The organism is Paraburkholderia sp. BCC1885 (assembly GCF_900996235.1).
In the GTDB taxonomy this organism is placed as follows: Bacteria; Pseudomonadota; Gammaproteobacteria; order Burkholderiales; family Burkholderiaceae; genus Paraburkholderia.
On record NZ_CAAJGM010000188.1, the window covers coordinates 1 to 95,512 of the forward strand.

At 60.4% G+C, this 95,512-nt stretch carries 88 protein-coding genes and 3 pseudogenes; 40 read left to right on the plus strand and 51 right to left on the minus strand.

All coding sequences use genetic code 11. The annotated features are described in order from the left end of the window. Positions 1-305 precede the first annotated feature (305 nt). Entirely contained in the window at positions 306-1,205 is a 900-nt protein-coding gene (locus FQ755_RS16750; protein ID WP_144155968.1) for a LysR family transcriptional regulator, read from the plus strand. A gap of 224 nt (positions 1,206-1,429) precedes the next feature. Next, a complete protein-coding gene (locus FQ755_RS16755; RefSeq protein ID WP_144155969.1) occupies positions 1,430-1,966 on the plus strand; it encodes a class IV adenylate cyclase in 537 nt (178 codons plus the stop codon). Positions 1,967-1,997: 31 nt separating this feature from the next. Here the strand turns inward: FQ755_RS16755 and FQ755_RS16760 are convergent, their stop codons facing one another. Further along, a complete protein-coding gene (locus tag FQ755_RS16760) occupies positions 1,998-2,489 on the minus strand; it encodes an Lrp/AsnC family transcriptional regulator (RefSeq protein ID WP_144155970.1) in 492 nt (163 codons plus the stop codon). Between the two features lie 148 nt (positions 2,490-2,637). Here FQ755_RS16760 and FQ755_RS16765 point away from each other — a divergent pair, with 148 nt between their 5' ends. Further along, the gene (locus FQ755_RS16765; RefSeq protein ID WP_260858650.1) at positions 2,638-2,949 is read left to right on the plus strand and encodes a 4a-hydroxytetrahydrobiopterin dehydratase; all 312 of its coding nucleotides are present in this window, start codon (positions 2,638-2,640) and stop codon (positions 2,947-2,949) included. Between the two features lie 79 nt (positions 2,950-3,028). On the opposite strand, the gene FQ755_RS16770 is transcribed toward FQ755_RS16765, so the two are convergent. After that, positions 3,029-3,253 carry a DUF3717 domain-containing protein gene (locus FQ755_RS16770; protein WP_144155972.1) on the minus strand — a complete coding sequence of 75 codons (225 nt, stop codon included), beginning with the start codon at positions 3,251-3,253 and terminating at the stop codon, positions 3,029-3,031. A gap of 121 nt (positions 3,254-3,374) precedes the next feature. Here FQ755_RS16770 and FQ755_RS16775 point away from each other — a divergent pair, with 121 nt between their 5' ends. Continuing rightward, positions 3,375-4,061, plus strand: coding sequence for a response regulator transcription factor (locus FQ755_RS16775; RefSeq protein ID WP_074262960.1), 687 nt, complete (start codon positions 3,375-3,377; stop codon positions 4,059-4,061). A gap of 150 nt (positions 4,062-4,211) precedes the next feature. Beyond that, positions 4,212-5,708: a sensor histidine kinase gene (locus FQ755_RS16780; RefSeq protein ID WP_144155973.1), complete on the plus strand. Its 1,497-nt coding sequence runs from the start codon at positions 4,212-4,214 to the stop codon at positions 5,706-5,708. Positions 5,709-5,828: 120 nt separating this feature from the next. Here the strand turns inward: FQ755_RS16780 and FQ755_RS16785 are convergent, their stop codons facing one another. The 8 genes from FQ755_RS16785 to FQ755_RS37390 form a co-directional block, all read right to left on the minus strand. Beyond that, positions 5,829-6,311: an SET domain-containing protein gene (locus FQ755_RS16785; RefSeq protein WP_144155974.1), complete on the minus strand. Its 483-nt coding sequence runs from the start codon at positions 6,309-6,311 to the stop codon at positions 5,829-5,831. A gap of 215 nt (positions 6,312-6,526) precedes the next feature. After that, positions 6,527-7,639, minus strand: a complete 1,113-nt coding sequence (locus tag FQ755_RS16790) for an NADH:flavin oxidoreductase/NADH oxidase (RefSeq protein WP_144155975.1) — start codon at positions 7,637-7,639, stop codon at positions 6,527-6,529. Between the two features lie 124 nt (positions 7,640-7,763). Next, entirely contained in the window at positions 7,764-8,486 is a 723-nt protein-coding gene (locus FQ755_RS16795; protein WP_144155976.1) for a glutamine amidotransferase, read from the minus strand. Between the two features lie 117 nt (positions 8,487-8,603). Beyond that, positions 8,604-9,242, minus strand: a complete 639-nt coding sequence (locus FQ755_RS16800) for a MarR family winged helix-turn-helix transcriptional regulator (protein ID WP_144155977.1) — start codon at positions 9,240-9,242, stop codon at positions 8,604-8,606. 668 nt (positions 9,243-9,910) lie between these two features. Beyond that, a complete protein-coding gene (locus FQ755_RS16805) occupies positions 9,911-11,026 on the minus strand; it encodes a YbdK family carboxylate-amine ligase (RefSeq protein ID WP_144155978.1) in 1,116 nt (371 codons plus the stop codon). A gap of 82 nt (positions 11,027-11,108) precedes the next feature. Next, on the minus strand, positions 11,109-12,311 hold the full coding sequence (locus FQ755_RS16810) for a cation:proton antiporter (protein WP_144155979.1): 1,203 nt from the start codon (positions 12,309-12,311) through the stop codon (positions 11,109-11,111). A gap of 1,016 nt (positions 12,312-13,327) precedes the next feature. Continuing rightward, positions 13,328-15,298, minus strand: coding sequence for a bifunctional tRNA (5-methylaminomethyl-2-thiouridine)(34)-methyltransferase MnmD/FAD-dependent 5-carboxymethylaminomethyl-2-thiouridine(34) oxidoreductase MnmC (gene mnmC / locus FQ755_RS16815; protein ID WP_144155980.1), 1,971 nt, complete (start codon positions 15,296-15,298; stop codon positions 13,328-13,330). Positions 15,299-15,437: 139 nt separating this feature from the next. Beyond that, positions 15,438-15,596, minus strand: coding sequence for a hypothetical protein (locus tag FQ755_RS37390; protein ID WP_186308549.1), 159 nt, complete (start codon positions 15,594-15,596; stop codon positions 15,438-15,440). A gap of 127 nt (positions 15,597-15,723) precedes the next feature. Here FQ755_RS37390 and FQ755_RS16820 point away from each other — a divergent pair, with 127 nt between their 5' ends. After that, on the plus strand, positions 15,724-16,002 hold the full coding sequence (locus FQ755_RS16820) for an HU family DNA-binding protein (RefSeq protein ID WP_074262967.1): 279 nt from the start codon (positions 15,724-15,726) through the stop codon (positions 16,000-16,002). A gap of 67 nt (positions 16,003-16,069) precedes the next feature. Here FQ755_RS16820 and zigA read toward each other — a convergent pair whose 3' ends face one another. Beyond that, positions 16,070-17,362: a zinc metallochaperone GTPase ZigA gene (gene zigA / locus FQ755_RS16825; protein WP_144155981.1), complete on the minus strand. Its 1,293-nt coding sequence runs from the start codon at positions 17,360-17,362 to the stop codon at positions 16,070-16,072. A gap of 185 nt (positions 17,363-17,547) precedes the next feature. After that, positions 17,548-17,991 (minus strand): lytic transglycosylase domain-containing protein, encoded by a 444-nt coding sequence (locus FQ755_RS16830; protein ID WP_144155982.1) that lies wholly within the window; start codon positions 17,989-17,991, stop codon positions 17,548-17,550. Between the two features lie 530 nt (positions 17,992-18,521). Here FQ755_RS16830 and gspD point away from each other — a divergent pair. Genes gspD through gspF form a run of 3 tightly spaced genes read left to right on the plus strand, consistent with a single transcriptional unit; the run spans position 18,522 to position 23,672 of the window. Then, the gene (gspD, locus tag FQ755_RS16835) at positions 18,522-20,897 is read left to right on the plus strand and encodes a type II secretion system secretin GspD (protein ID WP_144155983.1); all 2,376 of its coding nucleotides are present in this window, start codon (positions 18,522-18,524) and stop codon (positions 20,895-20,897) included. Further along, entirely contained in the window at positions 20,894-22,450 is a 1,557-nt protein-coding gene (gene gspE, locus FQ755_RS16840; protein WP_144155984.1) for a type II secretion system ATPase GspE, read from the plus strand. Before gspD ends, gspE begins: the two co-directional genes overlap by 4 nt. Positions 22,451-22,454: 4 nt before the next feature. Continuing rightward, the gene (gene gspF, locus FQ755_RS16845) at positions 22,455-23,672 is read left to right on the plus strand and encodes a type II secretion system inner membrane protein GspF (RefSeq protein WP_144155985.1); all 1,218 of its coding nucleotides are present in this window, start codon (positions 22,455-22,457) and stop codon (positions 23,670-23,672) included. Between the two features lie 99 nt (positions 23,673-23,771). Here the strand turns inward: gspF and FQ755_RS16850 are convergent, their stop codons facing one another. Further along, positions 23,772-24,194: a type II secretion system protein N gene (locus tag FQ755_RS16850; RefSeq protein ID WP_260858639.1), complete on the minus strand. Its 423-nt coding sequence runs from the start codon at positions 24,192-24,194 to the stop codon at positions 23,772-23,774. A gap of 151 nt (positions 24,195-24,345) precedes the next feature. Here FQ755_RS16850 and gspG point away from each other — a divergent pair, with 151 nt between their 5' ends. The 8 genes from gspG to FQ755_RS16895 all read left to right on the plus strand — a co-directional run bounded on the left by gspG (position 24,346) and on the right by FQ755_RS16895 (position 30,973). Then, positions 24,346-24,810 (plus strand): type II secretion system major pseudopilin GspG, encoded by a 465-nt coding sequence (gene gspG, locus FQ755_RS16855; RefSeq protein ID WP_144155987.1) that lies wholly within the window; start codon positions 24,346-24,348, stop codon positions 24,808-24,810. A gap of 91 nt (positions 24,811-24,901) precedes the next feature. Then, positions 24,902-25,390, plus strand: coding sequence for a GspH/FimT family pseudopilin (locus FQ755_RS16860; RefSeq protein WP_260858651.1), 489 nt, complete (start codon positions 24,902-24,904; stop codon positions 25,388-25,390). Position 25,391: 1 nt separating this feature from the next. Next, the gene (gene gspI / locus FQ755_RS16865) at positions 25,392-25,802 is read left to right on the plus strand and encodes a type II secretion system minor pseudopilin GspI (protein WP_144155989.1); all 411 of its coding nucleotides are present in this window, start codon (positions 25,392-25,394) and stop codon (positions 25,800-25,802) included. Beyond that, positions 25,780-26,457 carry a type II secretion system protein J gene (locus tag FQ755_RS16870; protein WP_144155990.1) on the plus strand — a complete coding sequence of 226 codons (678 nt, stop codon included), beginning with the start codon at positions 25,780-25,782 and terminating at the stop codon, positions 26,455-26,457. Before gspI ends, FQ755_RS16870 begins: the two co-directional genes overlap by 23 nt. 492 nt (positions 26,458-26,949) lie before the next feature. Further along, entirely contained in the window at positions 26,950-28,248 is a 1,299-nt protein-coding gene (gene gspK / locus FQ755_RS16880; RefSeq protein WP_144155992.1) for a type II secretion system minor pseudopilin GspK, read from the plus strand. Positions 28,249-28,276: 28 nt separating this feature from the next. After that, the gene (gspL, locus tag FQ755_RS16885; protein WP_144155993.1) at positions 28,277-29,671 is read left to right on the plus strand and encodes a type II secretion system protein GspL; all 1,395 of its coding nucleotides are present in this window, start codon (positions 28,277-28,279) and stop codon (positions 29,669-29,671) included. Next, positions 29,668-30,171, plus strand: a complete 504-nt coding sequence (gene gspM / locus FQ755_RS16890; protein WP_144155994.1) for a type II secretion system protein GspM — start codon at positions 29,668-29,670, stop codon at positions 30,169-30,171. The genes gspL and gspM overlap by 4 nt, the downstream gene beginning before the upstream one ends. Before the next feature lie 22 nt (positions 30,172-30,193). Further along, the gene (locus FQ755_RS16895) at positions 30,194-30,973 is read left to right on the plus strand and encodes a type II secretion system protein N (protein WP_144155995.1); all 780 of its coding nucleotides are present in this window, start codon (positions 30,194-30,196) and stop codon (positions 30,971-30,973) included. Positions 30,974-31,123: 150 nt separating this feature from the next. Here the strand turns inward: FQ755_RS16895 and FQ755_RS16900 are convergent, their stop codons facing one another. From FQ755_RS16900 to ada, 6 genes are all read right to left on the minus strand, one after another. Next, positions 31,124-32,725 carry an efflux transporter outer membrane subunit gene (locus tag FQ755_RS16900; RefSeq protein ID WP_144155996.1) on the minus strand — a complete coding sequence of 534 codons (1,602 nt, stop codon included), beginning with the start codon at positions 32,723-32,725 and terminating at the stop codon, positions 31,124-31,126. A 272-nt stretch (positions 32,726-32,997) separates the two neighbouring features. Further along, positions 32,998-33,375 carry a hypothetical protein gene (locus tag FQ755_RS16905; RefSeq protein ID WP_144155997.1) on the minus strand — a complete coding sequence of 126 codons (378 nt, stop codon included), beginning with the start codon at positions 33,373-33,375 and terminating at the stop codon, positions 32,998-33,000. Between the two features lie 357 nt (positions 33,376-33,732). After that, entirely contained in the window at positions 33,733-34,251 is a 519-nt protein-coding gene (locus FQ755_RS16910; RefSeq protein ID WP_260858640.1) for a hypothetical protein, read from the minus strand. 198 nt (positions 34,252-34,449) lie between these two features. After that, positions 34,450-36,066 carry a glutamate--cysteine ligase gene (gene gshA, locus FQ755_RS16915; RefSeq protein ID WP_144155998.1) on the minus strand — a complete coding sequence of 539 codons (1,617 nt, stop codon included), beginning with the start codon at positions 36,064-36,066 and terminating at the stop codon, positions 34,450-34,452. Positions 36,067-36,300: 234 nt separating this feature from the next. Then, on the minus strand, positions 36,301-37,224 hold the full coding sequence (locus tag FQ755_RS16920; RefSeq protein WP_144155999.1) for a DNA-3-methyladenine glycosylase family protein: 924 nt from the start codon (positions 37,222-37,224) through the stop codon (positions 36,301-36,303). Continuing rightward, the gene (ada, locus tag FQ755_RS16925; protein WP_144156000.1) at positions 37,221-38,444 is read right to left on the minus strand and encodes a bifunctional DNA-binding transcriptional regulator/O6-methylguanine-DNA methyltransferase Ada; all 1,224 of its coding nucleotides are present in this window, start codon (positions 38,442-38,444) and stop codon (positions 37,221-37,223) included. Before ada ends, FQ755_RS16920 begins: the two co-directional genes overlap by 4 nt. Before the next feature lie 460 nt (positions 38,445-38,904). On the opposite strand from ada, the gene FQ755_RS16930 reads away from it, so the two are divergent. Further along, positions 38,905-39,321 (plus strand): VOC family protein, encoded by a 417-nt coding sequence (locus tag FQ755_RS16930; RefSeq protein ID WP_144156001.1) that lies wholly within the window; start codon positions 38,905-38,907, stop codon positions 39,319-39,321. A gap of 82 nt (positions 39,322-39,403) precedes the next feature. Here FQ755_RS16930 and FQ755_RS16935 read toward each other — a convergent pair whose 3' ends face one another. From FQ755_RS16935 to sap1, 3 genes are all read right to left on the minus strand, one after another. Continuing rightward, on the minus strand, positions 39,404-39,958 hold the full coding sequence (locus FQ755_RS16935; protein WP_144156002.1) for a YaeQ family protein: 555 nt from the start codon (positions 39,956-39,958) through the stop codon (positions 39,404-39,406). A 244-nt stretch (positions 39,959-40,202) separates the two neighbouring features. Next, positions 40,203-41,180: a LysR substrate-binding domain-containing protein gene (locus FQ755_RS16940; RefSeq protein ID WP_144156003.1), complete on the minus strand. Its 978-nt coding sequence runs from the start codon at positions 41,178-41,180 to the stop codon at positions 40,203-40,205. A gap of 271 nt (positions 41,181-41,451) precedes the next feature. Continuing rightward, a complete protein-coding gene (gene sap1 / locus FQ755_RS16945) occupies positions 41,452-41,793 on the minus strand; it encodes a surface attachment protein Sap1 (protein ID WP_144156004.1) in 342 nt (113 codons plus the stop codon). 500 nt (positions 41,794-42,293) lie between these two features. Here sap1 and FQ755_RS16950 point away from each other — a divergent pair, with 500 nt between their 5' ends. After that, positions 42,294-42,920 (plus strand): LysE family translocator, encoded by a 627-nt coding sequence (locus tag FQ755_RS16950; protein ID WP_144156042.1) that lies wholly within the window; start codon positions 42,294-42,296, stop codon positions 42,918-42,920. Positions 42,921-42,944: 24 nt separating this feature from the next. Here FQ755_RS16950 and speG read toward each other — a convergent pair whose 3' ends face one another. Next, positions 42,945-43,487, minus strand: a complete 543-nt coding sequence (gene speG / locus FQ755_RS16955) for a spermidine N1-acetyltransferase (RefSeq protein ID WP_144156005.1) — start codon at positions 43,485-43,487, stop codon at positions 42,945-42,947. A gap of 98 nt (positions 43,488-43,585) precedes the next feature. Here speG and FQ755_RS16960 point away from each other — a divergent pair, with 98 nt between their 5' ends. Further along, positions 43,586-43,750 carry a hypothetical protein gene (locus FQ755_RS16960; protein WP_186308557.1) on the plus strand — a complete coding sequence of 55 codons (165 nt, stop codon included), beginning with the start codon at positions 43,586-43,588 and terminating at the stop codon, positions 43,748-43,750. On the opposite strand, the gene FQ755_RS16965 is transcribed toward FQ755_RS16960, so the two are convergent. Continuing rightward, positions 43,744-44,172 (minus strand): HIT family protein, encoded by a 429-nt coding sequence (locus FQ755_RS16965; protein WP_144156007.1) that lies wholly within the window; start codon positions 44,170-44,172, stop codon positions 43,744-43,746. The two genes, FQ755_RS16960 and FQ755_RS16965, sit on opposite strands and share 7 nt — an antisense overlap. Before the next feature lie 266 nt (positions 44,173-44,438). On the opposite strand from FQ755_RS16965, the gene FQ755_RS16970 reads away from it, so the two are divergent. Next, a complete protein-coding gene (locus tag FQ755_RS16970) occupies positions 44,439-44,786 on the plus strand; it encodes an ecotin precursor (protein WP_144156008.1) in 348 nt (115 codons plus the stop codon). Between the two features lie 116 nt (positions 44,787-44,902). Further along, positions 44,903-45,103: a hypothetical protein gene (locus FQ755_RS16975; RefSeq protein ID WP_144156009.1), complete on the plus strand. Its 201-nt coding sequence runs from the start codon at positions 44,903-44,905 to the stop codon at positions 45,101-45,103. A 67-nt stretch (positions 45,104-45,170) separates the two neighbouring features. On the opposite strand, the gene FQ755_RS37395 is transcribed toward FQ755_RS16975, so the two are convergent. Together FQ755_RS37395 and FQ755_RS38160 are read right to left on the minus strand one after the other, a co-directional pair. Then, entirely contained in the window at positions 45,171-45,335 is a 165-nt protein-coding gene (locus tag FQ755_RS37395) for a hypothetical protein (RefSeq protein WP_186308552.1), read from the minus strand. Positions 45,336-45,550: 215 nt separating this feature from the next. Beyond that, positions 45,551-45,676: a hypothetical protein gene (locus FQ755_RS38160; RefSeq protein WP_260858643.1), complete on the minus strand. Its 126-nt coding sequence runs from the start codon at positions 45,674-45,676 to the stop codon at positions 45,551-45,553. A 634-nt stretch (positions 45,677-46,310) separates the two neighbouring features. Here FQ755_RS38160 and FQ755_RS16980 point away from each other — a divergent pair. Next, a complete protein-coding gene (locus FQ755_RS16980) occupies positions 46,311-46,622 on the plus strand; it encodes a DUF4148 domain-containing protein (protein WP_144156010.1) in 312 nt (103 codons plus the stop codon). A gap of 267 nt (positions 46,623-46,889) precedes the next feature. Here FQ755_RS16980 and FQ755_RS16985 read toward each other — a convergent pair whose 3' ends face one another. Then, positions 46,890-48,140, minus strand: a complete 1,251-nt coding sequence (locus tag FQ755_RS16985) for a tyrosine-type recombinase/integrase (protein WP_144156011.1) — start codon at positions 48,138-48,140, stop codon at positions 46,890-46,892. A gap of 433 nt (positions 48,141-48,573) precedes the next feature. Further along, on the minus strand, positions 48,574-49,974 hold the full coding sequence (mnmE, locus tag FQ755_RS16990; protein WP_144156012.1) for a tRNA uridine-5-carboxymethylaminomethyl(34) synthesis GTPase MnmE: 1,401 nt from the start codon (positions 49,972-49,974) through the stop codon (positions 48,574-48,576). Positions 49,975-50,349: 375 nt separating this feature from the next. Here mnmE and FQ755_RS16995 point away from each other — a divergent pair, with 375 nt between their 5' ends. Continuing rightward, on the plus strand, positions 50,350-50,757 hold the full coding sequence (locus FQ755_RS16995) for an XRE family transcriptional regulator (protein WP_144156013.1): 408 nt from the start codon (positions 50,350-50,352) through the stop codon (positions 50,755-50,757). A 156-nt stretch (positions 50,758-50,913) separates the two neighbouring features. Here FQ755_RS16995 and yidC read toward each other — a convergent pair whose 3' ends face one another. The 4 genes from yidC to rpmH all read right to left on the minus strand — a co-directional run bounded on the left by yidC (position 50,914) and on the right by rpmH (position 53,553). Next, positions 50,914-52,569: a membrane protein insertase YidC gene (gene yidC, locus FQ755_RS17000; protein ID WP_144156014.1), complete on the minus strand. Its 1,656-nt coding sequence runs from the start codon at positions 52,567-52,569 to the stop codon at positions 50,914-50,916. A gap of 30 nt (positions 52,570-52,599) precedes the next feature. Further along, a complete protein-coding gene (gene yidD / locus FQ755_RS17005; protein WP_144156015.1) occupies positions 52,600-52,830 on the minus strand; it encodes a membrane protein insertion efficiency factor YidD in 231 nt (76 codons plus the stop codon). An 85-nt stretch (positions 52,831-52,915) separates the two neighbouring features. After that, entirely contained in the window at positions 52,916-53,395 is a 480-nt protein-coding gene (gene rnpA / locus FQ755_RS17010; protein ID WP_144156016.1) for a ribonuclease P protein component, read from the minus strand. Between the two features lie 23 nt (positions 53,396-53,418). Then, positions 53,419-53,553: a 50S ribosomal protein L34 gene (gene rpmH / locus FQ755_RS17015; RefSeq protein WP_004198824.1), complete on the minus strand. Its 135-nt coding sequence runs from the start codon at positions 53,551-53,553 to the stop codon at positions 53,419-53,421. Positions 53,554-53,935: 382 nt separating this feature from the next. Between rpmH and dnaA the strand changes: the two genes are divergently transcribed. From dnaA to gyrB, 3 genes are all read left to right on the plus strand, one after another. Further along, positions 53,936-55,516: a chromosomal replication initiator protein DnaA gene (gene dnaA / locus FQ755_RS17020; RefSeq protein ID WP_222105741.1), complete on the plus strand. Its 1,581-nt coding sequence runs from the start codon at positions 53,936-53,938 to the stop codon at positions 55,514-55,516. Positions 55,517-55,876: 360 nt separating this feature from the next. Continuing rightward, positions 55,877-56,980 carry a DNA polymerase III subunit beta gene (dnaN, locus tag FQ755_RS17025; protein WP_074301176.1) on the plus strand — a complete coding sequence of 368 codons (1,104 nt, stop codon included), beginning with the start codon at positions 55,877-55,879 and terminating at the stop codon, positions 56,978-56,980. A 114-nt stretch (positions 56,981-57,094) separates the two neighbouring features. Beyond that, entirely contained in the window at positions 57,095-59,566 is a 2,472-nt protein-coding gene (gyrB, locus tag FQ755_RS17030; RefSeq protein ID WP_144156018.1) for a DNA topoisomerase (ATP-hydrolyzing) subunit B, read from the plus strand. A 622-nt stretch (positions 59,567-60,188) separates the two neighbouring features. On the opposite strand, the gene FQ755_RS17035 is transcribed toward gyrB, so the two are convergent. The 11 genes from FQ755_RS17035 to FQ755_RS17075 form a co-directional block, all read right to left on the minus strand. Beyond that, positions 60,189-60,956: a DUF6338 family protein gene (locus FQ755_RS17035; RefSeq protein ID WP_144156019.1), complete on the minus strand. Its 768-nt coding sequence runs from the start codon at positions 60,954-60,956 to the stop codon at positions 60,189-60,191. 3 nt (positions 60,957-60,959) lie between these two features. After that, complete coding sequence (locus FQ755_RS37400; protein ID WP_186308553.1) at positions 60,960-61,136, minus strand: hypothetical protein; 177 nt, start codon at positions 61,134-61,136, stop codon at positions 60,960-60,962. 328 nt (positions 61,137-61,464) lie between these two features. Then, positions 61,465-61,875 carry a hypothetical protein gene (locus tag FQ755_RS17040; RefSeq protein ID WP_144156020.1) on the minus strand — a complete coding sequence of 137 codons (411 nt, stop codon included), beginning with the start codon at positions 61,873-61,875 and terminating at the stop codon, positions 61,465-61,467. Then, positions 61,872-62,543 (minus strand): DUF433 domain-containing protein, encoded by a 672-nt coding sequence (locus tag FQ755_RS17045; RefSeq protein WP_260858644.1) that lies wholly within the window; start codon positions 62,541-62,543, stop codon positions 61,872-61,874. Before FQ755_RS17045 ends, FQ755_RS17040 begins: the two co-directional genes overlap by 4 nt. Before the next feature lie 240 nt (positions 62,544-62,783). Further along, on the minus strand, positions 62,784-64,193 hold the full coding sequence (locus FQ755_RS17050) for a restriction endonuclease subunit S (protein WP_144156021.1): 1,410 nt from the start codon (positions 64,191-64,193) through the stop codon (positions 62,784-62,786). Next, a complete protein-coding gene (locus tag FQ755_RS17055) occupies positions 64,190-65,647 on the minus strand; it encodes an N-6 DNA methylase (RefSeq protein WP_144156022.1) in 1,458 nt (485 codons plus the stop codon). Before FQ755_RS17055 ends, FQ755_RS17050 begins: the two co-directional genes overlap by 4 nt. A gap of 70 nt (positions 65,648-65,717) precedes the next feature. Next, positions 65,718-69,185, minus strand: a complete 3,468-nt coding sequence (hsdR, locus tag FQ755_RS17060; protein WP_144156023.1) for a type I restriction-modification system endonuclease — start codon at positions 69,183-69,185, stop codon at positions 65,718-65,720. Between the two features lie 122 nt (positions 69,186-69,307). Continuing rightward, positions 69,308-69,895 (minus strand): recombinase family protein, encoded by a 588-nt coding sequence (locus FQ755_RS17065; protein WP_144156024.1) that lies wholly within the window; start codon positions 69,893-69,895, stop codon positions 69,308-69,310. A gap of 232 nt (positions 69,896-70,127) precedes the next feature. Beyond that, on the minus strand, positions 70,128-70,487 hold the full coding sequence (locus FQ755_RS17070; RefSeq protein WP_144156025.1) for a hypothetical protein: 360 nt from the start codon (positions 70,485-70,487) through the stop codon (positions 70,128-70,130). Between the two features lie 171 nt (positions 70,488-70,658). Further along, positions 70,659-70,826 carry a hypothetical protein gene (locus tag FQ755_RS37405; protein WP_186308554.1) on the minus strand — a complete coding sequence of 56 codons (168 nt, stop codon included), beginning with the start codon at positions 70,824-70,826 and terminating at the stop codon, positions 70,659-70,661. Between the two features lie 19 nt (positions 70,827-70,845). Next, positions 70,846-71,646, minus strand: coding sequence for an endonuclease NucS domain-containing protein (locus FQ755_RS17075; RefSeq protein ID WP_260858645.1), 801 nt, complete (start codon positions 71,644-71,646; stop codon positions 70,846-70,848). Positions 71,647-72,140: 494 nt separating this feature from the next. Here FQ755_RS17075 and FQ755_RS17080 point away from each other — a divergent pair, with 494 nt between their 5' ends. From FQ755_RS17080 to FQ755_RS17115, 9 genes and pseudogenes are all read left to right on the plus strand, one after another. Continuing rightward, entirely contained in the window at positions 72,141-72,545 is a 405-nt protein-coding gene (locus tag FQ755_RS17080) for a helix-turn-helix domain-containing protein (protein WP_144156026.1), read from the plus strand. Positions 72,546-72,826: 281 nt separating this feature from the next. Further along, complete coding sequence (locus FQ755_RS17085) at positions 72,827-73,477, plus strand: hypothetical protein (protein WP_260858647.1); 651 nt, start codon at positions 72,827-72,829, stop codon at positions 73,475-73,477. 14 nt (positions 73,478-73,491) lie between these two features. Next, positions 73,492-75,453, plus strand: coding sequence for a Mu transposase C-terminal domain-containing protein (locus FQ755_RS17090; protein ID WP_144156027.1), 1,962 nt, complete (start codon positions 73,492-73,494; stop codon positions 75,451-75,453). Next, positions 75,443-76,381 (plus strand): TniB family NTP-binding protein, encoded by a 939-nt coding sequence (locus FQ755_RS17095; RefSeq protein WP_144156028.1) that lies wholly within the window; start codon positions 75,443-75,445, stop codon positions 76,379-76,381. Before FQ755_RS17090 ends, FQ755_RS17095 begins: the two co-directional genes overlap by 11 nt. Before the next feature lie 49 nt (positions 76,382-76,430). Further along, positions 76,431-76,709 (plus strand): annotated as a pseudogene (locus tag FQ755_RS38670) (TniQ family protein); the annotation flags it as partial. A 21-nt stretch (positions 76,710-76,730) separates the two neighbouring features. After that, positions 76,731-77,894, plus strand: coding sequence for a hypothetical protein (locus FQ755_RS17100; protein ID WP_260858648.1), 1,164 nt, complete (start codon positions 76,731-76,733; stop codon positions 77,892-77,894). A gap of 374 nt (positions 77,895-78,268) precedes the next feature. Continuing rightward, a complete protein-coding gene (locus FQ755_RS17105) occupies positions 78,269-79,573 on the plus strand; it encodes a hypothetical protein (protein ID WP_144156030.1) in 1,305 nt (434 codons plus the stop codon). A gap of 65 nt (positions 79,574-79,638) precedes the next feature. Then, positions 79,639-80,253 (plus strand): hypothetical protein, encoded by a 615-nt coding sequence (locus FQ755_RS17110; RefSeq protein WP_144156031.1) that lies wholly within the window; start codon positions 79,639-79,641, stop codon positions 80,251-80,253. 89 nt (positions 80,254-80,342) lie between these two features. Then, positions 80,343-81,131: a metallophosphoesterase gene (locus FQ755_RS17115; RefSeq protein ID WP_144156032.1), complete on the plus strand. Its 789-nt coding sequence runs from the start codon at positions 80,343-80,345 to the stop codon at positions 81,129-81,131. A gap of 26 nt (positions 81,132-81,157) precedes the next feature. Here the strand turns inward: FQ755_RS17115 and FQ755_RS17120 are convergent, their stop codons facing one another. From FQ755_RS17120 to FQ755_RS17155, 8 genes and pseudogenes are all read right to left on the minus strand, one after another. Beyond that, positions 81,158-81,889 carry a hypothetical protein gene (locus tag FQ755_RS17120; RefSeq protein WP_144156033.1) on the minus strand — a complete coding sequence of 244 codons (732 nt, stop codon included), beginning with the start codon at positions 81,887-81,889 and terminating at the stop codon, positions 81,158-81,160. Further along, positions 81,886-82,434 carry a hypothetical protein gene (locus tag FQ755_RS17125; RefSeq protein WP_144156034.1) on the minus strand — a complete coding sequence of 183 codons (549 nt, stop codon included), beginning with the start codon at positions 82,432-82,434 and terminating at the stop codon, positions 81,886-81,888. The genes FQ755_RS17120 and FQ755_RS17125 overlap by 4 nt, the downstream gene beginning before the upstream one ends. 285 nt (positions 82,435-82,719) lie before the next feature. Further along, entirely contained in the window at positions 82,720-83,214 is a 495-nt protein-coding gene (locus tag FQ755_RS17130) for a hypothetical protein (protein ID WP_144156035.1), read from the minus strand. 446 nt (positions 83,215-83,660) lie between these two features. Next, a pseudogene (locus FQ755_RS17135) lies at positions 83,661-84,215 on the minus strand (ParB/RepB/Spo0J family partition protein); the annotation flags it as partial. Continuing rightward, positions 84,212-84,748 (minus strand): annotated as a pseudogene (locus FQ755_RS17140) (plasmid partitioning protein RepB C-terminal domain-containing protein); the annotation flags it as partial. The pseudogenes FQ755_RS17135 and FQ755_RS17140, both read right to left, overlap by 4 nt. A gap of 18 nt (positions 84,749-84,766) precedes the next feature. Next, on the minus strand, positions 84,767-85,015 hold the full coding sequence (locus tag FQ755_RS17145) for a hypothetical protein (protein WP_144156036.1): 249 nt from the start codon (positions 85,013-85,015) through the stop codon (positions 84,767-84,769). Between the two features lie 251 nt (positions 85,016-85,266). Further along, on the minus strand, positions 85,267-86,025 hold the full coding sequence (locus FQ755_RS17150) for a hypothetical protein (RefSeq protein ID WP_144156037.1): 759 nt from the start codon (positions 86,023-86,025) through the stop codon (positions 85,267-85,269). Positions 86,026-86,032: 7 nt separating this feature from the next. Then, on the minus strand, positions 86,033-87,112 hold the full coding sequence (locus FQ755_RS17155; protein WP_144156038.1) for a hypothetical protein: 1,080 nt from the start codon (positions 87,110-87,112) through the stop codon (positions 86,033-86,035). A 211-nt stretch (positions 87,113-87,323) separates the two neighbouring features. Here FQ755_RS17155 and FQ755_RS17160 point away from each other — a divergent pair, with 211 nt between their 5' ends. Genes FQ755_RS17160 through FQ755_RS17175 form a run of 4 tightly spaced genes read left to right on the plus strand, consistent with a single transcriptional unit; the run spans position 87,324 to position 94,521 of the window. Further along, positions 87,324-89,207 (plus strand): type VI secretion system tip protein VgrG, encoded by a 1,884-nt coding sequence (locus FQ755_RS17160; protein WP_144156039.1) that lies wholly within the window; start codon positions 87,324-87,326, stop codon positions 89,205-89,207. 41 nt (positions 89,208-89,248) lie between these two features. After that, complete coding sequence (locus FQ755_RS17165; protein WP_144156040.1) at positions 89,249-89,671, plus strand: DcrB-related protein; 423 nt, start codon at positions 89,249-89,251, stop codon at positions 89,669-89,671. 13 nt (positions 89,672-89,684) lie between these two features. Beyond that, positions 89,685-94,232: a DUF6531 domain-containing protein gene (locus tag FQ755_RS17170; RefSeq protein ID WP_186308555.1), complete on the plus strand. Its 4,548-nt coding sequence runs from the start codon at positions 89,685-89,687 to the stop codon at positions 94,230-94,232. Between the two features lie 25 nt (positions 94,233-94,257). Next, entirely contained in the window at positions 94,258-94,521 is a 264-nt protein-coding gene (locus tag FQ755_RS17175; protein ID WP_144156041.1) for a hypothetical protein, read from the plus strand. Positions 94,522-95,512: the final 991 nt, after the last annotated feature.

Sequence of the window (95,512 nt, forward strand, 5' to 3'; positions counted from 1 at the left end):
GCTCATCCGGCTCAACGCCATGATGCGTGACGCCACCCCCTGGAGTCCGCCGAAATCATGATCGAATGAACCCCTGACACTTGACCTTCAATACAGTTGCTTTCTTTGCGGCGGCAAAGAAAGTAGGTGCCGCCCCGCACAGGGGCATCGCTAATAGACCACTAACAAAGCAAGGAAAGGCCAACAAAAAAACATAAACCAAACCAACAACCAAAGCGCCGCAGGCAAAAACATACCCCCCAACCTAACCCCAAATCCAATGAGATATCCTCAACCCGCCCATAAGCCGCGCTAATATCACAGAAATGGACCTAACCCTACTGCGCGCCTTCGTCACCGTAGCCACCGAGGGCAACCTGACTCGTGCTGCGGTGCAGCTACACCTGACCCAGCCCGCGGTCAGCCTGCAGATCAAGCATCTGCAGGAAATGCTAGGCCTGACGCTCTTCACCCGCACCTCGCATGGACTGTCCCTGACTCGCGACGGCCAGGCGCTTCTCCCTCATGCCGAGCGCGCCCTCACCGCGGCCCACGACGTTCAGCGCGCCGCCGCGTCGTTGCGTCACGAGGTTCGCGGCACGCTAAGAATCGGTACCATTCTCGATCCGGAATTTCTGCGCCTCGGTGGCTTTCTGAAGCAGCTCGTCGAGACCTGGCCGCATATCGAAACGGCTCTGCGTCACGGCATGTCAGGTTGGGTGCTCGAACAGATACGCGCCGGCGAGCTCGACGTGGGCTATTACATCGGCCAGCCTGCCGACGACGACGCCCGTGACGGGCTCGCCTTCCACGCCCTCACGCTCACACATTTCCAGTACCGCGTGCTGGCGCCCGCCGGCTGGAAAGACCGCGTCAAAGGTCTGCGCGACTGGCGCGCCCTCGCCGCCCTGCCGTGGATCTGGACGCCGCCCGCGTCCGCGCATCACCGGTTGCTGTCGCGACGTTTCGCCGGGGCCGGGGTCAAGCCTGTTAAGGTGGCTGAAGTCGACCAGGAGCCGTCCATGCTCGATCTCGTCAAATCGGGCGTCGGTCTCACCCTCGCGCGCGACGCCATCGCCCTCGCCGAAGCGCATGCTCACGCGCTCACGATCGTCGAAGGCGTCACCGTGCCGACGCAGTTGAGCTTCGTCACGCTGGCCGCGCGTCAGGACGACCCGGTCATCGCCGCGGCGCTCAAGCTGATCGAGCAGCAATGGGCGATATGAGCCACGCTCATGACAGCGCCGCGGTCGGTGGCCAACCGTCGTGATTGCTTTCGTAGCCGCCTTAACAGCGCCGTCACGCGCTTTTTGCTAGATTCGGGGTTCGCGCGTTTGCTTTGCGCCCGCCCTTGTTTGAGTTTGCTTCGAGTTTGTCCTTCCAGGCGCGCTTCGCCCCCGTCTCATGCCTCTGAAGCCGCCGGCAATCCATCTCTCCTGAGGAGCCTGACATGGCACGCAACATCGAAATCAAAGCCCGCGCACAGCACTTCGAGCAACTGCAGGAACGCGCCGCCGAACTTTCACCCGAGGCTCCGCTGATCTTTCGCCAGCAGGACTTTTTCTACGACGTGCCGCGCGGACGTCTCAAGCTGCGCCAGTTCGACGACGGCACGCCCGCCGAGCTGATCTTCTATCAACGCGACGATCGCGACGGCCCGAAGGCGTCGTACTACACGCGCAGCCCCGTCACCAATGCGGAGGCCATGCACGCGCTGCTCGCCACGGCGCTGACCACGCGCGGCATCGTCACCAAGGAGCGTCATGTCTATACGATCGGGCGCACGCGGATTCACCTCGACCGCGTGGATGGTCTAGGCGACTTTGTCGAACTGGAAGTGCTTCTCGCCCAGGACGACGAGGAAGAGGGCGGCCACGCCGAAGCGCACGAGATGTTTGCCAAGCTAGGGGTGCCGGAAACGGATTTGGTGGCTGTGGCGTATGTGGATCTGCTGAGCCCGGACAGCGAGCCGCGGCAGGCGGCATAACCGCGCGCGGGCGCGCTTCGCAGGCGCCGCGTCAGGTCGCGGCGGAGCCCGGTGCGAGGTGCCCCAACGGTAGCGGTCCATTGCGCTTGAAGGTCGTCAGCACGATGTTCGAGCGCACGCTGTCCACGCCCGGCACCCGCATCAACTTCTTCATCACGAACGACGACAGCGCGTTCAGATCGGGCGCCACGATGCGCAGCAGATAATCCGCATCGCCCACCACGGCGTGGCACTCCAGCACCTCGGGCAGTACGTCGATCTGCTGCTGGAACTGTTCGATGATCGAGTCGCCGTGATGCTTGAGCTTGAGACTCGTGAACGCGGTCACGCCGAGGCCGAGCTTCTCCGGACGCAGCACCACCCGATAGCCGTCCACCACGCCCAGCTGTTCGAGCCGCTGCAATCGCCGGCCGATCTGCGACGGCGACAGCGGCACCTGCTCGCCGAGTTGCTGATGCGTCGCGCGCCCGAAGCGCTGCAGCACCTCCAGCAACGCCAGATCAAAATGATCCAGTTCCAGCATGATGATTCCCCGCGCCAATTCATGGCATGACGCACGATTATTGCATAGGAGGCTTAATTTACCTCCCCCAGCGACTCACGCGGCATCCTGCAGCAACGCGCGCCGATCCGTGAAAAAATAGCCCCATGTCCGGTCAAACCAGCGAGGCATTCTCATGATTCACAAACTGACTTCCGAAGAGCGCGCGACGCAACTGGCCTCATTGCAAGGCTGGGTTGCCGTGGTAGGACGCGACGCGATCCAGCGCCATTTCAAGTTCGCCGATTTCAACGAAGCGTTCGGATTCATGACGCGGGTGGCGATCAAGGCCCAGGAAATGGACCATCACCCGGAGTGGTTCAATGTGTACAACAAGGTGGAAATCACGCTCTCGACGCACGAGGCGGACGGCCTCACCGAGCGCGATATCGTGCTGGCCCGTTTTATCGATCAGGCCGGAAAAAACGCGCAGCAAGCCTAGACATCAGCACCTGCAGAAAAGCGCTTTGGCACTGCAATGAAAGGGCTTTGCAGGTAATCGCGCATGCAAACCTTCACTTCTACAGGGCATTCTTAAGGCGAACGTAAGAATCCCAGGCTTCTCGTGCAGTCGCACTCAAACCTTCCGGTGATAGCGCGGTCTGACGCTGTACAATCATCAGCGCATACGGCTTGGAGAGCGCGCTTGCCTCCTTGCACAGAACGAGTTCGTCGCCGCTCGAAGGTGAGCGGGCGCGCCAGAAGTTGATCGCGGCTTCCAGTTCGTGGATCGTTATATCGGACATGATTCCCGTGATGACTCGAGGGCCGCGCAGGCACGGCGACGCCGCCCGGCATCCTGTGCAGCAGGCGCCCCGGCGAACCGCGTGCCCGAACGCCTAAACCCATTGTACTTGAGCGAAATCCATGCGACTCCTTCTGATCGAAGATGACCGCCCCATCGCACGCGGCATCCAAAGCAGTCTCGAACAAGCCGGCTTCACAGTCGACATGGTCCACGACGGCATTTTCGCCGAACAGGCCCTCACGCAAAACCGCCACGAACTCGTGATCCTCGATCTGGGGCTGCCCGGTATCGACGGCATGACGCTGCTCTCGCGTTTTCGTCAGAGCAACCGGCATACGCCGGTCATCGTGCTGACCGCGCGCGACGAACTGAACGACCGCGTCCAGGGCCTGAATTCAGGCGCCGACGACTACATGCTCAAGCCGTTCGAACCGGCCGAGCTCGAAGCACGCATCCGCGCCGTGATGCGCCGCAGCGGCCCGCACGGCGACATGCCGCGCCCGGAAGTCTCGCTGGGCGGCGTGCGCCTGTCGGGTGTCGATCGCCGCATCTTCAACGACGACAAACCGCTCGAACTGTCGCCGCGCGAATTCGCCGTGCTCGAAATGCTGCTGCTGCGTCATGGCCGTGTCGTCAGCAAGGCGCAACTGCAGGATCACCTGACGCACTTTGGCGGCGATCTCGGCGACACCGCCATCGAAGTCTACGTGCACCGCGTGCGCAAAAAGCTCGAAAACTGCCGCGTGGAAATCGTCACGGTGCGCGGCTTCGGCTATCTGTTGCAGGAAATCCGTCAGGCCGCATAATGGCCGTGAAGGTTCGGGCCGCGCTGACGGCCCGATAACCTGACGGCGCTGGGCCGGCATGGCGCATTCATCGCATGAATGCCGCGTGCGCTGCCCAGCGGCTTCCGGCGGCCACGTCGCCGCCCTGCCTCTTTCATATCGCGTTCGACCATGCCCCACCCGGCCGCGAATAGCCTGCGCCGCACGCTGCTGCGGCGCCTCGCCGCTCCTCTGTCCCTGCTCGCGTTGATGAGCGGCCTGATCGCCTACTGGCTCGCGTGGCAATACACGCAGCACGTGGTCGACCGGTCGCTGGCCGACCTCGCCACCGCGATCTCCCGGCAGATCCAGATTGCCGGTCCGGGCGCATCGATCACCGTCAAGCCGCTGGCTCAGGCGATGTTCTCCGACCCGATCGAACATCTCGTCTATCGCATCAGCGACGGCGAAACCGAAATCGCCGGCGACCGGACCCTGCCGCTGCAGGGCAAAAACGTGCGCATCATGCACTTTGCCTATGTGTTCGAGACGCAGCACGCGGGCATCACCATGCGCGTCGCGCAAGTGCGCGTGGACCAGCCCACGGGCAACCCGATCGTCGTGGAGGTGGGGCAGCCGGTCGAGCACCGCATCCAGATCGCCGCCGAATTTCTCGTTGCGATCATGATGCCGTTGCTGCTCTTGCTGCTCGCCGGTTGGGTGATCGTGTGGCGCGTGGTCAATCAGCAGCTCAATCCGTTGACCGATCTGGCCGACTCGCTAAACCGGCAGACCCACACCTCGCTCGAACCGGTGGATGAAACCTACGTGCCGGTCGAAATTCGTCCGCTGACGGGCGCGCTGAATGCCCTGCTCGGCCGCCTGAAAACCGCGCTCGATGGCCAGCGCAAGTTCATCGCGGACGCGGCCCATCAACTGCGCACGCCGCTCACCGCCGTCAAGCTGCACGCGGAACAGGCCGCCGTGGCGCGCGACCCGCAGCATACGCTTGCCGCGGTGCGTGAGCTGCGCGCCGCGGCCGACCGCGCGGTACGTTTGTCCAACCAGTTGCTTTCGCTGGCGCGTGCCGAGCCGGGCGAACAGGCGGCGCGTTTCGTGAACGTCGATATGGCCGCGCTCGCTTTCGAAACCGGCGCGGAATGGGTGCCGCGTGCGCTGGCTGTGCACGTCGACCTGGGCTTCCAGCGGTTGGACGACCCCGCCAACGATCGCCCGCTCATCGCGCGTGGCAACCCGGTGTTGCTGCACGAGGTGATCGCCAACCTGCTCGATAACGCGCTGAAGTACGTGCCGCCTTCGCGTTTCGACGGGGGACGCATCACGGTGACCGTGTCCCAGAGCCACATCGAAGACCTGGCGATGGCGGAGATCATCGTCGAGGACAACGGGCCGGGTGTCCCGTTGGCCCAGCAGGTCGACCTCTTCAAGCGCTTTTTCCGCGGCGACGGACAGAGCGAAAGCGGCGTGGATAGCGGCGCGGGCCTCGGCCTCGCGATCGTCCACGACATCATGGTGCTGCATCACGGCAGCGTGCATTACGAAGACGCGCCTGGCGGCGGTGCGCGCTTTATCGTGCGGATTCCCTTGACGTCCGCCGCACCGGCACGCGAGCCCGAGGGCCGGCGCGCGCCAAAAAAATCGGCGCACAAGGCGCCGGTCGGTGGTTAATTCGCAGTCTTCGCGCAGCTTTCATTGTGTCGTCAGTCGTTGTTCCGCTGACAGGGCGATCAAGGATTAGCTAACCGCCGGGCCGGGCTGCGCCGACGCAGCCCACGCCCAAGGCCCTGATCACTTCTTTTTCTTCTTGCCCTTCTTCTCGGACTTTTCCGGCGGCGCCAGCATTGTGCCGCGGCATTTGCGCGCGCCGCAGCGGCACTCGTATTCCTTTTGCAGCTTCTTTGTCTGACGCGCGTCGATCACAAGGCCGTAGTCGTAGAACAGTTCTTCATCGGCCGCGATATCGCGCAGGGCGTGGACGTAGACGTGCCCGTCGATTTCCTCGGCTTCGCAGTTCGGCGCGCACGAATGATTGATCCAGCGCGCGCTATTGCCGTCCACCTTGCCGTCGATCACGCCGCCGCCATCCAGGGCGAAATAAAAGGTGTGATTCGGCTCTTCCGGATTGTGCGGATGACGTCGCAAGGCTTCCTTCCACGAGATTCGCTCGCCCTTGTATTCGATCAGGCGCTCGCCGGCCGCAATCGGTTCGAGGGCAAACACGCCTTTGCCATGCACTCCCGAACGGCGCACGGCGATCCTGCGTGAACTCATTGAATGAATCCTTGTGAAGAACTGGGGGTGAACATAGTGATGTGGTCAGCACCAGCCACGTAAGCGCCGGATTTCTGACTCGCATAGCAAACGCGGCGCCTTGCGGGCGCCGCGTCGACTTGCAACGCTCGTGCGTCACATCCGGCATCGTACACGCTTGAGACGGCTTCCTTCAACCGTGAAACCGGTAATAGCGTGTTCGGCGCGTTACAGACTTAACGCTGTCCGAATGAAATGTCACCGAATAGCGCCTTCTGATCGCGCGGTTGCGAGCGCCAGTATTGCGGCGGCGCTTCCACTGTCGCACCGAGTTGTGCGGCAGCGTGCCACGGCCAGCGCGGGTTGTAGAGCAAACCGCGGGCGAGCGCGATGAGATCGGCGTCGCCCTCTTCGATCAGTTGCTCCGCGTGCAGCGGATCGGTGATGAGGCCCACCGCGATGGTCGTGAGACCCGTCGCCTGCTTCACCGCGCGTGCGAACGGCACCTGATAGCCGGGTTCGAGCGGAATCTTCTGCAGCGGCGACACACCGCCCGACGACACGTCGATCCAGTCGCAGCCATGCTTCTTCAGCTCCTGGGCGAACACGATCGTATCTTCGAGACTCCAGCCGCCTTCGACCCAGTCGGTCGCCGAGACGCGCACGCCGACCGGCTTGTCGGCCGGAAACGCGGCGCGCACGATCTCGAATATCTCCAGCGGAAAACGCATGCGGTTTTCGAGCGAGCCGCCGTATTCGTCGGTGCGCTGATTGGCGATCGGCGAGAGGAATTGATGCAGCAGGTAGCCGTGCGCGGCGTGGACTTCGAGCGCGTCGATACCGAGCCGCGCGGCACGCCGTGCCGATGCCGCGAACGCCTCGCGGATCCGGTTGAGGCCGGCGGCGTCGAGTGCGAGCGGCGGTTCTTCGCCGGCTTTGTGCGGCAACGCCGACGGCGCATGCGGCAGCCAGCCGCCGTCAGCGACCGGAATCAGTTGGCCGCCATCCCACGGCACATGACTCGACGCCTTGCGGCCCGCGTGCGAAAGCTGCATGGCCACCGGAATCGACGCATGCTTGCGGATCGCCGCCAGCACCGGCGCCAATGCGGCTTCGGTGGCGTCATCCCACAGGCCCAGATCGCCCGGCGTGATGCGGCCATCGGGCTCGACCGCGGTCGCTTCGATGCACAGCAAACCCGCGCCGGACAGCGCGAGGCTGCCCAGGTGGATCATGTGCCACGCGGAGGCTTCGCCGCGTTCGGCAGAGTATTGGCACATCGGCGAGACGACGATGCGGTTGGCAAGCGTCACGCTACGCAGCGTGAGCGGAGAAAAAAGCGCGCTCATGAATTACGCCCAAGGGAAGCGGAGGAGCGAATGAGGATAGCACCCGCTTCGATTTACTGCAGGACAAGCCTTCGTGACGCACCGCCAACCGGAGCCTGGCAGTGCGTACCGTTTGCGGCCGTGCTTACGGTTGCCGGCCGCCCCGCTCGACCTTGTCGAGCCACTCGCCGAACATCCGGCGCGCCGCGTCTTCGAGACCGGGACCCAGGCGCGCCGTGTCGGCCCGCAGATCGCGCACATCGAGGCCTTCAGCGGCAATTTCCCCGGCATTGCCGATCAGCCAGGGCTCGAAACGGTCGGCGCGGATTTCCGGGTGGCATTGCAGAGCGAGCACGTGTTCGCCCCAGGCGAACGCCTGGTTCTCGCAAGCGGGCGTGGACGCCAGACGGATCGCGCCGGCGGGCAAGTCGAAGGTGTCGCCATGCCAATGCAGCATGGAAGTGAGCGCTCCGTCCAGATGACGAAGCGGCGACGCGCGTCCGGCGTCGCTTAGCGTGAGCGGGGTCCAGCCGAGTTCGGTGTGGCCTGCCGGGTAGACCCGGGCGCCCAGCGCCCGCGCAATCAGTTGCGCGCCGAGGCAGATGCCAAGCGTCGGCAGACCCGCCGCGATGCGCTTTTCGATCATCGACAAAAGCGGCGCCAGCGACGGATAAAGCGCGTCGTCGTAAGCGCTGATCGGGCCGCCCAGAATCACCATCAGCGAAGGAGCAACCGGGTCCGGCGCCTCGATGCGGGCGAGGCCGACGTCCAGGTAGCGCACCGGCCGGCCGCGCTCGCCCAGCACCAGTTCGAGACTGCCCAGATCTTCGAAGTGGACATGGCGAATCGCCAGAACTTCGCTAATCATCGGCAGATTCCATCGTCAGGTGAGCAAAAAGAGAGGCCGCCAGACGACGCAAGGCCGGTCGGGCAGGCCGCCAGAGGCGGCTGCCGGCGACCGGCTTCACGGTGTGGCGGACCCGCGTTACTGCGCGTAGATCTTCCAGGTCTTCTTCTGGGTCGCGGCGTCGGCGGCTTCGTACACCGAACAATCGAGACGCACTTCGGTGTCCGACATGTTCAGCTTGAGCAGCGCGCAGTGGTGCGGCGTCTTCTTCGCGTTCTTGCTCGGCTCGAAATGCGAGCACGTCAGGCACATGCGGTGCGGCGGAATATCGTCCTGCACTTCGAGCTGACGAACCGTCTTCAGCAACGTGCGATAGAACGCCGCCTGTTCGTCTCCCTGCAGCGTCCCGACTGCCTTGGAGAGGAAGTCCGGCCATTGCGCGGCCCGCTTGGCCGAGGTGCGGCCGCGGGTGGTGAGACGCACCGCGAGGGCACGGCCGTCATCGAGTGCACGGCGCTTTTCGACCAGCCCTTTGCTTTCCAGGGTGCTGACCGCGTCGCTCGTGGTGGCGGCGGTCAACGCCGTCTCACGTGCGATTTCGCCCAGGCGCATCGGATTCTTGCGTTGCATCAGCAACACCAGAATCTCACCCTGCGTGGGTGTCAGGCCTGCGCCTTCGGCCCACTCCCATGCCTGGCTTCGCATGGCCGTGCTCAGTCGCAATAGGCTGTGGGTGACTCGCCCGTTTGCCTGCTCTCCGTATACGCCTTCGCTCATAATCTTTCGTTGGTTATTGACAGCATGCCGCTGCTTAGCTGGCCGTCGGGCGCCAAACACACCGGCAGCCTGTATGGGGGCAGCCTCACCCGAACCACGGGCGGACTGAATCAACTATCTCGAAAATGTACTGCTTCCAACGCCATTTCTGGCGCCTGTTGCAACAACACTTTTTTGCATTCTCCGGCTACCCCGCCAGTCACCAAACCTGCCAGCGGTACCACGTCGCCGAAGCTGCGAAAACGACATTCTATGCGAGAGCGGAGAATCGTACAGCTAACTTATTCACCGCGCCCTGTGGATAACCGCTGGAAAACGTCCGGGACTGCTTGTGCATCGATTCTTGACAAGCCTTCCGCCCCCTCCGACGCCACCAAAGTTATCCGCACTTCCCGTCCTCAAAGCCGCGCAGGACAGCATGGTTATCATTTACGCATGGCTTTGACTTTGCAAGGAATTATTCAGTTGTCCACAGGCAAAGGCCAGGCTTGTTAACTACTACTACGTTTGTATACGTAAACTTTGGAAACCTTTAAGGAAGGCCGATCTGGAATCAGGATAACGAAAAAAAATCGCAAAACTCTATTTCTTGCACTATCCAGCCGCTTTAACCCACCTCTTTTTCCCGCTTGGCGTGTGCCCTGGAACCGGCACGGGCCTCGCATCCATCACGCGCGCCACTGCAGACATTGCTGCCGCACCGCTTCGTGCAGCGACTTTTCATGCTCGAACACGGTCCGCAACCAGGTTGCATCGTTCACCTGACCACGTGCGATCGACGCCACTTCTGCCAGCGCCTTGCCTGAACCCAGCGCGTCGGCATGTGGCGCAATCCGTTCGAGCGTTTCGAGAATGTCTTCCGAAATGGTCTTGCGTGCGCCGCTTTGCGGATCGATACAGGTGCCTTCCAGTCCGAAGCGGCAGGCCTCGAAACGGTTAAAGGTGTAGACGAGGTAATCGTCTTCCCTTGGCGTGAGCGGCTTATCGAGCAACAGATGACGGGCCAGCGTCTGGATGTAGCAGGCAATCGCCGCGGCACGGTCCACCGACAGCGGCGTATCCATCACGCGCACTTCGATGGTCCCAAAGCCTGGCTTTGGCCGGATGTCCCAGTAGAAGTCTTTCATGCTATTCACGACACCCGTGTGAACCATCTTCGAAAAGTACTCTTCGAAGCTGTCCCAGGTGAGCATGAAGGGCGCGCGGCCGGAGAGCGGAAAGGCAAACACCGAGTTCAGACGCGCCGAATGAAAGCCCGTATCTACTCCCTGCACGAACGGCGACGACGCCGACAAGGCGATGAAGTGCGGGATGAAGCGCGACATGGAATGCAGCAGATACAGCGCGCTGTCGGCATCCGGACAGCCGATATGCACGTGCTGGCCGAACACCGTGAACTGTTTGGCGAGGTAGCCGTACAGCTCCGAGAGGTACTGAAAGCGCGGCGTATCGACAATCTGCCGGTCGCTCCATTGCTGAAACGCATGCGTGCCGCCGCCGCACAAACCCACGTTCAGGTGATCCGCGGCGGACACCAGCGTGTCGCGAATCGTGCGCAAATCGGCCAGCGCCTGCTCATGTGACGTGCAGATGCCGGTCGACAGTTCGATCATGCTTTCCGTAATCTCCGGCGTGATGTTGCCGGGGATTTTTTCATCCTTGATGAGCCGCAGCAGATCGGTGCCGGCCTTGGTCAGATCATAGTCATGAGTGTTGACGATCTGCATCTCGAGTTCGATACCGAAGGTAAACGGTTTCGAATCGATGAAGCGTTCGAGTGACATAGCGTCCCCTGGTACAAGTTATTGACGTTACGCGTGCTGCTGGCGACAAGCGCGTGAAGCCAGGCGAAGCGCGCGAATCGTGTCATTCGCGACGTTCGCCCACCAGCGCGAGCGAGCGATACACGAGCCACGGCCCGAGGATCTGCAGCACGACGATGGAGCACATCATGATCGCGCGCAGGCTCGGATCCAGATTCGGATAGAGGCTGTAGGTATCGTCGACGAGCAGATAGGCGAGCGCCGACATCGGTGACAGCGACAAGCCGAGCGCCACCCCCTGCTTCCAGTTCAGGCCGCTCGGCCTGGCGAACGCGAGCACACCCACGAGCTTGCCGACCAGCCGCGCGACGATCAACCCAAGCGCCGCCAATCCGCCGATGCCGATGTCCTTCCATTCGAACGACGTCAGCGTGAGCACGAACAGAATCACCGTGAGCAACCAGCCGGCCGTGCCGAAATGCTGCGGCCAGAGTTGCGGGCGCGCCTCCATGTTCTTCACGATGATGCCGGCGGCAAGCAAACTGAGAATTGTTGAGAGTTTGAACAGATGCGCAATCGCGATCGCCAGCAATACAAGGCCGAATAGCGCGACGAACGAATGCTCATCCTGCATGTTCATGCGGCGATAAAAAAAGATGCAGGTGCGCGCGAGTGCAAACGCCAGCACGAGCGAGCCGACGAGCAGATAAAGGGGCTGCAGAATGGTGGCGAACACATTGCCGTAAGCCTCCTGATGCAGCCAGCCCGAGACGAGCTTTTCGACGACGACGGCATACATGCTGTTGAGCGCGGTAAGCGTCAAGAGGCGCTGCGTTACCTGTCCTTCCGCGCGCAATTCGGTTTTCAGCTGGATCACCATCGCGGGCGAAGTCGCCATGGCGATGGCTGCAAGCACCAGTGCGACGATAGTCGGCACGTGCAGGAACAACAGCACTGGCAACACCAGCACAAAGGTCAGCGTCGATTCCGCGACGCTCGACAGAATCAGCCAGGGATTGCGGCGAATCCAGCGCAAGTCGAGCCGGCTGCCGAGTTCGAACAGCAACAGCCCGAGCGCGACATCGAGCAGCGGTCTTGCGGCTTTCGCCGAAACCGAATCGATCACGCCGAAACCCGCCGCGCCGGCCACCAGACCGATCACCGCGTAACCGGAAATGCGCGGCAGACGCCATGCGCGATAGCACAGCTCGCCGCATAAACCGGCGGTGAGCAATGCGAGCCCCGCCCAAAATATGGCATCGGGCGAGAGCGGCCAGGCTGGGAAAAATGAAAACGCCGACTTCATCGTGATGGATTCTCCTTTGTCGACCGGAGCGAGCACTTTTGACGCCTGACTCCGGTTCCATGCAAGTACTTGCGGTCAACCGGAGTTAGCGTTTCGCACTCACTCCGGTCCCAAGGTCGTTGCTGCTCGCAACGGCTGGCGACACGAACCGGCAGAGACACCGCTGAACGCGTCGATACGCGATGTCCTGATTGCTGCGTTTGCTTGGTGCCGACCAGCCCTGCGAATCGTCAACGATCGGGTGAAATCTGAACGCGCCGCTCCTGCCAACCGGCAGAAGGTGAACCCAGTGTGCTGCTGCAGCACGGGCTGCCCGACGCAATGGATCCCGGCACGGATGAAAGAACGTCGCCGACCTGAATCAGAGTGTGATCGGGCGGCGCCGTTCCATTGGTGCGCCGGCCCTTTGACGGAAGGCCCGACGCGGAAAGAACGGCGATTGTGCCATAGGTTTTCTGGCTCGATTGGAAACGCTCGAATGAGGACAAGAAGCGGTAAAAATGAATACGTTTCGCTGCAGAACAAGAAAAATCGACCGGTTGCGCGGCGAGCGTCTCTTATGCAAGCGCGGGGTGAGTCGCTGTGGCTTTGGGTCCAGTTGGAGGCTCGGCCGCGGTGTTGATCAAGACTTTTGCCGCGTCGATCAGCTTCGTTGCACCACGGTCTTTCTGTTTATTGGTTTACTCGTATGTATACGTAGTAGCAGTTAACAAGTGTGGTCCATTTCTGTGGATAACCGCGGTTTACCCAATCAGGTCAGTGGCTTACCAAACGCACAACCGGGCGCACAGTGTCTGTGGCTGCAACCAGGAGCGGTGGGTAACTTTTGGCGGTTTTTGCGCGCGACGAAGTTACCCCGTTTACGTCCACATGCGGTCCACACGCGTTGCGCGCGCAATCAGACGGGTTATCCACAGCAAGCCGTGGATAACTTTGTGTCTGAAATACAGGGGGTGGGCGGCGCTAAGGAGGGAACGGAGGAGGCAAGACAATCGTCAAGCGCGATGCGGCGAGGCTCAGCGGCGGGCCGTGCCCTGGCGTAGCGCGCGCAAGAGATAACGCGCGGGATCGAGATCCTCAACGAGATCGCGGCCGATCGGCAACGGCTCGCCTTCGATCTGCGAGGCGATCAGTTCCGCACCGAGCGCCGCCCACACGAGGCCGCGTGAGCCGTAGGCGAAGGCGCCATACAGGCCGTCCACGCGCGGCAGGTCGAGCGGCCATGCGCCACGCAGACGGTCGGCGTCGCCAACGGCGGCGGCTTCGTCGGCGAGTGCGCCGATCATCGGCAACCGGTCGCTTGTCACGCAGCGAAACGCGACGCGTCCGGGTAGCGCGGCGGCGTGCCGGGCGTCGAGTGCATGGGTGAGCGTGGGCAGCATCTGCACGAGGCGCTGGAGGTTTTCGACATGGCCGGCGGCTTGCACTTCGCGCTCGGGGTCGTCGATATCGAAGGTCGCTCCGGTCAGCGTCACGCCATCGGGCAGCGGCACGGCGTAGCCCTCGCCCATCACCGGCAAGGCGAGCGACGGCACACTGCCGGCCGGCAGCAAGGTCAGTTGACCGCGCACGCTGCGTGTGGGGGCGTGCTGCAAACCGGCGACGCGGGCCGCGTCGTGCGCATTGGCAAAGATCACGACACTCGCGCGCGCGAGCATCCGCCCTTCGGCGTCGAACACGCCCCACTCGTCTCCGACCCGTTCGACGCGCGCGGCTTCGACGCCGAAGCGCCGTTCGAGTTGCCCGCCGGCCGCCGCGCATTGCGCCGCGCACAATGAGGCCGGATCAATCCAGCCGCCGTGGGGAAACAGCCAGCCGCCCTGCGCGAGCGATAATTTCGCAATCCTCTCTGCTTCGGCGCGCGAGAGTGGCGTCACGTAATCGGATGGATAGGCAAACTGAGCGAATGCCGCGGCCATCATGCTGGCTTCCTCGTCGCTGGCGGCAAGCTGTAGTAGTCCTGTCGATCCGCGTACGAGACCATATCCCGCCGCTTCCAGCATTTTCCAGCGCTGCAACGCGTAGAGAAAGCCCGCGCGCGTGATGCGCGATGGCACGCTGTCGTCGCGCGAGAGCATGGGATGAAACACGCCGGCGGGATTGCCCGACGCATCGCGTGCGAGCGCGCCATGTCGTTCGAGCGACGTGATGCGCCAACCGCGCGCCGCGAGTCGTTCGATGACCGCACATCCTGCGAGCCCCGTTCCGATCACGACCGCGTGCCGTTCGCGCACGTCGAGCGGCGCGAGCGGTTCGTAGCGGCGCACTCGCCAGCGCGGCGCGAAGCGGCCCACCAGCATGGCGCGCTTCCAGCCGAAACCGTCGACCTTGCGATATTCGAAACCACATTGCGTTAGCGCGCGTTTCACGTCGCCCGCGCTGGTGTAGGTCGAAAATGTCGCGCCTTCGCCGGCGATTCGTGCGAGCGATTTAAAGATTGCGGGCGTCCACAGTTCCGGATTTTTCGCGGGCGCAAAGCCATCCAGATAGAACGCGTCGGCGCGCAGCCAAAGCATGGGCAGTGTCTCGGCTGCATCGCCGAATACGAGTGTCAGCGTGACGCGGCCGCCCTCGAATTCGAGCCGATGCGCGCCAGGTACGAGCATCGGCCACGCGTCGGCGAGTGTTTGGCCGAGGCTCGCAATCGATTCGTCCGTGACGGTCGCGGCATAGGCTCTGAGTAAATCAGCCCTTGTAAACGGGTGCTTTTCCGTCGAAACGAAATGCAGACGCTCGCAGCGCGCGGGGTCGGCGCGCCACGCGGCCCAGGTCATCAGGAAGTTGATGCCCATGCCAAAACCGGTCTCGAGCACGCTAAAAATGCGCCGGCCCTGCCAGCGTTCCGGCAGGCCGTTACCCTGTAGAAACACGTATTGCGCCTGGGCGAGACCGCCCACGGCGCTGTGATAAATGTCGTCGTGGCGGGGCGAAAACGGCGTGCCGTTGTCGCGAAACGCCAGAACGGCGGGGATCAGCGGATCGGTCATGCGATGCGAAAAAGCGATGGACGAACGGTTTGCACGCTGCCGGGCCGGGCGCGCGGGCCGCCGCGCAAGCCGCTACGGCGGGCTAAAACAGGCGTGGAACGTTGGCAAAAACCAACGCTGGCCTCATGTAAAGCCCTGGTTAAACGGCGGTTTTGATTTCCGAAATAACAAAAATGGTAATTTCCTGACTGGGCGAGGTTTGCAACCGTGTAAATCTTCGAAAACCCTTGTCCAGATTGGGTTTGCGCTGCGCTATCATAGCAAGCGCCGCGAAGGGAAGCGGCAGCACGGCCGTCATGCGCAGACCTGCATGGCGGGTTTATCCGGAGGGCTCCGGAGCCGTAGCTGCTCGACGGCGCGGCCCGCGCACGTATAATCGGCGCGTTCGCGCTGTTCGTGTCAACCTAAACCAGAAAGGAACCTTAATGAACAAACAGGAACTGATCGACGCCGTCGCAGGTCAGACGGGCGCCAGCAAGGCTCAAACCGGCGAAACGCTGGACACGTTGCTCGAAGTGATCAAGAAGGCTGTGTCGAAGGGTGACGCGGTCCAGTTGATCGGTTTTGGTAGCTTTGGCTCGGGCAAGCGCGCAGCACGTACGGGCCGCAACCCGAAGACTGGCGAAACCATCAAGATCCCGGCCGCCAAGACCGTCAAGTTCACGGCAGGCAAGGCGTTCAAGGACGCTGTCAACAAGCGCTAAGCACAGACTGTGCTGCGTGGCTGACCCGCCTCAGGCGGGTTTTTTTTCGCCTGCGTTTTGTGCGCGATCAGTGATGGTGAGAGTGGACGATTTCGCCGTCACCATGATCGTGGTCGTGATCATGATCTTCGTCGGCGTCGAAATCCCAGACGGGGAACGGATCGTTGAATTGCAGCCAGCCCTCGGCTCCCAACGCGTATTCGTCGTCGGTGAGGAGGCAGGCATCGAACTTTGCACGCCATACGGCCGGGTCGATACCGACGCCGATCATCACCAGTTCCTGACGACGGTCGCCGATGCTGAAGTCGTCCGGATCGCCGTGCCAGTCGGCGGCGATTTCCGCCGCGAGTTCATCGTCGCCGTCGGGCCATTCGCTGCGATCCTGCGCGGCCCACCACATCCCCGCCGGGCCATGGCGGCACACTCCGCCCGCTTGCGAGAGCGAGCCGGCCGTGTCGTTGCGCGTCGCAATCCAGAAGAAACCTTTGCTGCGTAGTACACCTTGCCATTCTTCGTGCAGCAGGGTCCACAGACGTTCCGGATGAAATGGCCGGCGCGCGCGATACACGAAATTGCCGATTCCATACTCATCCGCTTCGCCGCCGTGAGCATGTTCATGTTCGTCATCAAGCGATGCGAGCCAGCCCGGCGCGCTCGACGCCGCGTCGAAATCGAAGCGCTTCGTGTCGAGCACCTCGTCAAGCGGCACGACGCCGAAGCGGCTCACCACCTGCACCGCGCGCGGATTGATGCGCGCGAGGATGCGTTGCAGGCGGGTGAGATCTTCCGCGCTGACGAGATCGGTCTTGTTGACCACCAGCACGTCGCAGAATTCGATCTGTTCGATCAGCAACTCGACCAGCGTGCGGTCGTCTTCGTCGCTCGCCGCAATGCCGCGCTCGGCGAGCGCGTCGGCGGAACCGTAATCGCGCAGGAAATTGAAGGCGTCCACCACCGTCACCATCGTGTCGAGCCGGGCGACGTCGGATAGCGACGTGCCGTCGTCGTCGACGAAGGTGAAGGTCTCGGCGATCGGCATGGGTTCGGCAATCCCGGTCGATTCGATCAGGATCGCGTCGAAACGCTGTTCGGCGGCCAGGCGGCGAATTTCGCTGAGCAGATCGTCGCGCAGCGTGCAGCAGATGCAGCCGTTCGTCATCTCGACGAGCTTCTCTTCCATATGGGAGAGCGCCGCGGCATCGCGCACGAGGGTTGCATCGATATTGACGGCGGCCAGATCGTTGACGATCACGGCGACCCGCAGTCCCGCGCGGTTGGCCAGGATGTGGTTCAGGAGCGTGGTCTTGCCGGCGCCCAGAAAACCGGAGAGCACGGTGACGGGCAGAGTCGGCTGGTTCATCGCAGTACGGAAACGGAGAGAATTAGGAGGCGTGCCGGGCGCGTCATACGACGCCGGGCCAACGGCAGCACGAAGCCGCATTGTGCATCAAAGCCGCGCGGGCCGCCGAAATGCACCATGCAGAGGAACCCGGAACCAGTTCTGATTTCTCTGAGACCCCAGCGAAGCGTCAGATCCGAAGGTGCTTAGCGGGTCTTCACCAGATTCCATTTCTGCAGGATGGCGACGATCTGTTGCGCGTACTGATCGCGCAGCGTGGGCGTCTCCGAATGGTAGGCGCCGACCGCTTGCCAGGTATTGCCGTACTTGTTCATTTGCTGGCGCAAATGCCAGGCGGCGATATAGACGTTCTTGCACGGCTCCATCAAGGTATTGCTGGAGATGCCGTACTGAGCGAGCGTGGGCAGATGGATCGAGTTGATCTGCATCAGGCCGTAGTCGGTCGAGCCGTTGGCGTTCTTATGCAGGGCGTCGGGCCGGTTATGCGATTCCTGCCAGGCAATGGCCCGCAAGATCAGCGGGTTGACCTTCTGGTAGCGGGCCGCCTCGTCGAAACAGTCGGCGTGCGCCGGCGCCGCTGCGAACAGCGTGCCGAGTACCGCGGCGGCAGTCAGAAGGGCCTGTTTCATCGGTCAAGACGACTAAACAATTGACGAAGGTAAGATGCGGTAAGGCATCTGGGCTCGGGCTAGGATGCGCCGCGCAACCGCTCCAGGCCCGCCAACACCGAGCCTGTGGCGGACATCGGGGAAAACCCGCCTGGCCTTGCCGCGTCCGGCAGGGTCATCGGCCCGTATGATACCGGCAGGCACCCGGGCGTCAAGTTGACCATCCGATATAAGCGTGCGAAAAGCGAACCTTGCCGGCCGGACTCCCGGCGCCCGCCAAAGGCGCTTACCAGAGCTTTCAAAATTTTGACAGTATCCGGTCCCATTTAGAGTAATCGCACCGGGGCGGTTCTTTTGTGACAAATCCGACATGAAAAACTGTTACTGTTCACACTTTTCGGACATAGGCCGAATGGCAGTCGGGGTTGCCAGCGTCCATCGGGGCGCGAGCAGGCCGAGGGGAAAGCCGGTCCGTTCCTATGTTTGCTGCGCATGACAGCAGGCCGCTTCGGCGGCCGGCATCGACATCAAAATCCATGAGAAGAAATCGTATGGCATTGCGTCGCGTCGCAACGGCGCTGCTGGTGGCTGGACTGATCACTGCGCAGACCGCACACGCTCAGGTGACTCTCAACTTTGTCAACGCCGACATCGACCAGGTGGCCAAGGCGATTGGCGCGGCGACCGGCAAAACGATCATCGTCGACCCGCGCGTGAAGGGTCAGCTGAACCTCGTCTCCGAAAACCCGGTGCCCGAAGATCAGGCGCTCAAGACCTTGCAGTCCGCCTTGCGGATGCAGGGCTTCGCGCTCGTGCAGGATCACGGCGTGCTGAAGGTGGTGCCGGAGGCCGACGCCAAGCTGCAGGGCGTGCCGACTTACGTCGGCAACGCGCCGGTGGCGCGCGGCGACCAGGTGATCACGCAGGTGTTCCAGCTGCGGAACGAATCGGCCAACAACCTGTTGCCGGTGCTGCGTCCGCTGATCTCGCCGAACAACACGCTGGCGGCCTACCCCGCCAACAATACGATCGTCGTGACCGACTACGCCGACAACGTGCGGCGCATCGCGCAGATCATCGCCGGTGTCGATACGGCCGCCGGCCAGCAGGTCGCGGTGGTGCCGCTGAAGAACGCGAACGCGCTCGATATCGCCGCGCAGCTCAGCAAGATGCTCGACCCCGGCACGATCGGCAGCACCGATGCGACGCTGAAGGTGTCGATCACCGCGGACCCGCGCACCAATGCGCTGCTGATCCGCGCCACCAACGGCGGCCGGCTCGCGGCGGCGAAAGAACTGGCGCGGCAGCTCGACGCGCCCACCAGCATGCCCGGCAACATGCACGTCGTGCCGCTGCGCAACGCGGACGCCAGCACGCTCGCCAAGACCTTGCGCGGCATGCTCGGCAAGGGCGGCGACAGCGGCTCGTCGGCCGATTCGAACAATGCCAACTCGTTTAACCAGAGCGGCGGTGGCGGCGGCGGGTCTTACGGCAGCAATTCGACCGGCGCATCCGGCACGCCGCCCCTGCCCTCGGGCGGTCTCGGCGGCGGCTCGTCGTCGCCGCCGCTGGGCGGCAGCAGCGGCGGCTCGGGCGCGAGTGGCGCGTCGGGCGACACGATCGGCAACGACAAAAGCAAGAGCGACGACAATCAGCCGGGCGGCATGATCCAGGCCGACGCGGCGACCAACTCGCTGATCATCACGGCCTCCGAGCCGGTGTACCGTAACCTGCGGGCCGTGATCGACCAGTTGGACGCGCGGCGCGCGCAGGTCTACATCGAGGCGCTGATCGTCGAACTGAACTCCAACACCAATGCCAATCTCGGCATTCAGTGGCAGGTCGCCAATGGTTCGGTCCTTGCCGGCACCAATCTGGCAACCGGCTCGGGCAACAGCATCATCAACCTGACGGCTGCGGCCGCAGGCGGCGCGGCGACCGGCGGTCTGGCCGGAGCGCTCGTCAACAACAGTCTCCAGCAGGGTTTGAACGTCGGCTGGGTGCACAACATTTTCGGCGTGCAAGGTCTTGGCGCGTTGCTGCAGGCGCTCTCGCAGACGGCCGACGCCAACGTGCTGTCGACGCCTAACCTGATCACGCTCGATAACGAGGAAGCGAAGATCGTCGTCGGTACCAATGTGCCGATCCAGACGGGCGCGTACTCGAATCTGACCAGCGGCACCACGAGCGCGGCCTTCAACACCTATGACCGCGTCGACGTGGGCCTGACGCTGCACGTCAAGCCGCAGATCACCGACGGCGGCATCCTCAAGCTGCAGCTTTATACAGAAGACTCGGCCATCGTGACCGGCACGACCAACGCGGCGACCAATCCGGCCGGTCCGGAATTCACCAAGCGTTCGATCCAGTCGACGGTGCTGGCCGACAACGGCGAGATCATCGTGCTGGGCGGTTTGATGCAGGACAACTACCAGGTCAGCAACAGCAAGGTGCCGCTGCTGGGCGACATCCCGTGGATCGGCCAGCTGTTCCGCTCGGAGCAGAAGAGCCGCGACAAGACCAACCTGATGGTGTTCCTGCGCCCGGTGATCATCAGCGATCGCGATACCGCGCAGGCCGTCACCGCGAACCGTTACGACTACATCCAGGGCGTGCAGGGCGCGTACAAGTCGGATAACAACCTGATCAAGGACAAGGACGATCCGGTGATGCCGCCGATGCCGCTCGGCCCGGCCGAAGGTGGCGCGCCGGCCATGAACCTGTTCAATCTCGACCAGATGCGCCGTCAGCAACTGGCGCCGCAGGGCACGAGGACGACGACGCCCACGCCGGTGACGAACGGCGGCGCCGTGCAGACCAATCCGGTGCCGGGCGGTGCTGCGGTGCAGAGTGATCCGGTGACCAACGGCAACGCCGTGCAGACCAACCCCGTCACCATCGCGCCCGCGCCAGGAGTACAGCAGTGAGCACGCCGTCCACGCCGCCTTCTGGTTCTGCGTCGTCGGCAGCGGCTCGGGCCGGTGCTACGGCGCTGCCTTCCCTAGGCGCGGCGGAGCATGTGGAGCGCAGCGCGCCGTCGGCGATCGCGGCGCGCCTCGTGCCCTATGGTTTTGCCCGCAGTGGCCAGATTCTGGTCGCGCAGCAGCACGCCGACGGGCTCGAAGTCTGGATCAGCGAACGCACGAGCGACGCCGCGCTTGCCGAAGTGGCGCGCAATTTCGGCGCGCTGTCGGTGGTGCGCCTGCCGGCGGACGAACTCGCGCTGGCGATCAACCAGGCCTACGCGCGCCAGGACGGCAGCGCGGCGCAGGTGGTCGGCGAAGTGGAAGGCGAAGTCGATCTGTCGCGCCTGATGCAGGAGATTCCCGAGGTCGAGGACCTGCTCGAATCGGAAGACGACGCGCCGATCATCCGCATGATCAACGCCCTGCTCACCCAGGCGGCGCGCGAACAGGCGTCGGATATTCACATCGAGCCGTTCGAGAACGCCTCGGTGGTGCGTTTCCGGGTCGACGGCACGCTGCGTGACGTGGTCCGGCCGAAGAAGGCGCTGCACGGCGCGCTGATCTCGCGGATCAAGATCATGGCGCAACTGGATATCGCCGAGAAACGCCTGCCGCAGGATGGCCGTATCACGTTGCGGGTGGGCGGACGTCCGGTGGACGTGCGGGTCTCCACCCTGCCGACCGGCCACGGCGAGCGCGCGGTGCTGCGTCTGCTGGAAAAAGACGCCTCGCGCCTGAATCTCGAAGCGCTCGGCATGGGCGCGGACACGCTGGTCAAATTCGACAAGCTGATCGGCCGTCCGCACGGCATCGTGCTGGTGACGGGACCGACCGGTTCCGGCAAGACCACCACGCTCTACGCGTCGATGTCGCGGCTCGAGACCACGACGAGCAACATCATGACCGTCGAAGACCCGATCGAATACGATCTGTCGGGCATCGGTCAGACGCAGGTCAACGAGCGCATTGGCATGACCTTCGCGCGGGCGCTGCGCTCGATTCTGCGACAGGACCCGGACATCATCATGATCGGCGAAATCCGCGATCTGGAAACCGCGCAGATCGCCGTGCAGGCGTCGCTCACGGGCCACCTCGTGTTGGCCACCTTGCACACCAACGACGCGGCATCGGCCGTCACGCGTCTGACGGATATGGGCGTCGAGCCGTATCTGCTGGCTTCGTCGCTGCTCGGCGTGCTGGCGCAGCGGCTGGTGCGCCGGCTGTGTCCGGTATGCCGCGAAGAGCGCACCGACGAACACGGTCACAAGCAGTGGCATCCGGTGGGCTGCGAAAAATGCGGCCATTCCGGTTACGCGGGACGGCGTGGCGTCTACGAGTTGCTGCTGATCGACGACACGATCCGCACGCTGGTGCACCGCAACGCCGCCGATTCGGAGATCCTCGCGGCGGGCCGTTCCCAGGGCATGCGCACGCTGCGTGAAGACGCGGATCGCTGGCTCGCCACCGGGCTGACTTCGCTGGAAGAAGTGATTCGCGTGACGGGCGGAGCATAAGCCCATGCCGGCATTTCGTTTCGAAGCAATCGATGCGACCGGCAAGGCGCAAAAAGGCGTGCTCGATGCCGACAGCGCGCGCGGCGCGCGGACCCATCTGCGCGGCCAGGGACTCACGCCGCTCGTCGTCGAACCGGCTTCGAGCCGCACGCGCGGCGAGCGTAATCAGCGGCTTTCGCTCGGGCGGCGTCTGTCGCAGCGCGAGCAGGCGATTCTCACGCGCCAGTTGGCGAGTCTGCTGATCGCCGGCCTGCCGCTCGACGAAGCCCTTTCGGTGCTGACCGAGCAGTCGGAGCGCGACTACATCCGCGAGTTGATGGCGTCGATCCGCGCGGAAGTGCTGGGCGGCCATTCGCTTGCCAACGCCTTGCAGCAGCATCCGAAAGACTTCCCCGAGATCTACCGCGCGCTGGTGGCCGCGGGCGAACATACCGGCAAGCTGGGTCTCGTGCTGTCGCGTCTGGCCGACTACATCGAACAGCGTAACGCCCTCAAGCAGAAGATCGTGCTGGCGTTCACGTATCCGACCATCGTCACGATCATCGCCTTCGGCATCGTCACGTTTCTGCTGAGCTATGTGGTGCCGCAGGTGGTCAACGTGTTCGCCAGCACCAAGCAGCAGTTGCCCTTCCTCACCATCATGATGATGGCGCTCTCCGGCTTTGTGCGGCAATGGTGGTGGGCGGTGCTGATCGCGGTTCTGCTGCTGGCGTATATCGTGCGCACGATCCTCGCGCAGCCGGGCCCGCGCCTCGCCTTCGACCGCTGGCTGCTGACCGCCCCGCTGCTCGGCAAGCTGGTGCGCGGCTATAACACGGTGCGCTTCGCCAGCACGCTCGGCATTCTGACGGCGGCCGGCGTGCCGATCCTGCGCGCCTTGCAGGCGGCGAGCGAGACGCTCAGCAACCGGGCCATGCGCGACAACATCGACGACGCGATCGTGCGGGTGCGCGAAGGCACGTCGCTGTCGCGCGCGTTGGGCAATACGAAGACGTTTCCGCCGGTGCTGGTGCACCTGATCCGCTCGGGCGAAGCCACCGGCGACGTGACGACGATGCTAGACCGCGCCGCCGAAGGCGAAGCGAACGAACTGGAACGGCGCACCATGTTCCTGACGAGCCTGCTGGAGCCGCTGCTGATTCTGGCGATGGGTGGCGTGGTGCTGGTGATCGTGCTGGCGGTGATGCTGCCGATCATCGAGCTGAACAATCTCGTGCAGTGAGCTTGACGCCGGCCTGGCGCTGGCGGGGCCATGTCAGACCGCAAACGGCGCGGCGGCGATCATCACCGCGCCTCGCCTTGCCTCACTCAGCGCGCGTAATCAGCGCACATAGATAGTAGGACCGGCCGGGTTGGTGGGCAGGAACACTTCGGAATGGACGCCGTTGCGGTCGACGATGATCGAACGGGGGCGCACTTCGTAGAGCCTGGCGCCTTGCATGATGGTGCTGCCGAGCGACACGGCCCGCGGCGGTTCACCGCCGGCGCTGATGATGGCGGCGCCGCCCTCCTGCAGCGAGAGGATGCCGAACAGATGCACGTCCTGGTTGGCGCTGCGCTGGAGTTGACCGCCGAACAGCGTGGCGGCCTGATCGACCGAGACCGGTGCGCGCACGGCCGCAGCCGGTGTCGGCTCGCCGCGCAGCGCGGTGAGCGTGACGATCCAGTAGGTAAGCGTCGCGCAGAACACGGCGAACAGCGCGAGCGACAGAAGGCGGATTTGGATGGCGTTCATGCGCATCATTGTACGGAGTATTGTGAAATTTGCGTCGGGTTGAAGCCCTTCAAGTGCATGACATTAAAATGACAAAACGGGTGGGTTAAATCGCGCACTGGCTTGAGCCCGCGCGACCCCCGCCAGTGACGAAAATCTTCCTGATAAGAGGTAGCAAGCTATGCAAATGTGGACCACTCGCCGCACGGAAATCGCGGGTCTGGGCAATCGTCGCCAACGCGGCTTTACGCTGATCGAAATCATGGTGGTGATCGCGATTCTCGGCATTCTGGCCGCGCTGATCGTGCCGAAGATCATGAGCCGCCCGGATGAGGCGCGACGTGTCGCGGCGAAGCAGGACATTGGCACCATCATGCAGGCGATGAAGCTGTACCGGCTCGACAACGGCCGTTATCCGAGCCAGGACCAGGGGCTGCGCGCGCTGGTCGAAAAGCCGACCACCGATCCGATCCCGAACAACTGGAAAGATGGCGGCTACCTCGAACGTCTGCCGAACGATCCGTGGGGCAATGCGTATCAGTACCTGAACCCGGGTGTGCACGGTGAGATCGACGTTTTCAGTTACGGCGCAGACGGCAAACCGGGCGGCGAAGGCAACGACGCCGACATAGGCTCGTGGGAATAGGCGCTTGAGTTTTTTGCGCGCCCTTTCGCTCAATGCCGGCACCATGTCTACGTCTGCCTGTGGGTCTCGCGTGACCAGCCGGCGTGCGGCGATGCCGCCGCGCGCCGTGCCTGGGCGCGCGCGCGCGTTGCGTCAGAGGGGTTTTACGCTGCTGGAAATGCTGGTAGTGCTGGTGATTGCCGGGTTGCTGGTGTCGCTGGCGTCGGTGGCGATGACGCGCAATCCGCGCACGGACCTGAACGAGGAGGCGCAACGTCTGGCGCTGCTGTTCGAATCGGCCGGTGATGAGGCGCAGGTGCGGGCAAGGCCTATTGCGTGGCAGCCGTTCGACGGCGGCTTTCGCTTCGACATGCATACCGACGACGGCTGGCGTCCGTTGCGCGACGAACTGCTCGGGCCGCGTCGCTGGGAAGGCGGCGTGACGAGCGTGACGATCGACTATCCGGGCTCGGACGTGCATCCGTCGCGGGTGGTGTTCGGCACCGAGAGCATCGATGCGCCGGTGCAGGTCACGCTGTTTTCCGCGGGCGGTTCGGCGCGGATCGTCGGGATGGGCAATGGCCGCTATGAGGTGCGTTGAGATGAGCGGCCGTCGGAAGGATGAAGCGGGCGTGCCGCGCGCGCAGCGTGGCTTCACGATGATCGAAGTGCTAGTGGCGCTGGCGATCATCGCGGTGGCGCTGGCGGCGTCGCTGCGGGCGGTGGGCAATCTGGCGAGCAGCGAGGTGGAGCTGCATCAACGGTTGCTGGCGGGATGGAGTGCCGACAATACGCTCGCGCAACTGAAGCTGGCGCATAGCTGGCCGGACGTCGGCGCGAGCAGCTTCGACTGTTCGCAGGGGAATTTGCAGATGCTGTGTACGGAGCGCGTGACGGCGACGCCGAACCCCGTGTTCCGACGCGTGGAAGTGCTGGTGACGACACCGGGCCGCGCCGGCAATCTTGCGCAGATGGTGACGGTGGTGGCGAATGAAACCAACCGTTCGCTCTGAGCGCCGCGGCCGCCGGCCGTCGCGCGGTTTTACGCTGATCGAGCTGCTGGTCGCGATTGCGATTCTGGCGGTGATCGCGGTGTTGTCGTGGCGCGGGTTGGACCAGATCATCCGCGGCCGGCAGACGATCACCAACGCGATGGAAGACGAACGGGTGTTCGCGCAACTGTTCGACCAGATGCGCATCGACGCGCGCGAGGCGGCGACCGACGACCAGACGGGCCAGCCGGCGATCTCGGTGAGCGGCAATGTGCTGCAGATCGTGCGCGAGCTCGACTTGCCGGAGACGGCGCCGCGCCTGCAGGTGGTGCGGTATCGCGTGTCCGACGGACGGGTGATCCGCTACGCGTCGCCGCCGCTCGGCAACGTCAGCGAGTTGCAGGGCGCGTTGCGCGGCGGCGAGGGCGACGGTTGGAGTGCGGTGCCGTTGATGGGCGGCGTCGGATCGATCGACGCCCGGCTGTATGTGCCGAAGGTGGGTTGGACCACGCAGATGAGCGATGTGCAGGGAGCGATTACCGAAGCTGATAACAATCTGAAGGTTCCCCAACTCGGGGGAGCGCCGCTGCCGCGGTCTGTCACGGGGCTTCAGGTTGTGATTGGGGCGACTTCGCTGGCGCGGCCGGTTACCAGGGTTTTTCTCGTCGGAGAGTGATGGGTGGTTTTGGGTTTGTTACTGCTGGTGGGGAGGGGGGGCTTTTCTGCTGCGCGGGGGGGGAGGGGTTTGCCTGCGGCGGCTGGTGGTTTTGTTTGTTTTGGTTTTTGGTTTTTGTTGGCCTTTCCTTGCATTGTTATTGGTTTGCTTGCGTTGCCCCTGTGCGGGGCGGCACTTACTTTCTTTGCCGCCGCAAAGAAAGTAAGCAAAGAAAGCGGGCTGCAACCGCTAGCCCGTAGTGAGCCATCCCGGTCTACAACCGGGAACGGCCCAACACGAGATGTGCCCTCGCACCGCCACCCCCTAATGACACAGGGCTCATCCGTTCCAGCGTTGCGCTGCGCGCCCCGCCGTTGGGTACACCTTCTCCGGCGTGTGGCGGGGGTTGTTTTCTCACCCAGCCCAGCGCACGATCTTGGCACGCGCTGCGCGCCGCGCCGGCAAGGCACCTGCGGTTATGCCCGGCCGTCGCGCACGAAGTGCGTGGACGGGATGAATGAGCGCCTTGTCACGGTGGGGGGAAATGCGGGGGACGATCTCGTCTCGGACCACTCCGGGATCGGTCGAGTGGTGGACACCTACAGGCTGGCGGTTGGAAGCCCGCTTTCTTTGCTTACTTTCTTTGCGGCGGCAAAGAAAGTAAGTGCCGCCCCGCACAGGGGCAACCCAGGCAAACCAATAAGACTGCAAGGAAAGGCCAAAACAGCCAGAAGAACAACAACAACCAAACCCCAAACCGGCGTAGCCATAATCAGCGCATTGCTGGTGGTAGCCCTATCAGCCATCCTGGTCTCAGGCATCCTCTGGCGCCAGCAAGTCCAGATCCGAAGGATAGAAAACCAGCGCCTGCTATCCCAGGCCCAATGGATCTCGAGAGGCGCCCTGGACTGGACCCGTCTGATCCTAAGATCCGAAGGCGACACCTCGGCAGGGATCACCTACCTGGGCGGAGTCTGGGGCGTCCCTATCGCCAAAACACGCCTGTCGGATTTCCTGGGTCAGATAGGCGAGGTGCGCGCCTCGGAAGGCGCCGCTACCTATCTGTCAGGCTCGATCGAAGATGCCGAAAGCAAATTCAATCTACGTAATCTCGTCTCCAGCCCCGCGCCTGGGCTGTTGCAACTGAATGTCGAACAGATCGCCGCCTTCCAGCGTCTTCTGACCGAACTCGGTCTCAGTGGCGGTCTGGCGCAAAAGGCCGCCGTCCAGCTCCGCAGTGGGCTCAGTCTGTCCGCGACGCGCTTTCAGAGCCAGCTCAGCACCGCCGGCGGCTCGCCGACGCCCGTCGGCGGCGGGGTGGGCGGCACGACCTTCACCAATAAGCCCGGTATCGCGGACGACGACAGCGACGACAACGGCGGCGTCACGCCGCTGCAGATGACCGGCGTCGATTCGCTGCTCGACGTGCCCGGTTTCACGCCCGACATGATCGCCCGCCTGCGGCCGTTCGTGACCTATCTGCCCACCAATACGGCCGTCAACATGAATACCGCGCCCGCCGAGGTGATCGCCGCAGTCGTGCCCGGCATGAGTCTCTCGAACGCGCAGGCTTTCGTCGCGCGGCGCGAGACGGTGTTCTTTCACAACGTCGGCGATGTACAGTTGGCCTTGCAGGGCTCGGGTGTCACACAACTGGCAATCGACCCCAGTCTCTTTGACGTCACGACCAGTTACTTTTTCATCCATGGCCGCGTGGATCATGAACGCGCAGAGGTGGACCGCACGACGCTGATCTATCGCGATCCACTGACACGCACCACTCGCATCGTGCGCGTACAAGATCAACTATGAACAACGCTTTTCCCGGAGAGAGTGGCCTTTGAGCACGCTGATCGTCCTATTGCCGCCGCGTGACCCGGCGGTGCCATCGCAGGAATGGCATCTGCCGGAGTTGCCGTTTGTGCTGCTCGACAAGTCAGGCCGCGCGCAGCGCGCCGGCCGCGCGGCGCTCGCGTTGCTGCCGCGCGCCTCGTCGACGGTCCTGATGGTCGCCGCGCGCGACCTCCTGATGATGCCCGCCACGCTGCCGCCGCTGAAAGGTCCGCGGCTGCGCCAGGCGTTGCCCAACATCGTCGAGGATCAGCTGATTCAGGATCCGCAGACCTGTCATATCGCGCTCGATCCGCAGCCGCTCGGCAAGGGCCGGCATCTGCTGGCGATCGTCGACCGCGGCTGGTTCCGCTTTATCTGCGAAGCCTTCGCCGCCGCCGGTCATCGCAGCGTGCGCGCGGTGCCGGTGACGCGTTGTCTGCCCGCACCTGCGGTGGCGGCGAGCGCCGTCGTCGAGGAAGAGGAGCTGATCGCCGCCGCCGAGCTGAAGCCGGCCGTCGCCGCCAAACTCGCAGCGGGGTTGCCGATCGCGCCGCCCGCGCCAGTGGTGGCCGCGGTGCTGGGGACGGTGGTATCGACGGCTCCGGCGCTGCTCGGCGAACTCGCGCCGGACTCCGGCACGGTGGCCGCGACGACTCGCGTCGAGCTTGCGATTGCGCGCGGCATCCAGGGTGAAGGACTCGCGGTGCCTGCTTCGTCCGTGAACGCGACGCTTGCGGCGCTCGCGGGCGATGCACCGGTATCGCTCTATCTGCTCACCGAGGTACCCGGCAACGAACCCGGCATGGGGTCTGCGCAAGCCAGGCTCGCCGCCCAGGTGCCAGGCACGCGGCCGCTGCCGTTCGAGCAACTGGCGCGCCGCGCGCTCGAATGCCGTTTCGATCTGTGCCAGTTCGAGTTCGCCACCCAGCCGTGGCGGCTCGATCGCGCGACGCTGCGGCGGCTGCGTCTGCCCGTCGCGCTGGCGGTGGGCGCGCTGGTCATCGCCATCATTGGCGCGAATGTGCAGTGGATCATGCTGGCCCGTCAGCGTGACGCCATCAACGCGCAGATGACCGAGTTGCTGCTCAACACGTTCCCGAAGACCACCGTCGTGCTCGACGCGCCTGATCAGATGTCGCGTCAGATGCAGCAATTGCGCGTCGCGGCGGGCGAGCTGTCGCCGGACGATTTCCTCTCGCTGGCGGCCGGACTCGCGCGCTCGCTCGGACCGGTGCCTGTCAACGGCATTGCCGCGCTCGATTATCACGACCGCCGCCTCGACGTCACCTTCAAGCCGGAGGTCAAGGTCGACGCGGGCCTTAGCCAACGTCTCGCGGGCAACGGCCTGTCCGGCGGGATCGACAGCAACACCGGCAAGTGGACCATCAGGAGCGGACAATGAAAGCTGAACTTGCTCAAGCATGGGCCGGATTCTGGGAAGGACGTACCGAGCGCGAGAAAACCTTGCTGCTATGGGGCGGCGCGGTATTGGCCGTGGTGATCGTGTGGTTGATTCTTTGGGCGCCCGCCCAGGATGGCCGCGTGCATCTGCGTGAGACGTTGCCGGCCATGCAGCGTCAACTCGCGCAGATGAACGCGCAGGCCGAGGAAGCACGCCGTCTGTCGACGGCGGCGCAAGGCGTGGCGCCGACCGGCGGCGCGCTCAAGGACGCCCTCACGGCGTCTCTCACGCAACACGGCCTCGTGCCGGTGCAGGTGGAACTGCTCGGCAATGCGGTGCAGGTGCAGTTGAAGAACGCGTCGTTTCCCGCGTGGACCGGCTGGGTCGACGACGTGCGGCGCCAGTTCAAGGTGCAAGTCGCCGAAGCCCACGTGACCGCCCTCAAGGACGACGGCCAGGTCGACCTGACTGCGTCGTTGCAGCCATCGACCGCGAAATGACCGCGCCGTCACAGGATCTCGCATGAATTTCTGGACGCGGCGCCTGCTCGCCGCCCTGCCGTGGCTGCTGGTCGCGGTGTTATCGAGCGGCGCGGTGTTGCTGGTGCTGTTGCCTGCCGCGTGGATCACGCCGCAGTTCGCCAAGGCAAGCGGCGGCCACGTCAATCTGGTCGATCCGGCGGGCTCGCTGTGGCACGGCTCGGCCACGCTGATGCTGGCCGCCGGGTCGGACACCAGCGCGGCGACGCTGCTGCCGGGGCGGATCGAATGGCACACCGCTTTCTGGCCGCTTTTCACCGGCCGCATTCGCATGACGATGCGGCAAAGCGAGGCAATGCCCGAGCCGATCACCGTCGACGCCACCCAGCGTGGCGCGATTCTGTCGCAAGGCGCGATCGCGGTGCCGGCGTCGTTGTTGAGCGGACTGGGCGCGCCGTTCAACACGCTCGATCTGCAAGGCAACGTGCAACTGGCATGGAGCGACTGGCGCAGTTTCGGCGAGGAAGCATTCGGACAACTAACCGTGACCTTCGCCGACGCGAGTTCGCGCGTCTCGCTGGTCAAGCCGCTGGGTTCATACCGCGTAGTGATTCAGGCGCAAGGCAACAGTTCGACGATCGATCTGTCGACGCTGAAAGGGGCCTTGCTATTGAACGGCCACGGCGTGCTGGGCGCGGGCGCGACGGCGTTCAACGGCACGGCGAGCGCGACACCCGAGGCGCGTGACAACCTGGCCGGCTTGCTGAATCTGCTCGGACGGCCTATAGGACCGGGTACGGTGGCGCTGACTTTCGCGCATTGACGGCGCCGCTTGTTGACGTTCGCCGGAGGGTACGCGACGACGCGGCTTGCCGGCATGGCGAGGTGATGAGAAAGGGGCATGGCCTTTAAGCGGACATGCCCCTTTTGTCTTTGCGCCGGTTGATCTGGCCCGGCAGAAAGCAGCAAAAACCTAGTCGCTCTGAAGAACGCGTGTTTGTCCGACGACGGCGGCTTTCGGTGCGACTGGCGCCGTGGTTGCGCCGGGCGCCGCAGAGGCAACCGAAGCGCCTGACGCGCCTTCCGGCGCGGCCACGGTGCCGGTCTCACGCGCCATCTGCGACACATCCCACCCGCCGCCGAGCGCCTTCACGAGACCGGCCGACGACACCATCCGCTGACCGGCAAGACTCGCCAGCTTTTGCTCGGCCGTGAACGCGGTGGTCTGCGCGGTCAGCACGCTGAGATACGCCACCGTGCCCGATTTGTACTGGTTCGTGACGATCGTCAGCGCCTGTTCGGCCGAAGCGACGGCCTGCTGCTGCACGCCGATTTCCTGTTCGAGAATCCGCTGCGACGCGAGGTTGTCCTCGACATCCTGAAACGCCGCCAGCACCGTTTGACGGTACGCCGCGACGTCCTGATCGTAGGCGGCGCGCGCCGCCGCGGTCTGCGCCGAGCGCAAGCCGCCGTCGAAGATCGTGCCGGCCAGTTGCGGGCCGAGCGTCCAGAAGCGTGCCGGCGCGGTGAGCAGATTCGACAGCACCGAGCTCTGGAAGCCGCCGCCCGCCGATATGGTCAGCGACGGGAAGAACGCCGAGATGGCGACGCCGATCTGTTCGTTGGCCGCCTTGGCGGCGCGCTCGGCCGCGGCGATATCGGGACGGCGTTCGAGCAATGCGGACGGCATTTGCGCCGGCACGGCAGGCGGGGTCGCGGTGAGCGGCGACGGCGGAATCGAAAACGATGAGGCCGGTTCGCCGACCAGCACGGCGATCGCGTGCTCGTCCTGGGCGCGGGCGATGCCGTTGTCGATGGCGGCCGCCTGCGCCGATTGCAGTTGCGCCTGCGCCTGGATCACGTCCGAGCGGGCTGCGACGCCCTGGGCATACTGGTTCTGCGTGAGCTTGAGCGACTTTTCGTAGGCGAGCACGGTGTCGTCGAGCAGCTTCTGCATGGAATCGAGCGAGCGCAGCGTGAAGTACGTCTGTGCGAGCGTGCCTTGCGCGGACAGCCGGGTATTGGCGAGCGTGGCAGCGGCACCCTGCTGGCTCGCCTCCTGCGCGCTGACGGTGCGGCTGACCTTGCCCCACAGATCCGGCTCCCAACTGGCGTCGAGCGACACGTTGAAGCTGTTGTTGACGTTGGCGCGGGCTCCCGACATGCTGCTCGCCGTCGCCGACGAGCCATTGCCCGACCGCGTCACGCCTGCCGAGCCGCTGATCACCGGGAAATACGCGGCGCGCGCCTCGCCGACCAGCGCGCGGGCCTGACGATAAGCGGCGGCCGATTGCGCGATGGTCTGATTCGAAGTGTTCAGCTTGTCTTCGAGCGCGTTGAGCTGCGGGTCGTCGTAGATGGTCCACCACTCGCCCCGGTCGTGCTGATCGGACGGTTGCGCGACCTTCCAGCCGGGTGCCGCTTCCTTGTAGGAGGCAGGCACTTCGGTGGTAGGCGTCTTATAGTCCGGGCCGACCGCGCAGCCGGCCAGCAAGGCGCCGAACGCGGCGGCGGCCACGAGGGTCAGGGCGCGCGGGGTGGCGGCTCGCGGGTGCGAGCGTCGGTCAAACTGCATGCAATGGATTCCTGTCGATTCAGCCGAGGCAAGTTCCCAAGAGGCCGCTGTGTAAGCGTAAGCCCGGGAAGGTCGGCGGGCGCCGCCTCTATGACCGCCATCGGGCAGCGAGAGACGGGACGTCGCGACGCTCCGGAAATGGTAGCGCAAGCGATGCCGACGGCGCGGAAAATCGAAAGGTTAATGCAGGGCGCGCTGTGGGTGTGTTACGCGCGCGGCGGCGACGGTTACGTGCCGTTACGACGGGGCGCGCCGGGCGGCGCGCCTTGTTCTTAACAGCGCAGGTCCGCAGTCGTCTGGCGAGCCTGTTTGCCGGCGGCGGCCCGGCAAGCCGGCGCTTCGGCGCGCGGCTGACAAGGCGTGGCAACCGCCAGCGCCGCGACCGGCGTGGTGGATTTGGCGGCGCCCGGATTGCCCGGCAACGTCGCCGGAACCGCAGTCGTTGCAGCCATACGAGCCTTCGCCGCACGCCCATTACGGCGGTGGTCGATCCACGCGAAGAACAACACCCCGAGCGACCCTCCCGGCAGCACAAACATGACCACGTACAGCGCCAGTTTCAACCAGCGATACGGGCCTTGGAAGGTCTGCAGGGCGGAATCATGAAGGGAGCGGCTCAGTCCGCCCAGGGTGTTTTTCAGGTACAGCATGACGGGGAATCCTCTACGCACCGTCAAGGTTGGGTGCGCGGCAAAGCGGTCAGAACATGGTCTCGGGTGGCGCGGGCTGCGCGTAACTCGTTGCTTATCATAATATTGACTATGCAATTAAATTTCAAGATACTTTGCGTAGCATCAGCTTGCCCTGTTGTTTTTTCGCGAGCGTGACAGCGGAAGGGAACGCCTACGAGATTTATCTCGGATCGAGTCCCGGCAATGGCTGGTTGATAGCGCGCAGGGTCATCTCGCTGAGCGGCGAGATATGCATGCTGAGTCAAGTATTTGCGGACCGAGGAGATCCGTAGGGGCGGGCACCGCTGCCGGTGGCGCTGCGCCGCCGCGGAACTCTTATTGACTGACCGGCGCGTCGCCGGGCGCTCTCACGGATTGCGCCGGCGCGGCTTCGAGCGATGAAGGTGTCGCCATGGCCGGCGCGCTCGCGCCGTCGCTGCCAGGCGACGCAGGCGCAGCGGCAGGCGCCGCCGCCCCACTACGCACGAATTCCTTGAAATCGGCGCCGGCTTCCCACGGATTCGGTTTGCATCCGAGCGAACTGTCGCAGTGCGCGGCAAAGCCGATCGTGGCCGTGCCGTCCTTGTTCGACGCCTTGGTGATCTGATAGGCCAGGGCGCGCTTGCCGCCCATCGGGCCTTCGGTCTGGATCAGCGAGTCGTTGGCGGCTTCGATCCGGTAGGCCGAATGGCTCGACACCCAGCTCTGGGCGCGTTGCCACCAGAGCGTGCATTCGGTTGCATTCGAACAGGTCAGCGGCGTGGTGGCGACCTGCATGACGTCGGGATTCACCTGCCCTCGCGTCGAACAGCCGGCGGCCAGTACACACAATGTTGCCAACAGAACCTTTTTCATCGTTTTTCCTCCCTGCGTGAGACGACCGGACACGCGCGGGCGGCGCGCGGATGGTCGTTCAGTGTAAGGGTTGGACCGGCGCGATGGGGCGGTGTTTCATACGCACGGGCGAAAGGCCGGCGATGGGCAGTTCTTGCCGGGCCGGCCCGCGTCGCGCCTGCAAAATGCGTAGTCGTTACCGGCTGACGAGGCGAACGATCAAACGCTGAAGCGGTTCAACGTGTAAGCGCGATAAGCCGCGACAAAGGCGTCGAACGAACCCACCTCCTCGCGTTCGAGTCTGGTCTGCTGTTCGAGCGACTGGGTGGCAAGGTCCGTAAATGCTTGCGTCGTGGCGGCGTCGAGCGGCCGGGCGCGGAAGTATGCGGCGTGCGCCTCGCTTTGTTCGAGGCCGAAGGCGAGAAAGCTCTGCTGCTTGTCGCGCATGATTTGCAGCACGCGCGCGGACGGCGTCAGCGACGGGTCGGCCAGCTTCGCACGTTGCACGGCGAGTGCGCGCCTATGCACGTCGTCGCCGCGCAGCGTGTCGAGCGCCGTGGCCGCAATCTCGATCTTTGCGAACAGTTCGTTGGCCCAGTCGTGCATGGCAATCGGCTGGCCGTCGCGCTTGAGTTCGAGACCCGGTTTGCGCCCTTCCTCGGTGACGCGGCCGAAGTTCCGGTTCGCCTCGCAGTAAGCATCGGGCGGCAGCGACGGGCTGTCTTCGAGCGCGCACACCAGCAGGTAGGCGTCGAGAAAACGCGCCGTCTCCAGCGCGAAGCCGGTCGGCTCGAACGGGTCGATGTCCATGCAGCGCACTTCGACGTATTGCACGCCGCGCGCGGCGAGCGCATGCAGCGGACGCTCGCCCGGATAGGTGATGCGCTTGGGACGGATCGTCGAGTAGAACTCGTTTTCGATCTGCAGCACGTTGGTGTTGATCTGAACCCACTCGCCGTTGCGCTGCGTGCCGATTTTCTCGTATGGCGGATACGGCTGACTCACCGCTTTGGCCAGCGCGTCGAGGTAGCCATGCAGCGTGTCGTAGTCGGCGTGCAGCGCTGCTTGTGCGGTGGTGTTCGAGTAGCCGAGATCGCTCATTCGCAGGCTGGTTGCATACGGGCGATACAGCGTGTCGGCGTCGAACGTCTCCAGCGTATGTTTGCGATCGCGGAGAAAACGGCGATCCAGCGCCGGCGAGGCGCCGAACAGGTACATGAGCAGCCAGTTGGTGCGGCGGAAATTGCGGATCAGCGCCAGGTAGCGCTCGGACTGGAAATCCACCGCGCTCGCCGTGGATTGCTGGTCGACGTGCAGCAGGCGCCACACTTCTTCGTTGAGCGAATAGTTGTAGTGGATGCCGGCAATGGTCTGCATCGTGCGGCCATAGCGCAGCGCGAGGCCGACGCGGTACACGTACTTCAGCTTGCCGATGTTCGACGAACCATATTGCGCGATCGGAATGCCGTCGTCGGTGGCGGGCAGGAGACCCGGCATCGAGTTATTCCACAGGATCTCGCCGTCGAGCTTCGCGTAGACGAAACGATGCAGTTCGTCGAGCTTGTCGAGCGTGATCGAGGCGTCGCGTTCCGCCGGCGTGATCAGTTCGATCAACGCTTCCGAATAGTCGGTGGTCAGCGAAGCATGCGTGAGTGCGGAGCCTAGCGCGCGCGGATGCGGCGTCATGGCGAGCTGGCCGTCGGGCGTGACGCGCAGACTTTCCCTTTCGATGCCGCGCAGGCCGGCCGTCAGCGCGTCGCGCTGTGGGCCGGCAGCGAGCACGGACAGGCGGTGCGAAAGCAGGTCGGTCGTGCGGGAAGGTGTGGTGTTTGGCATTGATGCGAGTCGGACGTTGTCGGCCGCCATGTGCCGCTCAAGCGAAGCTATGTGCGGTCGACAACATCCGGCGGAATTTTCAGTAGCGGGCACTTTAACATCTCGCCACAACCGCTGCTTGAGGCTGCCTTGGCCGCTTCGAGAGTGGCTTTAAACCCGCTATTTCGGGATGCCCTTGCGCGCGATCCGCGCTCGCCCCAAGTGAGGCGTTGGCGTGATGCGGCGAGAAGCCGGTTAGCCGCCGCGTGTGCCGCCGGCGCGGTCCGTCACGTCGTTCCATAAGTGCATCGCCGCATAGGCGCGCCATGGACGCCAGGCGTCGGTGCGGGCGCGCTGCTGGGTCGCGCGCAGCAGCGCCGGATCGCGGGCGGTGACCGACTGCATCAGCACCAGATCCGTCGCCGGCCACGCGTCGGCGTCGCGCCACGCGCGCATCGCGACGTATTCGACGGTCCACGGACCGATGCCGGGTAGGGCCAGCAGTGCGGCGCGCAAGGCGACGGGGTCGACCTCGGCGTGAGTGTCGAGCGGCACGGCGCCGCTTGCGACCGCCGCCGCCATGCCTTGCAGGGCCGCGACGCGCTTGCCGGGCATGCCGATCTGCGCAAGGTCCACGGCGGCCAATGCGGCCGGCGTCGGGAAACGCCACGCGGTGTGTTCGTGAGGGTGATCTTCGATGCGTTTGCCGGCGCGCTGCACCAGCCGTCCGACGATCGTCGTGGCGGCTTTCACGCTGACCTGCTGGCCGACAATCGCCCGCACCACCAGTTCGAAGGCCGACCACGCGCCGGGGACGCGCAGACCAGGCGCCGCTTCGATCAGCTGCGCCAGCCACGGATCCGCGGCGAAATGCATGGCAATGGCCTGCGGATCCGCGTGCAGATCGAACATTCGCGCGATGGGCGCGGCGAGGGCGTCGGCGTGACGGCCGGCCGGACCTTCGATCGTGGCGACGATGCAGCGCTTGCGCGGGTGCGGGCGGACCGTCAGCGTGCCGCTGTCGCCGGCCCAGTCGATGGCGCGGCGATACGCGCCATCCTCGACCGCTTCGACGCCGGGCGTCGCGCGTCCGGCGAAGAAACGCAGGATGCGCGGCCAGTCGTAGGGCGCCTTGAACGGCAACTCGAGGATGGCGATGTCGTGGGCGGTGGTGCTCAAGCGGCGTGATCCAGATTGGCGGCGGGGTTAATGGACGGCTTCGCTTTGCGCCTGGCGGCGCCGGAGGGGTCGGCTCGGGTGGACGCGGGCGCTTCTTTGGCGTCCACCGGCGCGCCATGCGCGGTGGTTTTGGACACGGCTTCCATGCCTGGCACGCCTGTGTGATGCGCTTCGGCGTCGAGCAGCGCCGCCTTGCGCGGCAAGCCCCAGCGATAGCCGGCGAGCGCCCCGCCCTTTTGCACGACACGGTGACACGGAATGGCCAGCGCCACCGGGTTCGTCGCGCAGGCGCTCGCGACCGCCCGCACCGCGCGCGGCGAACCGACCACTTCGGCGATCTCCGAATAGCTGCGCGTCTCGCCGTAGGGGATGCGCCGCAGGGCGTCCCAGACGCGTTGACGGAACGCCGTCGCGTCGATATCGAGCGGCAGGTCGAAATGCTGGCGAGTGCCGTGCAGATAGGCGTCCACTTGCGCGATGAATGGCGCGAGCCGCGCGGCATCCTCGATCACCTCGGCGTTGGCGAACTCACGGCGCAACTCGTCGGCGAGCGCGCTGGCGTCGTCAGCGAAACCGATCTTGCAGATGCCCTTGGCGGTGGCCGCCACCAGCACGAAGCCGAGTGACGTCGGCGCGCTGGCGTAATGCACGGTCAGGCCCGCGCCCTTGCGCCGATACGCCGAGGGCGCCATGCCAAGTTCGGTCGACGCGGTTTCGTACATGCGCGACGGCGAGCCGAAACCGGCGTCAACGGTCGCGCGTGTCACGTCCGTGCCGCGATGGAGCGCCTCGCGCAACGCCGCGCCGCGCCGGGCCGCCTGATACTGGCGCGGCGACACGCCCACGACGCGCTTGAACAGCCGCTGCAGATGAAAAGGACTGACGTGCACGGCGTCGCTCAATTGCGCGAGCGTGAGCCGCTGTTGCGGATCGGCGTCGAGCGCGGCGCAGGCGCGGTTGACGATTTCGAGCTCGCGCGGCAAGCCGCCCGGCTGGCAGCGCTTGCAATCGCGATAGCCGGCGGCGCGCGCGGCGTCCGTTGTCGCAAAGAAATCGACGTTTTCACGGCGCGGCTGGCGCGACGCGCACGACGGCCGGCAGAACACACCGGTGGTTTTGACGCCGTAGAAAAACGCGCCGTCGGCTTGCGGGTCGCGTTCGGTCACGGCGTCCCAGCGGTCGGCGTCGGTGGACCAGGCGGATGTCACGGTTCGGTTCATGATGTCCTCGAAAAGACGGTTTCGATGGTCACCAATGTAGTTTGCATGCCGACACACTACGCTCCGGTTCTTGCTCTGTCATTCGGCGGCGCTTGCCGCGACAGGGATTTCGGGGCCGGTTCGGCGCGGTTTCCAGCGGCGTTGCGACAAAACGCCACCCCATCGGGTTTTCCCTTAAAAAGTTATTGCGTCGCACCAACCCCGTGTGTATAGTAGTTCCTGTCTCCTCCATGTCTCCTCCTGATATGGATTCAGCCTGCTCCCTGAGAGCGGGCTTTTTTTTGCCCATTTTTTGCCCGCTGCTTTTGTGGCTATTTCTTGCGGCCGTTTCCCACGGCCGGTTCCTGGTCGCGCCGTGCATGACGCCGGCTGCGCGCCTCGCCTCTTGGCCCCCGCCTGCCGCTCGGCGTTTCTTCTACACTTCCATTGACTGTAGAGAACCGTCCAAGGGGCATGTTCCATGAAAATCCATATTCGCGAGATCGACCATGTCGTGATTCGCGCCGTCGATCCCGACGCGCTGACCCGCTTCTATTGCGAAGTGCTGGGTTGCAGCGTCGAAAAAGAACAGCGCGATCTCGGGCTGGTCCAGTTGCGCGCGGGACGGTCGTTGATCGACCTGCTGAAGGTCGGCGCGAAAATCGACCGGCCGGATGGCGGCGCGCCCGGCGCAGGCCGCAATATGGACCATCTGTGCCTGCGCGTCGAAGCGTTCGACGGCGAAGCGCTCAAGGCGCATTTACAGGAGCGCGGGGTACGCATCGGCGAACTGGGCGTGCGGTATGGCGCGGATGGCTTTGGGCCGTCGCTGTATCTGTTCGACCCCGAGGGGAATATGGTCGAACTGAAGGGGCCGCCGCAAGGCGCCGCCGCCTGAAAACCGGCTTGATCGGCTCGGCGTGGTGCGGACTGACGGCGCGGCGCGCACGGCCGCGCGTCAACCGCATCGTTAGCTGAACTCAGGCGTTGGCAGGCGCCTTCAGCACCGTCCATTCAATCGGCACCGGGTCCGAATCCGCGCTGCCGAGCCACGCCGCGCCATCCTGCACCGTGCATTGCAGACGCATGGTTCGTTCGGCCAGCTTGCCGAGCGCCTCGCCCACCTCTTCGCCGAGCGTCCACACCGTGACGTTACGCAGCCGGTCCACCTTGTTGCGAATGCCCTGCCACCAGATCTCGGAGGTGCGGCCGCCGTAGGCGATCACCACCACCTCGTTGGAGCGGCCGCTCGCTTTCGCGATGCGCCGGTCGTCCGGCTGGCCGACTTCGATCCAGGTTTCGATCGCGCCGGTCAGATCCTTTTGCCACAGATCGGGCTCGTCGGCGTCGGACAAGCCTTTGCAGAACTCGAGGCGTTCCTGCGCGAACAGCGCGAAAGCGGCCACGCGCACCATCATGCGTTCGTCGGTTTCCGACGGGTGGCGGGCAATCGTCAGCGCATGGTCGGCGTAGTAATGCCGGTCCATGTCCGCGATCTGTAGTTCTGCCTTGTAAATCGTTGATTTAAGAGCCATGCCAATCCAGGGGCCCGCGCCTGCGGACCGGACAGAGAAGGAATCGTCGGCAGCTCGCTGCCGCTTACCGTGTTGTTTGTGCATCGCTCGCTCCCGCACGGGCTGTCTGGGGCGGCGCGCACTGCCCGAGGAAGATTGGCAGGGAAACGGCGCCGGCCGGATTGCAGCCTGGGTGGCGAGTTCGGATCGTGCACGATGGAACGCCCGCACCGCCCGGCTGCTTTCTGCAGCCATGACCGAGCATTTAACGTGCCATTGCCGCGTCGAAGGCCGCACCATACACGTCGGCGGCGGCTGAGCGCAAGGCTTCCAGCACCATCGACGCCGCCGGCGACAGCAATTGCGACTGGCGCGTGATGATACCGAATGTATCCATCCTGCACGGCAGATCCACTGGCATCCGCTTCAGCAAACCATACGGCTGATACTGCCGGGCCACCTCGTCGGGCAGGACGGCGAGCATGTCGCTATGAAGCAGCAAACTGGAGATGGCCAGAAAATTGCCGGTATTGACGACATTTTGCGGCGGATTGAGTCCAATTTGCGAAAACATCAGATCAAAACGGTGTCGCAACACGCTGCCCGGCGGATGCAGAACCCAGCTCGCGTCGACCAGCCCGCCCAAGGTCAAACCTGTCGCGTTTTCGAGAGGATGACCAGTCCGCGCGACCACACACAGCGGCTCGTCGGCGAGCGGTTCGTAGCGGACTTCGATTTTCAGCGGATCCTGCCGCTCCAGCACCCGCCCGATCATGATGTCGAGTTCACCCTCGGCAACCTGCGCCAGCATCACGTCGGACGTCTCGACCTGCAGCCAGATTTGCAATTGCGGATAACGCTCTTTCACGCGGGCGATAGCGCGCGGCACCATCGTTGCGGCCGCCGCGGCGATCACGCCGATGCGCACCTGTCCGGTCAGCCCGGCGCGCAGCGACGATATTTCGTCATGGGCATGACTGAGGTTCGACAACACCATGCGCGCGTGGCGAATCATCACCTCGCCATAGAGCGTGGCGCGCATGCCATGCGGGGTCCGGTCAAACAGGCTGACGCCCAGCATGTCCTCCAGCTCTTTCAAAAGGCGCGACGCGGCCGGCTGGGTGATGCCGAGCGAGTCGGCGGCGCGCCGCACGTTGCCCTCTTCCTCCATTGCCGCCAGCAGCAGTAATTGGCGCGTCTTGAGCCGCGCGCGCACAAACCAGTTCGAATGGCTGCGGGTCATGGGTGCCCGGGATGTTTGATTTCGCGGCGCGATGCCGTCTTTTTGCGTGGAATTCATCATGCCATACCGGAATTGATATTCGGAATAAGGGGAACGTCTTGAAATGCTATCTGAGTGGACAAAAATAAAACGGCCGAGCAAATGCTCAGCCGTTTTCATTTACGCCGCCGGGCGGCGTAATCTTTAATCACGCGCGTACAGTACCGCGTCCTTTTTAAAGGACTGGGTGCAAGGCGCAATCAGGTGAGATTTAAAACCTCACCTCGTCCGATTACTGCTTGATGAATCGGTCGTTAGCCCAAAGGCCTTGCGTGTCGCTATTGCCGGAATTGACGAATTCGACGTCATGTCCCACGACGCGCACGACGCGGAAACTCGAATTCTCCGGGGTCGACAGGCATTGATAGCCGGAGAAGAATTCCTGCATCTTTTGCTGTTCGCCAGCCTGAGCGTGCTGATCGGCGGCGTCGAGGTTATCCTTCGACAGACAGCCATACGCATTCGGTTTGAACTGGATGGTTTGCTGCGGCCGGATCACGCTGTCTTGTGCCTGCACCGCTGATACGGCAGCCAGTCCCGCCACGGCGATTAGAAGAGCGACTTGCTTTTTCATGTTTGCCTCCGTGCGGGTTATTACTCAGGTTAGCTATGTATTTAACTTCTGGTCATACCCGCATCTAGCACTTTAGAAGAAGTTAGGACGACGACAAGCACATCTTGTGTGCGCTCGCAACAGTGGCGAATTGTCGCACCTGCGGCCGACGGGATTTAAAGGCGAGGCGGCAACGTAAATAGGCCGTCTTATGATGGATTCCTAAAGGCCGTGAAAGGCGCTCGGCTTTAACTGTCAAAGGTAAGCGCCCTATATGCGCGTAAACGAGCATTCTCAATTAAGCGGCTTAATACGAATTTCAAATGACTTGATGCGGCGCACACAAAGTCATTCAACAGATAATTGAAAAGCCCGCAGATATGGGGTCGTTTGCAGAATAAAAACGGTGCCAGGTCTGCTGCAGCTTCGTGGCGGCGACGGTTGCTGCGTCGTGAGAAAAAGGGGCTTGCAGCCGCTGAAAGTTCATGGATAAATCAGGCGACTTTCTGGAGATGACCTTTATGACGCTTGCCCACTGGCTTCCCTTTGCGATCGCTTCGGCAATTCTGGTTGCGATTCCCGGCCCGACCGTGCTGCTGGTCATCTCCTACGCGCTGGGCCACGGACGCCGTTTCGCGCTCGTCACGACGCTCGGCGTCGCGCTTGGCGACCTGACCTCGATGACCGCCTCGATGCTTGGGCTCGGCGTGATCCTCGCGGCGTCGGCGGCGCTGTTTACGGCGCTCAAGTGGGTGGGCGCGGCTTATCTGATTTATCTGGGCATCAAGCTGTGGCGCACGCCCGCGCAGGCGCCGGACGCGCCCGACACCGCGGAGACGCGCACCAGCCGGATCTTCGCGCATGCCTTCGCCGTGACGGCGCTCAACCCGAAGAGCATCATTTTCTTCGTGGCATTCGTGCCGCAGTTCATGGATCCGCACATTGCCGCCGGGTCGCAAATTGTCGCTTTCGAGGCGACCTTCGTGCTGCTTGGCACCTTGAACGCGTTTTGCTATGCGATGCTGGCTTCGGCGGCGCGGCGCGCGATCCGCAGCGCGCGCGTGCAACGCGTCATCAACCGGACGGGGGGCAGCTTGCTGATCGGCGCCGGCATTTTTGCCGCGACGTGGAAGAAGGCGTCGACGTAAAGCGGCGGATGGCGGCGACGGGTTTCAGTCGCCGCGCTTGTAGGTTGCGAAGAACTCCTGCTGGAACATGCACATGCGCAAGGCGTTGTGATACTTGCCGTTGCCGAAGAACTCTTCGATCAGCTCCGCCTCGTGGCGAAAGCCGCATTTCTCGTAGACGTGAATCGCGGCCGCGTTCGACGTATCGACGATCAAATAGATCTTGCGCAGATTGAGCACCGAAAACGCGTAATCGATGGCGAGCCGCGTCGCGCTGGTCGCATAGCCACGTCCCTGTGCCTGCGGGGCAATGATGATCTGGAACTCGCCACGTCGGTGGATATAGTCGAGCTCGATCAGCTCGGCGAGGCCGACGGTTTCGCCGTCGTTATCCACCGCGACAAAACGGCGTTCGCGCTGGTCGTGGACGTGCTGGTCGTATAGCTGCGACAGTTCCGAATAGGTTTCGTAAGGCTCTTCGAACCAGTAACGCATGATCTTCGCGTTGTTGTTCACCTCATGGACGAAGCGCAGATCGTGGCGCTCCAGCGGTCTCAAGGTAAGCCTGGTATCGCGTTCGGTGGTCATGAGATTCCCCTTCGAGATGGCTATGCGTGCGCGGCCGCACATCGGGCACGCGGAGTGCGTCTACAATGAAAGTTCGGATTGGGCGAAAGGAGGCTGTGATGGAGCACCTGATACTGGCCGCGTTTCTGGTCGTGCCGCTGCTGATAGTCGCATTCCTGTTCTCCGACGAGCTATGGCAGGAGCATCGCCTGCGCGCGGATAAGGACCATCCGAATCATATCGACTGGCATCATCCGCTGCGCAGCTTGCTGCATCGTCACTGAAGCTGTGAGAGCCGGACGCGTATGCGCTGGGCGAACGCTTCTAGCGTCGCCTGTGGCGCCATTTCGCGCGCATGCATGCGCAACGCCTGACCTTCCCAACGCGGAATGACGTGAAAATGCACATGCGGGACGGTCTGTCCCGCCGCCGCGCCATTGAACTGACCGATAAACACGCCATCCGGATGTAGCGCCGCGCGCACCGCGACGGCAATCCGCTGCGTCATACGGATACATGCCACGGTTGCGGCATCGGAAAGGTCGAAGATTTCGGCCGCCGCCTCTTTCGGCACCACCAGCACATGTCCGTCCGCTTGCGGCATCAGGTCCATGAAGGCCAGCACGGCGTCCGTCTCTGCGACCTGGATGCACGGCAGTTCGCCACGCAAAATTCTGGCGAACGGGTTGTTCTCGTCGTAGCTCATGGCGATCCTCAACGGCCTCCGGGTTGGTTCACATTTACCGCTATTTGTAGCGTTTGTATCCGCTCAAAGTCGTTTTTTCACTGCTGCATCATGATGCCGGTCGCCGTGAGGCGCAAGCAGAGGGGCGCAGCGGGCATGTGGCATCTTAGGGCGACGTTCGCGGGCGCTTTACGATGGTAATGCCCGGTTACCACTTACAGCATCTGTATCCGCGCATCGCGCCCACAATCCGCCACACGTACTTAAATGATCCAATGGCGGAAAAAATGCGAAAAATTGCTGCAGTAGTGTTGATGGCCGGCGGTCTTGCCGTCGCGGGTCAGGCATCGGCTCATGACGGTGGAGCTATTGTCGGGGCGCTGCTTGGCGGTGCCGTGCTGGGTGCGGTAGTCGGTTCGGCGATCAACCCGCCGGCGCCGGTCGTCTACCAGGCGCCGGCCTACGCGCCTGGCTATCAGACGCAGGCCTATGCGCCGGTGTATCAGCAGGCGCCTGTATATGCAGGGCCGCCGCCGGGATACTGCTATGACCAGTACCACGGCGCGTATGTCGCGTGCAGTCCGGCGCCGGCCGGCCCTTACGGCTATGCACCGCCGCCGCAACCGGGTTGGTAAGCATGGAAGGAATCGGCGCCGAGGCTGCGGCGCCGGTAGCCCCGTTTTACGAGGCATGCTCAAATAAAATGCACTAAGCGCTAAAGTTCAGACAAGAAATAGCCGTCATCCTGGCAATGAACGACGAACATTCCATTGCCTTCGGGCCGGATCATCCGGAATATCTCGAGGCGCGAGCCCTCGCGCTGAGCATTGCGGCAATCCGCAAGGCTCAGGGCAAGAGGAATCCAGTTGATTACGCGGTCGGCTCGCCCGACTGGGAGATCGCGGACGAAGACTTCGCGCGCGACGTGTTACGCGTACTCAGCAGTCAGTAGAGAGGCCGCGGTACGTTTGAAGTATGGGTCGATGGGCGCAGACCGTTCGCGTTGCGCCGAAGCCCGATCAGTGCCGGTGACGCATCCAGTCGACGTGATGCGTGTCGAGCCATCGCTCTCGACGGCCATGCCGATCGCCGTCACGGTGGACATGCGCGACGCCCCATAACGCGGCGCCCACCACCACCATCACGAGTGGCCCCAGCAAATAAGCCATTACCGATTCAGTCATGGGACCCTCCATTCAGGCCGCGACCGTCATTGCAAATCATGGCTGTATTTTAGGTCATTGCTGCGGGAAAGCGGTTTCTTTAACACCACCGCATATGCCCCGAAATGGCCTCGCTGCCAGCATCGAACCGCCAAAATTAAGCGGATTCAAACAATGCAGGCGCGTCGCCTTACGATGCCATTCGTCTGAACCGACGACGGCCAACGCGGCCGTCATTAGCGGATATTGTGTTTCTCGAACCACCTGATAAGCCGCTCCCGATCCACATGGGTCGCCCGTATCGCGGTGCCGAAGACAATCAGGATGGTCGCCATTGAAATGGCTAGCATTGACTCGGTCATGGTCCTCTCCCTGAAGCATGCAACCTTGCTTGCAGTTTAGGCGTCCAGAAGCCGGATGAGGGAACGAGCGGACCGTCGAATTTGATGCCGTGTCCAGCGTCAAGCCCGCGTAATGGAGTAGCAAACAAAAAGGCCGCCTGAATCGGCGGCCAAAAAATGGTACTACATGCGCGGGGGATCACGCACGGGACAGACTCTAAGCCATACCTAATGGGGTGGCGGCGTGTGCGCCGCAGCGATCTGAGATTTGTCGGAATCGGACTGCATTGGTTTTCCGAGTCGCACCCTGAAAGCGTGTTTGCGACGCGTCGAAGATTATTTGGGACCGCTAATGGTTGTGCGATGGGATACGCAGGTCGAAACGCTACTAAAAGTGGGCGCCGTATTTTCGTCGCACGCCTCCGAGGGCTTGTCTGGTGGTTTGACGTCGTGGAGGCGAGGTTCGGCGCAGTTCGTCCGCGCCGCCCGCCGTTATGGGGTTCTATCAGCGAATTAGGGTTAACACTTATTTTGTCAATAAACCTTTCCACATCAGGTACTTAATCTTAAGCGCGCACTTACCTAGACTGTCTCTACCAGCTACGAGCAAAGATGTTCGTGGCGTAACAGGAACAGAACTTCGAGGTAAGTCATCATGAAAACGCTCATTCAAGCTGTCGTCGTTGCCGCTGTTTTGACCGCTCCGGTCTTGTCGTTTGCTCAATCGTCGAATGCGCCTGTCAGCCGCGCGCAGGTCCGCGCCGAGTTGGTCCAGCTCGAACAGACCGGTTATCGTCCGGGTGACGACCCCACCCACTACCCGGTCGCAGCGCAGGCTGCGGAAGCCCGAGTGGCGGCCGAAAATGGCGCTGCGAGCGGCTATGGCGGCGTAGCGAATGAGGCGTCGCAATCGGGTCGCAGCGCGGTGTCGCGTGCGGACTGGAACGCGATGTATAGCCGTCCGTAATATGTTTTGCGTGAGATTCAGCCGTGGGATGCGGAAACGCGTACTACGGTTGAATGGCGCGGCGGGTCTAGTGGCCAGCGCTAAGGATTCCTTTTCGCTACGCGTGTTTGATTTGTGGTTGTAATTCATAACCTAGCAAAGGACGCGGGTGACGTCGTAACGGTGGGGAATACAGGCTGACTCACGGAAGTCTGTGTACCGAAAACGAAAAGCGCCTGCTGACTACGCGAGCAGTCCCCTTCGGACCTCGTGCTTCTTGGCGCGTCTTTAGACGCTACGACGCAGGTCTGGCCTGGCGGTTATCAGACTCTGCGCTGGCGCCTGGATCTGGGCTTCGACAAAGTCCGCCCATCGCTGCAACACGGCGCGCTGCTCTTCAGCGGACGGCGCCCGTTCAGACTCGCTTGTCGCGTCGTTCGAGGCCTCTTTACCCTTTCGTGCAAGGGCGACATCGATTGCATCGGACGTTTGACCCATTTCCAGCAAATGGGTCGCCGCCGTTCGACGAAAGTCGTGCAGCACGAAATGTTCGACTTCCAGCCCAAGCGCCTTGACCGCCTGGTTCAGCGTGCTCCGGGCGATAGGACGGTCCTCGCCTCTGACGGTCGGAAACACAAAAGTCCGGCTGCTCTTCATCTCACGCAATTCGCGCAGCATCGCGACAGCCTGTCGCGGCAGATACACCCCATGCTCACGGCCATTTTTCATGCGCGCCGCGGGGATCGTCCATAAACCGGCCTTGAGGTCGAACTCGGCCCACGTCGCGTCAATGAGCTCGGACTTGCGGACCATCGTCAGCACAAGCAGATGCAAAGCGAGCTTGAGCGGCCGACGGATGCCCGAGGCATCGATCGCGCGCAGCGTAGTGCCGATCTCGCCGGCAGTGAGCACGCGCGTGCGACTATCCTGGGTCGCGATGAAGCGCGCCGGCACCACCGACGCCGGGTTGTCGGCAGCCAACTGCCGTGCGATCAGGAAGGCGTAGAGACGTTTGATGACGTTGCGGGTGTGGAGCGCCATCTTCGGCGATCCGCGCTTCTTGATCCGCTCACAGATCGAGACGACGTCTTCCGGCGTCACCGCGGCGATCGGCTTGTTGCCGACGGCGCGCAGGACATCTTTGTCGAGGGCCCGACGGGTCGTTCGTTGGTACTCCTCTGATTTGCTCGCCATCGCCGTCGTCATGTAGAGCTCGGCGGCGTCGCGCAGAAGGTCGACCCGCTTTTCCGCGCCACGATCGCGCCGCGCGGTGGCCGCAGGCGACACGCCGGACGCCACCATCTCGGCGTATTTCCGCGCTCGCTCGCGTGCGACGCGCAGCGAGATCCGCCGATAGTCGCCGATGGTGGTGAGCGGCTGCCGTTTGCCGCCAAGCGTATAGCGGAAGCGCCAGATCTTGCTGCCGGTCGGCATGACTTCCAGCACGAGACCGTTGCCGTCGGCGACAGAATAGCGGGCGGCGCGGGGTTCCATCGCGCGGATTTGTGCTTCGCTGAGGGGCGGGACGGTTTTGGGCATATGGGTTTTTGGTACACGATGCGCTTGAAACGGCGCAAGTGTCGTGGCGTGTACCAAAGAATGCGGATTGGTCAAGCCTCGGAGTATACCGGCCGTTGCTCCGCTTTGTGCCTTAAACAAGGGATTTTTTGAGTGACTCTACGCGATGCATCTCACCCGGTGTACTTCTCCGTTCAGAAACAGCTAAAAATCACTCCCATCTGATCTCACGCGCCTGCCGCTGCAAACGCGGCGTGCTGCTCGTGGTGACGGTACCGGTGCGTGCAACGAGTAAGAGATGTTTGGTACACAGGAGGCTTAAATTGGCGAAAATGCCTGCTTGTGTACCAAAATAGGAAGGCCAGTTGGAATTGTGGACGGCGCGGGTTTAGGCCAAGCGAGCCGGTAATTTAAGGCGAAATTTCAATGTCGACCGCCGCCCGACCGGCTTCGTTCACTTTCCAATACAGAACCGGCTAAAAATCACTCCCAAAAGATCATCGGAAGTGAATTCACCCGTAATCGAGTTCAATTGCTCCTGACCTAGCCGCAGTTCCTCTGCAAACAGATCCAGCGCCTGGGCATTCTGATCCGCGTGCTGCGCGGCGGTCGCGAGATGCTCCTGCGCCGCCCGCAGTGCAATCAGGTGCCGCTCGCGGGCGAGATAGACACTTTCCGCGCCCGCCTGCCATCCGGCGATCCGTAGCAATTCCGCGCGCAGCAAAGCGATGCCGTCGCCCTGCTTGGCGGAGAGTCGCACCTCGCGCAGGTCGACGTCGCCCGCTTCGCTCAACGTGCGCACCGCGGGCGCGATCTCCGTCAGGTCGGTCTTGTTCATCACGCGCAGCACCGGCACGCCAGCGGGAAACCGCGCAGCAATCGCATCGTCTTCGGCATTCATGCCGGTGCGGGCGTCGAGCAGATGCAGCACGACATCCGCGCGCTCGATCTCATTCCACGTGCGCTCGATGCCGATTTTCTCCACTTCATCCTCGGTCTCGCGCAGGCCGGCGGTGTCAATCACATGCAGCGGGATGCCCTCGATCTGGATGGTCTGCGCGACCTTGTCACGCGTCGTGCCGGCGATTGGGGTGACGATGGCTAGTTCGGCGCCGGCCAGTGCATTCAGCAGCGACGATTTGCCGACGTTCGGCTGGCCGGCCAGCACCACCGATAAACCCTCGCGCAGCAGCGCCCCCTGACGTGCTTCGTTCAGCACGTGAGTGAGCCGCTCGCGGATGCTTGCGAGCTTACCGCGGGCATCCGCGGCCTCGAGGAAGTCGATTTCTTCTTCGGGGAAATCCAGCGTGGCTTCGACCAGCATCCGCAGCGTGATGACCTCTTCGACCATGGCGTGGATGTCGCGTGAGAACGCGCCTTCCAGCGAGCGCCCGGCCGAGCGTGCGGCGGCCTCCGTGCTCGCCTCGATCAGATCGGCGACCGCCTCGGCCTGGGCCAGGTCGAGCTTGTCGTTGAGGAACGCGCGACGGGTGAATTCGCCGGGCTCCGCGAGCCGAAGTCCAACGCCACGGCCGGCGTCGATGCAGCGCTGCAGAACCAGTTGCAGCACGATCGGACCGCCGTGGCCCTGTAATTCGAGGACATGCTCGCCGGTGTACGAATTCGGCGCCGGAAAATACAGCGCGATGCCCCGATCGAGCGCGTTGCCGGCCGCATCGAGGAAGGGTACGTAGCTGGCGTGACGCGGCGTCAGCATCTGGCCGGTGAGCGCTTCTATCAAGGGGGCTGCCGCGGCCGCGCCGGCTCGTCCGAAGGAAATACGAACCACGCCGATTCCGCCGCGACCTGGCGCAGTGGCAATGGCGACGATGGGATCGGAATCGGTGGCGAGCATGGGAGTGGGGGCAGAGGTAGCGAAGAGAACCGAAGAAAACTGAAGAAAACCGACGGCCCGGGTGAGCGCGCGAGGCATTGTAACGCGAGCGGTCCCGACGACTTTATGAGTCGCCATCGAGCGGAGTATCCGGTCTTTTTATCAGACAAATAGAGATTTATCTCGGCTACGTTAAGATAATTTTTTAGGTCAATGCGACGACCGATGCCTGCCAAAAGATCAGAATGCCCGCTCCGAAAGGAAAAAAACGCATTCCGGCAAAATTGACGGGCGCTTTATGTGGCGCTTATCTTGGGCTAAAAGTAGCTTAATTGCGTGAAATTATCGCTTAAACGGTTGTCCACAGTTGGCGCGCCGGATTGCACAATTTGGCCCATGCCGACATCCAAAGAAAAACTAGCGTTCGCCAAGAGGCTGCAGGACCAGATTGCCCGGAAGAACGTCAAGGGCGGGACTCAGCTCGCGAGGCAATTCAACCTGCTGCATCGGGGCGACGCACCCGTATCGCCGCAGACCGCGCACAAATGGCTGACGGGCCGCACCATTCCCACGCCGGACAAATTGCAGACCCTCGCCGACTGGCTGGGCGTCGGCGTGCACTGGCTTCACTATGGACCGCCGCCGGCGGCGGGCGTGAAAACCAGGCCGCTGGCTCCCGGTGAAAAATATCCCTTGGCGCCTGAGACAATCGAACTCGCTTCCAAGATCGAAGCGCTGGACCCGAAGGATCGACATTTCCTCGAGGAGTTCGTCGAGCGGCTGTACGACGCTGGCAAGGAGTGAGTCGCTCTCGCCGAGCGTGACGCGGTTCGACGCTTCGATCTGCATATAAAAAAGCCGCCCGGCGCAAAACCGGGCGGCTTTTTTACAGCTTGGTGCGGGAGGAGACGTTAGCGGGTGCCAAACAGAACACCCCCGCTACCGTCCCGCCAACGGGGTTCAGGCCGCCTTGGCTTTCGGCTTGCCCATCATCCGCGTGATGTAGTACTGCTGGGCGATCGACAGCACGTTGTTGACCACGTAGTACAGCACCAGACCGGCCGGGAAGAAGAAGAACATGACCGAGAACGCGATCGGCATGAACATCATCATCTTGGCTTGAACCGGGTCCGGCGGCGTCGGGTTCAGACGCGTCTGCAGGAACATCGAGACGGCCATCAGCACCGGCAGGATGAAGAACGGGTCTTGCTGCGACAGATCGTGAATCCACAGAATCCACGGCGCGCCGCGCATTTCCACCGACGACAGCAGCACCCAGTACAGCGAGATGAACACCGGAATCTGGATCACGACCGGCAGACAGCCGCCGAATGGATTGACCTTTTCGGTCTTGTACAGCTCCATCAGCGCCGAGTTCATCTTCTGCGGATCGCCCTTGAAGCGTTCGCGCAGGGCTTGCATGCGCGGCGTGATCGCCTTCATGCGCGCCATCGACTTGTAGCTGGCCGCCGATAGCGGGAAGAACACGGCCTTGATCAGCAGCGTGAGCAGCACGATCGACCAGCCCCAGTTGCCGACATAGCTGTGGATCTTTTCCAGCAGCCAGAACAGCGGCTTGGCGATGATCGTCACCCAGCCGTAGTCCTTGACCAGTTCCAGACCCGGCGCGATGCCTTCCAGCATGCGCTCTTCTTCCGGACCGGCGAACAGCCTGGCCGACACGTCAGCCGATTGGCCCGGCGCAATGGTCGGCACCGCTTGCTTCACGCCGACGCGGTACAGCGCCGGATCGATCTTTTCGACGTAGATGTCGCGCTTCACGCCTTGCTGCGGAATCCACGCCGTCGCGAAGTAATGCTGCACCATTGCGATCCAGCCGTTGTCGGCCTGGTTCGCATAGTCTTCCTTGTTCTTGTCGATGTCGCTGAACGTCATCTTCTGGAAGTGGTGCTGATCCGTGTACACGGCCGGTCCGATGAACGTGTGCGAGAAGCGCGGCGTTTCCACCGGCTGGCTATCGCGCACCAGTTCCATGTAGACGGTCGGCGTAACCGGCGTCGAACCCACGTTGACGATCTTCGTGTCGACGCCGATCACGTAGCTGCCGCGCGTGAACGTGTAAGTCTTCACGACCTTCACGCCGCCCTTGGCCGGCGACTCGAAGCTGAGCGAGAACGACTTGGCGTCGCCCGTCAGATCGTGCGGCTGGTTCGGCACCGGCGTGTAGATGTCGGTGTGGTTCGGGAAATCGCCGCCCAGGAGACCCGTGCGCGCCAGATACGTGTGATCGGCGGTGTGGTCGAACAGGGTGATGACGAGGTCCGGCTGCGTGCCGTTGCCCTTGTTGATCAGCGACAGCTTCGACAGCGTGCCGCCGCGCGTGTCGATCTCGCCGCTGTAAACGTCAGTCGAGAACGGGATCAGTTGGGCTTGCGCTGCGGGTGCGGCGCCCGGAGCGCCGGCCTGCGTTGCCGGCAAATCGGCGGGCTGGGTTCCAGGCGTCGTGGTGCCCGGCGCAGCGCTGGCCGCGGTTTGCGTCGGCGTGGCGCTCGGGAAGAACATCGACTGGCGTCCATGGTCGCGTTGCCAGTTGTCGAACAGCATGACAGCTGACATGAAAAATATGACCCATAGGACGGTGCGTTTGATATCCATGCGTTGTCTCAGTGTCGATGGAACGGCGCGTCAGCGCTTTTCAGAAATGGGAGGCGGGACAAGATCGATGCCGCCCGCCGAAAACGGGTGGCAGCGGCACAGGCGCCTGGCGGCGAGATAAGTCCCGCGCGCGGCGCCATGATACTGGATTGCTTCGCGCGCGTAATCAGAGCAGGAGGGGTAAAAACGGCACCGGCTGCCGAGCAGAGGACTCACGGCCAGCTTGTAGAAACGCAATAAAGCGAAAAGTACCGTTTGCATGACTAGCGCGGCCAGACGGCGCCGCCCAAGAAGGGATACCGGGAGACGTCCAGCCGGCAAGGCCGCCTGAACGTCTCCATGAGCGTCATTGCGTCGCGGGCGCATCCGCGGGTGGCGCCTCACGACGGGCAATTTCGCGCGCTGCCTTGCTGAGCAGCTCCTCTATTTCGCTACGGCACAGCGTCTTTAACGGCGGCGACGAGGCGGCGGGCATGGCCTTCCTGTCGAAGCGCGTGTGCAACCGCAGCAGCACGTCCCAACCGCCGAACTCCGTGCGGCGCAGCCGGAAGGCTTCGCGCGCAAGGCGGCGCACCAGATTACGCGTGACCGCGCGCGGCGCATACTTCTTGCCGATCACGAGGCCAAGGCGCGCGTCATTGCCGGTGGGCCGGGCGTACACGACAAAGTGCGCGGTGCGGCGCCACGGGCGCAAACGAAAAACGGATGAAAACTCATCCGTTTTTAGCAGCCTTGCGGCTTTGGGGAAGGCGGCTTGCGCTCGCAACGGAACCGAGCCCTGTTGCGGCGCTCCGGCCGTTCCCGCGCTGCCGCGGGCGTCGGACATAGCGCGCAATCCGCTCGCCAGCCTTAGATGGCGAGGCGCTTGCGGCCCTTCGCGCGGCGTGCGTTGATGACCTTGCGGCCACCTGCGGTCTTCATGCGGACGCGGAAGCCGTGGGTACGCTTGCGACGGGTAACGGAAGGTTGGTAAGTACGTTTCATGTTGCTCTCACTTGGCAGAGAAATAACCGCGCGAGCATCGCGGAAAGTGCAATGGCCGGTGGTTCAAAAATTGGTTTTCGCGGAACCCGCTATTTAAACCGGTTTTCTTTTGGTCGTCAATAGTTTAGCGACGTATTCCACAGGCTGGGCGGCCGCCCGTGGTTTGATCGGTCCCTGTGGATAACTCCCTTTCCTGATTGTTTTGGCGGTAGAATCTCGTCCTACTTCCCAAAAATCCTGCACGCCGCTCCGGCCCGCTTGCCCCGCAAACCCTTGTGGCACAAGCGCCTGGAGCCGTTCCGCCTGGCCGTTCAGGGCCTTGTTGCGTATCTGCAACAGGGGTGCCGGCGGGGCGTCGTGCAAACATAACGACAGCAACTTGATGAACGATTTCTGGCAACACTGTTCCGCACTGCTAGAGCGTGAGCTAACGCCCCAGCAGTACGTGACGTGGATCAAACCGTTGGCTCCGGTTGCCTTCGATGCGGCAGCGAACACGCTGAGCATCGCTGCGCCGAACCGCTTCAAGCTCGACTGGGTCAAGAGCCAGTTCTCAGGCCGCATTTCCGATATGGCACGCGATTTTTGGCACGCGCCGGTCGACGTCCAGTTCGTCCTCGATCCCAAGGCCGGCATGCGCAGCGCGGCAGCTTCGGCGCCGGCGCAGCGTCCGTCGCAGTTTGCGGGCAACGCCGGCACGGCGGCCGTGGATGCGGCCGTCGGCGCGGTTCAGGCCGCGCAGGGCGCCCGTGTCCATGGCGCCAATGGCGGCGCGCACGGCGCCAACGCGGGTAACGGCGCACAACAGCAGGCGGGCGACGACGGCGGCGACCTCGATCTGCCGAGCCTCGACGCGAACGAAGCCGCCGCGGCCCGCCGCACGTGGCGTCCGGGCCAGAGCGCCGCGCAGCAAGGTAACGCCGAGAGCGATTCGATGTACGAACGCTCGAAGCTCAATCCGGTGCTCACCTTCGACAATTTCGTGACCGGTAAGGCCAACCAGTTGGCGCGCGCCGCCGCGATCCAGGTGGCGGACAATCCCGGCATCTCCTACAACCCGCTGTTTCTATATGGCGGCGTGGGCCTCGGCAAGACTCACCTGATTCACGCAATCGGCAACCAGTTGCTGATGGACAAGGCCGGCGCGCGGATCCGCTACATCCACGCGGAACAATATGTCTCGGACGTGGTAAAGGCGTACCAGCGCAAGGCGTTCGACGACTTCAAGCGTTACTACCATTCGCTCGACCTGCTGCTGATCGACGATATTCAGTTCTTCTCCGGCAAGTCGCGCACCCAGGAAGAGTTCTTCTACGCGTTCGAAGCGCTGGTGGCGAACAAGGCGCAGGTGATCATCACGAGCGATACATACCCGAAGGAAATTTCGGGTATCGACGACCGCCTGATCTCGCGCTTCGACTCCGGCCTGACGGTGGCGATCGAGCCGCCCGAACTGGAAATGCGCGTCGCGATTCTGATGCGCAAGGCGCAATCCGAAGGCGTGAGCCTGAACGAGGACGTGGCGTTCTTCGTCGCCAAGCATCTGCGCTCGAACGTGCGCGAGCTGGAAGGCGCGCTGCGCAAGATCCTCGCGTATTCGAAATTCCACGGCCGCGAGATATCTATCGAGCTGACCAAGGAAGCGCTGAAAGACTTGCTGACGGTGCAGAATCGTCAGATTTCCGTCGAAAACATCCAGAAGACGGTGGCCGATTTCTACAGCATCAAGGTCGCCGACATGTATTCGAAGAAGCGGCCGGCGAACATTGCGCGGCCGCGTCAGATTGCGATGTATCTGGCAAAGGAACTGACGCAGAAAAGTTTGCCGGAAATTGGCGAACTGTTTGGCGGCCGCGATCACACGACCGTGCTGCACGCGGTCCGTAAAATTGCTGCCGAGCGCGGCACGGATGCGCAGTTGAACCACGAACTGCACGTGCTCGAACAGACGCTGAAGGGTTGATACCGGACTGGCCGTGAGGCGAGGCCTGAGGGCAAATCCGGGGTGGGAGCAGGGTAGTTGACGGGCTATTCGCGGGGCAATTGCGGGGTAGCTACCCGATAACTACCGGGTATCCGCGCGGCCTAGGTGGTGCTGCCTAAAGTTTGGGCAAAAAGCAGGAAAAATCGACCTGTTTATTTCGGAACTCACCCCCATTTTAGGGGAGCGGTTCTGTTTTCAGGCACAATACAGGTTTAACCGCCCGGCGGCTTGGGGCGGGTGTACGCCGTGACTGGCGCAGCGTAGCGCCGGCGGGGGCCGGGGCCGCGTGCAGGAATTGCCGAGTGGGCGCGCAGGCCGTCACATCAACGAAGGAACTCTATGCAACTGGTCAAGACCGAACGCGATAACCTCCTCAGGCCGCTGCAAACCGTGAGCGGCATCGTCGAACGCCGCCATACGTTGCCGATCCTCGCCAACTTGCTGATTACCAAGAACGGCCCCGACGTGTCGTTCCTGTCCACCGACCTCGAACTTCAGATCACCACGCACGGCGACTTCGGCGTGGGCGGCGATTCGGTTGCGACAACGGTAGCGGCGCGCAAGCTGCTGGACATCCTGCGTGCCATGCCCGACGGCCAGGTCACGCTGACGCTGAACGACAAGCGCCTCACCGTGCAATCCGGCAAGAGCCGCTTTGCGCTACAGACGCTGGCCGCGGACGAATTTCCCACCGTCGCCCAAGCTAAAGACTTCGGTGCGAACCTGGTGGTTCCGCAGAAGACGTTCCGCCAACTGCTCGGCATGGTCCATTTCTCGATGGCCCAACAGGACATTCGCTACTACCTGAACGGCATGCTGCTGGTAGTGGACGGCGACCAGTTGATGGCGGTGGCAACAGACGGTCACCGTCTGGCGTTCTCGTCCATGAAGATTGAAGGTTCGTTTGCGCGCCAGGAAGTGATCATCCCGCGCAAGACGATTCTCGAACTGCAGCGTCTGCTGGAAGACATCGACGACACGCTGAAGATCGACATTGCGCCGAGCCAGGTGAAGTTCACCTTCGGTCAGGTCGAACTGGTGTCGAAGCTGGTGGAAGGGAAATTCCCGGACTTCCAGCGCGTGATTCCGAAGTCGCACAAGAACCAGTTCCTGATTGGCCGCGAAGAACTGCAGCGTTCGCTGCAACGCGCGGCCATTCTGACCTCGGACAAATTCAAGGGCGTGCGCTGCATCATCGAGCCGGGCCAGTTGAAGATCATGTCCACCAACGCCGACCAGGAAGAAGCCCAGGAAGAACTGGAAATCGCGTATACCGGCGACAGCGTCGATATCGGGTTTAACGTCACGTATCTGCTCGACGTGCTGGCAAACCTGAAGGTCGACATGTTGCAAGTGAGTCTGGGTGATGCCAGCTCCAGCGCGTTGATCACGATTCCCGAGAACGACGAATTCAAGTACGTCGTGATGCCGATGCGCATCTAACGCGTCCAACATCAAGAAGAACACCAAGGGGCGCAGCGCCCCTTTGGCGTTTTTATGGTGTTTTGAAAAGTCCCGAGCAGTAACCAGGCAGCAACGCAGAACCGGAAAAAATCCATGACTGACACGAACAATTCGCAACCCGATAACAGCTACGGCGCCTCTTCGATTCAGATCCTCGAGGGTCTGGAAGCAGTCCGCAAGCGGCCGGGTATGTACATCGGGGATACATCGGACGGCACCGGTTTGCACCACCTCGTATTCGAAGTGCTGGACAACTCGATCGACGAAGCGTTGGCCGGGCACTGCAACGATATCCAGGTGATCATCCACGCGGACAACTCCATCTCCATCACCGACAACGGCCGCGGTGTGCCGACCGGTCTGAAGATGGACGACAAGCACGACCCGAAGCGCAGCGCCGCCGAAATCGTGATGACCGAACTGCATGCCGGCGGCAAGTTCGACCAGAACAGCTACAAGGTGTCGGGAGGCCTGCACGGCGTGGGCGTGTCGTGCGTGAACGCGCTGTCGGCTTGGCTGCGCCTGACCATTCGCCGCGACGGCAAGAAGCACTTCATGGAATTCCACCGTGGCGTGCCGCAGAACCGCATCATTGAACACATTGACGGCGTGGCCGTCTCGCCGATCCTCGTGACCGGCGACACCGAAAATCGCGGCACCGAAGTGCACTTCCTCGCCGACGAGACGATCTTCGGCAGCATCGAATATCACTACGACATTCTGGCCAAGCGGATTCGCGAACTGTCGTTCCTGAATAACGGCGTGCGGATTCGTTTGACGGATCAGCGCACCGGCAAGGAAGAAGATTTCGCGTTTGTGGGCGGCGTGAAGGGCTTTGTCGAGTACATCAACAAGAACAAGGCCGTACTGCACCCGAACATTTTCCACGTGAGCGGCGAGAAGGACGGCGTGGGCGTTGAAGTGGCGATGCAGTGGAACGATAGCTACAACGAGAATGTGCTGTGCTTCACGAACAACATCCCGCAGCGCGATGGCGGGACCCACCTGACCGGTTTGCGTGCGGCGATGACGCGCGTGATGAACAAATACATTGCCGATCACGAGATTGCCAAGAAGGCGAAGGTTGAGACCTCGGGCGATGACATGCGTGAAGGGTTGTCGTGCGTGTTGTCCGTGAAGGTGCCGGAGCCGAAGTTCTCCGCGCAGACCAAGGACAAGCTGGTGTCTTCGGAAGTGCGCGCGCCGGTTGAGGAAGTGGTGGCGAAGGCGCTTGAAGAGTTTCTGCAGGAGACACCCAACGACGCGAAGATTATTTGCGGCAAGGTGGTGGATGCGGCGCGGGCGCGAGATGCGGCGCGCAAGGCTCGGGAGATGACGCGACGCAAGGGCGTGCTCGACGGCGTGGGGCTGCCTGGGAAGCTGGCGGATTGCCAGGAGAAGGATCCGGCCAAGTCTGAAATCTATATCGTCGAGGGTGACTCGGCAGGCGGGTCGGCCAAGCAGGGGCGGGACCGGAAGTTTCAGGCCATTTTGCCGCTGCGTGGGAAGGTGCTTAACGTCGAGAAGGCGCGGTATGACAAGCTGCTTTCTTCGGAGCAGATTGTTACGCTGATCACGGCTTTGGGCTGTGGCATTGGCAAGGAAGACTACAACCTCGAGAAGCTGCGTTATCACCGCATCATCATCATGACCGATGCTGACGTGGACGGTGCGCACATCCGGACTCTCCTGCTCACGTTCTTCTATCGGCAAATGCCGGAGATGATCGAGCGCGGATTTATTTATATCGCGCAGCCGCCTCTGTACAAGATCAAGGCGGGTAAGGATGAGCGGTATCTGAAGGATGCGGCTGAGTTGAATGCTCATATGCTCAAGCTCGCGCTTAATGGGTCGGAGCTGGTGCCGGGTGAGAATGCGACGCCGATCGCTGGGGATGCGTTGGGTGAACTCGCTCGTTCGTATCTGCTCGCGCAGGCTGTGGTGGATCGCTTGAGCCGGTTGTATGACGCTGGGGCGCTTGAGGCTGTGATGGACGGGGTGGTGCTCGATCTTTCTTCGGAAGAGGCCGCTGAGGCTTCGGCTAAGGCGTTCGAGGCCAAGCTCAGGGATGATCCGTTGAAGCCTGAAGTGCGCGTTACGACGATGTATGACCAGGTGCGGGAGCTACGGTCATTGCGCGTGTCGCGGACGCATCACGGGAATCAGAAGGTTTCTGTGCTCGATGAAGAGTTTCAGTTGACCGCTGACTTTCAGCAGCTTGTGAATACGGCGCTGACGTTTAAGGGATTGATTGGGCCTGGGGCTGTGATCAAGCGTGGCGAACGCAGCATGGCTGTGAACGACTTCAAGAATGCGATGAAGTGGTTGATTGCGGATGCAGAGCGGAATGTTTCCAAGCAGCGCTATAAAGGCCTGGGCGAGATGAATCCTGGGCAGCTTTGGGAGACGACGATGGATCCGGCTGTGCGCCGCTTGCTTCGCGTGCAGATTGAGGATGCTATTGCGGCTGATGGTATTTTCACTACGCTTATGGGGGATGATGTCGAGCCGCGCAGGGCTTTCATTGAGTCGAATGCGTTGAGGGCGGGGAATATTGATGTGTGAACCACGTTGTAGGCGTAGGGCGCCAGAGTAAGTACGACGGGCGCCACAGTTTTGCGACTGTGAGACGTAGTTAATGAGACTGGCCTACTGCAGGGAAACAGAAATGACTGGACTAGCGCTGGGTTAGCGGGACTCGAATGTACGGAAATGATCGGATTTTCGCGCCTATCGTCAGACAGTACTCATCGCTGGGCCCGCGCGGCATGTTTTGAGGGTGCGAGCCGACTCTCGATCCGGTGACGGAGGGCTCGAATTGCTCCCATCGACGAAATCAAAGGATTACGGGTGACTCACCTGTAATCCTTTGAGCGTTTGGGTGTCAGGCACTTGCTATGGAGGCGGATTAGGTAAACTTTGCTTCAAAGCAGCCGCCTCGGCACAATTTGACGACGGAGGGCATCAGGTGCACCGGTGTCTCCGACTTTTGCCCTTGCTGCCGTAGACTTGGCCACGCTGCGCCATTGCGCCTTAGGTACGATGGTTTGCGAAATTTTGGGAAGAGGCCTCGACACTGCCCGGCGTCCAATACGCTCCCGACAATACACCGACGGCAATCGGCCCCAAATCCGTGACAGCGAGCGTGTAACACCAAAGTACACGTCAACATCGAGCCGTGTAAGGGTTATGCGCCGTCAATGTCCTCTAGCACAAGGAACTTCACGTTCAGCGTCGTGTATTCGGACGCACGAAGCACGAAGCAATCACCCTCGATCGAATAAAACCGTTGGTGATCATTAAGCGGCGACGCCGTCCCCACAGCGCGATCCTCGGATAGTCGGCGCCTTGCCGCGTTCGCAAGGATTAGGCGATCTAGCTCCCCTTTGTCCGTAAGTTCGTAGCCAACCAAAAGCCCCGTGTAGAGGTAGGAGACATCTTTGAGGGGGACGATAGCCGACACGACCACGGCATCTGGGGCATTGTCTGTTACATCGATTCCGCTGAACAAATAGTACCAGGGAGCGGGCGGCCTAAGCTTCCTGTAGAGCGGGCGTGAAGGATGATCGAGTCGAAATTGCCAGACGGCGAACCGCCATCCCGTCGCGAGGGCCAATGCAAGCAAATTGGTCGCCACGAAAAACGCAAGCGGCTCAAAAGGGTGGCTGTCCAGCCTCTGATATACCGGACTAAGAGATTTGTCAGTGGCCGTAGCGGCGCCCGCGACCAGGAGGCGGACGGTTTCGCCTAGATAGTATCGATAGCCAAGCCAATGCGAGGCGGCCACCGCGACCACGACATTCGCGAAGACGGCTAAAGAAGCGGCAACGAGAACCGTCGAGCTAAATGGAGCAAGATCTGCGGCCCGGACTTCGCGTGCTTGATAGAAACGGTGGAATACAAAGCCCGGGGTGATGAGCAGAAAGAAAAAGATTGCAGGAAAGGCAACGTTCAAGCTTCAGCCCTGCGACGGAACCAATCGCGCCTTGAACTTGCGTTCGTGCCCCTTTTCATCCGACACTTTGATTTCACGGGCTTCGTTGAGCTTCGCGGTAGCAATAAATTCGCGCAATTGTTTCGCCCCTGTTGGGTCTTTTTGAAGCGCACGGACCTTGTCAGTCAATAGAACCTTCATAGCGCCCTCCTGAATTCTTCACATAGCATACAACACCGCTCCTGACGCTGCCTCGGTTGCGTCAAAAATCGGAGCACTCACATGCCTTCGGCAAATTGTGCGGTCACAGACCAGTTCTGTTCAGTTAGGCTTCCCACGTCGGGTGCGAGCGGGGCAGTCCGATTAAATATCGGCACAAACAGAGAAAAATCAAGGTTGTTCGTACCACGCTCGAGGGCGACCGGTTAAAGCGGCCGCGGATGGAGTGCATCCTCGATGGCTTGCAGGATCAACGCGCGAGACGTCCCACCCGGTTTTCATCGTCGCTACCCCTGTGATGGAAACGTGGTCAAAGCTTTATCTGTTCAAACTGGCCCGCACCAAACCGCCATGGAACGCGGAACGCTGCCCCGCCTTTGATACGTCGGCTCTGGTCCATGATAGCTGGCCACCACCTCACGAGGTTTTGAGCCTTGTCCCAGTGTCGCCGCTCAGCCCACTGGCGCTGCAGCACGAAAACGATCAAACCGGACTCACGAAGTGCCTTTCGCTCAAGGTCATTTTTGCGCAGACCGTCTTGGGAAAGGACAACCCAGTGCCCCTCGGCGCCCAGCGCAGCAATCCAATCGTGATCCTTGACGTTGGGCGCGAACCTGTCGCGTAAATGAATTACTGCTTCGACAGATTCCTCGACCTTACAAAGCTCATTTATGGCGTGAGCGAGGTGGAGCGAGAGGTTATTGTCGAAGAAATATCTCATGCAACCAACCGCTCGTAGCGGATGGCGGCATCAACAGCAGAGATGGGAATGCCATATAGTGAAGCGGCCATCTTCTTGCTTTTCTCCACCTTGTACGTCTCAACGATCAGATCGGTTCTCACCCCATACTCGGCCAGTACCGGCTTGCCGAATGAAATTTCCGGATCGAGAACCACCGCGTTGCTTCGCTTTAGCGGGAACCAGCGTTTGGCCTGACCGTCTGCCGCGAATTCGATGCCGGCATAGAGTTCAGGCCGCACGATATGCTCGAACACGAGTTGGCGTCGCACAAGATCGGTTAGCTCGATCTCCCCCTGTTCCTTCAAAGCCTCGTAGAAGACCGTTTTCCCATCAGTAAGGAAGCGATTGGCGGTGAACGGGTACTCCGTCCCAAATATGGCCTTCGCGTTATCGATAGCAGCGCGGATCACTCGCAGCGGAACGTTGTGATTCCGGAAGGCCTTCACGATACGCAGCTCCAACAAATCCCTGAAGCCAATGACCTTCTCATCGAGTTCGGCAAGCTGAGTGGTCCAGAGAGGCGGACTGGTGCCGTCCTTGAATGAGTAGCCGAACAACCACCTGCTCACTTCGCGCACATCGGCGCCAGTGAGCCTTTCCGCTTCCTGCAGCGTGTAGAGGCCAATCCCGGTGAGGTCCATATTCATATTCTACCGTTATCGGGCGATGAGTCCCCGAACGCCCTCGGCCAAACCGTAGGCGCACGAAAAATTGGATGCAGGACTCGGCACTCCCTCATTGTCACCGCTCGGGTTGGGCCGGCCAGCGTTCATTGGCGAACATCCATAACAACGTCTCGTTACCTAGCAGCCGAGCCGACGCCTCGTTGTTTGCCAATATCGTTACTGTAGCTTCCCATTATGTAAGCCGTAGATATGACCAAGCGGTCACTCTACGATGGAGGTCTCGACTTCGCTCGGCGAGGACCGCACAACAGCTCTAGTACGTTTTGCAGGCATAGGCTTCCCTGCTCCAGAGCACTGCTCCGCAAGGCGCTTCAACAGTTCCGCAGCAGGCTCATCATTCGGATCCTGCTGCACAAGTTCACCACGGAAGGCCTTTGCGAGCAGCGCTGGCGTTAGGGAGTCCGCGGCGGCGCGCGCGATCGCGAGGCGCGCCTCTAGACGGCCGACGAAAGCAAGCAAAGTATCGACGCGGCGGGCGATCTCTAGTTGTTCGTCCATTGATGGCAGTTGGATAACGAACTTCTTCAGTTGCTTCAGATTTATACGAGGTCTTGTAGCCCCATGTACTTGTTCTCTTAGCTCTGTATATGTTGACTTGCACGCCAAACGAAGCAGAAGGAAACGCGAATCACATTGTTGACTGTCCACCCGTAGGCAGAAACAGTCGGCCTTGTTGATCGCGGCCGTCGACAGATCATCGGGAAACTGGCAGACACGAACCTCTTCGTCAACAAAAGAGGAGAGCAGCAAGTCGCCAGGGTAGATTGTATGTTTGACTAGCCCGTTGTACTTTTCTTCAGAAATGTAGGTCGCTTTGCTCGCATCAAACGCAAGATGCCCGATGTTCTCCAGTCGCACGACGCGAACACCGGTCAGAGTGTAGTCGTCAGACTTGAGATTGGATCCGAAGGGCCCATCAAAAAGCGTTTCACACAACCCGGCGACGTTTCGGGCCACCCAACTGTCCAAGGCAATATCCCGCTGATTGCGCCAATCTTCCGTCAATCTTCCGGACGTCGCGGCGGCGATGACGGATTGGCGAAATCGCTTTAGAATCGCAGGCACCAGCCCAAGACGCTCGCGGCATGCATCTACGCGCGCGAGCACCGTGTCGACCTTGTCGGCAATGCGCTTCTGTTCCGGCATGGGTGCGAGAACGAACGGTGCATTCTTGCCTGCGTCTGTCCCCAATCGAGGCATATTGACACCGTGACTCACCTCATTCACGTAGCTGATGAACGTCGGGTGGCGCATCCAGTGAAATAGGTACCGTCCATATACTGCTGCGTTACCTCGTATAGGAACGATCTCGGTGGTGCAGACTCCGTCCGAATCCGCGAGGATGACCTTGTTAAGATACGGTCTGAGTTTTCCGTAAAGAACGTCTCCCGCACTGAATGCGCTTTTGGTGCTCTTCGATTGTCTTTCGGAGAAAGTGAGACGCTGTACAAGCCGCGAAGTGTCCTTCTCGATGTCTTCCAGTTCGAGAACCCATGCATCGGGACCGATGCAACCGGGTTCGACCTTCGTTGTCTTGCCGTAGTCAATCACTTCGCCAAGTTTGATGGACAGCCAAGAATCCGGGAATTCGTTGTGTCGAGCTACCTTCATAGTTCGACCTCCTCGCCAAGCTCAGAGAGGATAGCTTTCAAATCATCTATTGCCATGCCCAGATTGTCGATTGCCTCACGTGCAAGCAGGGCTGGCTCCGGTAACTCCGACGCATTTTCCTCATTTTCGTCTTTGAGCCAAGCGATGTCCAAGTCATCACCACGCTGCTTAATCCATTCGCGTGTAAAGCGACGGAAGCGCTCTCCCTCTCCTTGGTCCACTCGCGGACTACTGCCATCGGCGGATACTCCATACGCAGCTTCAAACTGAGCAAAGTGCTCGCGCGTCAACGGCGTGCGCTTGCCGAACTTGGGGGCGTTGGCACGCATGTCATAAACCCAAACTGCCTCCGTACTTCCAGTGGCGGCCTGGCCTACTTTATTGAAGAACAGGACATTGGTATTCACACTTTGCGCGTAGAAAATACCCGTGGGTAAGCGCAGGATCGTGTGAAGGTTGCACTTGTCCATAAGGTCGCGTCGAATATCGGCGCCCACGCCACTCTCGAACAACACATTGTCAGGCAATACAACGGCGGCACGCCCACCATCTTTCAGGTGACGAACGATATGTTGCACGAACGCCAGTTGTTTGTTGCTGGTCGCATACGTAAGGTCATCGCGCGTAGGGCCGCCGCCCCCCTTCGCTGTCCCGAACGGAGGATTGCTGAGGATGATGTCTGCCTTAGGTAAAGCGGCTCCGGCGTTGCCGAGCGTATTTCCAATGTGGACCACGCCCTCATCATCACCTTCCATGCCGTGCAGCATGCAGTTCATCAATGCAAGCCTTCTCGTGCCCGACACCAGCTCCATGCCGAGAAATGCCTTGTTGCGTTGGAACGTCCGCTGCTTCTCGTTTAGGTCGTAGAGATTGTCGGTCTGGCTCTTGATATAGCCGTCGGCCGCAATCAAAAAGCCTGCGGTCCCCGCCGCCGGGTCTTGGATCGTTTCACCATGTTGTGGCTTGATGAGATGGACGATGCTGTCGATCAACGGGCGAGGCGTGAAGTATTGCCCGGCCCCCGATTTCGTCTCATTTGCATTCTTCTGCAGGAGGCCTTCGTACAGGTCGCCGAGACCATCGCGCTTGGCAGAAAACCAGTCGATGGCATCGAGACTCTTCACGAGTTGTTCAAGGTGTCTCGGTTCCTTCAGGCTGGTCTGAGCATCCGCGTAGATCGCCGCAATCAACTTGTCCGTGTTCTGACTGAGAGACAGCAGCGTAGCGCGATAGTGGTTCAACAGATTCAGGCCACTCTTGCTAGTCAGATCTGGCCAGCGCGCCCCTTCAGGCAGCTTGTGCTTGCTGAGAATTCCGTTCTGCGTGTTCTCATGCTCCATCTTGATAAACAGCAGTAGCACCAACTCGGTCACGTAGTTCGTGTAGCTAATGCCATCATCGCGCAGCACATCGCACAGGTTCCAAAGCTTCTGAACAATTTCGTTATCGGTCATGAGTCTAATTCAGGGTCAGTTGCGGGGTCGCTCGCATGAAATGCAACGGCCCACGAAGATTCGGCAGGCATTATGCCACCTGCTGCCACAGCGCTCCGGCGAGTTCGTGGAGCACGGTATCAAGCTTGCCGTCTAAGGTCTTGTCTAGCTTCTTCGCCCCGCCATCATTGGCGAACGCCGTATTTACGAACTGCGTATCAACGACCACTTCATGTGCGAGCTGCTTCGCTAGCCGCTTCAGCCAGTTCCGCTGAACGGTAGTCCAGTTTGTGAGTTTATAGATGCCTTCCATTGCGTGCGCCACACGCTGGTCGAAGGGAACCAGCGGCTCACCGAGTGCAGCTTGCCGAATATAGCCAACAATGCTCGCCGCGATCTCCTGATTCGTCTGGTTGCGCCACGCGGTCTTGAGTTTCGCTTCGTTGAAGCCATGTTGATCGAGTAGCAGGCGAACCTCGCGCAGTTCGGCGCGAGTGAGGTCCTTTGGACGATTCACCACGACCGACAACGCTGCCGACTGATTAATCTGCTCACGGATGAACTGATTGAAGCTATCCAGATAGTCTTCCGGGCGTCCATACTCGCCGTAACTCTGCTCTCGAAGCACCAACTCGTCTTTGTGCTCGGAAATGACTGGCATACGATCGCTACCCACCAACTGCTTTACATCGGCGAGTTGCTGTAATAGCTGCTTGTGCTCGCGCACAAAGTCCCCAGCGCCCGCAGGTCCGAGGGAATGCAGATGCTCGTGGAGCTTGGCGGGCGGCACACCCCACACTTGTTCCAGCTGAGCGAGTCGCTCACGCAGTGCTGGCTTTCCTTCAGCGATGTGCGTGGCCTTTCTCAGCACGCGCATCATTGTCTGACTCAGCGCATCAAGCACTTCGTGAGCGTGCGTGCGATCAGGCGTGCTGCCGGGCGCGCTAAAGCTCGCCGGGTCCGTAAGCTCGCCAATCAACTGTTCAATCGTGACGTTCGGGTCCTTGACCAGTGGCTTCATCGTGGTCACGTCCTCTAGGGCCGCGTAGATGTCCACAGGATCGTAAATCTTGAAGACGGTCTTACCTATCTCGTCGCACCTGCGAGTCGCGCGTCCGATCATCTGCTCGTAGAGGATACGAGAGCGCACGCGACGAAGGAACACCAGATGGGATATGGGCGGAACGTCAATCCCAGTTGTGAGAAGGTCAACTGTGATGGCGATACTCGGATATCGTTCATTCTTGTACAGGCGAATGAGCTGACTCACCTTGTCGGACTGGCCTGTTATCTTGCGTACTGCCGCCTCGTTGTAGTCGCCCTCGTACTTCGCCTTGAACGCTTCGTCCAGCAGTCGCTTCACCATGTCCGCGTGCAGATCGGTAGCGCAGAAGATCAGCGCCTTCTCCTCGCCGAATGGGTCCAGCTCCTTAGCTAGTTCACCACAGATCACTTCATTAAAGTGCTCATTGATGACTCGTCTGTTGAAGGCTTCGATGCCGAAGTTCAATTCATCATCTAGCTCTGACAGTTCAATCTCGCCTGTAGCGGTATTGATGGCGGATACCTTTTCACCCTTCTCAAAGCGAATGCCATTCTTTGTCAGAAGCGTTTCGTAACGTATCGGGGGTTCATGATCAATTAGCCAATCGTCCGCCACCGCTTCGCGATACGAGTACATGTAAACCGGTTTTCCGAAAATCTCTGTTGTGTGCTTAGCAGGCGTGGCAGTCATACCTACCTTGACAGCATCAAAGTAGTCGAGCACACGTCTGTAGCTAGACACGTACTGATTCTGGTCACGTACAGCCAGCTCGCCCTCGGTCATTTCCTGATCGAGCGTATAACCTCGGTGTGCCTCATCAACAATGATGCAGTCGAACTCATCTACGCCGGGGGGCGTATCGGACTGCAACACGCGGCGCACCATTGCCTGTACGGTCGCCACCTGGATGCGCGTTTCAGCTTCCGCCGCCATGTCGCCAAGTTCGGCCACGTTGTAAATCTTCGACAGTGGCTGATTCTGTTCGAGCAATGCCTCATCGAAGGCTTCGGTTGCCCGCTCGCCCAACGCGGTGCGGTCTACCAGGAAGAGGATACGGCGAAAGCGTTCGGCCTTCAGCAATCGATACATGAGACCAATGATGGTGCGCGTTTTCCCTGTGCCGGTTGCCATCGCAACTAGTGTATTTCGTTGCCTATCCGCGAGTGCCGCTTCGACCGCTTGGATAGCCTTGACCTGATAGTCGCGCAGCCGGAGATAGTCAAATCCTTCCTGTGCGAGTTTCGTTTCAGCGTCTTCCTTGCTGCGCTTCAGACGATCCAGAAGACCGTCCGGCGTATGAAAGTCGAGTAGCGCACAAGCTAAGTTCGACGGTGAGCGAAGGTCGCGAAACCAGGTCCCACTCTGCTCGGCGAGCTGCTTGAGGAATGGTCTTCCGTTGCATGAGTAGGCAAAGGGAACCTGGAAATGCCCGCCCTGGCCGTCCGCCCAAGGCCCTGCCTGGCCAGTAAGCGTCCATGCAGCAATGTGTTCGGGCGCGAGTTGCAGGCCACGTGAGTAACGCTCCGCTTGCGGTATCTTCCCGGCAACGTTATTGTTGTGTCGCTTTGCCTCGACCACACCAATTGGTATCAGTCCCGAGAAAAGCATGTAGTCCGCCGCCTGCTTGCCAAGCGTGGGCCATTCAGCGATTGCCTTATTCTTTCCCGTTTCGGGCCTAGCACCCTTCGCGTACGTCAGCTCTTGCGTATCTGCTTGCCAGCCAGCCTCCGTAAGTTGCTTATCAATGAGAATGCGGGTTACTTCCTCATTCATGAGGAGCAGTTTGCTCGCCTGTTGCGTGCTTGCCTGCGTCTGCTTGGTTTGCTGCGCATCGATTTGCTGTTGCAATGCCTGCAACTGCGTCTCGAAGTCGTGCTGGGCCTTCTTGAGCGTGGCCTCCTGCTCAAGCGCAAGCTCCTTGTAGATCTGGGCCTCAGTCTCCATCTGTAGGGCTAACGCTGCGTACACCTCCTTCTCCTGCGCAACGAGGTCTGCCAATTCCCGATTGCTCTCAATCGTTCGTGCGGTGCTGTTCAGCTCAGCTTTCAGCTGATCAATTTCGGTCTGGAGGCTTCGCAGATGTGCGCTGGGGTCGGGCGGGGGTATAAACGGTCCGACCTGGAAACTCGCACCCTGTTTCCCGAACGACTGATGGAACCAGATAGCCAAGGCGCGTGCGACCCTCAGGCCGTCCATCGCCTCCCTGTGCTTCGTACTGAACTGATGCGTCGCCTTGTTCCCTTCGATACGAAGGGTATGGAACAGATCGCGGACCATTCGATCTAGCTGAATTTCGCGCTCGATGCGGAACAGCAACTCCGCCTGCGACGTGTTTTGATCGAATTCGACGCCGGATCGCACGGCCAATTCCTGCGCCAGAGCCTCACCTAGCTGTCGAAGCTTGATGAGCGTCGTGTTTGGATCGCTGGCGAATGCCTGCTCGGCGGCGGAACCCAGTTGAGCGAGTAAAGGCGAATGCTCTGTAAGGAAGCTGAAATTCCCGATCTGGCTCACGATATTGGTCTGTCGTTTTTGTCCAAGCGACTGTACGCGAAATAGACCCCTGTGGAAATGGGGAAGTGTTCATCCTCAGTACTTACACGGGCACAGTGCGCGCCACGTTTTGGTGGCAACACCTACACCGTCGTGCCCTCGATCCTGCGTACTCGCATGATGGTCTGCCTCGTTGTCTTGTAGTCGCGGGCAAGCTGAGAGACTGACTGACCTTGGGCAAGGCGGGCGCGGGCCTCAGATTGCTGCGCAGGCGTGAGCGCGGGCTTGCGGCCTAACACTTTACCTTCGGCCTTCACGCGGGCTAGCCCGCTCTGCGTCCGTTCGATCAGCAGATCACGTTCGAACTCCGCTACGGCGTTCAGAACACCCATGGTCATCTTGCCTGCTGAACTGGTCAGGTCTGTGCCACCCAATGCAAGGCAGTGCACGCGCACACCGATCTGCGCTAGCCGCTCTACAGTCTCGCGTACATTCATCGCGTTGCGGCCCAGCCTATCCAGCTTCGTGACGATCAACACGTCGCCCGCTTCGAGTCGGTCGAGTAGCTTGATGAAGCCGGGACGCTGCAAAGCCGCTACGGACCCGCTGATGGACTCCTCCACGATGCGGCGTTTATCGAGAGCGAAGCCTGTGGCCTCGATTTCACGGCGCTGATTCTCGGTGTTTTGCTCGTGCGTGCTGACGCGGCAGTAAGCAAAGATTCTAGACATGATGGGGCTCCCCGGGACGTACATATACAGTGTACGAAGACGATGTACGAACCATAGCTCTGTTCCGAAATATGTCAAGGCTAGTTTTCGTACATGGTATCGCGGGGTGTACGTAACCGATCGTTTTCGGACAAAGGCAGGCGTCTTTGGGGACAGTCGGTGTCCTTTTTGATTGACGCGGCTGCCCGGACAAAGCGTCGTCGCTCAAACACCTGCAAAAACGTTACGCGGCCTATTTGGAAAATGTGTTCGAGGTTGAGGACGACGAGTTGGAAGACGAAAACGGGCCATCGGACGCGGCTTCTGCCTGAGTGGTACCCGCGTCGCCCTGCGCTTTGCGCTTAACTTCCGCATTATCGAAGAGTGCCTGCCATTTCGGAAACTTTTCGATGTAGGTGTGGAGACCGATGTTGCCCTTGCGCATGTCGTGCAGCGAGCTGATGCCAGCGAGATCCGCGCTGTCCAGTAGGTCCGGCTTGTCTTTTGGCCATGAGGCGAAGCCGTACACAATGATCAACGACGGCACATCGAGGCCATCTCTGTCGTTGGCCCGGTCCTCCGCGTAATAGCCCACGTTGTGGATCTTGCACATGTCAAGCGCGATGTAAGACCGATGCCTCCAATACTCCTCGCTGTCCTCGCACATGGCCCGGTGCGAGGTTTCCGTCACGCCTCGTTTTAGTACCTTGTACGCCTCGATGTGCCGAGTGGCGGTCAGCCAGTTGAGTCGTTTGGGCTCGACGGGCGCGAGCGCCTTTCCGCTCTAGGTCAACGCTTCGTACGCCCGTTGCAGCGCCAAAATCGCCTGATCGAGATGGTTCTTGCTTTCGCGGTCCTTCTGCGGCGTCTTGATCGCTCGCCACGCGATGCAAGCCGCCACGACCGCTACGGTCGGCGATAGGAACGGCGTCACGGCCCTGATGACTTCCATGAAGGTCGAACCGATCGGGTTAACTATGCAGCGCCACCGAGCGCAGCGTCACCGCGAGGTCATACTCCATCAGCCGCACGTTGGGTACCTGCGTGGCCGCGTACTTCAACTTCTGCGAAATATCGGACGCGACGATAACGCCGAATACGTTTTTGCCGTCAGCCAAATGTTCTTTGACCCAACCCATGTAACGCAAAATCTGGCCAAGCGTTGCGTCCGGGCCGCGGCCGACCTTCAACTCCAATACGTAGAAGTCTCCGTTGCACGTCGCCAGAATGTCGATCGGGCCGACGTCTGTCTGGAACTCCACGCCGTCGCGCTCGTCGGCGGTGTAGAGCATAAGCGGAGACTGTTTCCCGGGCAGCGTTGGGAGGTTCTTCGCGAGATAGTCGCGCAGGTGCGCCTCCAAAGCGAAGGCGCCGTAGGCTTCGTCGCAGGCCTCGACCGCCTCGGTGAGCGGTGTCGAGTTTTCGCTGATGCCATCGGCCAGACGAACGGTCAACGTACCGTCGGCAGCCTGCGCGATTTCCCATTGGCCATGTTTCTCTGGGTCATACCAGACCACGCGACCACGCCCCGTGTTAAACAAGAAGTCGTGCGGCCCGTCGCACAAGCGGGGCTTCTTATTCTCGTTGTAGTGAATGCGTGAGGGCAGGTTGACGGAACTGGCGATGATTCCACAGGTCATCGAACTGTCGTTGACATCGCCATAGTCCAACCGCACGCGCGCTTTGATAGCGCTGTACGTGCATTCCCCACTCATTTGCTGAACCACTTCTCGAATCATTTGCCAGACAGGCGGGCGATTGCCGTTGCTCAATATTGTGCTCCTCGTTCGTAGTCTTATAGAGGGCCGGCCGAGCCATCCCCGTAGAAAAGTGCATTCTTACCACGCGGGGGTGAACAAGCCAACTGTCGCTCGAGCGTCCGTTGAATGAATGACCTCAACAATCCGTTAGACGACGTCAGGCAGCGCCATCAAGCGACGGGACGATCAAGCACCCTTCTTGGAGCTCGTTAGGCCCTAGACCTTCACACATCAATGGCACTAAATGAAAATTTATCATCGATCTCTGCCAATTGAGCATTGGTTGAATAATTCGGGAATTTTTTTGATGTTATTACGCATTCAATACCTCTATTTAAGAGTTCGATGCTACAAAACGATCAAAAACAGTTTTTAAAATCGATCCAATTCGACTCGTAAAAATATGTTTCTTTTTATCCGTCAGTTCATCGAAAATAATGCGTTGACCTCCTGTTGCTCGGCTCCTATTCTCAGAAAACTCACACACAAATTTTGTCGAGTTTCACGTGACCGATCTTGGAAAATTCATTCGGACCCGCAGGAAAGTTCTTGATCTGACGCAGACCCAACTCGCTCAGCGTCTCGGCGTCGACGACGCGTACATCAGCGCAATCGAACGTGGGGTCCGGACGCCTGGCGATGTTGTTTTCATCGATCAGTTGGGGCGAGCCTTGGCGCTCGATGCGGATGGCAAGCGTGAGCTGGAGGCAGTTGCGGAAAGCTCCAAGCGCCTGGTGCGCCTGTCTGATCCACTGCCGCTGTGCAAGTATCAAGTCATTGCCGCTCTGGTCAGGGACCAAGCTCTGACGGAGGTCGACATGGAAACGATTGCAAAAGTGCATTCCGCGATCGTCCAGATTCGGAACGCCACGGCGGGAGCCGTCGGCATTGCCAGCGGAGGACCTATGTAAAAGCAAAAGCGCCACAAACCAGAAGGCCTGTAGCGCTTTCGGGTTCAGAATCAGTAAAGATTCCGCTCCTAGACAAAGCCGAGTCTCTACCTATCTGACCTCAGCGTCAAGCCCTTCTTTTTCCCTTGCGATTTGCGCCCCTCAGGATTCGAACTGTCTTGATCGAATCCTCGATATCGCTCGCCCGCTCTCAAAGCGGTATTCGACGGCAAATTGTCGTCGATGGGGGGGGGCTTTCCTGAAAGATAAGCGTCTGTCTGCAGACGCGATGGAGAAAACTCGTGCCCAAAATTTCCCGAGCTTTAGCGAATCAACCCTCAACACGTCTGCCGCGCCGCATCGTGACCGTCTCAGGCCGCGGCGTGCGAGGAAGATTTCCGAGTCGGAAATCAGCCAAACCGGCCCAGTATGAAAGCTTCGTCGAGAACATGGTGCTGGCGTTTCTGGAAGTGGCCGCGGCCGTCAAGTCGCTCTCGACCCAACCTCGAGTATTCGAATACCCAGACGGCACAAGCCAGCGGTGCTATACGCCTGACGTGGAAATCGAGATAAAGAGTGAGACCACTCACGAAACTGCGTTCCTCGAGGTCAAAGACGACAGAACGTTCACCGCAAACTCAGAAGCTGCCACGCGGCTACGGGCGGCACTGCCGCATGTCCGTCAATGCGGGCACCGTTTGCATATCGTCTTTCGGTCCGACCTCGTCATGAATGACCTACACGGAAAGCTTGTACTCCTCTTAAGAATGCGTCCACTTCGGGGCAGGTATCGACCAGACATCGACACGTCCCTGTGGGATCCGGAAAACGGCACCACTCCTTCGGCGGATATTCAACAGCAATGGGAAGACGCAAAACGTCAATGTGACGATTTGCTTAGCCGGATCATGAATCGTGATCCAGATGATTTCCTGTCAGTCTCAAGTCGCTAAACGGAGCGTCAACCATGGCCAACTTCATCAAGGATCAGGTCATCTTCCGCGGCGAGGGAGAGTATCGGCTCGTTAGGGTACAGGATGACATTGCTCATCTCGAAAACATCGTCACTGGCGCGTTTTCAAGTCACAGTGAAGCAGATCTGCTGGAAGAGTATTTGCGAGGATATCTTCGGACAGCTAACCGAAAGAAGTTTCAGCGGCCACCAAAGTCCTGCGTGGTAAAGGACTTAATTGAGGCCGCAACATCATCAGTTAGGCAAGGCGATCAAGAGACGCGCCGACGAGTGAACTACCTGTTGATGCTGGATCGCATTTGCGCATTCGACGGTTCCCGATATGCCCTGCGTAGAGCGATTCAAAAGGTCGCAGCGGAGCTGGATGATATAAAGCCCCCACATGAAACGACTATATATCGCTGGCGCAGACGATACCGGCTCGCAAAGCTTGACGTCCGCGCATTGCTTGATGGAACTGATCGGAGAGGAGGCAAAGGGCAGTCACGACTCGCCGACGTCGTGGAAGGTATCGTACAGGATAAAATCGAAACGGCATTTCTCAACAGCAAAAGAGGGACCGCAGAAGATGTCTATAACGCCGTTTTTTTCGAGATCCAGCGACTAAACACGACTCGCATCGAGTCCGAGTGGCTCAAGGTTCCGGGACTGCGGACCATTCAAAGGCGAATCCAGAGCATCAACGCATTTGAACGCACGGTTGCTCGCTATGGTGAGCGGGAAGCGCAGCGCCGGTTCGCCGACCAGCTTTGCGCACGCAGAGTGTCCAGAATTCTTGAGATCGTTGAAATCGACCATACCCCAATCGACCTGGTCTATTCGGACGCCGACGGTAGAGCGATCGATCGCCCGTGCTTCACCGTTGTCCTGGATCGTTTCTCTCGGTGCGTGCTTGGTTTTTGCATCAGCTCAGCCGGACACGGCGTTCACGCCGTATTCGAAGCGCTGCGGCACTCGATGATGCCTAAAACCTATCTTAGGGAGCGATTTCCCGATCTACCCCTGGAATGGCCATGCCACGGTTGGCCAGAGCGCTTATTGATGGACAACGGTCGAGAATTCCATGCCCATGCAGTAATCGACGCCCTCACGAACCTCGGCGTGATATGCGAATACGCCGCTTCGCGCGATCCAAACGACAAGCCATTCGTTGAACGTTTTCTCAAAACGTTCAACTACTCGTTTATCCACAAACTTCCGGGAACCACCCTCGCAAAGGTGCATCAACGCGTCGGGTTCAAATCGGAAGATGAAGCTTGCATCACGTTCGAGCAGCTCAACGAAATGGTACATGTCTGGATCACGTCCGTATATCACCTTCGACCACATAGAGGTCTTGCCGGGCGCGCACCGATCGATGTGTGGAAGGAGAGTGCAGCTGCATTTCCCCCTGCACTGAAGTGCAATGCAGAGGATCTCAGCATCGAATTCGGCGAGTTTGCCGAGAGCGCTCTCCAGCACTACGGCATCGACTTCAATACGTTCAGGTATGCATCTCCCGAATTGCTCGCCCTACGGCGGATGCTACCCGCTAAACGAAAGGTCCAAATAAAGGCTCCCTACGAAAACGCCGGTGCAATCTGGGTGTGGAACCCAATCGATAGCCAATACATCCGTGCTGACAACACCGATGAGCGGTTCAACAACTTGACGGTAGAGCAGGCCAAGTTAGTCAAGCGCGAATACGCAGACTCCGATCCTCATCAACGAACCCGGGCAAATGGAGAAGAGATGATCCGCAAAAAGGCCAACGGGGCGATGCAATCAAAGGAATTGAAAACACGCAAACGAGGGGCACGCCAGGCGCATACCACGTCGAAATCTGTCAATCGCCTCCCACGCGCAGCGTCCGAACCTCACATCTCCGTTCCACTTGCCGCCGTCGCTTTCGATGTCGGCGAGCTTTCAGAGTTCGAAGTCGAATCGATGGACGCCGAGGTAAATCATGAAAGATAAAGATCAATGTATCGGCATTGTTAAGGATATCCGATTAAGCTTCATCAATTTCTCACATGTCAAAAGGATACTGGCTGCATTGGATCGTATGCACGAGTACCGCTGTGGTAACGAGGAGGCCGAGCACATCATGTTGCTCGGCGAGTCCGGGGTCGGAAAATCGACGTTGCTATTCAGGTACGTCGAGAAGCATCCTGTCATCCAGCACGAGGAATTCACCGAAGTCCCGGTCCTTTACGTGCCGCTCGGCCAATCGCCTACCCCGAGGATCTTGGCTAGCACGATCCTGAAGGCGCTCGGCGACCCGAAGTGGAACCTCGGAAAGGAGATCGAGTTGACCACGCGACTCGTACTTCTGATCAGGCAGTGTCGCGTGAAGCTTGTCCTCATCGATGAAGCCAATCATTTGATCGACCGAGGCGGGGAAAAAACGCTACACACCGCAGCCGATTGGCTCAAGCGCCTGGTCGACGCGACTCGCGTTTCGTTTGTTCTGGCCGGCATCCCGCGCACCAGGCGTTTGCTCGCCACAAACGATCAACTGCGTGATCGTTTCAGAGAGGTGATCGAAATCGACCGCTTCTCGGTTGCAAACGCGACGAACGAACACGAGTTCCGGAGTGCGCTCAACGTTTTCAAGGGATATCTGCGGGATCTCCCCACGCTGGATATCTCGGGGAAGACGATTGTTCGTCTATTCGCCTTCGCGACTGATGGGCGGCTTCGCGACATTCGGAGACTACTGGCGCGCGCCGTCGAACTGGCCTTTGAACAACCGGATCCCCGATTGACAGATTTGGTTCTGGCGGAGGCCTTCCGGACCGTCATCTATCCCGGCTCTCCAGACCACCGAAATCCTTTCCATAAGGCGTTCGACGAAATGCCTCTCGTGAAAGGTGACGAACCGTTTGCACCTGTGGAGCGCTGATATGAACGCCTTGAATCCGTGTGGTCAGCCGCTGTGCCGCCCGAGCCCTATGCCGGACGAGTGGTCTGAGACATACCTCTTTCGGCTTGCGAGGGCAAACGGCATATACCGTCCTCGGCTGAGTGACATTGATCGAATTCGCCCCACGCTTGCGACGACCGCGTCGACGAAGCCCGACGGTTATCCCGTTTGGAGCGAGGTAACGTTACCACGCTGGAGCGTGGTAACTCGGGCGAACAGCATTCGGTATTGTCCCCAGTGCATGGCTGAATCCAGGTACATTCGCTCGTGTTGGCGTCTGACCCAGCTCGAGGTTTGTACGATCCATGCTATCCGGCTCAAGGACGACTTGGCCGAACCCGTTATGACGAGGGGTTACAGGCAACCTGACAAGCATTTCATCACGGACGTGACAGATGAACAATTGTGGGCAGGCGCTTTATGCCCCATGCCAGGCGAGCGGCGTCATATTGAACGATTGTGGTCTGGACTCGAGCAGTTGCTTATCGACGGCAAAGCTCCCGAAGCAACAGAGCAACTCGCTTGCATTCTTTTCCTGGAAGTGTTGCTTGATGCGATAGCGACCGCGCCAGACGAGCATGGGTACCACTCTGCTGGTATCCCACGGTCAACGCAAATCGCCGAGCTAGTCGAGAGGCATCAATTTCTCCTCGCTCCAAACCTTGGAGGCATACGCAACTTTCTGGATCAGATCACCGGCGCTTCACATCGGAACGCTGTGCTTGCCCGTTTGCGGCGCATGCTGATAGATGAAGGTCGGCGGCAAACATGCCTTTCCAGACTACCAATCGCGAGGCTACGAAAAGAGCTTCTGATGAGCACACGGGGAGATCGCACCACGCCCACCTGTGGCCCTCTCCATCCCAGTCACAATATCCCATGCGGATATGTGAGTCTCGAAGAGGCGGCCTCGCTCATCGGATGTCCCGTAAGGCTACTGAAGCACCTCATTCATAACGATAATCGCCACGGAGCCCGTATCGTGCTGCACGGTATGAAGCGCTATACGTATCTTCCACCTTGGACAGTGGAAGCATGCCGCCGCTGGTATGCCTCGCTTGTTACTCCACGGCAGTTGCTCAATGAACTTCACATCGAGCGTAGGGGCTACGCTGCGCTGTTGAGCACGGACCTGCTCCGGCCAGTTTCCGTTGACACATACACCTTCTTCAGGCGAGCAGACTTCACCGACCTATGCCGACGATTGGAAGACGTCTCGCGGCCGTTCCCGGTCGAGTACGCCCATCTACATCCTCTGTTTGGTGAATGGATGTCGTGGAGCAACGGCATTAAGGCTGCATCGCTCGAAGTAGTGAGGGATGCATTCAGTGGCAAGCTTCCGATCTTCCGGACGTTAGACGGTCTTGGCCTGTCTGCCTACTTTGTCGATCAATCCGCGGTCGAACGCCTGCGGCAACTCAAGCGGAGGGAATTGGCAACGTACAGGCAACGGGAATGTTCGCCCAATCAGCTTTCGCTGCTGACGGAATGAGTCTCGAGTCCGCCCGTAGCGGGGACTGGCGCACCTTGGGAACAGCCCTCTTTTCGGACCGTTTCCTGGTGCGTCCGTCAGTACTTCCCGACGAGAGCTTCCTGGGCTACCGCCTGCGGGTCGCATTTGCCAACGGACTGTCCGACCCTGGCTGGCTCGACTGTGTGGTTAACAGTCTTCCGAAAACCCACGGCGTTGCCCGTTGGTGCCCGCACTGCCTCGCCAATCCAGGGTGCTATTGGCGTGAGGACTGGTACTCTGGGCCGGCAGCGTGCTTGGTACATCGATGTTGGCTGACCCCCGTGTGCAACGCATGCCAGCGAACGCTGCGCTGGAAGCATGTTCGCTTTTTCACATGTACTTGCGGCGCATCATTGCGGGATGCACTCGTAGACAGATTTTCTGCTGATGTCCTGAAACTGCTCGCCGAGCAAACCACCTCCAACGGTGGTCTGCCATCCGTTTTAGAGCGCTGGAACCTCGCGCGTTTTCTCGGAGCGCTGTCCCAATTTGGGCTTCACGGCAAGCCGTTGAAGAAAGCCTCACGTCAAAAGGAGAATATCGAGCAGCTGGTGGTGACCACCGGCGCACCACTGATGGCTGATCGGTTGGCCTGCTTTGAATTGCTCGATCGCCTGCGTGCTCCTGCGGCGAGCTCGAATAACGTTCCCTTGCTATCGGAAGTCTTCCCACATCTGCTCGTTATGCTACGCAAGCAGTTGAATGAGACCGAGCGCCAATGGATGGCGGCCCTGCTGGACGCCTACGTTGCAAGTTCATCGCGCCGCGGGGCTCCGATAATCTGGGAGCGGAAAGGCCTCATCCAACGGGCGAACACGGAATTCCGTCGACAGAGAACGCGAAGCCCTGCAATTGTCACCATGCTTGCGCAGACGGGCGCCACCGTGCCAGTCAGACGAACGCCGGCCGGCCGGAAAAAATTCGTGATCACTCAGGCGGACCTGCAAGATCTCTGGAAAGCCCAGCGTTCGCTGATTGCCGCGAAGACGGCCGCTCGACACGCGGGGATATCAGTCAATCGTATCCATGTGCTGGCAAAAGCAGGCCTGATTGCTTCGACCGGCAAGCGAGTCGACATGAGGTCCGTCGATCTTCTGCTCCGCAAAATCGTGGCTGCCTGCGCGTGTGACGTCCCGGTATTTGAGGATCCGGTCAGCCTGACCGAAGCTTTGCGTCGGTACGTTCCGGTTGAAGCGACTGGAGCATTCTTCAATCGGCTCATGAGCGGTGCTGTACCCTTGGTCGTAGAGTCGGGGAAGGTACCGGCGTTGCGGAATATTGTCGTGGACCGTGGTGAAGTAGTCCCGGCAGTGCAGGCGCTGACCGCATCGGATTCCCTGATATCCATTGCCGAAGCAGCCCGTCGCCTTGGCGTCAAGCAGGAAGTGATGTATCACTTGGTCAACATAGGTCTCGTCAGGACTCGAACGGGCAAACAGCGGCGTCGGGCAACGCGAGTCGTCGATGTTGATGACCTTCAGGAGTTCACCGAACAATTTGTGCCGCTGTTCACGGTGGCGAAGGCAATGGGAATCTCCGCTCGCGAAGCGCCAAGCTGGGCCACGCAGCATGGCATTGAGATCGTCACCGGACCATCAGTCGACGGCGGACGGCAGTACTGGATCCGAAGGCAGTCGTGCAAATTTCCTGCAGCGTAGGACGTGAAGCATGAAAGTTGGTTTTCGGCGGTCGTGTGAACCCCGTCCTGTTAACAGGAGCGTATATGAAAATCTGGAAGTCTCAACCGGTTAAGTTGCAACCCATTGTCTTTCTGTCCCGCTGGCAAGTCATGGAGACGGAAGATGGTTTCCGCCACTTCATCGGGCACAACATGGAAACCATGACCGGGCGGGCAAGCACTGGTATCGTGAAATTTGACCCGGAGACACGCCGGGGAGTGACCGGGTCCGGGAGAATCTACGAGCTGGTCGGGGAAAGCGGTGCCGACACGAAAGCCAACTATCTCTGGGCTGTCAGTTGCGCTCAGGCTGGCATGGCTTCGATGGATGTATCGTCCGAGTACGATCAACCGGAAATCATGTCCTTGCGACCTGTCGCGCCTTATATTGCCAATCTGTTCTGCGACGGCAGCCCGGCGCGCCTTAGCGCCAAAGTTCCAGCCACCGGTCAATCCTTCGAGGGACAGGATCCGGAGGACCTGGCGGAACTGCTGTTTGCCAAGGGCGTGCGACAGGGTTACTTGCGCCTCCCGGACTCAGACAGGATCGAGAATTGGACCGAGTTCGTCGATCTTGTGCGCGCCGTAGAGCATCGGCTCAATCAGCTGGAGCGGGGCTTGCCTCGTGACGCCGACGGAACACGCAGCGGCGAATGGTAATGACGCTGCGGTGCTCTTGCGCTATCGAACGCCCTGACTCGCCGCCGGCTAGTCAGGTAAAAAGCAACCAGACCTTTGACTGTGAAGCCATGAAACTGCTCGTCCTGTCCGATCTGCACAACGAATTCGAGCCAACTGTCGCTGATGCGCAGGCTGTCACCCGGGCCGATGTCGTCGTGCTCGCTGGCGACATCCATACGAAGGATCGAAGCGTTGAGTGGGCTCAGGCATTCGTTGACGATCCGGCCAAGCCCGTCATTCTGGTGGCGGGGAATCACGAGTTCTATCGCGGGCACTTCGACCACACGCTGCACAAGCTTCGCGAGCTTGCGTACGACACCAACATTCATTTCCTTGAGAACGATGTGTTCGTGCTGGGCGACGTCCGTTTTCTCGGATGCACGCTCTGGACCGACTTCAAGTTGTACGACCAGGACACTTCACCCGCGATGTGCATGCGGGATGCCCAAAGTGCCATGAGCGACTTCCGGTTGATTCGCGCGACGCCATCGTATCGAAAGTTGTATCCGGCCGATACGGTCCGGCGCCATGAGCTATCGCGTGCATGGCTCCGAAATAGCCTGAGCGAATCATTTATGGGTAAAACCGTTGTCGTTACGCATCACGCCCCGTCGGAGGGTTCCGTCGAATCGGAGTATGAGGGAGACTCGCTGACCCCGGCTTACGCCTCGAATCTGGAGGGTCTCATGGGACGCTCCGTTCCTCTATGGATTCACGGCCATATGCATACCAGCTTCGACTACATCGTCTCTTCCGATTCTGAGCCGAGTGGTACACGCGTGATCTGTAACCCGAGAGGATACTCCCCGAAACATCTGAATCCGTACTTCAATCCGTCACTAATCGTTGAAATCTGAGCTATATTGGAATGCGTGGCTATGCGTCAATTACATTTGAAAAAGTCGGACGCGTGCGTTTCCGCATGATGGATAAGAGGCATATCCACGCCAAGTTGCTGCCACGCAGCTACTGCAAGAAAAAAAGCTGCCAATACGCCGGCGAGACCGACGATCAATTCACTTCGCTTGGAGACCTTCTCGGCCGCCCACGACGGAAAATTTCGCTTCAATACCTTAGTTGTCCTTACAACCAAAATTTCGCGCTTTACCCAATGAAGCAAAAAATATAGAGTTGACGAGAAAACGACCATAAAAAGGACGAGAAAGCCAAATGCTATGACGGAAGGAAGAGTCGCTTTCTGCGTGACATCCGGGATCGTCAACAGCATGTAACCCATGGAGATACCAAGTGCAAAGGAGCCGGAGTGAATGAACAGTTTCAGCAAGGGCTGACAAGCCCATTGCAGGAGATTCCGAGAGAAAAAGGACCCATTGCTCAGCATCGCCAAGGAAACGAGAAGTGCGTCGATCGTCAGGAAATTCAAGTAACCTGCAGTTGTCGCTTCACGAACGAGTGAATTCATTCGTTCGCAACCTCCGATGGCGACTGGGCTATTTAGCTCTTTTAGCATCGCATACACCAGCATGAGTGCAATGCCAACCGATACTACGCCGACTGACTCACGAATCATGCGGGTGGTCTCCTTGCTGGCATGTTCCGTGGCCTGATCCAAGGCATTGTGAGCGAGATCTATATTCTCGGTGGTTTCTATCATATTTTCTTCTCCGCTGTTTTGGATTCGCTGCGGCTCCCTCGCTTACTATTACGCTCAGGGGCGCTAGTCCCTTGCTTGGCGCCGCTGATGGTATCGGCGAGGCTTTCAAGAATACGGGGGGACGAAGCCCCCAGGATTCCGAACGCCACCAGACAGGCACTCGTGCAATGTGGGTAGAAGGACGCGGCAATAGATGACATGGCAAATCCCGAGGGGATGCCTATAGTGAGCCTTCCTCTGAGGTAGGCAATATGCTCGTCCTGTGCTGGCCCACGACCACGTTCATTCAATGTTAGTGAATCGTCGTCGAGCATCAGTCGGTACACATAGGGAAACACGCCGACTATTCCGCCGAACACACCGTGTGACAGCCCGCGCCAGTCAGGAGGCGACCAATGCAGAATGAAATCGGCCAGACATACTGCCGATATGATCGCGATGACCGACAGGAGATTGCGCGAAGCTCGTTGCTGGGATGCTGTCAGACCGCTTGGGGGGCGTTGTTTCTGAAAATGTTGGTCATTCGGATCAACATGGAACTGCATTGTGATCTCCTGCACGTTATGGCCGAACCTGTGTCAAAACTCGAGACCTCGGGCACGGATGTCGTTTTGCCGTCGCTAAGTGCTACGAGGCCGATACAGAGCATTATGGTGAGACGTCTTTCGCGCCTGGCATCGAAGGCGCACGTCTTTACGCACCCGCAGCAGAAGTGTTTTAGGCGAAATGGGACAGAACGTACCTGGTCTGTCCGGTTAGTTCCAGTGCAGCCGAAATGCCCTTCCTAGATGAATGGTGATAGGGAGCAGCAGGCCTCAGGCATAGTGCGATCAGTTCCGGGATGGGAGACGGACGCGATTGATGCCAGGCAGCACCCAACGCCCGCCAGAGAGACGCGATAAAATCGATGCCGCATGCATTTTCGCCGTCGCACCCCAAGGGGCAGTTCCTCGTAACACGTAGATGCGACCAGTAGCGAGTTGCACGCAGTAGCCGAACGTCCGGTTCTTGCTGGGGATGTCGCGACCGGCGATCAGCATCACTGGATACATTGACCGCGCCTTGACGGAAATCGGGTACTGGACCCATGCATTAGTTCTGTAGTTTCCAACCTGGTGGATCCAGGTGACTTTGCTAGCGGGATCGAAGTGACCCACTGATAGGATCTCAGCGTCACAAGCGCTGTCATTGTTTAGCCCCAGCACAACACCGTTATGCTCCAACGGAGTTACCTCAAGGCGGATACGTTGAGCATCCTTTCTGAAGGTGAAGTGAAGCGATACGAGGGATATGCAGAATGCGGCCAGGGAAAGAAAAGTCGTCATGGTCAATTCGCTTGGACGTCCAGGGTCGAGGTTTTAGGAGCGGCCATCGTGTTGCCGGTGCCGTGCCTCAGCGTGGAGTGTTTTTTTAGAGAAGCTGTCAACGAAGACAAGGGTACGGCTCCTTAGAACGGCAGCTTTCGAAAAATCTGAAGGTCTGATTGGGTCGACTACGGATATTTTTGGATTTGGTGTTTCGGAAGGTCAGGCGACTGACCTCCTGCTTTCGGGGTCGGCTAGGAGCGGGTCGTGAAGTTGATTTCTGGTTCGCGAGTTGCCCCCGGGGTAAAGTCAGAAGGGTGGCTGGCGAAAAGTCAGTGCTGTTGCTTCGCTCCAGCCGACGCCTTCTGTCGGCGTGGCATAACTCAAGCGTCAGGTACTTCAGAAGTATTTTCGGAGAAAAAGAGTCGTGGTGAACAGCCGCAGGAGGCTTACTGAGATACATATAGAGCAGGCATCAGTTCCACGCACTCGACCTGCCGGGTCGTTTTCATCTTGCGAAGTGCGCGAACCAGCTCCGGCGAAAACTGCCGATCCTTCAGCAGATCCGCTGCCTCCGCGCAGATCCCGTCCAGCAAAGCCATCCGCTTGAGGATCTGGGACACGTCGACGGCCAGTGCCTTCGCCAGCCGTTCGGGCGAGACGCCGCGCTCGACTGCCCGTCGGATCATGTGATGCTCCTGGATCGTCGAGAGTCGGTTCACCCGATTGTTGAAGGTATAGCTCTCATCGTCCATTGCAACCAGACACGTTGCGGTTTCGAGCTGCAGGTCCTTCAGTGCTGCGAGCCGCAGATGGCCATCGAGCAACACGTGCTGACCCGACGCGGTGTCGGCTGGCATGACCGACAGCGGCTCGATCATCCCCACTTCTTCGATCGAGCTTTTGATTTGCCTGAACTTGCGCGATATTGTCATTCCGGCCGACAAACGTCTGGACGGCAGGATATTGCCTATCGGAACTATCAGCGGTTCGGGAATAAACCCTAGCGCAACGGTGCTCATGCCGGGCTCCCGCTGGGCCATACGCGCTCAGCCAGATACTTCGGCAGCGTGGCCAGCCCTTCCGCGCGCAGCAGATTCACAAAATTCTCGTCGGCGAACAACTGTCGCAGTGCACCCACCACGAACAGCAGCCGTTGCTGAGTGAACTCCGCCTTCTTGACCATGGCCTTCTGACGCTCGACCTCGCGCTGATACGTCCGTACGAGACTAGACGTTGTGATGTCGGCCGCCGTGCGAGACATGTTCCGGCCGGACCCCCGCCCGAGTGCCTTGCGGCGCTCTATGACCCGCCGGGCGTTCATCAACTGACGGCCACGCAGCTTGCCGGATTCATATGCCTCCTGCAGTGCTGCCTGAACTGCTTCGTCGTTGTCACCGGCGCCGACGATCGACAGCGCGGCATTCAGTGGGACGTGTCCTTTCTCCACGGCAATGACAAGCCGCTCTTCGCCCTGCCGGAGCAGCGTCAGTATGCCCTGTACGTACTGCACAGTCAGGCCGGTCTTCTCGGCAATGGCTTTCGGAGCATACCCTGCGCGCAACCGTCCGAACTAATACGCGTACTCGAAAATGGGCGTCCAGATCATCCAGTTCGTGAGCAGGTTCTGTGGGATCGGCGACGCTGGGCAGCACATGAAGTGTCCACTCAGATTGCGGGCGTGACGGCCGTGATCGTTGGACACACGCCAACCCAGGAAGCCGCCCAGCGCGGCAACGTGATCGACATCGATACGGGAGCCGTGTACGGCTACAGGCTCACCGTTTTCGATTTGGCTGATGTCCAGGAATGGTTGGTACACGGTGATCGGCCTTTTACCCGGAAGCCGGTGTAATGCGATGAAGCTACTCGAGCTCCAGCGGCGTGCTGTCAGAGCTACGCTGTTTCAAGCCTCGCGCCGTGATGTAGCAACATGACCGGAAATAACGAAGGCGCATGTTTTGGTGACACGACCGGCCGAGCCCATTCCTCGTGAGGATCCGGGGTGTTGACCACTGCGATGCACTGGTCTTGTTTGCGTCCGATGACCATGACCTGTCGATCTTTCCGTCGTCAAACCTGTTGACGCAGGCGGGGATTGAGCAGGCGAGCGAAGAACATCTTGCGTCGTGCTTCCTGGAGCGCGGCCGCATTGTCGAGCTCGAAACGCTCGCCGCGTTCGCGCTCGACCTTTCGGACCTCGCGGATGCCCACGCCATAGATAACGAGGTATCGCAACCAGACGAATGGCGCTGCCATAAAGCCTGTAACAACGACCAGAACCAGCAGCTCCTTTCCTCTGGCACCAAAGACTGCCCCGACCATACCCAGCGCGGCGACGCCAAGACCAGCTCCAATGTTCGAGGCATTGCGTGACGACGATTTGCGCTTGGCGTTTGTACGTGATCGAACGATTCTTTGGACTTTCCCCTTCGTGATAGCGAGCGTCGGACTTGTGCGTGTCTGGTCGAATTTGCTCCAGTTGGTCTGGCGTTCCATTCGACAACCGAGCACATAAACTGCAGCAAGCAGCACCAGATAAGCTGCGGATATGGCCATCGGTATGCGCTGCGAAAACCACTGTTCGAACGCCGTCTGGTTCATGAAAATGACGAACAGGCAGAAATTCAGCTTGAGCAGCCAATCCAGCCCGAGGTGGTAGGTTGTGTATCGCGTCGTGAAAAACGCCGCGAGCACTGCGTATGCAAGTGACGCGATCAGCAGCGGGGGGATGAGCCATCCAAGCGCCGGTATGCTCAGCGCGGCCAGTCCGCCAGTTACCATGGTCATGACAAAGAGCACGAATGGCGAACGAATCAGGGTACTTTCCATACTTCCTTTACCAGTGGTGGTCTGCTGCGAGCCGGTCCCATGCATCGCCCATACGTTTGCCCGCGAAGTGCGATACCCCCACCTGCACGAGAAGGCCGACTCCGAAACCAATCGCAAGGACGGCGAGGACAGGTAACTCGACCGGAAGTCCAGCTGCGGCCACGATAAAACCTGGAAGGTATGTGCCAGCCCCCCAACCCGCTAGCCAGCCCGCCAAGTTGGCCGGTTGGCTGTGTGCCTCGAGACTCGCGAATTGATGGAGATTGTCGGCATCGATCGCGTCTGAAATTGCTTGTGGTCCCAAGGCTAGCAGACCGCCCACACCGACACCGGTGATATGACCGCCCAGTGTTTTTCCGAAACCTTCCACATTGAGCCGGTTCCGGGCTTCGAGTGCGTCCAGAGCCGCCTGCCGGTACGCGGGAATGCGCACAACACTCTGCGCGGCCCGCCCACGAACGACGTATCCGGCCGCCTTTTTATTCACTGGAATCTCGAACACCCATTTTCCCTCGACACGCACCAGTTCCAGTGTTGTCCCGAACCGTTTTTGCGCCGACTTTATGCCCTGGTTGCCGCTCTTGCGTGCCCAGGCGAGGAGTTTATCTCGGACGCCCTCAGGTATATCGAGAAGATCAGAGGTGGGCGCTTTCTGTGTAAGTGATAGTGCAGCGCCGGCACCTGTCGCCAGACTGGAGCCGATGTTCGTCGGCGCATAAATTCCGTTCAGGACCTCGCCACCCAGACCGGGAATTTTCTGTGCCTCTTTGTACAGCTTGCCAAATTCTGTCGTGCTGAACGTTTTTTCAGCATCCCGTAGCGCCTGCCGTAGCTGCAGGAGTTCGTTCACGCGCTCCTGCGGCGTCATGTCCTTGTCGTATTTCAGTCTGGCGATCAGATAACGACTGGCGGCACCGGCGTCGGCTGGATAGGTGCCGCCGACATTCACGGAAATGGGCAATACGTCGTTCCCCATGCCCAATATCTGACCGGTTCCCGGAGCGCCGCCGGGGCCAAGCAATCCGGGTTGCCCAAAGAGTGTGCCGGGATTATCTGCTGTACACGCGTTGAATTCCGATTCAGCCATTTCTACATTATGGACGTGAGTTAAATAGAGCTATAAGAAATATTTTCTGAATATGCCAATTGAATATCCCGAGCCTTGATTGTTAAATAATTTTCTGCCGCACAGAATTTCCTCAGCGCCGACTATAATTGTGGGCAAATTTTAACCGCTATATCAACGAATATGGCGATTTCGGGCACGACGAAATTGATTATGCCGTACAGGGGGCCTTATGCAGATGTCTGACTTCAGCCAGATCCTCAGCTTGCAGAATAACCGATTGTTCTCGGTGAAAACGCCATTGTCTGGCCGGTCTCAACTGCTGGTCAGTGGCTTCAGCTATCAGGAAGAGCTGTCGAGCCTTTACACGATCGAGCTCGGGTTGACCTCCCAGGACGCAACGATCGAACTCAAGCAGTTAATTGCAAAGGACGTGTCTGCGGAACTCACCCTGTCCGATGGCACGACCCGATATTTCCACGGCTATGTGACCCGATTTACCCACCTCGGAACAGACGGCGGGCTCGCGACCTATTCCGCGACGCTGCGTCCGTGGGTCTGGATGCTGGGCCGGCGCTATGACATCCGCATATTTCAGGAGAAGACATCGGAGGACATTCTCAAAGAGGTGTTTTCCCAATACGGCGTGATCGCGCGATACGAATTCCGTTTGCTCAAATCGCTCAAGCCATACAGCTATTGCACGCAGTATCGGGAATCCGATCTCAACTTCATGAAGCGGTTGCTTGAACATGATGGCCTGTTCTTTTACTTCGAGCATACCGAAGACGGTCACCGGTTGATCATCACCGATGATTCGACTGCCGCAAAGCCGATCGACGGAAATTCGGTGCTACGGTTCACCACAGGCGAAATGCTCGACGAGGATAATGCCGTCACCCAGTTCCGGGCAGACCGCAGACTCGAATCCGGTCGTGTCACTCTGAAGTCTGCGGATTACAAGGCGCCGAACGCCAGTCGTCTTGTGTCGAGCGATACCCTCACGAATCAGGGCGACGTCGCAAAGTATGAGGTCTACGATTATCTCGGTGCGCACGCATTTGATTCGAGCGACCGCGGCGAGGAACTGATGCGCTTTCGCCTCGAAGCGCTTGAGGCGGAAGGCAAGGTATTTATCGGTGCGAGCAATTGCCGCACGCTTGCCAGTGGCCATACCTTCACGTTGATCGATCACTACGATCACGACAACGGTCAAGCCGCGGACAGGGAGTTTCTGGTCCTGTCCGTCAGCCATCACGGCACCAACAATTACCAGTCGTCGGGGGGATCTGCAACGTACGCCAACAGCTTCGTCTGTATTCGCAAGAAGATACCTTTCCGTCCGGCGTTATCCGCACCGAAACCAATGATTCCGGGACCGCAAACGGCGATCGTGGTTGGACCGAAAGGCGAAGAAATATACACAGACGAGCTTGGCCGCGTGAAGGTGCAGTTCCACTGGGACCGCCTTGGCACAATGGACCACCGCAGTTCGTGCTGGGTCCGGGTCGGACACGCGTGGGCGGGTTCGGGCTTCGGCGCAGTGCAGATTCCCCGGATCGGTGACGAGGTGGTCGTGTCATTCCTTGATGGCAATCCCGACCGGCCGCTCATTATCTCGCGCGTCTATAACGCGACGAACCAGCACCCCTGGAAACTTCCCGATAACGCAACCCAGAGTGGGATCCTGTCACGCTCAACGAAAGGAAGTTACAGCACGGCCAACGCGATCCGCTTTGAGGACAAGAAGGGCGCAGAGGAGTTGTGGCTGCAGGCCGAAAAAGACATGACAGTCGTCGTCGAGGACGCCCAGACGACGCAGGTCCTAGGTGGTGACCGAACGATTTCAGTCGTCAAAGGAGACCAGAAAACGACTGTGTCGGCCGGCAATCTGTTGGATACCGTCTCGCAGGGGAACACAACCCAGCAAACGCCTACCGGTGTGCATACCATCGAAGCCAAGGAGCTGTGGATCAAGATCGGCGGCGACGGTGGGACGAAGATCCATATGACGGGCGACACCATCGAGATCTACAAGGGCTCGTCGGTTATTCACATTGATGACGGACAGATCAAGGTTCAGGCCAACAACACGCACATCAATCCCGATAACTGAATTCTGGACCAAATCAACTAGCGCTTCACCGGAAGAACACCATGTATCAGATGCAGGAAGGCTCTCTGTCGCTGCCCACTGACTGGCACGATAAGTCGATGAATGTGTTCGTGTCGGTTGCGACAGGAACGGAGGGCGTGAGCTTTGTCGTGACTCGGGAGAGTTTACCGTGGGGGATGAAGTTTCACGAATACACCGCGAACGAAGTCCAGAAGCTTGCAAAGCAGGTTGCGGGTTACGAACTCATTGCCGGCGCGGATGCGGAAGTATCGGGCCGCGCGGCCTATACCCACGAATTCCGGTGGCTAAACAATGGCAAGCCAATCCAGCAACTGCTCACGATGGTTGAGTACGGCAAGCGGGTGCTGATGTTGACGTTCACCGCGCCCGGCGCGATCAGTGAAACGCAGAAGACTCAGGTGCAGGAAATCATCCAGAGCCTGACCCTGCACGAACCCGACTGAACGCCGCACGACCATGGCCGACCAGGATAACGATACCCCCGCCAGCATTGGTGAACCGACCGGCAGTGCCAGCGAACGGCTGGCCAACCTGCAGACGCTTGAGGACGGCGATGCCGCCAAGCAGGAGCAGATGAAATGGGTGGACGGCGCGAACTACGGGATGCTCGGTGCCGACGTGGGCTACGGCTCTTACGCTGCGGGGTCGGCTGCGGTCGCAACCGGTGCGACAGGGGCGGCAGCAGCGGGGGCCGCGGCGCTTGCTGCCGTGCCGGCAGTCGTTGCGTTGGCCGGTTCATGGGCGCTGGGTAAGTTGGGCGTGACGCAGGCGATTGCCGAGGGCGCAGAAAAGGTCGGCGACGCACTTGGCCTGACGATCGGTCGGGGCGATCCACATCCTGCTTGTGTGGGTGACGACATCGCGCATTCGTCCGGCTTCTTCGGAATGATGGCGGGCCTTGCGGCAGGCATTGCAATCGGCGCGATGGTTGCCGCTACCGTCGCGACCGGAGGGTTGGCCGGTGCGCTGATCGTCGGCGTATGCATGGCTGGTGGCCTTAGTCTCGGTAGCGCGCTTGCCTCTGCGAGCCAGAGCATGGGGAGCAACTGCGGCAAGATTACCAGCGGGTCACACAACGTTACCTTCGAAGGCAAGGCCGCTGCACGGGTTAGCGATGTCACGTCCTGTTCCAAACACTCGAGCTCGCCCGAGCCTCTGGTCGAAGGCAGCAAGACGATCACGATCAATGGCCTTCCGCTGGTGCGCATCGGGCATTCGACGCATTGCAGCGCCAAGGTCAATTCGGGCCGCAAAAGCATCTGGGCTGACCGGACTACGGGACAGTATGGGCCGAAAAATCCGGAGCTGACGGCCGGCGAAGAGTTCTTCGCCGGATTGCTCGGCGGGCTGATCGGCGCGAAGCTTGGCGGTATGCTCGGCGATGCGCTGGTGAAACGCGAGCCGACCGAGTCGGCAGAAGTGTCGGGGAAGAAGGATGAGGCCTCGACCTGCAAGGAAGATCCGGTCGATGTGGCAACCGGCGAGATGGTCGATATCCGCACGGACATTTCGATTCCGGGTGTGTTGCCCTTGCAGTTCTCCCGGCGTTACCGGACACGTTCAGACGACTCAGGACTTCTTGGGCCGAAGTGGTCAACCAACTGGTCACAACGTCTGACGTTCCAGGACGGACACCTCGTGCGTTTCCACAACGGAGTCGGCCAGGCGATCACCTTCATCGCCCCCGAAGCCGGCCTTGATGGGATCAATCTGCGTGAGCCACGCTATCGCCTGATCGGCAAACGTGATGAACCACGCATTCTCGATCATCAAGCGCGGCAGGTATTGGTGTTTGCGCCGCTTGTCGACGGAGGTGCATCAAGGCTGGAGCGTATTGAGGATCTGAGCGGCAATGCCGCCGCCTTCTCCTACGACGGGGACGGCCGCCTCGCCGGTGTGGCACATACGGACGGCTATCGGCTTGAGGTGAAATATCATGATGCGAAACGCGAAATCGACCAGGTCGTGTTGCACGACGTGTCTGGCGACTCGCAGACGCTGGTCGACTACGGATACGATGGACCGATGCTGGCCCACGTGGCGAGCTTCCAGCACGGCCACTTCCATTACACGTATGACCGCAATGGATGGATGACCGGCTGGCGCGATACTGACCAGACCGATGTTCGCTATCTGTACGACGATGCCGGTCGTGTGATTGAGACCGGCACGCGACAGGGATACCACACTGGGCGTTTCGTCTATGAAGACAGTCGCACGCGCGTTATCGACGGTGACGGCGAGTGGATTTACGAATACAACGCCGATGGCCTGGTTACGGTCGAGACCAATCCGCTTGGCCATACGACCGTGCGGGAATGGGGACTCGGACGGTTGCTGTCGCAGACGGACGCACTTGGTCGGCGCACGGAATTTCAATACGACGAACGCGGTAGTCTTATTACGGCTCTGGAGGCCACGGGTAGCACGACGCGGTTCGAATACGATGATAATCGTTTGATGACTGCGGTCGTTCTACCAGCCGGCGGACGTGTCAAATTTGAGTATGACCATCTTCAACGCCTGACTGCACGAACCGCACCGGACGGAAAGGTCAGGCGTTACCGCTACGGCGAGCGTGGAGAACTTCTTCGCGTCGTGAACGACGATCGTGAAACACGGTTCGATTACGACGCGCAGTTGCGGCTCATCGCTACACGTCTTCCGACGGGAGCCAAATTTCGTACATCATTTGATGTGCTGGGACGTCTGGTGGAAGAAGTTGATCCGGATGGTGGTGCCGGACGATATGAATATGTGGCTGGACCGGACAATCCGCGCGGCGCAGTTTCGCAATTTACGCAACCAGATGGCGCTGTTGTGCGCGCCCGCTACAACAGCGAGGGCCTGCTGGTCGAACAGATAGATCCGCTCGGGCGGACAACCCGGCGCGAGTACGGGCCGTTCGATCTGGTTACTGCGTCGGTCGACGCCGCAGGTCATGTTACGCGTTTCGAATACGATCATGCGACGAGGCTGACGAAGGTCGTCAACGCGTTGCACGAGACGTGGGAGTACCGCTACGACGGCGCAGGACGGCTGGTTACAGAAATCGACTGGGGGGGGCGCACCACGCGCTACGAGCGCGATGCTGTTGGCCGGCTGCAGGTGAAGACGTTACCGGACGGCGGCCAATGGCGTTACGGGTACGATCCGTCTGGTCGTCTCGTGACGGTTGACGCAGGCGATGTTAGCTTGGCCTATACCTACGACGAGGCCGGCCGCCTGGCTACCGCCGAGGTACAGGGTGAATCGCCGCACATCACACGCTTCGCCTATGACGACAAAGGCCGTCTTATCGGTGAGGACCAGCACGGCCACCTGCTAAAGCACGTCTACGATGCACAGGGTCGACGCAGTGTGCGAATAACACCGCATCGGGAAACGCAGTATGAATACGATGCGCTTGGTGCATTGACGAAGGTCGGTCCGATGTCGATCCTGCGTGACGGGCTTGGACGGGAAGTTGGACGTCAGACGGGCGAATTCGTCATGCAGCGGCAATACGATGCGTTGGGTCGTGTTTGTCGCCAGGTCGCTGGGCCGCAATCTGCGTTTGATGAGATGCCGTCCGATCCCATTGACGCACTGGAAAGGCTCTCGCGGCAACTGTATTCATACGACGCAGTCGGGCAACTTCAGCGGGTCGACACGGATTCCGATAGCGTGTCGTATCAGCACGATGTCCGTGGACAAGTGACGTCCGTCCGTAGTCTTCGTCAACCGCCGGAGCACTACTGCTACGACGCGAATCTGAATATCGCCGCGCACGGCCAGCAGAGTCCGGTTGACGCGCACAACTATTTGTCTGGAGGCTTGCCGGAGCGTGTTGGCTACACGCGCTACCGGTACGATGCGCGTGGGCGGACGATCGAGAAGACGATTGAGCAGCCTGGATTCAGGCCGAGGACGTGGCAATACACGTGGGACGGGCTGAACCGGCTGGTGAAGGTGCGCACACCGGAAAAAGGCCTTTGGACATACCAGTATGATGCGTTCAGCAGGCGAGTTGGGAAAACCAACATGGCCGGCGGCGAGGCGGTGCGTTTTCTTTGGGATGGCTATGCCGTTGGCGAGCGCTGGCATGAATACCGTGACGGAACCACGGGCAACGTGGTTACCTGGCACATAGAGTCGGGCACGTTATCACCGATAGGTCAAGAAACTACTAAAGGAGTGTATGCCGTCTTCGCGGACATGGCCGGACACGGTAGTTGTGTTTTCGACGATCAAGGTACGGTCGTGTGGACGGGCACCCAAACTTTGTGGGGACGCCTGTTTGCTCACAAGAAAGCGGCCAACGACGAAGCGCTGGATACGACTTGCAGGTTTCCAGGCCAGTGGGAAGATGAAGAATCTGGTCTTCACTACAATGTGCATAGGTTCTACGATCCAACTTCTGGCAGCTACGTGTGCATCGATCCGATCGGGCTTGTCGGTGGATTGCGCACGCAAGGCTATGTCTCGAATCCGTGCCGCGGCACCGATCCGCTTGGGTTGCAAGGTTGCGAAAAAGCCACCGGTGAGCCGTCTCAAGCGAAGAAAGATGAGATACGCGCTATCCCGAAAGGGGAACGTCCTGATCCATCCGAATATTTGTCTCAAGACTACATATCTGACCACCTTTCTCAGTTCCAGGATGGAGCATCAAGATTCATGACGCAATCAAATCTTGAGAAGTACGGCATCGCCCAGCGCGATGGCACGTCTTTCGTAATGCCAAGTTCAGAGGCGGACCAATTGATTGCCTCTACGAGCGGTAATCCAGCAGCGCTTGAAGAGGCACTAGGTCTCCCGAAGGATTTTCTTGCGTCAAATCAGCTGTACCGCGTGGATATAGCAAATCCGCAGGAGTTGAATCTCAGGATGCCGTCCGGGAATGAGGCGGGAGCGAATGATCAATGGATCCCTGGTGGTAAGCTGCCAGACGGCAACTCGGAGGCTGTTATCGATGCCGGAGGATTGTCGCCGTCACGATACGATGCAAATCCGGTTGACTTCTAAAACTATTGAGCTTTGTGCGGACGCTATGAAATTTGTGGACGACTTTGTTTCAGCGGAACATCGGTTCTCCATCGGGAGAGAAGTCGATTCGGGAAAGTTCTATCTTTCCATTCCGGTCAGCAATCGCCTTGTCGATTACGAAGAGTATTACGAAATATCGGAATCCGACGCGGAACGGTTTCGAATTGCCCCAGATCTGGCGCGGCAGTTCGCGGAGAGGTGCCGGAACAGAATGATGGACGATGCCCTAATCATCAAGCCCGGCTCTGACCGGGGTGTCGCGAGCTAGGAAAGAGAACGTCCGATTCCTTTGCATGCGTCCAAAGTCTGGCGAAACCGCTTTTTGCCAAAGGCGTGAGACATGGTAAGCCTAAGAACCATCATAGGCGTGGCGCATTGGCACGGTAACCAGTCGGAACTCGTCTCCCAGTGGATTTCTCGGACGATGTTCCGCGCCTAGCCTCTCGGCAGTACCAGCGAACGCACTATGCGTACCATCGGGTCATGAGAAGTGTATTCAAGCAGCGCTGATAAATATCGCGGGTGACGCGTGAGCCGAAATCGAGCCGCAGACTCTCGTCAAGCATGGAAGCGACGGTGCTGCCGTTCAGAGACAAGTGGAGTTGCGACTCAATGCGTTGCGCGAGTTCGTATGCCCGGGTAGCAACCATAACTCGAAGTGTCAATTCTTCGTCGCGCTTGCATGACTGCAACCACATCTGGACTGATTCGACTGTGTGCGCGACGGACATCCAGGTGCCTGTCGCATGTCGCGTAACGAGTTGGGAAATTACGAGGTATGCGAGCAATTCAGATTGAGCCCGCAGGTCGTGCCTCAGCGGCGTTTGCATGTTGTCAGCGCCATAGCTTCAATATGCTCGATTGTAGTTCGGCTCAGATGGAGTTCAAGGCATAACTCGAGATCCCTTGAGCCGCCATCGTGCTGACGGGCAACGACGTTAATAATCGAGGGGATTGTTGCGAAACAGGTGTACCGGATTGCAGCGCGGCAAATTCAACACCGGAATCACCGGTATCTGCCTCGCCAATCTCTCGCCCAAGTCAGTGTCATTGAAAGCACTACTCGCAACGTTTCGGAGTAAGCGGCTCGGCCCGACCGTTTCGCCATGCTGACTTTTCCAAAGCATGATGAGGGCGTTCAGATCAACGGAGCCAGTCAGCCATGTCGAACGCAGGGGGCGCAGCCCATCCCCGTCGCACGTACGCGCGAAAATTCAAGCAGCAGGTGATCAGAGAGACGTTGGTGCCTGGCATGTCGG

Excerpts from the sequence above, each read along its gene's own strand:
- FQ755_RS16750 (WP_144155968.1), top strand. The coding sequence starts at position 306 with ATGGACCTAACCCTACTGCGCGCCTTCGTCACCGTAGCCACCGAGGGC.
- FQ755_RS16755 (WP_144155969.1), top strand. The coding sequence starts at position 1,430 with ATGGCACGCAACATCGAAATCAAAGCCCGCGCACAGCACTTCGAGCAA.
- FQ755_RS16760 (WP_144155970.1), bottom strand. The coding sequence starts at position 2,489 with ATGCTGGAACTGGATCATTTTGATCTGGCGTTGCTGGAGGTGCTGCAG.
- FQ755_RS16770 (WP_144155972.1), bottom strand. The coding sequence starts at position 3,253 with ATGTCCGATATAACGATCCACGAACTGGAAGCCGCGATCAACTTCTGG.
- FQ755_RS16775 (WP_074262960.1), top strand. The coding sequence starts at position 3,375 with ATGCGACTCCTTCTGATCGAAGATGACCGCCCCATCGCACGCGGCATC.
- FQ755_RS16780 (WP_144155973.1), top strand. The coding sequence starts at position 4,212 with ATGCCCCACCCGGCCGCGAATAGCCTGCGCCGCACGCTGCTGCGGCGC.
- FQ755_RS16785 (WP_144155974.1), bottom strand. The coding sequence starts at position 6,311 with ATGAGTTCACGCAGGATCGCCGTGCGCCGTTCGGGAGTGCATGGCAAA.
- FQ755_RS16790 (WP_144155975.1), bottom strand. The coding sequence starts at position 7,639 with ATGAGCGCGCTTTTTTCTCCGCTCACGCTGCGTAGCGTGACGCTTGCC.
- FQ755_RS16795 (WP_144155976.1), bottom strand. The coding sequence starts at position 8,486 with ATGATTAGCGAAGTTCTGGCGATTCGCCATGTCCACTTCGAAGATCTG.
- FQ755_RS16800 (WP_144155977.1), bottom strand. The coding sequence starts at position 9,242 with ATGAGCGAAGGCGTATACGGAGAGCAGGCAAACGGGCGAGTCACCCAC.
- FQ755_RS16805 (WP_144155978.1), bottom strand. The coding sequence starts at position 11,026 with ATGTCACTCGAACGCTTCATCGATTCGAAACCGTTTACCTTCGGTATC.
- FQ755_RS16810 (WP_144155979.1), bottom strand. The coding sequence starts at position 12,311 with ATGAAGTCGGCGTTTTCATTTTTCCCAGCCTGGCCGCTCTCGCCCGAT.
- mnmC (WP_144155980.1), bottom strand. The coding sequence starts at position 15,298 with ATGACCGATCCGCTGATCCCCGCCGTTCTGGCGTTTCGCGACAACGGC.
- FQ755_RS37390 (WP_186308549.1), bottom strand. The coding sequence starts at position 15,596 with ATGACGGCCGTGCTGCCGCTTCCCTTCGCGGCGCTTGCTATGATAGCG.
- FQ755_RS16820 (WP_074262967.1), top strand. The coding sequence starts at position 15,724 with ATGAACAAACAGGAACTGATCGACGCCGTCGCAGGTCAGACGGGCGCC.
- zigA (WP_144155981.1), bottom strand. The coding sequence starts at position 17,362 with ATGAACCAGCCGACTCTGCCCGTCACCGTGCTCTCCGGTTTTCTGGGC.
- FQ755_RS16830 (WP_144155982.1), bottom strand. The coding sequence starts at position 17,991 with ATGAAACAGGCCCTTCTGACTGCCGCCGCGGTACTCGGCACGCTGTTC.
- gspD (WP_144155983.1), top strand. The coding sequence starts at position 18,522 with ATGGCATTGCGTCGCGTCGCAACGGCGCTGCTGGTGGCTGGACTGATC.
- gspF (WP_144155985.1), top strand. The coding sequence starts at position 22,455 with ATGCCGGCATTTCGTTTCGAAGCAATCGATGCGACCGGCAAGGCGCAA.
- FQ755_RS16850 (WP_260858639.1), bottom strand. The coding sequence starts at position 24,194 with ATGATGCGCATGAACGCCATCCAAATCCGCCTTCTGTCGCTCGCGCTG.
- gspG (WP_144155987.1), top strand. The coding sequence starts at position 24,346 with ATGCAAATGTGGACCACTCGCCGCACGGAAATCGCGGGTCTGGGCAAT.
- FQ755_RS16860 (WP_260858651.1), top strand. The coding sequence starts at position 24,902 with ATGCCGCCGCGCGCCGTGCCTGGGCGCGCGCGCGCGTTGCGTCAGAGG.
- gspI (WP_144155989.1), top strand. The coding sequence starts at position 25,392 with ATGAGCGGCCGTCGGAAGGATGAAGCGGGCGTGCCGCGCGCGCAGCGT.
- FQ755_RS16870 (WP_144155990.1), top strand. The coding sequence starts at position 25,780 with ATGAAACCAACCGTTCGCTCTGAGCGCCGCGGCCGCCGGCCGTCGCGC.
- gspK (WP_144155992.1), top strand. The coding sequence starts at position 26,950 with ATGAATGAGCGCCTTGTCACGGTGGGGGGAAATGCGGGGGACGATCTC.
- gspM (WP_144155994.1), top strand. The coding sequence starts at position 29,668 with ATGAAAGCTGAACTTGCTCAAGCATGGGCCGGATTCTGGGAAGGACGT.
- FQ755_RS16895 (WP_144155995.1), top strand. The coding sequence starts at position 30,194 with ATGAATTTCTGGACGCGGCGCCTGCTCGCCGCCCTGCCGTGGCTGCTG.
- FQ755_RS16900 (WP_144155996.1), bottom strand. The coding sequence starts at position 32,725 with ATGCAGTTTGACCGACGCTCGCACCCGCGAGCCGCCACCCCGCGCGCC.
- FQ755_RS16905 (WP_144155997.1), bottom strand. The coding sequence starts at position 33,375 with ATGCTGTACCTGAAAAACACCCTGGGCGGACTGAGCCGCTCCCTTCAT.
- FQ755_RS16910 (WP_260858640.1), bottom strand. The coding sequence starts at position 34,251 with ATGAAAAAGGTTCTGTTGGCAACATTGTGTGTACTGGCCGCCGGCTGT.
- gshA (WP_144155998.1), bottom strand. The coding sequence starts at position 36,066 with ATGCCAAACACCACACCTTCCCGCACGACCGACCTGCTTTCGCACCGC.
- ada (WP_144156000.1), bottom strand. The coding sequence starts at position 38,444 with ATGAACCGAACCGTGACATCCGCCTGGTCCACCGACGCCGACCGCTGG.
- FQ755_RS16930 (WP_144156001.1), top strand. The coding sequence starts at position 38,905 with ATGAAAATCCATATTCGCGAGATCGACCATGTCGTGATTCGCGCCGTC.
- FQ755_RS16935 (WP_144156002.1), bottom strand. The coding sequence starts at position 39,958 with ATGGCTCTTAAATCAACGATTTACAAGGCAGAACTACAGATCGCGGAC.
- FQ755_RS16940 (WP_144156003.1), bottom strand. The coding sequence starts at position 41,180 with ATGACCCGCAGCCATTCGAACTGGTTTGTGCGCGCGCGGCTCAAGACG.
- sap1 (WP_144156004.1), bottom strand. The coding sequence starts at position 41,793 with ATGAAAAAGCAAGTCGCTCTTCTAATCGCCGTGGCGGGACTGGCTGCC.
- FQ755_RS16950 (WP_144156042.1), top strand. The coding sequence starts at position 42,294 with ATGACGCTTGCCCACTGGCTTCCCTTTGCGATCGCTTCGGCAATTCTG.
- speG (WP_144156005.1), bottom strand. The coding sequence starts at position 43,487 with ATGACCACCGAACGCGATACCAGGCTTACCTTGAGACCGCTGGAGCGC.
- FQ755_RS16960 (WP_186308557.1), top strand. The coding sequence starts at position 43,586 with ATGGAGCACCTGATACTGGCCGCGTTTCTGGTCGTGCCGCTGCTGATA.
- FQ755_RS16965 (WP_144156007.1), bottom strand. The coding sequence starts at position 44,172 with ATGAGCTACGACGAGAACAACCCGTTCGCCAGAATTTTGCGTGGCGAA.
- FQ755_RS16970 (WP_144156008.1), top strand. The coding sequence starts at position 44,439 with ATGCGAAAAATTGCTGCAGTAGTGTTGATGGCCGGCGGTCTTGCCGTC.
- FQ755_RS16975 (WP_144156009.1), top strand. The coding sequence starts at position 44,903 with ATGAACGACGAACATTCCATTGCCTTCGGGCCGGATCATCCGGAATAT.
- FQ755_RS37395 (WP_186308552.1), bottom strand. The coding sequence starts at position 45,335 with ATGACTGAATCGGTAATGGCTTATTTGCTGGGGCCACTCGTGATGGTG.
- FQ755_RS38160 (WP_260858643.1), bottom strand. The coding sequence starts at position 45,676 with ATGACCGAGTCAATGCTAGCCATTTCAATGGCGACCATCCTGATTGTC.
- FQ755_RS16980 (WP_144156010.1), top strand. The coding sequence starts at position 46,311 with ATGAAAACGCTCATTCAAGCTGTCGTCGTTGCCGCTGTTTTGACCGCT.
- FQ755_RS16985 (WP_144156011.1), bottom strand. The coding sequence starts at position 48,140 with ATGCCCAAAACCGTCCCGCCCCTCAGCGAAGCACAAATCCGCGCGATG.
- mnmE (WP_144156012.1), bottom strand. The coding sequence starts at position 49,974 with ATGCTCGCCACCGATTCCGATCCCATCGTCGCCATTGCCACTGCGCCA.
- FQ755_RS16995 (WP_144156013.1), top strand. The coding sequence starts at position 50,350 with ATGCCGACATCCAAAGAAAAACTAGCGTTCGCCAAGAGGCTGCAGGAC.
- yidC (WP_144156014.1), bottom strand. The coding sequence starts at position 52,569 with ATGGATATCAAACGCACCGTCCTATGGGTCATATTTTTCATGTCAGCT.
- yidD (WP_144156015.1), bottom strand. The coding sequence starts at position 52,830 with ATGCAAACGGTACTTTTCGCTTTATTGCGTTTCTACAAGCTGGCCGTG.
- rnpA (WP_144156016.1), bottom strand. The coding sequence starts at position 53,395 with ATGTCCGACGCCCGCGGCAGCGCGGGAACGGCCGGAGCGCCGCAACAG.
- rpmH (WP_004198824.1), bottom strand. The coding sequence starts at position 53,553 with ATGAAACGTACTTACCAACCTTCCGTTACCCGTCGCAAGCGTACCCAC.
- dnaA (WP_222105741.1), top strand. The coding sequence starts at position 53,936 with ATGAACGATTTCTGGCAACACTGTTCCGCACTGCTAGAGCGTGAGCTA.
- dnaN (WP_074301176.1), top strand. The coding sequence starts at position 55,877 with ATGCAACTGGTCAAGACCGAACGCGATAACCTCCTCAGGCCGCTGCAA.
- gyrB (WP_144156018.1), top strand. The coding sequence starts at position 57,095 with ATGACTGACACGAACAATTCGCAACCCGATAACAGCTACGGCGCCTCT.
- FQ755_RS37400 (WP_186308553.1), bottom strand. The coding sequence starts at position 61,136 with ATGAAGGTTCTATTGACTGACAAGGTCCGTGCGCTTCAAAAAGACCCA.
- FQ755_RS17040 (WP_144156020.1), bottom strand. The coding sequence starts at position 61,875 with ATGAGATATTTCTTCGACAATAACCTCTCGCTCCACCTCGCTCACGCC.
- FQ755_RS17045 (WP_260858644.1), bottom strand. The coding sequence starts at position 62,543 with ATGAATATGGACCTCACCGGGATTGGCCTCTACACGCTGCAGGAAGCG.
- FQ755_RS17050 (WP_144156021.1), bottom strand. The coding sequence starts at position 64,193 with ATGAAGGTAGCTCGACACAACGAATTCCCGGATTCTTGGCTGTCCATC.
- FQ755_RS17055 (WP_144156022.1), bottom strand. The coding sequence starts at position 65,647 with ATGACCGATAACGAAATTGTTCAGAAGCTTTGGAACCTGTGCGATGTG.
- FQ755_RS17065 (WP_144156024.1), bottom strand. The coding sequence starts at position 69,895 with ATGTCTAGAATCTTTGCTTACTGCCGCGTCAGCACGCACGAGCAAAAC.
- FQ755_RS17070 (WP_144156025.1), bottom strand. The coding sequence starts at position 70,487 with ATGTGCAAGATCCACAACGTGGGCTATTACGCGGAGGACCGGGCCAAC.
- FQ755_RS37405 (WP_186308554.1), bottom strand. The coding sequence starts at position 70,826 with ATGGAAGTCATCAGGGCCGTGACGCCGTTCCTATCGCCGACCGTAGCG.
- FQ755_RS17090 (WP_144156027.1), top strand. The coding sequence starts at position 73,492 with ATGGCCAACTTCATCAAGGATCAGGTCATCTTCCGCGGCGAGGGAGAG.
- FQ755_RS17095 (WP_144156028.1), top strand. The coding sequence starts at position 75,443 with ATGAAAGATAAAGATCAATGTATCGGCATTGTTAAGGATATCCGATTA.
- FQ755_RS17110 (WP_144156031.1), top strand. The coding sequence starts at position 79,639 with ATGAAAATCTGGAAGTCTCAACCGGTTAAGTTGCAACCCATTGTCTTT.
- FQ755_RS17115 (WP_144156032.1), top strand. The coding sequence starts at position 80,343 with ATGAAACTGCTCGTCCTGTCCGATCTGCACAACGAATTCGAGCCAACT.
- FQ755_RS17120 (WP_144156033.1), bottom strand. The coding sequence starts at position 81,889 with ATGATAGAAACCACCGAGAATATAGATCTCGCTCACAATGCCTTGGAT.
- FQ755_RS17125 (WP_144156034.1), bottom strand. The coding sequence starts at position 82,434 with ATGCAGTTCCATGTTGATCCGAATGACCAACATTTTCAGAAACAACGC.
- FQ755_RS17130 (WP_144156035.1), bottom strand. The coding sequence starts at position 83,214 with ATGACGACTTTTCTTTCCCTGGCCGCATTCTGCATATCCCTCGTATCG.
- FQ755_RS17150 (WP_144156037.1), bottom strand. The coding sequence starts at position 86,025 with ATGGAAAGTACCCTGATTCGTTCGCCATTCGTGCTCTTTGTCATGACC.
- FQ755_RS17155 (WP_144156038.1), bottom strand. The coding sequence starts at position 87,112 with ATGGCTGAATCGGAATTCAACGCGTGTACAGCAGATAATCCCGGCACA.
- FQ755_RS17160 (WP_144156039.1), top strand. The coding sequence starts at position 87,324 with ATGCAGATGTCTGACTTCAGCCAGATCCTCAGCTTGCAGAATAACCGA.
- FQ755_RS17165 (WP_144156040.1), top strand. The coding sequence starts at position 89,249 with ATGTATCAGATGCAGGAAGGCTCTCTGTCGCTGCCCACTGACTGGCAC.
- FQ755_RS17170 (WP_186308555.1), top strand. The coding sequence starts at position 89,685 with ATGGCCGACCAGGATAACGATACCCCCGCCAGCATTGGTGAACCGACC.
- FQ755_RS17175 (WP_144156041.1), top strand. The coding sequence starts at position 94,258 with ATGAAATTTGTGGACGACTTTGTTTCAGCGGAACATCGGTTCTCCATC.